Origin of the sequence: Streptomyces sp. NPDC046870, from assembly GCF_040704595.1 — a bacterium.
GTDB classification, from domain to species: domain Bacteria; phylum Actinomycetota; class Actinomycetes; order Streptomycetales; family Streptomycetaceae; genus Streptomyces; species Streptomyces argyrophylli.
This window is the reverse complement of sequence record NZ_JBEYXM010000009.1, coordinates 1-112,754: the sequence shown is the minus strand read 5'-3', so window position 1 is coordinate 112,754 and position 112,754 is coordinate 1. Positions and strand designations below refer to the sequence as shown.

Here is a 112,754-nt window from a genome sequence, read left to right as displayed (position 1 = left end):
CGGGGTCTGGATGGCCACGCCCAGGGCGGTGAGCAGCAGGGTCAGCCAGATGCTCTTGATCATGACGGGGTCGTCGAGGATGCGTTTCCAGTTGTCCGTCCCGACGAACTGCGGTGACCCCAGGCCGTTCCAGCTCATGAAGGACAGCACCGCCACCATGATCAGCGGTGCGAGGGCGAAGAGGGCGAAGAACAGGGTGGCGGGCAGCGCCCAGCCGAAGCCGGGGCGCGTGCCGCGTGCGGAGTAGGAGTCCTCCGGCCGCCGCCGGGCCTTCCCGGAAGGCACGGCGGAGGGCGGAGCGCTCGTGAGCTGTGTGGTCATGAGCGGTTCATTCGGTCGGGAGGGCCTGCATGGCCTTGACGAAGCCGTCCGCGTCGAGCTGTCCGTTGAAGAACTGCTGGACGGCCTGGTGGATCGGCGTCATGGCCGACGGCGGGAAGGCCTGGTCCCAGGACAGCTGGAAGGACTTGGCCTTGGCGACCAGGTCGTACTGGAAGCGGGAGTACTCGGGGCTGGCGGAGGTGTCCAGGAACTTCTGGGTGTTGGTGGTGGTGGGCAGGTTGCCGATGGCCATCTGGGCCTTGACGAACTCGTCGGAGTACATGAGCTTCAGGAAGTCGGCGACCGCCTCGGGGTGCTTGGTCTTCTTCAGCACCGAGTAGAAGTTGTTGGTGTTGCCGACGACGTCGGTCGGGTCACCCTTGCCGCCGGGTATCGTCGGGAACGTGCCGTAGCCGAGCCCCTTGGCGGCGAAGTCCTTCGCGTCCTGCTGCTGCTGCGCGTAGTACCAGGACCCCATCAGCTCGAAGCCGGCCTTGCCCTGGGCCACCAGCGCGGGCGAGGCGCCGTTGGTGTACTTCACCGAGTCGTAGTTCTTGCCGAAGGCGCCGGTGTCGACCAGTTCCTTGAGCATGCCGAGCGCCTTCTTGCTGTCCGCGCTCGCCCAGGCGTCCTTGTCGCCGCCGAGGGCCTTCTGGAACAGCTCCGGGCCCGCCACACGGTCGTAGACGTACTCGAACCACATCAGCGTCGGCCACTGGTCACCGCCGCCGAGGGCGATGGGGGTGACGCCCGCGGACTTGAGCTTCTTGACGGCGTCGATCAGCTGGTCCCAGGTCTGGGGCTGCTTCACATGTGCCTTGTCGAGCACGTTCTTGTTGCTGAACAGCAGCACCGGCTGCGTGCCGCGCATGGGGATGCCGTACGGCTTGCCGTCGACCACCGCGCTGTTGTAGACGCTGGGCAGGAACTTGTCGTCGAGATTCGGGTCCTTCTTGACGAAGTCGTCCAGCGGCATCAGCAGCCCGGCCTTGACGAAAGGCTGGATGCTGCCGCCGCCCCAGTTGAAGAAGACGTCCGGCGCCTGGGGCGTGTTGATGATCGTCTGCAGCTTCTGCTGGTAGTCGGCGCCGGGGATGGTGTCGAGGACGGCCTTGACCTTCGACGTCTTGTTGAACGTGTCGACGATCTGCTTCTCGACCTTGTTGCTGGCGTCCCCGTACACCAGCACATGGATCTTGCCGTCGTTCGAGGAACCCCCGCCGCTGCCGTTCCCGCAAGCGGCGAGACTCGCCGCCAGCGCGAGCGTCGCACCGCAGGCGAGCACCCGGGGCATCCGTGTACGCATGATCATCCGCCTTCCGAAAGTTTCGGCTCTAGACCCGAAAGTCATGCGCTGGACAGTAGGAGCGGAGGGTGGAAAGGGTCAACGGTCGTGCACCTACTCGGCCAAACCGTTATCCGGCCGAGTGGCCTATGCTGCGGCCATGCCTGAAGAAGCCCAGGTCGGTCGGAGAGTCACCCTGGCAGCCGTGGCGCGAGAAGCCGGCGTCTCGCTGCCGACAGTTTCGAAGGTCCTCAACGGTCGTTCGGATGTGTCCCCCGCGACCCGTGCCAAGGTCGAACGTCTGCTGGAGACCCACGGCTACCGCCGGCGCACCCCGGGACAGCCGCAGGCCCCGCTCATCGAGATCGTCTTCCACGAGCTGGAGAGCGTCTGGGCGATGGAACTCATCCGCGGGGTGGAGAACGTCGCCAAGCAGAACGACGCGACCGTGGCGCTCACCGAGAGCGGGACCCGGCAGGCTCCCGGACCCGAGTGGATCGGGGGCGTGCTGCGCCGCCGGCCCCTCGGGGTGCTGCTGGTCTTCTCCACGGTGCCGGAGGACGTGAAGCGCCAACTGCGCTCCCGGGCCATTCCGTTCGTCATCGTGGATCCGGCGGGCGATCCCGACCCCGACGTCCCGTCCGTGGGCTCGGCCAACTGGGCCGGCGGAGTCGCCGCCACCCGCCATCTCACCGACCAGGGACACGAACGCGTCGCCATCATCACCGGCCCGGAGGACCTGATGTGCTCACTGGCCCGGCTGGACGGGTACCGCTCGGCGATGGCGATGGCCGGTCACGAACCGGACCCCGGCCTGGTGCGGTTCGGCGACTTCCACGTCCAGGGCGGCTTCGAGCACGCCATGGACCTGCTGCGGCGGCCCGACCGTCCCACGGCGATCTTCGCCGGCAGCGACCTCCAGGCGCTGGGCGTCCTGGAGGCGGCCCGGGTCCTCGGCCTGAGCGTACCCGGGGACCTGTCGGTGGTCGGCTACGACGACGTACCGCCGGCCCGCTGGTCGAGCCCGCCGCTGACCACCGTGCAACAACCGCTCCAGCGCATGGCCGAGGAGGCGGCCCGGATGCTGCTGCGGCCGAAGGACACCAGGAAGGCGGCCCTGCGCATCGAACTGGCCACGCACCTGGTGATACGGCAGAGCACGGCACCACCCGCGAGGAGTTGAGGGCTCCGGCACGGCGGGGCGCCGGTTCCGCCGGCGCGGTACGCGGAGGCCGTCCGGCGGCCGGCAGGGTCCGGGAGGGCCCTCACCCCGTTCCGGCCGAACTCACCCCCGTTCCGGCGCGAGCTGCCCCGCCCGCCCCACGACCGCCCCGGCACGCGGGCACGCGGGCACGCCACACCGCGGTACCGGCGCATCGTCCGCCGTGCCGGGTCGCAGTCGTGCGGCCGGGCGTGCTACTCGGCACCCCCGGCCCGAGCCCGGCCCGCCAGTCGCGACTGGAGCGCGCGGTACGCCGGCTTCGGGCGGTACTCCTCGTCGTACAGGTTCGCGGCGCCCTCGCCGGGGAACGTGCCGGGGACCCAGGAGTACGCGTCGGTGAAGCCCCAGACGGTGAACGAGACGCAGTGGCGGGCGCGCAGGCAGGCGTCGAGCAGGAGGCGGTAGCCCTCGGCCTGCGTGGCGAGCTTGTCCGGGTCCGCCGGCAGGGGCATGCGCACGTCCGCCTCGGTCACGGCGGTGGCCAGCCCGAGCCTGTCGAAGCGGGCGAAGTTGGCCGCCATGCCGGTGGGAAGGCCGTACTGGATGCCGAGGTGCCCCTGGAAGCCGACCCCGTCGACGGGGACGCCCTCCGCGCGCAGACGGCTGAGCAGCTCGTAGACGGCGTCGCTCTTCGGGCCCGTCCACTCGGTGTTGTAGTCGTTGTAGAACAGCAGGGCGTGCGGGTCGGCCTCGTGCGCCCAGCGGAAGGCGTCGGCGATGTAGCCGGGGCCGAGCTCGCGCAGCCAGACGGTGTCACGCAGGGTGCCGTCCTCGTTGAACGCCTCGTTCACCACGTCCCATTGCCAGACCTTGCCCCTGAAGTGCCGGACGGTGTCGGTGATGTGGCGGTGCAGGATCTCGCGCAGCCGGTCGGCGCCGAAGTCGCCGGAGGTGAGCCAGGACGGCAACTGGTTGTGCCAGACCAGGACATGGCCGCGCACCTTCTGGCCGTGCTTGCGCGCGAAGTCGACCAGACGGTCGGCGGCCGCGTAGTCGTACTCCCCCTGGCGGGGCTCGATCGCCTCCCACTTCATCACGTTCTCCGGGGTGACGGTGGAGAACTCGGAGCCCGCGAGCCGGCGGTAGGCGGCGTCGTCGGTGAGCGCGGACATGTCGACGGCGGTGCCGACCCGCAGGTGGTCGTCGGCGGCGAGCCGGCGCAGCGGACGGTCCGGGACCGCGGCGCCCCCGGAGGCACTCGCGGGGCTCGCGGCGGCGAGGGGGAGCAGGACGAGGCAGCAGGCCGAGGCGGCGGCCGCGAGGGAGCGGGACAGGTTCACGGGCAACTCCTGGGACGGTTCGCAAGTTTCGCAGCACCTGACGAGCGTTGCGTCACGCTAGACAGGCGTCAATTCCGCGTCAACCACCGTGCCGAGAGTCATTCGAGCCAGGCCGTCACTCCGCCTCGAAACTTTCGGCTATACACCCCGTAGTTAGCCGTCAAGTTTCGATGAAGTTTCGGAAACAGACGCATTGACCGCTCTTTCCCACCCGCCCCATACTCTCCAGCAATCGAGCCCTCCCTCCCCTGGGGACGGCCCGGCCAAGGCGTATGGCGCGAACATGACAACCCACCTCACCCAGGAGGAACCATGGACATGGAGCACGCCCTCACCCGCCCGATGAGCCGGAGGGGCTTCATCAACCGCGCCGGCGCGCTCGCGCTGGCCACGTCCGCGTCCGGGCTGCTGCTGCCCGGCACCGCCGACGCCGCCACGGTCATCACCACCAACCAGACCGGCACCAACAACGGCTTCTACTACTCCTTCTGGACCGACGGCGGCGGTTCGGTCTCGATGACCCTCAACTCCGGCGGCAACTACAGCACCTCGTGGACGAACTGCGGCAACTTCGTCGCCGGCAAGGGCTGGAGCAACGGCGGACGCAGGAACGTGCAGTACTCGGGCAGCTTCTACCCGTCCGGCAACGGCTACCTGGCGCTGTACGGATGGACCTCGAACCCGCTCGTCGAGTACTACATCGTCGACAACTGGGGCAACTACCGGCCCACCGGAACGTACAAGGGCACGGTCACCAGCGACGGCGGCACGTACGACGTCTACCAGACGACGCGGTACAACGCCCCCTCGGTGGAGGGCACCAAGACCTTCAACCAGTACTGGAGCGTCCGGCAGTCCAAGAGGACCGGCGGCACCATCACCACCGGCAACCACTTCGACGCCTGGGCCCGCTACGGCATGCGGCTGGGCAGCTTCAGCTACTACATGATCCTCGCCACCGAGGGTTACCAGAGCAGCGGCTCGTCCAACCTCACGGTGAGCGGCTGACCCTCTCCGTCCCTCCCGTCCACCCCCCACGGCGGTCATGCCGCCCATCCGAGGAGGACCCACCCGCATGCGTGCCGCACCCCGCCCCCTGCTGACCGGACTGGCCCTCGCGGCGACCGCCGTGGCCGGCACGGTCACCGCCGTCACCGACGCGGCCCCGGCGCACGCCGCCACCTGTTCCGGGTACGTCGGGCTCACCTTCGACGACGGCCCGTCCAACGACCACACCCCGGCCCTGCTCAACGCCCTGCGGCAGAACGGCCTGCGGGCCACGATGTTCAACGAGGGCCAGTTCGCTGCCGCCCACCCGGCCCAGGTACGGGCCGAGGCGAACGCCGGGATGTGGATCGGCAACCACAGCTACACCCACCCCCACCTCACCCAGCAGAGCCAGGCGCAGATCGACTCCGAGATCTCCCGCACCCAGCAGGCCATCGCCGCTGCCGGGGGCGGGACGCCGCAGCTGTTCCGCCCGCCGTACGGCGAGACCAACGCCACCGTGCAGGCGGTGGAGGCGAAGTACGGCCTGCGGCAGATCATCTGGGACGTCGACTCGCAGGACTGGAACGGCGCGAGCACCGACGCGATCGTGCAGGCGGTGTCCCGGCTGACCAACGGCCAGATCATCCTCATGCACGAGTGGCCGGCCAACACCCTCGCGGCCATCCCGCGCATCGCGCAGACGCTGGCCGGCAAGGGCCTGTGCGCCGGCCGCATCTCCCCGCAGACCGGGCGGGCCGTGGCCCCCTGACCCCCGGGGACGAACGACTGAGGGGCGGCTCCGGGCAGCGGCGCCGCCCCCGACCCATGTGCGCAGGCGGGTCGGGACGTCCCCGCCCGAGTACCCCCGCGTCCGGCGGTAACCCGCAGGTCGCGGACGGGCGGCCGGACAACATGCGGGTTACGCCGTTCGGGCGCATGCTGGGAGCGGCCCAACCAGGTGCCACAGACCGACCTCCGGGAGGTGCTGTGATCCTGATTGCCCTGCTTGTGCCCGTCCTGGTGATCGCGTTCCTCTTCATCACCCCGGCACTCGAAGAAGTCCTGTTCCCCCTTCCCGAGACCGACGACGTCACCGGTCCCCCACCCCACGCGATCGCCCCCCTCCTCGTGCATCCGAGGCACGAGGAGGAACAGTGACCAGGTCCGCCGGCCCGGCACGGCTGCCGGGCCGGCGGCGTACCCCTGGCCGGCGCCCTGCTCCCCGGCGCCGACGGGTCCACGGCCTGGGTCAGGGCGTGAGGAGGGCCTTGATGGCGCGGCGCTCGTCCATGGCCCGGTAGCCCTCCTCCACCTGCTCCAGGGGCAGGGTGAGGTCGAAGACCCTGCCCGGGTCGATCCGCCCGGACAGGACGCGGTCGATCAGGTCGGGCAGGAAGCGGCGCACGGGGGCGGGGCCGCCGCGCAGGCCGACGTGGGTGAAGAACAGCTCCTCCGCGTCGATCACCACCTCGTGCGGGAGGCCGACGAACCCGACGTTGCCGCCGGGCCGGGCCGAGTGCAGCGCCTGCCGCATGGCCTCACCGGTGCCGACGCACTCCAGGACCGAGTCCACGCCGATCCCGTCGGTCATCTCCTTGATCCGGGCGACACCGTCCTCGCCACGCTCGGTGACGATGTCGGTGGCGCCGAACTCCCGGGCCAGTTTCTGGCGCGACTCGTGCCGGCTCATGGCGATGATCCGCTCGGCGCCCATCTCCTTCGCGGCGATCACCCCGCACAGCCCGACCGCGCCGTCACCGACCACCACGGCCGTGGAGCCGGGCCCGACCTCGGCGGCCTCGGCCGCGTACCAGCCGGTGCCCATCACGTCGGAGACGGCCAGCAGGCCGGGCCAGAACTCCTCGCCCGGCACCTCCTCGGTGGCGACCAGGGTGCCCTGGGCGTTGGGGATGCGCACGTACTCGGCCTGGCAGGTGGTCATGAACTCGCGGTTCACGCAGTTGGACTGCCATCCGTTGCGGCAGTTGGCGCACGTGTTGTCCGAGGTCGCGAACGAGCCGACGACGAACTGGCCGGGCCTGACCGAGGTGACCTCGCTGCCGACGGCCTCGACGAAGCCGACGTACTCGTGCCCCATGGGGTGTGCCTCGTCGGTCGCGTCCAGACCGCGCCAGGGCCACAGGTCGGTGCCGCACACACAGGTGACGGCCGTACGGATGATCGCGTCCGTCGGCTCCAGGATCTGCGGGTCGTCCAGGGTTTCGAAGCGCACGTCTCCAGGGGCGTGGATCACTGCTCCGCGCATGGGGGAAGTCCTTACCTCGCGTGGGGGGGGGGAGGGGCCCCGGGCGGCTCGCGGGCCGCCGTGGCCGTGTGCCGGGCACCCCGGGACGGTCGGTGCCACCCGGGGAACACCTCTTTGCTCCAGGTAACCGCTCATCCCGGCGACCGGCGAGTCAGCGGCGAGAGGCGCACTGCCGGCCAGGCGATCGCCGCCGGTCTCCACACACGCGTCAGGGCCGGTTCCGGATGCCTCCGGAACCGGCCCTGGCCGACTTCCACACGTCGGGACGACAGGATTTGAACCTGCGACCCCTTGACCCCCAGTCAAGTGCGCTACCAAGCTGCGCCACGTCCCGTCGCACTGCCGCGCGGTGCCCCGCGTGATCGTGCGGACAGCACTTTACCCCACGCCCGGGGGTGTGCCGAAGGAGACCGGCGGCACGAGGGACAATCGGCGGTATGACCAACGCGGGCGCATCGGATGCCAGGGACCGGGACACGGCCGGGCGGGCGCGGAACGCGCGGCCCCGGGACGGGCTGGGGCGCCCGTTGCCGTACGGCGCCGAGGGCGTCCCCCGGCAGCCGGAGGGGGTCCTGCGGACGCCGCAGGACACGGTCGCCGAGGCGCGGGCGCTGCTGGCCTCGGGGCGGCCGTTCCACGCGCACGAGGTGTTCGAGGACGCCTGGAAGTCGGGCCCGGAGGAGGAGCGCGCGCTGTGGCGGGGCCTTGCCCAGCTGGCGGTGGGCCTCACCCACGCGGCCCGCGGGAACACCGTCGGCGGGGCGCGGCTGCTGCGGCGGGGCGCCGGCGCGGTCGAGGAGTGGGCGGCCGAGCGGGGCGAGGACCGCCCGTACGGACTGGACCTCCCGGGCCTCACCCGCTGGGCGCGGGAGCTGGCGGGACGGGTCGAGGACGGCTCGGCACCGATCGACGCGGGGACCGAGGCACCGCGCCTGGGGCCCTGACCGCCGGCCTTCCCGCACGCCGCGAGCAGGCCGTCGTCGCAGCCCGTGCGGAGCCGGTGGACGCATCGTCAGCGGCATGCGGCAGACTCGGGACGTGCGAAAGATTCATGTCATCGGTATCGGCGCGGGCGACCCCGACCAGCTGACCCTCCAGGCGGTCAAGGCGCTGCGGAGCACGGACGTGTTCTTCCTGCTCGACAAGGGCGAGGTGAAGAGCGACCTCACCCGGCTGCGCCGGGACATGCTGGACGCCCATCTGCCCGAGGGGTCGTACCGGGTGGTGGAGGCCCGTGATCCGGACCGGGACCGGGCGGCGGGCGGACCGGCCTACTCCCCCGCCGTCGGGGACTGGCGCAGCGCCCGCGCCGGGATCTACGAGCGGCTGATCGCCGAGGAACTGGACGAGTCGGGCACGGGCGCCTTCCTGGTCTGGGGGGACCCCGCGTTGTACGACAGCACGCTGGGCATCCTGGAGGAGGTGCTGGAGCGGGGCGCGGTGCGGTTCACGTACGACGTGGTGCCCGGCGTCAGCAGCGTCTCCGCACTGGTCGCCCGGCATCGCACGGGACTGAACCGGGTCGCCCGGCCGGTGCAGATCACCACCGGGCGGCGGCTGGCGGAGGGCTTCCCGGAGGGCGTCGACGACGTGGTCGTGATGCTCGACGCGCACCAGGCCTTCCGGCGGTACGCCGAGGAGGACATGGACATCTACTGGGGCGCCTACATAGGCACGCCGGACGAGATCCTCGTCTCCGGACCGATCGCCGAGGCAGGCCCGCGCATCGAGCGGCTGCGCGCCGAGGCGCGGGAGCGCAAGGGCTGGATCATGGACACGTACCTGCTGCGCCGGCACCCGTCGCGGAACGGACGGGACTGACGCACGGGCGGCCCGTGCCGGGCGGCGCGCTGAAATCGGGTGCGGGCCGGGACAGGGCGTCGTGATACCCGGGGCATGTCCGCCACGCCCCTCCGCTTCCGCGATCCGCGCAGCACCAAGGACGACTTCCTCGACTCGGTGCTGGTCCACTGTCCCCGCTGTGACGGCGTGGCCCATGTGCGGCGGCGGCCGGAGGCCGAGGAGCGGTGGATCTTCGCTCCCCGGTGCCTGGTCTGCCGTTCCTGCGGTCTGTCGCGCACCTGGGCCGGCCGGTCCGCGGTATTCGACTCGGGTTCGGCCGGACCCGCGCGGGACCCGTACTTCCGCGCCCGGCTGTGGTTGCAGCGCGAGACCCGGCACGGCCGGGTGTGGGCGTACGACCTGCGGCATCCGGACCTGATCCGGCGCTGTGTCGCGGCCGGTCTGCGGGAACGCGCGCCTTGGTACGACACCGGCCGGAAGATGACCCTGGTCGCCCGTCTCCCCTCCTGGATGAAGAGCGCCAAGAACCGGGACGAGGTGCTGCGCGCGATCGACCGGATCCGGGCCGCCGTCGTCAGGCCGGGCCGAAGCCCAGCCGGGCCAGGGCGTCCGCCACGTCCGGTACGGCGGTGACGCCGGCCGGGAGGGCGGGGCGGCGCACGACGACCACGGGCAGGCCCAGCCCCCGCGCCGCCGTCAGCTTCGCGGCCGTCGCGTCGCCGCCGCTGTCCTTGGTGACCAGGACGTCGATCCGGTGGGCGCGCAGGAGCTCCGTCTCCCCGGTGACCGTGAAGGGGCCCCGGGCCAGGACGACGGTGGTGTCCGGGGGCAGCGGGGGCTCGGGCGGGTCGACGGAGCGGACGAGGAAGCGCAGGCCGGTGAGGTGGGCGAAGGCCGCGAGGCCGAGGCGGCCGGTGGTGAGGAACGCCCGGCGGCCGAGGCCGGGCAGGGCCTCGGCCGCCGCGCCCAGGGACGGGACGTCGTACCAGCGGTCGCCGGGGCCCGGCCGCCAGCCGGGGCGGCGCAGGACGACGGCGGGGACGCCCGTGGCCCGCGCCGCACGGGCCGCGTGGTCCGTGATCGTCTCGGCGAAGGGGTGGGTGGCGTCCACCAGGGCGTCCACCCGGTGCGCGCGCAGCCAGTCGGCGAGGCCCTCCGGTCCGCCGAAGCCGCCGGTCCGCACCTCGCCGGGCAGCGCCCCGGGCCGGGCGACCCGGCCGGCGAGCGAGGTGGTGACCCGCACCCCGGGCCGGGCGGCGAGGTCGGCGGCGAGGCGACGGGCCTCGGTGGTGCCGCCGAGGATCAGGACGTGCGCGGGCATGGGGGTGAGCGTACGAGGTGGTACCGGCCGGTGCGCCGCCCGGGTCGCTACCGTCGGGCCATGGAGTCCTTGGCGTCCGTGCGTGCCGTCCTGATCGACATCGACGGGGTCCTCACCGTGTCCTGGAAGCCGCTGCCCGGTGCGGTGCAGGCGCTGGGCGCCCTGCGCGCGGCCGGGTTCGCCGTGGCCCTGGTGACGAACACGACCTCCCGGACCCGGGCGTCGATCGCCGCGACGCTGTCGGAGGCCGGCTTCGAGGTGGACGCGGAGGACGTGCTGACCGCGCCCGCCGCCACCGCCGCCCATCTCGCCGAGCACCATCCGGGCGCCCGGTGCCTGCTGCTGGGCAGCGGCGCCGTCGCGGCGGACCTGGGCGACGTCACGCTGGTCGAGGAGGGGGCCGACGTGGTCGTGGTCGGCGGCGCCGGGCCGGGGTTCGACTACGCGGCGCTCAACCGGGCCTTCGGCGAGTTGCAGCGGGGGGCGCGGCTGGTCGCCATGCACCGCAACCTGTACTGGCGCACCGACGCCGGGCTGCAACTGGACTCGGGCGCGTTCCTGCTGGGGCTGGAGCGGGCGGCGCGCGTGGAGGCCGAGGTCACGGGCAAGCCGTCCCCGGCGTTCTTCGCGGCGGCGCTCGCCCGGCTGGGGGTGGACGCGGGGCGGGCGCTGATGGTCGGCGACGACATCGAGTCGGACGTGCTCGCCGCGCAGCGGGCCGGGCTGACCGGGGTGCTGGTGAGGACCGGCAAGTACCAGCCGGAGACGCACGCGGACGCGAGCGGCACCCCGGACCACGTGCTGGACTCCTTCGCGGACGTCCCGGCGCTGCTGCGCCCGGCGGAGTAGCGGCCGGCCGCCGGCGCTAGCGGAGCAGCAGTTGCAGCCCGCCCACGATCGTCGCCGCGATCACGAGTTGTTCGAAGAGCCGCTGGTTGATGCGGTTCACCGCCCACTTGCCGAACAGCGCCCCCGGCACGACGAACACCACGAGCGCGGCGTCGAGGAGCAGCGAGCGCCCGTCGATGAGCCCGAGGCCCGCGCTGAACGGCACCTTCGAGACGTTCACGATGAGGAAGAAGAACGCGGAGGTGCCAAGGAACCCGAGCTTCCGGAACCCCGCCGACAGCAGGTACAGCGACATCACCGGCCCGCCGGCGTTGGCGACCATCGTCGTGAACCCGCCGAGCACACCGTAGGAGCGGGCCTTGACGCGGCCCGCCCGGGTGCCGGCCTCGTCCGGCTCCTGCGGGGTGCCGGCCGTCCGCCGGCGCCACAGCGTCACCCCCGCCATCAGCAGCAGGATCGCTCCGATCGAGGTCCGTACGATCCCGTCGTCGGCCCACACCAGGAAGAGCGTGCCGGCCACCACGCCCGCCGCCACCGCCGGGAACAGCCGCCACAAGGTGGGCCAGTGCGCGTGCCGCCGGTAGGTGAGGACGGCGAGCACGTCGCCGGCGATCAGGACGGGCAGCAGTACGCCGGTGGAGGCGCGGGCGGGCAGGACCGCCGCGAAGATCGCGAGACTGACCGTGTTGGCCCCGCTGACGGCCGTCTTGGAGAAGCCGACGAGCAGGGCCGCGAGGGCGAGCGCCGCGAACCCCCAGCCGGATATGTGCCAGAGCGTCATCGTGTTCATGGAGGGACCGATGCTATGTGCATGCATGGACCCGGTGTAAGGAGCGCCCCCCCGCGACGGCGAAAGACCCTAGCGGCCCGTGTAGCGCACCCGCAGTTCCCGCTTGAGCACCTTCATGCTCGGCCCGAGCGGCAGCGCGTCCGTGAGCTCCACCCGGCGCGGGTACTTGTGCCGGCCCAGGTGCTCCTTGGACCACTCGGTGAGCGCGGCGGCGTCCGGCGCGGTGCCCGGCGCGGGGACGACGACGGCGCACACCTCCTCGCCGTGCAGGTCGTCGGGCAGGCCGATGACCGCGGCCTGGGCGATCTCCGGATGACGCATCAGCACCTCCTCGACCTCCCTCGGGTAGACGTTGTAGCCGCCGCGGATGATGACGTCCTTCTTCCGGTCGACGATCCGCAGGAAGCCCTCGTCGTCCTTGGTGCCGAGGTCACCGGTGCGGAACCAGCCGTCCACCAGGGCCTCCGCGGTGGCCTCGGGGCGGCCGAGGTAGCCGGAGAAGACGTTGTGGCCGCGGATGACGACCTCGCCCACCTCACCGGGCGGCAGCAGTTCGATCCGGCCCTCCACCTCCGCGCGGGCGATCTCCACGTCGATGCCCCACAGCGGGTGGCCGATGGTGCCGGCCTTCGTGCCGAACACGGGCTGGTTGACGGTGGCGGTCGGCGAGGTCTCCGACAGCCCGTACCCCTCGTGGATCTGCGCGCCGAACGCGGCCTCGAACCGCTCCAGCACGGCCACCGGCAGCGAGGCGCCGCCGGAGACGCACACGCGCAGCGCCGGGAGCCGCTCCGCGTCCGCGGCGGCGGCCGCGAGGGCGACGAACATGGTGGGCACGCCGTGGAAGGTGTTCACGCCCTCGCGCACCATCAGGTCGATGGCGCGGGCCGCGTCGAAGCGGGGCAGCAGCACCAGCGTGGCGCCGGCCCGCCAGGTGGAGTTGAGCGAGACGGTCTGGCCGAAGGCGTGGAACAGCGGCAGTGCGCCGAGGGCGGTGTCGCCGGCGCGGATGTCGTTGGCGTCGAAGGCGTTGACGGTCGCGTTCATCACCAGGTTGAAGTGGCTGAGCACGGCGCCCTTGGGGACACCGGTCGTACCGCTGGTGTAGAAGATCACCGCGGGATCGTCGGCGGCCCGGGTGACGTACGACGCAAGGGGCTCGGCGCCGGCCGCCAGCTTCTCGAACTCCGTGCCGAGGGTGACCGCCCGGACGCCCGTGGCGCAGGCGGCGGCCGTGCCGGTCTCCGCCTGGGCCGGGTGCACCAGCAGCAGGGTGGCCCCGCTGTCGCGCAGCACGTGTTCGACCTCGCCCGCAGAGAGCAGCAGGTGCACGGGGACGACGACCCCGCCCGCCGCGGCGATCGCGTAGTACGCCACCGGGAACTCGGCGGTGTTGGGGGCCATGAGGGCGACCCGGTCGCCGGGCCGTACGCCGAGAGCGGTGAGCGCGCCCGCCTGGCCCAGCGCGCGCTGCCACGCGTCGGCGAAGGTGAGCCGCAGATCGCCTTCGACGAGGGCGGTCTTGCCGGGGCGGCGCCGGGCGTTCTCGGCGAGGATGGCGGCGACGGACAGGGTGGCCATGGAGTGCTGCTCCGTTTCCTTGCTGCGGCTCGTGTACCGGATCCCCTTGCGGGGAGCCCCCCGTTGAGGAGGCTCTAGTGCCTCTCGACCAGCACCGTGCTCCCCTGCCCCACCCCGACGCACATCGTCGCGAGTCCCCGCCGCGCGCCCGTGCGGCGCATCCGGTGCAGCAGGGTGGTGAGGATGCGGGCGCCGGAGCAGCCGAGGGGGTGTCCGAGGGCGATGGCGCCGCCGGTGGGGTTGACCAGGTCGGGGTCGATGCCCAGCTGGTCGACGCACGCGAGTGCCTGCGCGGCGAACGCCTCGTTGAACTCGGCCTCCTGGACGTCGCCGACCTCCCAGCCGGCCCGGCCCAGCGCCTTGCGGGTGGCGGGGACCGGGCCGAGGCCCATCACGTCGGGGTGGACACCGGCGGAGGCGCCCGCGACATAGCGTCCGAGGGACTCCAGGCCCAGCTCCTCCAGGGCCTCCTCGCTGACCAGCAGCAGGCCGGCCGCGCCGTCGTTCATCGGCGAGGAGTTCCCGGCGGTGACCGTGCCGTTCACGCGGAAGACCGGCTTCAGCCGGGACAGCTTCTCCAGCGAGGTGTCCTCCCGTACGCACTCGTCCTGCTCGAACACGATGCCGTCGGGCCGCTCGACGGGCAGGAGCTCACCGTCGAAGTGGCCGTCCTTGCGCGCGGCGGCGGCGAGCCGGTGGCTGCGCAGGGCGAACTCGTCCTGGCGCTCGCGGGAGACGCCGTACCGCGCGGCGACCTCCTCGGCGGTCTCGCCCATGGAGAGCAGGCCGTGCAGCTCCTTCATGGCCGGGTTGACCAGCCGCCAGCCGAGCCGGGTGTCGTAGGTCTCGATCCGCTGCGGCAGGGCCTCGTCGGGGCGGGGCAGGACGAAGGGGGCGCGGCTCATGGACTCGGAGCCGCCGGCGATCACGACGTCGGCCTCGCCGGCCGCGATGGTCCGGGCGGCGGTGGTCACCGCCTCGAGTCCGGAGGCGCACAGCCGGTTGACGGTGGCGCCGGGCACGGAGTCGGGCAGTCCGGCGAGCAGGGCGGCCATGCGGGCGACGTTGCGGTTGTCCTCGCCGGCCTGGTTGGCGGCGCCCCAGTAGACGTCGTCGATCCGGGCGGGGTCGAGCGCGGGCACGTCGGCCACCAGGCGGCGGATGACGGTCGCGACCAGGTCGTCGGGGCGGACCCCCGAGAGGGCTCCGCGCAGCTTGCCGATGGGGGTGCGGCGGGCGGCCGCGAAGTGGACGGGACGCACGGCTGGGACTCCTGACCTACGACGCTGTGGATCAGCACGGACCTCACGACAGCTCTTCCGCTGCCCGGCAGCCCATTAATTAGCACTGCTAGTTTTGGACTATAGACCGCCGACCGCCCCACTGGGAAGATCCCCGGGACCGTCCCCGAGGCAGCTGGAGGAGAGATGCCCCACGTCCGCGAGCACGTCCTCGACGGCACGCACGGAACCCTCGCCGTACGGGAGTGGCCGCACCCGGCTCCCCGCTGTCTGGCACTGCTGGTGCACGGGTACGGCGAGCACGCCGGCCGGTACGCGGAACTCGCCGGCCGGCTCACCGGGCACGGCGCCGCCGTCTACGCGCCGGACCACGCGGGCCACGGCCGGTCGGCCGGGGAGCGGGTGCTGATCGAGGACTTCGAGGACGTGGTCACGGACGTGCACACGGTGGCGGACTCGGCCCGTGCCGCGCGCCCCGGCCTGCCGCTGGTCCTGGTGGGCCACTCCATGGGCGGGCTGATCGCGGCCCGCTACGCCCAGCGGTACGGCGGTGAGCTGAGCGCTCTGGTGCTGTCCGGTCCGGTGATCGGCACCTGGGAGCTGCCGGGGCGGCTGCTGGCCCTGGAGGAGATCCCGGACGTCCCGATCAGCCCGTCCGCGCTCTCCCGGGACCCGGCCGTCGGTGCCGCGTACGCGGCCGATCCGCTGGTGTGGCACGGCCCCATGAAGCGGCCGACGCTGGAGGCGTTCGCCCGGACGCTGGAGACCGTCGCCCGGGGTGGTGAGGTCGGCGGGCTGCCGCTGCTGTGGCTGCACGGCGACGACGACCGGCTGGTGCCGCTGCCCGGGAGCCGCGCCGGGGTGGAGCGGCTGAGCGGCGGCCGGCACACCGGGCGGATCTTCCCGGGGGCGCGGCACGAGGTGTTCCACGAGACGTGCAAGGAGGAGGTCTTCGCGGAGCTGCTGGCCTTCCTGGATGGGGTACTACCCCGCTGATCTGCCGGTTTGCGCCCTCGCCCAGCGGGCACCCGCCCTGTCGGACATGACCGTGGACAGCCGCTGAAAGGGGATGTACGGACCATGACCGTGGTCAAGAGCACGCTGCCCGAGGAGGCGCTCGGCGTCACCGGAACCGCCCTGCAGGAGACCCTGGTGGACCTGCTGGGGCTGTCGCTGATCGGCAAGCAGGCGCACTGGAACGTCGTGGGCCCGCGGTTCCGGTCGATCCACCTCCAGCTGGACGAGGTGGTCGCCGCGGCCCGCAGTCACTCGGACACGGTGGCCGAGCGTGCCGCCGCGCTGGGCGTGCCGCCGGACGGCCGGCCGGAGACCATCGCCGCGACCTTCGCACTGCCCGGCGCCAAGGACGGCTGGGTGCGCGACACCGAGGCCGTGGCGCTGATGGTGTCGGCGCTGGAGGCGGCCATCGGCCGGCTGCGCGAGCGGATCGAGGCGACCGAGAAGGCCGACCCGGTCACCCAGGACCTGCTGATCTCCGTCACCGCCGACCTGGAGAAGCAGCGCTGGATGTTCGAGGCCGAGAACCACCCGCGCGAAGACACCACCGACCAGTAGACCCGCTCCCGCACGGAAGGGGCAGACCCATGGCCGACGCCCTGGAGACCGAGGCGCTGTGGGAGGACTTCCACCGCGTGGTGAACATGACCTCGGCGGAACTCGCGGCCTGGCTGAAGGTCCGGGACGCCGACGAGGAGACGGAACCGCTGCCGGAGGAGGCGGGCACGCCCACCGGCCAGCATGTCCTCGCCATCCTGCGGAAGCGCCGTACCGACCTCACCGACGACGACATCCGGGTCATGCGCAAGGTCGTCGACACGGTCGACGACCTGGCCGACCCGGAGAACGAACCCGAGCCGGAGAACACGCCGGAGGACACCCGGCGCCGGCACCGGCTGATGACGCTGGGCCACGACCCGCTCAAGCCCTAGCCGGAGCCGCGTCATGGACCGGGACGAACGGGTCGTGCGCGAGCTGGTGTCCGGGTACGGGCGGACGTACGCCGAGGAGGCGGGCATCCGCCTGAAGGACACCCCGCAGCCGCTGTACCGGCTGCTCGTGCTGTCCCTGCTGCTCAGCGCCCGGATCCGGGCCTCCGTCGCGGTAGCCGCCGCCCGGGCCCTGCACGAGGACCGTCTGGACAGCCCCCGCAGGATGGCCGGGGCCGCCTGGCAGCAGCGGGTCGACGCGCTCGGCCGGGGCGGCTACCGCCGCTACGACGAGCGCACCGCGACCCAGCTCGGCGACGGCGCCGAACTGCTGACCGAGCGCTGGGGCGGCGACCTGCGCCGGCTGCACCGGGAGGCGGGCGGCGACACCGGCGCGTTGAGGCGGCTGCTCCAGGAGGAGCCGGGCATCGGACCGGCCGGCGCCGACATCTTCCTGCGCGAGGCGCAGCGGGTGTGGCCGGACATCGCGCCGTACCTGGACGGCAAGGCGCTGTCCGGGGCCGGCCGGCTCGGCCTGCCGAAGGACCCTCAGAGGCTCGCCGAGCTGGCCGGGGACACCCAGCCGGCCGTCCTGGCCGCCGCGTTGGTCCGGGCGGCGCTCGACGAACAGGTGGCCGAAGACTGTCTGCGCCGGGCCGCTTGACCGTGTCAGACTGCTCCCCGCGCGTCCCGGAGTGACCACCGGGACCCGGGGGCGGAGGAGCAGCACGTGACGGGGACAGGGCCGCGGATCCAGGACGGTATCGACACGACCCGGCCGCATCCGGCCCGGGTGTACGACTGGTTCCTCGGCGGCAAGGACAACTATCCGGTCGACGAGGAGCTGGGCCGGCGGATCGCGGCGATCGACGGGGGCGCCCCGAAGGCCGCCCGCGCGAACCGGGCGTTCATGCGCCGCAGCACGCGGATGCTGGCCACGGAACGGGGGATCCGCCAGTTCCTGGACATCGGCACCGGCATACCGACCGAGCCGAACCTGCACCAGATCGCCCAGTCCGTGGCCCCCGGCGCCCGCGTGGTGTACGTCGACAACGACCCCATCGTGCTGGCCCACGCGAACGCCCTGCTGCGCGGGACCCCGGAAGGCGTGACGGAGTACGTGCAGGCCGACGCCCGCGATCCGCACGCGATCCTCGGCCAGGCCGCCCGCGTCCTGGACCTGGAACGCCCGGTGGCCCTCTCGCTCATCGCCCTGCTCCACTTCATCGCCGACGAGGACGGCGCCCACGACCTGGTGGACACCCTGGTCGGCGCGCTGGCGCCGGGGAGCTGCCTGGTGCTGTCGACCATGACCGCCGACTTCGAGCCGGAGAACGTCCGGCGGGGCGTCGCGGCCTACGCGGCCGGCGGGGTCACCCTGGTGGCGCGGTCACAGGCCGAAGTGGGCACCTTCTTCGAGGGACTGCGGCTGCTGGAGCCCGGGATCGTGCCGGTGGCCGAGTGGCGGCCCGAGGAGGCGCCCGACGGGCCGGTCTCCCTGTACGGCGGGGTCGCGGTCAAGCCCTGACGCCGTCGTACGGCAGGTCCAGCACCCGGGCGACGGTCCGCAGGACCCCGTCGTCGTTGTTGGACGGGGCCAGGTGGCGGGCCCGCCGGATCACCTCGGGGTGGGCGCCCGCCATGGCGAAGGACCACTCGGCGGCGTCGAGCATCTCCAGGTCGTTCAGGTAGTCCCCGAAGACCATGGTCTGGGCGGGCGTGATGCCGAGCGCCCGCTGGAGGCCGCGCAGGGCGGTGCCCTTGTCGGCGGTGCGGTTCATCACGTCCACCCAGTGCTCGCCGGAGACGACCACCTGGTGGGTCGCGGTGAAGTCCTTCAGGGCCGGGGCGGTGGTGTCCTCGGCGGAGCCGAAGTCGAACAGCGCGACCTTGATCATCTCGTCGTCGACGGCGGTGACGTCCTCGACGATCCGGTGCTCGACGTAGTACTTGCGCACCTCCGCCAGGAACGCCTCGTCGGTCCGCTCGACGTACGCGGCCCGCTTGCCGCAGACGACCGCGCCGACGTCCGCGCCGTCCGCAACCAGCCGCCGCGCCCTGCGGGCGACCCCGGCGGCGACGGACCCGTCCAGCGGGTCGGAACTCAGCTCCACGCCGTCCCGGACCACATAGGTGCCGTTCTCCGCGATGAACACCATGCCCTCGGCGACCTCCTCGAACTGCCGGAGGAGGGTGGCGTACTGGCGTCCGCTCGCCGGGCTGAACAGCACCCCGCGGCGGCGCAGCTCGGCGAGCATCGGCCACAGCCCGTCGGGAATCCGCTTGGCGTCGTCCAGCAGCGTGCCGTCCATGTCGGTGACGATCAGCCGGATGTCGGCGGGGCCGACGGGCAGGCCGGAGGCGTCGAGGAGGGGCGTGGTCGTGGCGGGCATGTCCTGCTTCCGGTCGGGGACGGTGATACCGGTCCAGTGTTCCTCATACGCCCCGACGCCCCGGAACCGCCCGGGGCCGGGCACAGGCGCGCCTCGAACCGCCGGGGCGGGACGCAAGCCTGCCCGGAACCGCCGGCCGCGAAGCACTCGGCTGGAACCGCCGGGGACCGGGGCGGCCGCGGCGACCGGTGCGGACGCAAGCGCCCGGAACCGCCGGGGTCGAAGCGCCCGGCCGGGACCCCAGGGACCGGGACGCCCGGCAGAGACCACCGGGGCGACACGCAAGCGTGCCCGGAACCGCCAGGGGCAACCGCCCGGCCGGGACCGCCAGGGACGGGGGCGCCCGGCAGGCCGCGGCCACCGGGGCGAGACGCAAGCGCCCGGAGCCGCCGGGGGCCCTCGGCTGGGCACGCCGAGGGCGAAACTCAAGTCCCCCCGAACCGCCGGAGGCGGAGCGCGCGGCGGTCCTGGACCACTGACCGTTGCCGTTTCCCGGGACAGCGCGATCACCGGGGGGCACAATGACGGCGGAGAACCGCACGTGAGAAGGGCGGACAGGTGAGCGAGGTCGACTCCCCGGGGGCCGGATCGGCACGGCTGGACACCAGCGTGGCGCACAACGCGCGGGTGTGGAACTACTGGATCGGCGGCAAGGACCACTACGAGGTCGACCAGCGGGTGGGCGAGCGGATCGCCGGGATGTTCCCGGTGATCCGGGCGGTGGCGCGCGCCGACCGGGAGTTCCTGGGGCGGGCGGTGCGCTTCCTCGCCGCCGAGCGGGGCATCCGGCAGTTCCTCGACATCGGCACCGGCCTGCCGACGGCCGACAACACGCACGAGATAGCACAGCGGATCGCCCCCGAGTCCCGGATCGTGTACGTCGACAACGACCCGATCGTGCTCGTGCACGCCCGCTCGCTGCTCACCAGCTCCCCGGAGGGCGTCACGGACTACGTCGACGCCGACGCGCACGACCCGGAGGGCATCGTGCGACGGGCCGCCGAGACCCTGGACCTGACCCGGCCGGTGGCGGTCCTGATGCTGGGCATCCTCAACTTCGTCCTGGACACCGGCGAGGCCCGGGACATCGTGCGCCGGCTGATGGCCGCGGTGCCCGCCGGCAGCCACCTGGTCCTCACCCATCCGACGGACGACCCCGACGTGGGCGGCGAGGGCAACGTGGCCGCCATGGAGTTCTGGAACGCCCATGCCACCCCGCCGATCACCGCCCGCGGCCGCGCCGAGATCGCCGGGTTCCTGGCCGGTCTGGACCTGGTGGAGCCGGGACTGGTGCCGTGCTCGCAGTGGCGCGCCGAGTCGGCGTCCGCCGCCCCGGTGCCGCAGCTCGGCGCGGTGGCCGTGAAACCCTGACCCCGGCCGCGCGCGGGCCGGACCCGCCGAGGAGGACGCATGACGACTTTCGCCGACCCCGTGCCCGGCGGCCGTCCCGGGGACCTGCGCCGGGTGGCCGGCCTCACCGCCGACCTGGCCGCCCAGGGCGTGCGCGGCATCGTGCTGGCGTACGTGGACACCGCGGGCGTCTGCCGGGTGAAGACGATCCCCACCGGTCGGCTGGAGGCCGCCGTGTCCTGGGGCGTCGGCATGTCCCCGGTGTTCGACACCTTCCTCGCCGACGACTCGATCGTCACCACCGACGTGCTCGGCTCCCCCGACGGCGACCTCAGGCTCTACCCGGACCTGGACCGGCTGGTGGCGCTGGCCGGGCAGCCCGGCTGGGCGTGGGCGCCGGTGGACCGGATCACCCAGGAGGGTGCCCGGCATCCCGGCTGTGCCCGGACCTTCCTGCGCCGGACCGTCACCGAGGCCGCCGAACGGCACGGCCTGTCCTTCAAGGCCGCGATCGAGATCGAGTGGTCCGTCGGGCTGGACTCGGCGCCCGCCGGGGAGTTCGTACCGGCCGTCTCCGGCCCGGCGTACGGCGCGATCCGGCAGGTCGGGCTGAGCGACTACACCGCCGACCTGCTGGCCGCGTGCGCCGCGCAGGGCGTGGACGTCGACCAGCTGCACCCCGAGTACGCGCCCGGACAGTTCGAGATCTCGGTGGGCGCCCGGGACCCGGTGGCGGCGGCCGACCTCAGTGTGCTGGTCCGGCAGACGATCCGGGCGGTGGCCCGGCGGCACGGCCTGCGGGTGTCGTTCGCGCCCGCGGTCTGCGCCGAGGGCGTCGGCAACGGCGGCCATCTGCACCTGTCCTGCTGGCGCGACGGCGTGAACCTGCACGCCGGCGGCGACCGCCGGTACGGCATGACGGCCGAGGCGGAGTCCTTCGCGGCCGGGGTCCTCGCCCACCTCCCGGCCCTCACCGCGATCACCGCCCCCAGTCCGGCCAGCTATCTGCGGCTGAAGCCGTCCCAGTGGGCCGGGGTCTTCACCGTCTGGGGCCGCGAGACCCGCGAGGCCGCCCTGCGGATGGTCACGGGCACGGCGGGCCGCCACGACCAGGACGCCAACATGGAGGTCAAACCGGTCGACCTGGCCGCCAACCCGTATCTCGCCCTCGGCTGTGTGATCGCCGCCGGACTCGACGGCGTCACGGCGGCCCGCACCCTGCCCGACGAGATCACCGGCGATCCGGCCCGCCAGGACCCCGAGGAGGCGGCGGCCCTGGGCGTACGGCGGCTGCCGCGGTCGCTGCCGGAGGCGGTGGCCGAGTTCCGCGCGGACCCGGTGCCGCGGGCCGCGCTGGGCCCGGTGCTCGCCGACGCGGTGATCGCCGTACGGCTCGGCGAGGCGGCGGCCGTCGAGGGACTCGGCCCCGACCAGGTGGCGGCGGCCTACCGCTGGACGTACTGACCATGACCGCACCCGGACCCGTCCAAGAGGCCCTCGCCGCGCTGCCGCTCGTCGACCACCACTGCCACGGCGCGGTCACGGCCGATCTGAGCGGCGCGCAGTTCGCGTCCCTGATCACCGAGGGCGCGGCCTGGCCGGAGGTCTCCCCCTTCGACAGCCCGGTCGGCCTGGCCGTGCGCCGCCACTGCGCGCCCCTGCTGGACCTGCCCCGGCACGCACCGCCCGCCGACTACGTGGCCCGGCGCGCCCGGCTCGGCTGGCAGGAGGTCAACCGCCGCTTCCTGACGGCGGCCGGAGCCGGGGTGTTCTGCGTGGACACCGGTTACGCCCCGCACCCTCTCACCACGCCCGCCGAGCTGGCGGCGGCCGCCGGTGCCGCCGCGTGCGAGGTCGTACGGCTGGAGCAGATCGCGGAGTCGGTGGCGGCAGGAGGCGTGGAGGCGGGCGAGTACGCGGCCGTGTTCCGCGCGGCCGCCGAGGATGCGGTACGGCGGCCGGGCGTGGTCGCGGTGAAGTCCATCGCGGCCTACCGCACGGGTTTCGCCCTGGACCCGGAGCCCCCGGCCGGGGCCGAGGTGACGCAGGCCGCCGGGCACTGGCTGGCGCGGGGCGGACGCCTCACGGACCCGGTCCTGGTCCGGCACCTGCTGTGGACCGCCGTCGAGCTGGGGCTGCCGCTGCAACTGCACACCGGCTTCGGCGACGCGGACGTACGGCTGCACCGCGCGGACCCCGCCCTGCTGACCGACTGGCTGCACCGGACCGCCGGCACGATCCCGGTGCTGCTGCTGCACTGCTGGCCGTACCACCGGCAGGCCGCCTATCTGGCCGCGGTGTTCGAGCAGGTGTACCTGGACGTGGGGCTCGCCCTGCACTACACCGGTCCGGCCCGCTGCCGGGCGGTGCTGGAGGAGGCGCTGGAGATCACCCCGTTCCGCAAACTGCTGTACAGCTCCGACGCCTATGGTGTGGCCGAGTTCCACCACCTGGGCGCCCTGTGCTTCCGGCAGGGCCTCGCCGATCTGCTGCAGGCACGCGTCGACGCCGACGAGTGCAGCCTCGCCGACGCCCTGCGGATCGCGGCCTGGACGGGCCGCGACAACGCCCGCCGGCTGTACGGACCGCCCGTATCCGAACCGGCCCGCGATTCCAGCGGGCGCCCCACCCGGAAAGTATGATCAAGCAATGTCTGACATGACCGAAACCACGCCCGGCTGGCTGACCACGGACGAGCTGGAGATGGCCAGGGCCCGGATGCCGATCCTGTACGTCGAGGCCGTGCCCGTGCGCGTGGACGACAGCGGTGAAGTCACCAGCATCGGGCTGCTGTTGCGCATCGGCCCGGACGGCACGGTCAGCCGGACCCTGGTCTCCGGCCGGGTTCTGCACCACGAGCGGGTCCGTGACGCGCTGCTGCGCCACCTGGAGAAGGACCTCGGCCCGGTCGCCCTGCCCCGTGTCCCCGCCTCGCTCCAGCCGTTCACGGTCGCGGAGTACTTCCCGACGGCGGGCATAACGCCGTACCACGACCCGCGCCAGCACGCGGTGTCCCTGGCCTACATCGTGCCGGTGACCGGCGACTGCCGGCCCCGCCAGGACGCGCTGGACCTCGTCTGGTTCAGCCCCCAGGAGGCCGCCTCCCCGGCGGTGCAGAACGAGATGCCGGGCGGCCACGGGGTGCTGCTGAAGCAGGCCCTGGCGCACGTGGGACTGGCTTTCTGACCCACTCGTCACCGGCGCCCCGGCCCTCGGGGAGAAGAGGAAGCGACTATTCCACAATTCCCGGGAAACCGGACTTCCACGGCGGCCGCCCCGAGATGAAGGAAAGGCCGCCGAGGAAATACGGAAGGTTTCCCGGGAAGGGTTTTGCATGTCTGTGAGCCGCACGTTAGCCGCATCCGTGATCTGCGCGACCGCCGCCGTGGGCGCCGCGGGGTGCTCGGACGACGGATCGTCGGACCAGCCGTTCAAGGGGCAGAGCGCGGACCAGGTGGCCGCCAAGGCGGTGACCGCCACCAGGAACGCCGCCTCGCTGCGCATGGCCGGCAAGGTCGCCGCGGACGGGCAGCCCCTGACGGTCGACTTCCACGTCGACACCCAGAAGAACTGCACGGGCCGGATGGCCATGGAACGAGGCTCGGCCGACGTCATCCACGCAGGCCAGGCGACGTACATCAAGGGTGACAAGGAGTTCTGGGCCAACGCCGCGAAGGGCTCCGCCGGCGGTCCGAAACAGGCCCAGGCACTGAGCGGCCGTTGGGTGAAGGTGCCGGTCGGCGACGCCCGGACGACGGGACTGTGCGACAAGCAGGGATTCCTGGCCGACATGGACAGCGACAAGTCCGAGCGGAAGGGAATGACGAAGGGCGACGTCACCACGGTCGACGGCCGCGAGGCGATCGCCCTGAAGAAAAAGAAGGGCGGCGAAACCATCACCATGTACGTCGCCACGAAGGGAAAGCCGTACATTCTCAAGGTCCAGCAGTCCGGCGGTGAGAATCCCGGCACGGTCGTCTTCTCGGACTACGAGAAGCCGGTCAAGGCGGCGCCCCCGCCGGCGGGACAGGTGATCGACGGCACCAAGGGCGACAAGGCGGCTTCCTGACCCGCGGGAAGACCACTCGAACGATCGAGGGCCGGTTCCGGACACCTCCGGAACCGGCCCTCACCGGCGACTCTCACAAGTCGGGACGACAGGATTTGAACCTGCGACCCCTTGACCCCCAGTCAAGTGCGCTACCAAGCTGCGCCACGTCCCGGTGCCGTTTGACCTGGGCTTTCCCCGGCCGAACGCGCAGGGAAACAATACCGCACTCGGCTCGGTGGTCGCGCGCCCCTTTCCCGGTTTGACCTCAAGTCCGATTGAGGTTGCACGATCATCGGCATGACGACCGCAACGGACCAGAGCCGTTCGTACGGCTACGACGACCTGCCCCGGCTGATGGGGCTGATGACCGGTGACGAGAAGCACGGGCCGGCCGCCACGTCCACGCTCGACGTGCTGTGGGTGCTCTACGACCGGGTGCTCCGGGTCGCTCCGGAGCGGCGGGACGACCCGGCCCGGGACCGCTTCCTGCTGAGCAAGGGGCACGGGCCCATGGCGTACTACGCCGTCCTGGCCGCCAAGGGGTTCGTGCCCGTCGAGTGGCTGCCCGGCTTCGGGTCCTACGACTCCCCGCTCGGGCACCACCCGGACCGCGTCCTGGTGCCGGGGGCCGAGATCGGCAGCGGCTCGCTCGGGCACGGGCTGCCGATCGCCGTGGGCACCGCGCTGGGCCTGCGGGCGCAGCGCCGGCCCGGTCCGGCGGTCTGGGTGCTGATCGGGGACGCCGAGCTGGACGAGGGCAGCAACCACGAGGCGATCGCCTTCGCGGGGCCCGCCGGGCTCGACCGGCTGCACACCGTCGTGGTCGACAACTCCTCCGCGAGCCATGCGCTGCCCGGCGGGATCGCCGCCCGGTTCGAGGCGGCGGGCTGGTCCGCGGTGACCGTCGACGGACGCGATCACGAGGCCCTGTACGCCGCGTTCACCGCCCCGCATCCCGGCCGGCCGCATGTCGTCGTGGCCCGCGTCGAGCCGAAGAACGTCTGACTCCCCGGAAAGGGTCTTCCGATGGACACCATGCGTGACCGTTTCGCCCCCGTCGCCTCCCGGCTGCTGGACGAGGACCCCCGGGTCGCGGTCGTCCTCGCCGAGATCGGCCGGGACGGGTTCCGCGACGCCGAGCGCCGGCACCCCGACCGGGTGATCAACGTCGGCATCCGGGAACAGCTGCTGGTCGGCGCGGCGGCGGGGCTGGCGCTCACCGGGCTGCGGCCGATCGTGCACACCTTCGCCAGCTTCCTCGTGGAGCGGCCGTTCGAGCAGCTCAAGCTGGACCTGGGACACCAGGACACGGGCGCGGTGCTGGTGAGTGCCGCCGCCTCCTTCGACTGGCCGGCCGGCGGCTTCACCCACATGGCCCCGGGCGACGTCGCCCTCCTCGACACGCTCGCCGGCTGGACCGTACACGTACCCGGGCACCCGGACGAGGCCGAGACGCTGCTGCACCACGCGGTCGCGGCGGGCGACGACCGGGTGTACGTGCGCCTGTCGGTGCAGTCCAACCGGCGGGGGCGGGTCATCGACGGCCGGCACTTCGTCACCGTCCGCGAGGGCCGTTCGGGGGTGGTCGTCGCGGTGGGCCCGATGCTGGACGCGGTCCTCGCCGCGACGGAGGGCCTGGACGTGACCGTGCTGTATGCGACGACGGTACGACCGTTCGACGCGGCCGGGCTGCGCCGGGCGACGGAGGCGGCGGGCACGGACGTCGTGCTGGTCGAGCCGTACCTGGCCGGGACGTCGACGGCCGCGGTGAGCGAGGCACTGGCCGATGTCCCGCACCGGGTGCTCGGCCTCGGCGTCGCCCGCCGTGAGCTGCGCCGCTACGGCACGATCGAGGAACACGTGGCCGCGCACGGGCTGGACGAGGCGGCCCTGCGGGAACGGATCGGGCACTTCCTGGATGCGCGGCGTGCGGGGGCGCGGATGGGGTGAGCGGTCGGCGTTTGCTTCGATTACGCGAGCCCGCGAGATCAGCAGAGCGCCGCGATGCCCGCGGAGGAACTGCGGCACGCTCTCTTTTCGCAAGGCGGTCCGCCGTCACGGCGTGGGCCGGACCGTCGCGTCGGCCCGGGTCAGGTCGCGTACCGGGGGGACCGCCAGCAGGATGGCCGCCACCGCCAGGCTCACCACCGCCGCGGTCAGCAGGACGTGGCCGGCGCCCAGGACCTCGGCCGCCGGGCCCGCGAGGGCCTGGCCGACCGGCATCATGGCCAGGGAGCCCGCCACGTCGTAGGCGTGGATGCGGTTGAGGACGTCGGCCGGGACCTGGGTCTGCACGGTGGTCGCCCACATCACACCCCAGAACGACATCCCGGCACCGGCGACCGCGGCCCCGGCCGCCATGGCCGGTACGCCGAGGCCCGCCCCGACGGTCGCGGGGAAGCCGAAGAAGGCGAACAGGGAGAGCGCGCCCGCGCGGAGCATGCGGCGGGGGCGCAGCCGCAGCGCGAGCAGGCCGCCGACCACCGTGCCCGCGCCGAGGGCCGAGTTGACCAGGCCGTACGCGCCGGGGCCGTGGTGCCGGACGACCTCGGTGGCCACCAGCGGCACGGTCGGGCCCCACACGGCGATCATGTAGAGGCACCAGACCGCGATCACGCCCCACAGCCAGGCGCGGGAGCGGAACTCCCGCCAGCCGTCGACGAGATCGGCGCGGAAGGCGCGCAGGGCGGAGCCGGTGGCCGCGCGGGCGGTGACGGGGAGCGGGCGCAGCCGGAGGAGCAGCAGGCACAGGGCGCTGAGCGCGTAGGTGGCGGCGTGCGCGGCGAAGACCCCGCCGGGCGAGGCGAGGCCCACCAGGACGCCGGCGACGGCGGGACCGGCGAGCTGGGCGGCGGACTCGGCGATGCGGATCGCTCCGTTCGCGCCCTGGATGTCGGTGGCGAGGCGGGGCACGGTGCTGGCCACGCCCGGCTGGAAGACGGCGCCGGCCACGCCGTTGACGACGCCGATGGCGCAGATCTCCCACAGCACCACGTGCCCGGTGAAGAACAGGCCCGCGGCGACGGACTGGGCGCCGAGCCGGACGAGGTCGGCGCCGATCATCAGCCTGCGGGTGCTGAACCGGTCGGCGATGACTCCGCCGAAGACGACAAGTCCCGCGAACGCGGCGGCCGTGGAGGCCATGGCGAGGCCGACCGCGCCCGCGCCGTACCCGTGTTGCAGCAGGCCGGCGGCGAGGGCGACGGGCAGCATGGTGTCGCCGAGCCGGGCGACGGCCCGGGCCACGAAGAAGAGCGCGAAGTCCCGTGACCAGACCGCCGGGACACCGGCCGCCACCTCGCGCACACCCCGGCCGGCGGCATTCCGCCGCGCGTCCGTTCCGGTCATCCCGAGCGCTCCCCTCCCCGACCCGGCCGTCACCCTGCCCGTGCCGTCTCCGCGTTCGTACCGCTTCCCGCCCGTGCCGCGGCCTCTTCCTGCCCGCCGAGGCGGGATCATGCCACTTCGCGGAAGGCGCCCGCCGGGCTTTTCAGCCCCCGGCCGGGAGCCCCAGCTCCGGATGCGCGTCCAGCAGCCGGGACGGGGCGGCCTGGCGCCAGGAGTCGGCCAGGATGGCCCGCAGCTCGTCCTCGTCCTCCAGGGCGGCGAGCCTCGCTCTCACCCAGGCGAACTGCGCCTCGTGGCCGGCGATCCAGAACTTCTCCGGCTCGGCCAGGACCAGTTCGTCGCGCTCCTCCTTGGGGCAGCGCACGGCGAGGGACGTCTCGTCCTCGGGGAGGGTCGCGAACATCTTCCCGGCGACCCGGAACGTGGGCATGCTCCAGGCGATCTTCTCCGTCGTGTCCGGCAGGGACAGGGCGATTCGGCGTACGTCGTGTGCATCCGGCATGCCGCGCACGGTAGCCCCTGCCACTGACAGCCGGCCCTGCCGGCGGTGGCCGCACCCGCCGGCGGTCAGCCTCCGAGCCGCTTGTAGTACAGCGTCGTCGGCCGCAGCACGCCCGCCGGGCTCGCCGCGTAGTCGGGGATGGTCCCGGCCCTCGTCCAGCCGGCCGAGCGGTACAGGCCCTCCGCGGGGCTGCCCGTCTCGGTGTCGAGGTGGAGCAGGGTGCGGCCGTCGGCCGCGGCGGCCTGTTCGGCGGTGGTGAGGAGCCGGCGCCCGAGGCCCCGCCCCCGCGCGGAGCGGTGCACCATCAGCTTGACCAGTTCGGCGCGGTGCCGGCTGTTCGGCTTGTCGGGGAAGGCCAGCCCCACCGTGCCGGTCACCCGGTCCACGGGGTCCAGGGCCACCCAGACGGCCAGCCGGCCCGCCGCCGTGGCCTCCGCCCGCTCCCGCCACCAGGCGACCGCCGCCGCGTGGCCGAGCGGCGCGAGGAAGCCGACGGAGGCGCCCGAGTCCACGGTGTCGGTCAGCAGCGCCGCCAGGTCGCCGGCGCGGTCGCGCACGCGGGTGCCGTCCCAGCGCTCCACCCTCGTCGCCGTGTCCCCGCGGGGCCTCATGGCCGCACCACCGCCAGCACGTACCGCGCCCCGTCCGGACCGGCGCAGCGGAAGCGGGTCGCGCCGGTGACCCGCATCCGCAGGCAGTCCCCCGCGCCGAGCCGGTGGACCTGGTCCCCGGCCGTCACCTCCAGGTCCCCCTCCAGCAGCCACAGGTGCTGTTCCAGGCCGGGCACGGGCGGGCGGTCGTAGGCGAGGTCCGCGCCCGGGACGAGCCGGCCCTCGACCAGTTCGCCGCGCAGACCGGTGTGCGGCGGGGACACGGACCGGCGGACGAAGCCCGAGGCGGGGTCCGCCCACACCCGCTGCTCGGCGCGACGGACCAGCGGGACCGGTGCCGCCTCGACCTCGCTGAGCAGTTGGGACATGGTGCGGCCGTAGACGTGGCAGAGCCGGTTCAGCAGGGCGGCGGTGAGGCTGGTCTCCGCGCGTTCGGCGCGCGACAGGGTGGAGCGGCTGACCCCGCTGCGCTCCGCGAGTTCGCCGAGCGACCAGCCGTGCTGGGCGCGCAGTTCGGCGAGCCGGGCGCCGATGAGGAGATCGACGGTGTCCTCGTTTCTCATTTCCGGGACGCTATCCCGTACGTGAGACGGCGTTGTTACGGAAGCCTCACGCCTGCGCCGCTTCGCCCAGCGCCTCCAGCACCGGGCGGATCAGCGGGTGCCCCTCGGCGCCCCGGCGGACGGCGGCGAAGACCCGGCGGGTCGGGGCGACGCCGTCGACGGGGCGGACGACCACGCCGGCCAGGTCCATGCCGCGCAGCGCCGAGCGTGGGACCAGGGCGACGCCCGCGTCGGCCGAGGCGAGGGCGACGACGGCCCGGAAGTCGTCGGAGGAGTGCTCCAGGCGCGGCTGGAAGCCGGCGCTCTCACAGGCGAGGACGACCACGTCGTGACACGGGTTGCCGGGGTACGGCCCGATCCACGTGTCCTTGGCCAGGTCGGCGAGGGGCACCTCGGGGGCGTCCGCCAGCCGGTGCCCGAGGGGTACGACGGCGTCGAACGGCTCGGCGTACAGCGGGACGTGGGTCAGGCGGGGGTCGTCGGCGGACGGCGCGCCCCGGTACTCGACGGCGACCGCGACGTCCACCTGCCGGTCCAGGACCATGGGCAGGCTGGCGTCGCCCTCCGCGTCCTGCACCCGGATCCTTATGCCGGGCGCGGAGTGGGCGAGGCGGGCCACGGCCGGGGCCACGACCTGGGCGATGCCGGTCGCGAAGGCCGCCACGGTGACCGTGCCCGCCTCGCCCGAGCCGTAGGCGGCCAGCTCGGCCTCGGCCCGCTCCAGCTGGGCGAGGACCGCGTTGGTGTGGCTGAGCAGGATCTCGCCCGCCGGGGTGAGCCGTACGCCCTTGGCGCCGCGCTCGACCAGGCGGTGGCCGGTCTCCTGCTCCAGGGCCGTCAGCTGCTGGGAGACGGCGGAGGGGGTGAGGTAGAGCGCGGCGGCCGCCGCGGTGACCGTGCGGTGGTCGGCCACCGCACGGAGGATGTGGAGCCGCCGTGCCTCGATCATGCCCCCATTATCCCAGGGCGTCCGCCCTGGTCAGGCCGTCAGCTCGGCGCGCGCCGCGACGAACGCGTCGACCGCGCGGTCGACGTCCTCCGTGGAGTGCGCGGCGGACAGCTGGACCCGGATGCGGGCCTGTCCCTGCGGGACGACCGGGTACGAGAAGCCGATCACGTAGACCCCGCGCTCCAGCAGCAGTTCGGCCATCCGGGCCGCCTTCGCCGCGTCCCCGATCATGACGGGGGCGATGGCGTGGTCGCCGGGGAGGATGTCGAAGCCCTCCTCGGTCATCCGGCGGCGGAACAGCGCGGTGTTCTCGGCGAGCCGCACGCGCAGGTCGTCGGCGGACTCCAGCAGGTCGAGGACCTTCAGGGAGGCGGCGGCGATCACCGGGGCGAGCGTGTTGGAGAACAGGTAGGGGCGGGAGCGCTGGCGCAGCAGGGCGACGATCTCGGCACGGGCGGCGACGTAACCGCCGGAGGCCCCGCCGAGGGCCTTGCCCAGGGTGCCGGTGATGATGTCGACGCGGTCCATGACGCCGTGCAGCTCGGGGGTGCCGCGGCCGGTCGGGCCGACGAAGCCGACGGCGTGCGAGTCGTCGACCATGACCATCGCGTCGTAGCGGTCGGCGAGGTCGCAGATCTCCGCCAGGGGCGCGACGTAGCCGTCCATGGAGAACACGCCGTCGGTGACGATCAGGCGGCGCCGGGCGTCGGACGCCTCCTTGAGCTTGGCCTCCAGGTCCGCGAGGTCGCGGTTGGCGTAGCGGAAGCGGCGGGCCTTGGAGAGGCGGATGCCGTCGATGATGGAGGCGTGGTTGAGGGCGTCGGAGATCACCGCGTCCTCCTCGCCGAGCAGGGTCTCGAAGACGCCGCCGTTGGCGTCGAAGCAGGAGGAGTACAGGATGGTGTCCTCCTGGCCGAGGAACGCCGACAGCCGGGCCTCCAGCTCCTTGTGCACCTCCTGGGTGCCGCAGATGAAGCGGACGGAGGCCATGCCGTAGCCCCAGCGGTCCAGGGCGGCGTGGGCGGCGGCGATCACGTCGGGGTGGTCGGCGAGGCCGAGGTAGTTGTTGGCGCAGAAGTTGAGGACCTCGCCGGGGCGGCCGCCAGCGGTGACGTTCACGGTCGCGGACTGCGGGGTGCCGATGACCCGCTCGGGCTTGTGCAGGCCGGCGGCGCGGATCTCGTCGAGGGTGGCGCGCAGGTCGTCGCGGACGGTGTCGAACATGGGAAAGCTCCTGAATACCTGAAGGTGCTTGCGGGTGAAGGGGGTTACGCGGTCCAGTCCAGGATGACCTTGCCGCCCCTGCCGCTCGCGGCGTCGGCGAAGGCCGCCTCGAAGTCGCGGTAGTCGTACCGGCCGGTGATCACGGGGGCGAGGTCCAGGCCGCCCTCCAGCAGCACCGACATCGCGTACCAGGTCTCGAACATCTCGCGGCCGTAGATGCCCTTGATGGTGATCATCGAGGTGACGATCCGGGCCCAGTCGACCGGGAACTCCTCGGCGGGCAGGCCGAGCATGGCGATGCGGCCGCCGTGCGTCATGTTCGCGATCATGTCGCGCATGGCCTCGGGCCGGCCGGACATCTCCAGGCCGATGTCGAAGCCTTCGCGCAGCCCCAGTTCGCGCTGTCCGTCGGCGATGGTGGACTCGGCGACGTTCAGGGCCAGGCTCACCCCTATCTTGCGGGCGATCTCCAGGCGCTCCTCGCTGACGTCGGTGACGACGACGTTGCGGGCGCCCGCGTGCCGGGCGACGGCGGCGGCCATCAGGCCGATCGGGCCCGCGCCGGTGATCAGCACGTCCTCGCCAACCAGCGGGAAGGAGAGCGCGGTGTGCACCGCGTTGCCGAACGGGTCGAAGATCGCGGCGACGTCGAGGTCGACGGGGACGCGGTGCACCCAGACGTTGGACGCGGGCAGGGCGACGTACTCGGCGAACGCGCCGTCACGGCCGACGCCGAGGCCGACGGTGGCGCGGCACAGGTGCCGGCGGCCGGCCAGGCAGTTGCGGCACTTGCCGCACACCAGGTGGCCCTCGCCGCTGACCCGGTCGCCGATGCGGATGTCGGTCACGTCCCGCCCGGTCTCGACGACCTGCCCGACGAACTCGTGGCCCAGCACGAGCGGGGTCCGGATCGTCTGCCGGGCCCAGCCGTCCCAGGACCGGATGTGCAGGTCCGTGCCGCAGATACCGGTCCGCATGACCTTGATCAGGACGTCCCCGGGGCCGATGGCGGGCTCCGGGACGTCCGTCAGCCAGAGTCCCGGCTCCGCCTTCTCCTTGACCAGCGCCTTCAACGCTACGGCTCCTGTGGGTGAGGCCCGGCCCGCGGGCGCGCCGAAGCAGCCCGCACCGGGTCAGAGGGGTGGAATCACCCTGCAATCTGCCGTACGCGCGGGCCCGGGTCCATCGAGCTTTTCTTAACCGGCGCCTCAGCTTTCCTACACGCCCCCCGAAAACACCCGTCGCGCCGCCCCGCGCGGCTGTCCTGCGCGTCACAGAGGAAGTCCGTCCTCCCTACTCCGTTCGAGGCGTACGACGAGATCGGCGGCGAGCGCCTTGATGGTCTCCAGGCCCGGCCTGCCCCAGGCGCGGGGCGCTGTGTCGGCCGCGCACAGGGTGCCGAGCGCCATGCCGGAGCTGTCGATGAGGGGGGCGCCGAGGTAGGAGCGGATGCCGTAGCCGTCGACGACCGGGTTGCACGCGAACCGGGGGTAGTCGCCGACGTCCTCCAGGACGAGTGCCTTGCGGCGGACCACCACATGGGGGCAGAAACCGTGGTCGCGCGGCAGGACCCGGCCGATCCGGGCCCTGGTGCCGTCGTCCCGCACGACCGGGGAGGTGGCCGGGGCGCTCAGGCCCGCGAAGAACTGGTGCTCCTCGCCTATGAAGTTGACCATGGCGTAGAGCGCGCCGGTGAGCTGCGCAAGGTGGTCCGCGAAGGCGTCGAGCGCGGGGTCGGGCCGGTCCGCCAGACCGAGCCGGCGCAGCCGCTGGACGCGGGCGGGGGCCTCCTTGTCCTCGGGGGTGAGCAGCAGACCCCGGACCGGCCGGGGCGGCTCGTAGCTCATGGCCGGGCTCCGTCGCTGTGGGCGTACCTCATATGGGGGCTCCGTGGGCGGTAGGGCGGATTCACATGTGGGCGCCGTGGCTGGGCGCGGGCGCCGGGGCGTGGGCGAGGAGATGGCGGACGAGGACGAGCAGGGTCTGGACGCCGGAGCTGGAGATACGGGCGTCGCAGCGGACCACCGGGATCCGCGGGTCCAGGTCGATGGCGGCCCGCACCTCATCGGGGTCGTAACGGTGGGCGCCGTCGAACTCGTTGAGGGCGACGATGAAGGCGAGCCCGCGTTCCTCGAAGAAGTCCACGGCGGCGAAGCAGTCCTGGAGGCGCCGGGTGTCGGCGAGGATCACCGCGCCGAGCGCGCCCTCGGACAGCTCGTCCCACATGAACCAGAACCGCTCCTGCCCCGGCGTGCCGAACAGGTACAGCACATGGCGCGGATCGAGGGTGATCCGGCCGAAGTCCATGGCGACCGTGGTCTCCATCTTGTTCTCGACGCCGTCGAGACTGTCCGTGCCGACACTGACCGTGGTGAGCAGCTCCTCCGTGCTGAGCGGCGCGATCTCGCTGACCGCGCCCACGAAGGTGGTCTTGCCGACGCCGAACCCGCCCGCCACCAGGATCTTGAGCGCGGTCGGGAACGGGTCAGAGCTGTCGTCGTAGTCCATCGAGCACTGCCTCCAGCAGAGACCGGTCAGTGGGTGTGTGGTGGTACACGGGCGGCTTGGTGGTCAGCGCGCCGCAGTCGACCAGGTCGGAGAGGAGCACCTTGGTGACCACGGCGGGCAGTTTCAGCTGGGCGGCGACCTCGGCCACCGAGACGGGCGCGCGGCACAGGTCGAGCGCCTGCGCGTGCTCGGGGCCGAGGTAGCCGAGCGGGGTGACGCCGGTGGCCATCACCTGCGACATCAGGTCGAGGGCGATGCTGGGTTCGGTGCGGCCGTTGCTCACCGTGAACGGCCGCACGAGCCGTCCGGCCGCGTCGTCCAGCCAGGGCCCGTCGCCGGCTGCGGCCACGCTCAGGGCCTCGTCGCCGTGGATTCGACGCTGTGCTGCCGGGGCGCGGTGACCAGGTAGGGGCGGACGCTCTTGACCAGCATCGCCATCTCGTAGCCGAGTACCGCGGCGTCGGCCTCGCGGCCCGCCAGCACGGCGAGGCAGGTGCCGGAGCCTGCGGTGGTGACGAACAGCAGGGTCGCGTCGAGTTCGACGACGACCTGGCGGACGTCCCCGCCGTCGCCGAACCGGACGCCCGCGCTGCGGCCGAGTGAGTACAGACCCGAGGCCAGGGCCGCCATGTGGTCGGCGCTGTCGGCGTCCAGGCCGTGCACGGACTTCACCAGTCCGTCGCAGGACAGGAGCACCGCGCTGGTGGTGTGCGGTACGCGCTGCACGAGGCCGCTCAGCAGCCAGTCGAGGTCGGAGGCGTGGACGGTCGGCGCATCGCTCGCCATGGTGGATCGACTCCTTGGGGTACGAAGACCAGCGGGAGCGCTGGGGGTGGGGGTGGGGGTGGGGGTACGGCGTAGGGGTGCGGGGGCGGAGGCGGTCATCCGGCCGGTGCGCTCCCCTCGGCCCGGCCGCTGCCGCGAACGCCGTCGGCTGCGGGCGCGTGGGCGTGTGCCTGGGGTATGGGGGCCACGTGCTGCGGGGTGGGGTCCGGAGTGGTAGGGACGACCTGGGTTGTGTGCTCGGTGGACATGTGGCCCGGCCCCATGTGGTGCGCTCCGGCGTAGCCCTGCGCTGAGGGGTCCGGGTCCATGTGGTCCGGGCCCCTGTGCCGCGACCCCCTGTGGTCCGGATCGCCGTGCTCGGGGCGTGCGCGCGTCGGCTCGGCCGGTCCCGGCGTGGAGGCCGGCAGGTGCGCGCCTGTCCTGTGCTCACCATCCATGTGGGCCGAGCCCATGTGCCCGTACGCCGTCTCGTACGCCGTCTGCTCGTACGCCGTCTGCTCGGACCCCGGCTCGCGGAGCGCCGGCTCCGGTTGCTCGGACTCCAGGCTCTGCTGGGCCTCGGCGAGTCCGATGCCGCGCTGGAAGGCGGCCATCAGGCCGGGGTCGTGGCCGGCGACGGTGTCGCTCTCCTGGCGGGGCTGCGGGCCGCCGCGCAGCTGGGGCACGATGTGCTCCTGGGCGCGCCGGCGGGGCAGTTGGGGCTTGTCCATGGTGCCGCGGACCGGGCCGACGCGCGGGGTGGGCAGGACGCCCGTGTGCGCCTCCACCGCCGCCCGGTCCTCGGCGCTGATGCCGGGCACGGCCTCGGCGGGTGTGGACCGCGCCTCCTGGGCGCCGCGCACGGGCAGCGGGGCCGGGGCGCTTGCGTGCCACCCGCGCGCGCCGCTCTCCGCCCCTCGCCGCGCCGGGCCCCGCTGGGCGTGCCTGCGCCGCCCGGTCGCCGCGGTCTGCCCGCCGCCCGTCCCGGACCCCGCCGCCTCGCCGGCCGGGTCCCCGCCGCCCACGGTGGACCCACCGGCGCCTTCGGCGGCGCGCCCCGCTCCAGCACCGCTCCCCGCACCTGGCGCGGGCACGGGTGGCCCGGGTGCCACCGCACGGACCTCCTGCGGCGCCCCGGGCTCCCCGGACCGCTGCGGTTGCTGCTGCGGAACGGCGGTCGCGGCGCCCGCGCCCGGCACGCCCGGCGCGTTGCCCAGCAGGGCCTGCGGCACGACGAGGACGGCCTGCACCCCGCCGTAGATGTTGGTCTGCAGCCGCACGTGGATGCTGTGCCGGCGGGCGAGCTGGGAGACGACGTAGAGCCCGATGCGGCCGTCGGCCAGCAGGCTGGCGACGTTGACCTGGTCGGGGTCGGCGAGCACGGCGTTCATCCGCTCCTGCTCCGCGACGGGCATGCCCAGGCCGCGGTCCTCGACCTCCACGGCGAGCCCGGAGGTGACGAGGTTGGCGCGGAGCAGCACCTGGGTGTGCGGGGCGGAGAACACCGTGGCGTTCTCGATGAGTTCGGCGAGCAGGTGGATGACGTCGGCGACGGCGTGGCCGCGCAGTTCGCCGTCGATGGGCGGCACCAGCCTGACGCGGGAGTACTGCTCGACCTCGGCGATGGCGGAGCGCAGCACCTCGGTCATGCTGACGGGGTTGCTCCACTGCCGCCGGGAGACCGCGCCGCCGAGCACGGCGAGGTTCTCGGCGTGCCGGCGGATGCGGGTGGCCAGGTGGTCGACGTGGAAGAGCCCCTTGAGCAGATCGGGGTCCTCGATCTCGTTCTCCAGGTCGTCCAGGATGGAGATCTCCCGGTGCACCAGGGACTGGAGCCGCCGCGCCAGGTTGACGAACACCTCCAGCTTCTGCTGGCTGCCGGTCTGGCTGGAGAGCTGGGCGGCCCGTACGACGGCGGTGACGGCGCCGTCGTACGCGCGCGCCAGATCGGCGGCGAGCAGCTCGAAGTCGTCGGCGTCGGCGGGCGGCCGGCGGCGCGGCCCGTGCTGTGGCGGGGTCTCGCCCTGCCGCAGCGCGTCGACCAGGGCGTGCAGGTCGGCCTCGCCGCGCGCGGCGGTGCGGCGCAGCGCGTCGACGCGGTCGGCGACCGAGCGGGCCGCGCGGTCGGCGGCCACGGCGGCGATCAGGACGGCGGCGACCGCCACGGTGACCGATCCGGCGAGCACGGCCCACAGCAGGGGCCCGGTGCGCGCGCCGGTGGAGCGGAGGCTGAAGAGCACCGCGGCGGTGGCGCTCAGCGCGACCGCGAGGGGCGGCAGGACGGCGAGCCGCATCAACTGGGACCGTATGTGCGTCTCGGGCAGTGCGGGAGCGGGTCGGGCGACCGGTCGCCCGTGCCGGCCGCCCTCGCGGCGATCGGCGCGGGCGGCCGGTGCTCGGAGGTGAGACATCTGCGTCCTCGTACTGGTCCGTCGGGCCTGTGTCCTCGTGCGGTGCGCCGTGCGGGCATGCGTCGTTGCGGGCACGCGTCATCGCCGCCGGCCGGCGGGGCCGGTGCACCCGGCCGCGCGTCGCCCGGCGGACACTCACAGTAGTTGCCTGAGCATCATGTGCGGTGGGCAGTTGACAAAGTCACCCGAGCAGCGTCCCGCTCTGGTATGAGGCGTCGCACGAAGGTCCGATGGCCGCTGCCCGACACCAGGCGGAATCGCGTCAGCAGTGATCTGTCCTGGTCACAAGCGGTCAGGAACGGAACGGTCGGTCGATCCCCCACCCCTCGCGCTCTCCCCCGCGCGGCGCACGCGCGTGCGGGGCTCGCTCCCGGCGCCGCCCGCGCGGCTGCCTCCGGTGCCCCTCCGACCCGGCCCTGCCCAGGCCGTTCATTACTCAACGTGTTCGCTTTGGCCTTGACTGGGCCAGGGGTCGAGCGCGAAGCGGTGTACGCGGTCGACGTCCAGGGTGATCCGCTCGGATCGTCGCATCAGGGGCAGTCCGGTCCGCCAGTGCGGTCGCCGGCCGCGTCGGCGCGGGACTGCTCGAACGAGGTCCGCGGTCGTTCGTCGACCTCGGCGAAGAAGGTCTCCCCCCAGGCCGTCGGGCAGCCCTTCCCTGCCGGCTGCGTACCGGTGGAGCGCCATCGGCTGCACGCGCAGGCCGGCCGCCCGGCGGCGCATGGTCAGGGCCGCCGGCCCTTCCCGGCCGGCGGCATTTCCTTCACGTTCGTACGTTCTGTCCGCGGAAGCGGGGCGCCCCTCGCCCCGGCCGGTCAGGCGCCCGTGTCGCGGGTGGGCGGCTCCGCGACGAACGCGCCGACCGAGCGCCAGGTGCGGCGTACGTCCCCCGACGCGCTCCGCCACCACGCCTCGGCCGGCAGCTTGCCGGCGGCCTCGAACGGCTCGCCCGGCCGGGGCAGGGCCACCGCCTGGCCGGCCTCCTCCGCGGCCTCCTTGGTCCACTCCCCCGGCTCGGCCCAGGGGTGCGGGGCGAGGTTGAAGGTGCCCCAGTGGATCGGCAGCAGGACGCCGTGCGGCGCGCCGCCCTGGAGGTCGAGGTGGGCGCGCAGACCCTCCTGCGGGGTCATGTGGATGTCGGGCCAGAACTCGCTGTACGCCCCGATCTGGATCATCGTGGCGTCGAACGGGCCGTGCGCGGCACCGATGTCCTTGAAGCCGTCGAAGTAGCCGGTGTCGCCGCTGTGGTAGATCCGGTGCTCCTCGCCGGCGACGGCCCAGGACGCCCAGAGGGTGTGCTGGGTGTTGCGCAGGCCACGGCCGCAGAAGTGGCGGGCCGGGGTGGCGGTGAGGGTCAGGCCGCCGACCCGGGTGGACTCGTGCCAGTCCAGTTCGCGCAGCCGGTCCGGGGAGACGCCCCAGCGTTCGAGGTGGGCACCCACGCCGAGCGGCACGGCGAACAGGGTGTCCGTGCCGGCCAGCGCCTTGATGGTGGGCAGGTCCAGGTGGTCGTAGTGGTCGTGCGAGATGACGACGACGTCGACCGGACCGAGCACGGCCAGGGGCAGCGGCACCGGGTGGAGCCGCTGCGGGCCGGCGAAGGGGAACGGGGAGCAGCGCTCGCCCCAGACGGGGTCGAACAGGACGCGGTGACCGTCGATCTCGGCGAGCACGCTGGAATGGCCCATCCAGGTCAGCCGCAGTCCGGTGGCGGGCGGCTTGGCCAGGTCGGCGAAGGTCGTGGGATGCACCGGGACGGTGCCCTTGGGGGCGCGCAGCGGCCGGGTGTCCTTGTCCAGGAACACCTTCGCGAGGTCCAGCGAGGACCCGGTGGGCCGGGTGCGGGCGGGGCCGCCGGGGTTCTGGAAGACGCCGTCCTTGAAATGCGGCGAGCGGCGGATGCGTGCCATGCGCTCACCCCCCGGGTCCGCTCCGAACGCAGCGGGCCGCAGCGCGCGGAGCCCGGAGCTCGCGGAACGCAGACCGGTCACGGTACCTCCCGGTGGAGTGGGTGAGGTCCCCCATTATGGTCGGCCCCGCGGGCTGCGAGGGTCCGGAGGGTGCCTCCGTCCGCCGCCGAACGCCTCTTCCGCGCGTTGACAGGGTCCGGACCGGCTCCGGATACTGACTCGCCGTTCAGGTGATCACCTCATCGCTCCCCCGAGGAAGCCCCCATGGCCACCCCCGTCGCCGCCCCTTCGCTGTCGCTCGTCTGGACCGATCACGTCACCGGCCGCCAGGGCTTCCTGGTCGTGGACCGGCTGGTGCGGGGCGTGGCGAGCGGCGGGCTGCGGATGCGGCCCGGCTGCACGCTGGAGGAGGTGACCGGACTCGCCCGCGGCATGACGATGAAGGAGGCCCTGCACTACAGCCCCGGGAGCCGCTACATCCCGCTCGGCGGTGCCAAGGGCGGCATCGACTGCGACCCCCGGGACCCGGAGGCGTACGGACTCCTCGTGCGCTATCTGCGCGCCGTACGGCCGTATGTCGAGAGCTGCTGGACCACCGGCGAGGACCTGGGTCTCACCCAGGACCTGGTGGACCGCGCGGCGGCCGAGGCGGGCCTGGTCTCCTCGATCCAGGCGGTCTACCCGCTGCTGGACGACGAGGCCGCGGCCCGCGAGCGGCTCGCCGACGCCTTCGCGGTGCGGGTGGACGGCCTCGGCCTGGACGAGCTGGTGGGCGGCTGCGGGGTCGCCGAGTCGGTGCTGACGGCCCTGGACCGGGCGGCGGTGCCGTACCCGGGCACCCGGGTCGCCGTGCAGGGCCTCGGCACGATGGGCGGCGCCACCGCGCGCTTCCTCGCGCGCGCGGGCCTGAGCGTCGTGGCCGTCGCCGACATCAAGGGCACGATCGCCAACCCGGCGGGGCTCGACGTCGAGGCCCTGCTGGCGGCACGGGACGGCTACGGCACCGTGGACCGCGGCGTGCTGCGCCCCGGTGACCGTGAACTGCCCGGCGACGCCTGGCTGTCCACGGAGGCGGAGGTGCTGGTGCCGGCCGCCGTGTCGTACGCCGTCGACCCCGTGAACCAGGAGCGGATCCGGGCGCGTTGGATCGTCGAGGCCGCCAACATGCCCGTCGTGCCCGAGGCGGAGGAGCTGCTGACCGGGCGCGGGGTCACGGTGCTGCCGGACGTGGTGGTCAACTCCGCGACGAACGCCTGGTGGTGGTGGACCCTGTTCGGCGACATCGGCGCCGACGCCGACGAGGCGTTCGCCCACGTCCGGCGCTCGATGCGCGCCCTGACCAGTCAGGTGCTGGACCGCGCGCAGGCCGACGGTACGACCCCGCGCGTGGCCGCGCACGCCCTGGTGGCGGACCGGTTGCCGGTGATCGCGCAGCGGTTCGGCCGGCATCGGTGACGGGCCCGCCGCGCGACCGCTTCGGCGGCACCGGGGGCAACGACTAGGGTGACGGCGTGGCGAGAGTGCGGTTGAGCGTGGCCGAGCGGCGGGAGGAGCTGCTGCGGGCAGCCATCGGGCAGATTGAGGCGCGGGGCGTGGCGGCGGTCAGGATCGCCGACGTTGCCGCGGCCCTCGGGGTGAGCAACGCGCTGGTGCTGTACCACTTCTCCACGAAGGAGAAGCTGGTCGCCGCCGCGTTCACCTACGCGGCCGAGGACGACCTCGCGCGTCTGCGCGGGCTGCTGGACCGGCGGACCACCGCGCTGCGCCGGCTGCGGTCGGCGGTGCGCTGGTACGCGCCGACCGGGCAGGCCAAGGGCTGGCGGCTGTGGATCGAGGGCTGGGCGGTGTCCCTGCGCGAGCCCGCACTGCGGCAGGTCACCCGGGAGCTGGACGAGCAGTGGAAGGCGGCGATCGCCGGCGTCATCGCCGAGGGCGTGGCGGCCGGTGAGTTCGCCTGCCCGGACCCGGCCGGCACGGCACTGCGGCTGACCGCGCTGCTGGACGGGCTGGCGGTACAGCTCACGTCGTACCCGGGCGCGGTGCCCCGGTCCCGGGCACAGGAGTGGGTGGACGACGCCCTCGCTCGCGAACTGGGTCTGGAGCGCGGGGCGTTGACGGACAGACGGCGCTGACGCGCGGGCTTCCGCGGAACCGCCGGCGCGACCGGACCGCGCGCCGCGGACACGTCGGCACCGGGGCGCGGGGTCATCCGAGGTGCGTCCGTCCATCGCGGCACCGTTCCCGCGGGGCCCGGGGCGGGCGTGCCGGCCCAGCCCGGCGCCAAGGTCCGGCACGTGACCGAGGCCGAGACCGGCCGTTCGGACCGGCCTTGGGGGAACCGCGCCGTCGGCGACGCTCGCCCGCGCTGCCGGACGCGGTCGCCCGGCTCCGGCTGCCCCGCCTGCTCGACGAGCCCGCGACCGGGCCGTACTGACCGCCGTCCAGCCCGCGCCGGCGGTGCGGGCGCGGGCCGTGGCGGGTCGGCGGGTCGTGACAAGCCGGCCGGGTCAGGCCACCGCGGCGATCCGCATCCTGATGTCGTCCGGTGACAGTGTGCCCTTGGCGGTCACGTGGTCGCCCGAGGACTCACCGCGCAGCCGGCGGCCGATCCAGGGGACGAGGTACTCCCGCGCCCACTGGACGTCGTCGCGGCGGACCTCCAGCGTGCCCCGGGGCGGCAGTGGCGGCCACGGCTGCTCCGGGTCGGCCGGGACGTCCAGGCCGAGGACCTGTCCCGCGCGCAGCGCCACGCGCGTGTGCCCCTCGGGCGAGAGGTGCAGCCGGTCGCTGTCCCAGGCCCTGCGGTCCTGCACGGACTTGAGCGACCACAGGTCGAGGACGGGGCAGCCGTACCGGTCGGCGATGGCGCGGACGTGCCCGTTGTAGGTGGCGATCTTGCCGCGGAGGTGTTTGAGGACGGGGACGCCACGGGTGTCGAAGCCGGTCGTCACCATCACCGTGCCGGCGGCCCGCGTCAGCCGGGCCAGGGCGCGTTCGAAGCGCTCGGCCACCTCGTCGGGGTCGGTGCCGGGGCGGATGATGTCGTTGCCGCCCGCGCAGAAGGAGACCAGGTCCGGGGCCAGGCCGATGGCCTGCGGCACCTGGTCGGCCACGATCTGGTCCAGCAGCTTTCCGCGCACGGCGAGGTTGGTGTACTGGAAGTCGCCCTCGGGACGCCGGTCGGCGAGGAGGACCGCGAACCGGTCGGCCCAGCCCACGAACGCCCCGTCGGGGCCGGGGTCGCCGACGCCCTCGGTGAAGCTGTCCCCCACCGCCACGTACGACCCGATCACTGATCTGCTGTCATTCTTCGAATCGTCTGCCACGTCGGACCATGATTCACCTTCGGATGTGACCTACGCGACCGTAGGCCGTACTTGACGAACGGTGAGATGAGCCACTCTTAAAGAGTTCGCAAATCCAGGAATAGAAGCTGCACGGTACACCGAAGGCCGGACCCGGGGATCGTGGGTCCGGCCTTCGGTGGTCTGTGGGGCAGGCGGTGCGAGGGACGGGTCAGCCGACGGCGACGCCGTGCGAGCGGAGGTAGCCGACCGGGTCGACGTCCGAGCCGTAGTCCGGCGTGGTGCGGATCTCGAAGTGCAGGTGCGGGCCGGTCACGTTGCCGGTGGCGCCGGACAGGCCGACCTGCTGACCCGCGGTCACGGTCTGCCCGGCCGAGACGGAGAGCCGGGAGAGGTGGCCGTACTGGGCGTAGTGGCCGTCGTTCAGCTTGACGACGACCTGGTTGCCGTACGCGCCGCCCCAGCCCGCGGAGACGACGGTGCCCGCGGCGACGGCCTTGACCGGCGTGCCGGTCGGGACGACGAAGTCGACGCCGGTGTGGTAGCCGCTGGACCACATGCCGCCGGCGACGTGGTAGCCGGTGCCGACGGTGGCGCCGGCCACCGGGAGGGTGTAACCGGCGAAGGCGGGCTGGGGGGCCGGCGCCGGCGCGGCCTGCCGGGTGGTCTTCGGCGCGGCGGGCCGCGTGGATCCGGGAGCAGCCGGCTTCGGGGTCGCCGGTGCCGTGGCGGCCGGCGCGGCCTTCCCGCCGATGCTGAGCCTCAGGCCCGGGTGGATGAGTCCGGGGTCGGCGCCGACGGCCTGCCGGTTGTCGTCGTAGAGCCGCTGCCAGCCGCCGCCGACCTGCTGGTCCCGGGCGATCGTCGCGAGGCAGTCGCCACTGCGCACCGTGTAGGTGCGCGTGCCCGCGTCGTGCCGCGCGGCGGTCTGCTGCGCGGTGCCGGGAAGGGTCCGCACGGCCGTTCCGGGCACGGACTGCGCGGGGGCCGCGGCATGCGCTCCGGTGGCCCCGAGGAGGGGCAGGGCCAGGGCGGCGCCACCGGTTCCGGCGGCGGCGAGGGAGCGGGAGAACCGCGGGGTCCTGGGACGTCGGTGCTTACCCTTGGCAGGCATGGCGCGATTCCTCTCCGGCGCCTGCGAGGTGAGCTGTCGGGTTCGGGCTGGAACCGCCCGGCCGTGCGCGGCACGGCTGCACCCCCGGCCTGTCGCGGAGACCGGACAGGCAGTCGTACCTGGTGGGTCCCCCGCTCCTGCCGACGCGGGTCATGTGTGGGGAGTCCGGGCGGCGGCAGGATTCGGCGTTCCGCCCGGATGGGTGGCGAACGTAAGCGAGCAGGACGCGCGGAAACAAGCGGCCGGTTCCCGTGGTTCCGGTTCCGGGTGATCGGGTACGGGAATCCACGGTCACCGAACGTGAATTCCCGGCCCGCTCCCCTTCTCAATTCTCCTTTTCCGCAACGGAATTGCATGGACATGAGATCCGGGGCACATCAGCAGCCGTACGACACACGGTCACGGATATGACCCTCCTCACGCCCAGCGTCCTCAAAAGGGTCAGATACGGCGCAGGCGGATGACCGTCGCATCCAGGTCACCCTTGAGCCCGGTGCGCAGCCCGTGGTGCAGCAGGACGGCGCCTCGGTGCACTTCGCCCGTTTCGCGGCATTCGTACGACGCCGTCGGGTCGAGCCCGCGCAGCCGCACCGCCGGCACCGGTTCGCCGTAGCTCTGCGCCTGCAGCCAGGCCAGGACGACGGTCTCGGCCCCGCGGACGTACTGCACGGCGCTCAGACCTCCCGCCGGGGGCCGCAGCCGGTACAGCTCCCCGTGCTGCACGACCGGGCGGATCTCCTTGTACAGCTCCACCCACCGCCGGGCCTCGGCCAGTTCCTCCGCGCTCCACTCCGTCAGGTCGCCGCCGACCCCGAGCACGCCCGCCATGGCGCTGACGAACCGGAAGCGCAGCGAGCTGGCACGCCCGTTGAGCTGGGTGTTGGGGCTGTCGGTGACCCAGGCCGCCATCACGCGCGCGGGGTGGATCTGCGTGAAGCCGTGCTGGATGGCGAGCCGGTCCAGCGGGTCGGTGTTGTCGGAGGTCCACACCTGGTCGGTGCGGCCGAGCACACCGAGGTCGATCCGGCCGCCGCCGCCCGAGCAGGACTCGAAGGCGACCTGGGGGTGCGCGGCGCGCAGCCGGTCCAGCAGGGCGTACAGGGCGCGGACGTGGTCCACCCACAGGCGCTGCGGGTACGGCTCCCCGGGCCAGCCGGCGTCGGTGAAGCAGCGGTTGAAGTCCCACTTCACGTAGTCGATGGGGGCGCTGGACAGCAGGGTGTCCAACTGCTCCCACAGGTACTCCTGCACGTCCTCGCGCGCGAGGTTGAGCACGAGCTGGTTGCGCAGTTCCGTCCGCCTGCGTCCCGGTTGGTACTGCACCCAGTCCGGGTGGGCCCGGTACAGGTCGCTGTCCGGGTTGACCATCTCGGGCTCGACCCAGATGCCGAACCGCATGCCGAGCCCGTGCACCTGGTCGGCGAGCGGCTTGAGGCCGTGCGGGAAGCGGTCGGGGTTGGGGGTCCAGTCGCCGAGACCGGCGCGGTCGCTGGTGCGGGCACCGAACCAGCCGTCGTCGACGACGAAGAGCTCGATCCCGATCTCGGCGGCCCGGCGGGCGAGCGCGAGCTGCTGCTCCTCGGAGATGTCGAAGAAGGTGGCCTCCCAGGAGTTGAACAGCACGGGCCGGTCGTGCTTGGCGTCCGGGATGACGTGCGCCCGCTGGTAGGCGTGCCAGGCCCGGCTCGCGCCGCCGAAGCCGCCGTCGCTCCACAGCCCCGCGAAGACCGGGGTGGTGTACGACTCCCCGGGCGCGAGGAGCAGCAGACCCGAGTCGTCGTAACCGGCGCCGCCGGTGATCTGCACGCGCGCGTCCGGGAGCTGGGCGACCGCTATGCGCCAGGAGCCGGACCAGCCGAGCGCGCAGCCGTAGACCTCGCCGCGCTCCTCGGTGGCGTCGGTGTCCAGGGCCACCCAGGGCAGGTGCTGGTGGCCGGTGTGGCCGCGGCGGCTGCCGATGACCTTCTCACCGTAGGTGAGGGGGGCGGTGGTGAGCCGGGACTCCGCGGCCCAGCGGCCGTGCAGCTGGGACAGCCGCCAGCCCTCGCGGTCGGGCAGGGTCCAGGTGGCCGCGTCGGCCCGCAGCAGCTCCACGCGCGCCCGGCCGCCGTTCTCGACGGTCACCCAGCGCTCCACGACGTCACCGCGCATCCGGTAGTGCAGGGTGACCGCCACGCCGTCGTCGTCGAAGCGCAGCCGCAGCTCGTCGTCCTCCGTGGTGCCGGACGACACGAAGCGCCACTCGGTGCCGCGCCGCTCCTGCGTGCGGACGGAGAGGGCGGGGCGCACGAAGCGGGGACCGCCCTCGACGGGGTACTCCTCGCGGCCGTCGAGCGGGGACTCGAAGGGCCAGTAACCGGGCAGCGGGCTCACCGCGAGCGCCTCGGCGTCGGCGAGGGCGATCCGTGGCCCCCAGTGCAGATGCAGCAGCTCGTCCGCGTCGGTGAGATGCAGGGCATAGCTGCTGCTGGGGCCCGACAGGAGCCACGTACGACCGTTTTCGGCGATGTCCACCATCGAGACCTCACAGGTGCCAACAGATCCGCTCAAGTGCCAACATCATCAAGGGCCGCGGACCCCTCTGACAATGCCTGTGGACAACTCATTGCCCGAGGAAATCGATGCCGTATGGTCGACGCAGCGCCCGCCGACGAGCCGCGACGGCGGGGACCGACCGGGAGGAGCCCCCGTGACGCAGCAGGTCCCTTCGACCGAGCCGGAGCTGGCCGGAGTGCGCAATTTCCGTGACGTGGGCGGGCTGCCGACCACGGACGGCCGGCGAGTGCGGTACGGCGTGCTGTTCCGCAGCGGGCACCTGGCGCACGCGACGCAGGAGGACGCGGCCTTCCTCGCCTCCCTGGGCCTGCACACGATCTTCGACTTCCGCAACGCGGCCGACCAGAAGCTGGAGGGCCCGGACGTCGAGCTGCCCGGCGTGCGGAACGTGAACCTGCCGCTGAGCGACCCGGCGGACGGCGCCGAGTTCTGGAAGATGGTCCGCGACGGCGACCTCGACCAGCTGCGCGCGATCCTGGACGACGGCAAGGGCGCGGCCCGGATGATCGCCTCCTACCGGAAGATCGTCACGGAGCGCACCGCCGAGCACGCGCGCGTGCTGCACGCGCTGGCCGACGACAGCGTGCCCGCCCTGATGCACTGCGCGGCCGGCAAGGACCGCGCGGGCATCTCCGTGGCGGTCACGCTCCTCGCGCTCGGGGTGGAGCGGGACGCGATCGTCGCCGACTACCTGGAGTCGGGCGCCGCGCACCGCCGCTACCGGGTCCGCCGCAGCGGCAGCGCGCACACGGCGTACACCCCCGAGGTGATGGAGCTCCTCGACCCGCTCTTCGACGCCCGCGCCGAGTACCTGGAGGCGGCCTTCGCGAGCATCGAGGACACCTGGGGCGACGTCCACACCTACCTGGCCGAGGGCCTCGGCCTCACCCCCGCCGCCCGCGAGCGCCTGCGCGCCCGCCTCCTGGACTGACGGCAGGACGCCGGCCGGCCGGCTCGGCCCCTATCCCTTGCCCCCCAGCGCGAACAGCAGATAGAGGAACGCGGCCAGGACGTGCCCGAGGGCGATGTAGATGATCAGCCGGATCCACAGGGATCGGGGGAACTTCTCCTCGAAGTTGCTCATGGCAGCTCTCCGGTCAGCGGGCCCAGGCACAGCGTGGCCGTGGGGCTCTGCAGCAGGGTGTGGACGAACAGCAGTTCCACGCCGTCGTGGTCCTCGGCGGCGAGGCGGTGCGGGGTGAGCGAGTCGAAGTGCGCGCTGTCACCGGGCCCCAGCAGGTGCGCGGTGTCGCCGAGCCGCAGGCGCAGGCGCCCCTTGAGGACGTACAGCCACTCCTCGCCGGGGTGCACGCGCACGATGTCGCCCTGCGAGCCGTACGGCACCCGCACGTGCAGGGCCTGCATGCCGCGGCCGGGGGCTCCGGCCTGGACGTACGTCCACCCGCCCGCGCGGGTCGGCTCCATGTCGGCGGCCCGCACGATCGCGTCCCGGTCGGCGACCGTCTCACCGAGGAGCTCGGAGACCGTCGTACCGTAGACACGGGCGAGCGCGAGCAGCATCGGCAGCGACGGCTGGCGCTGCCCGGTCTCCAGCCGGGACAGGTGGGCCGGGGAGAGCCCGGCGGCGCGGGCCGCGGCCTCCAGCGTGAGGCCCGCGCGCCGGCGCAGGGCGCGCAGCTGCGGCGCGACGGCGGGCAGGCCGTCGTCCGGAGCCGGGCCCGTCCCCGACGCGGCGTCTGAGGCGTTCATGCCTCCATTCAGCACCAGTATTGCCTCAGAGGCAATTTTCTTGCCTCTGAGGCAAAAGAGGGCGGCCGCGCCGGCCGGCACTTCCTCAGCGGTTGGCCACCGCCTGCTTGATCAGGGTCTTGCCGAAGTCCCACATCAGGCCGCCACCGCTGTGCGCGTCGTCCATGACCGCGGTGAACGCCTCCACGAACCGGTCCACGTCGGCCTCGTCCACCACCAGCGGCGGGATGAGCTTGATCACCTCCAGATGGTCACCGGAGACCTGCGTGAGGATGCGGTGCTTCTGCAGCAGCGGTACGACGACCATCTGGGCGAACAGCCCCTTGCGGGCCGCCTGGAGCATGGCCCAGCGGCTGCGCAGCTTCAGCGAGGACGGCTTGCCGAACTCGATGCCGATCATCAGGCCCCGGCCCCGGACGTCGGCGAGCAGCTCGTACGTGTCGACCAGCGCGGTGAGCCGGGACTTCAGCAGCTCGCCCGTGCGGCGCACACCGGCGACGATCTGCTCGTTCTCCATGACCGAGAGCACGGCGAGCCCGCACGCCATCGCCTGGGCGTTGGAGCCGAAGCTCGCCGAGTGCACCAGCACCCGGTCCATGGACGAGTAGACCTTCTTGAAGATCCACTCCTTGCCGAGGGTGGCGCCGACGGGCACGTAGCCGCCGGAGAGGGCCTTCGCGACGCACACCAGGTCGGGTTCGACGCCGTCCTCGTGCTGGTACGCGTAGAAGTCACCGGTGCGGCCGAGGCCCGTCTGCACCTCGTCGGCGATGAGCAGCGCCTTGTGCCGGTGCAGCAGTTCCTGCGCGGCCCGCAGATAGCCCGGTGGCGCCTCGTGGACGCCCTTGCCCTGGATCGGCTCCACGATCAGCGCGGCGACGTCGCCCTTCGCCAGCTCCCGCGCCAGGGCGTCGAGATCGCCGAGCGGTACGGCGGTGTCGGGCAGCAGCGGGGCGAAGCCGTCGCGGAAGCCGCTCTCGCCGTTGACCGAGAGGGACCCGGTGGTCAGGCCGTGGAAGGCGTGGTCGCAGTAGAGGACGCGCGGCTTGCCGGTGGCGTACCGGGCGAACTTCAGGGCTGTCTCCACCGCCTCGGTGCCGCTGTTGCCGAAGAACACGCGGTCCAGGTGCGGGCTGTGGGCCAGCAGCCGTTCGGCGAGCAGGCCGGGCAGCGGCTGGCAGTCGAAGCGGGTGAGGTCGGCGAGGTCCAGGTCCAGGACGTCGTGCAGCGCCTTGCGGACGACCGGGTGGTGGCGGCCGAGGCCCATCACGCCGAACCCGGCGAGCATGTCCAGGTAGTCGTTGCCCTCCGCGTCGAAGAAGTGCGCTCCCTCGGCACGCTCGTAGACCTTGTCGAAGCCGATGGTGTGCAGCATGCGCGGGAGCTGCGGATTGAGGTGCTTCGCGTGCAGCTCGTAGCGCTCGGCTCCGCGCTCGGCGAGCAGGGCGCCGAGGTCGAACTGGGTGGTCATTCACTCTCCTTGACTGCGCCGCCGACGTCCTTGACGGCCAGGCTCGCGCTGATCCGCCCGGCGATCTCGACGGGCGTGAGACCGATGTCGGCCAGCACCTCGCCGCGCTTGGCGTGCGCGAGGAACTGCTCCGGGATGCCGAACCGCCGTACCGGCACGTCCACGTCGGCGTCGCCCAGGGCCAGCGCCACCGCCGAACCGACGCCCGCCGCACGGCTGTTGTCCTCGACGACGGCCACCAGGCGGTGCCCGGCGGCGAGCCCCGGCAGCGCGGGGTCGACCGGCTTGACCCAGCGCGGGTCCACCACCGTGCAGCCGATGCCGCGGGCTTCGAGCAGCTCGGCGGCCTGGAGGCACACGGGGGCCATCACGCCGACGGCCACGAGCAGCACCTCGGGCTCTTCGGCGCGGTGCAGGACGTCCACGCCGCCGACGCGGTCGAGCGCCGGGAGGGACGGGCCGACGGACTCCTTCGGGAAGCGGACCAGGGTGGGCGCGTCGTCCACGGCGACCGCCTCGCGCAGCTGGGCGCGCAACTGGTCGGCGTCGCGCGGGGCGGCGATCCTCAGACCCGGGACGACCTGGAGGACGGACATGTCCCACATGCCGTTGTGGGAGGGCCCGTCGACGCCGGTGACACCGGCCCGGTCCAGGACGAAGGTGACCCCGCAGCGGTGCAGGGCGACGTCCATCAGCAGCTGGTCGAAGGCCCGGTTGAGGAAGGTGGCGTAGACGGCGACGACCGGGTGCAGTCCGCCGGTCGCGAGGCCGGCCGCGGAGACGGCGGCGTGCTGTTCGGCGATGCCCACGTCCCACACCCGGTCCGGGAAGCGTTCGGCGAACTTCCCGAGGCCGACCGGGTGCAGCATGGCCGCCGTGATCGCCACGACGTCCTCGCGCTCCTCGCCGATCCGCACGATCTCCTCGCCGAACACCGAGGTCCAGGAGGGGCCGCCCGCCGGGGTGAGCGGTGCGCAGGTGAGCGGGTCCATGACGCCGACGGTGTGGAAGTGGTCCTCCTCGTGCGCGAGGGCGGGCTCGTAGCCGCGGCCCTTCACGGTGAGGCAGTGCACCAGGACCGGCCCGTGGAAGCGTTTCGCGCGGCGCAGCGCGGACTCGACGGCGCCGATGTCGTGGCCGTCGATCGGGCCGAGGTACTTCAGGCCCAGGTCCTCGAACATGCCCTGCGGGGCGAAGGCGTCCTTGAAGCCCTTCTTCGCGCCGTGCAGGGACTCGTACAGCGTGGAGCCGACGACCGGGGTGCGCTGGAGCATGTCCTTGCCCCAGGCGAGGACCCTCTCGTAGCCGTCGGTGGTGCGCAGCGTGGCCAGGTGGTTGGCGAGGCCGCCGATGGTGGGGGCGTACGACCGCTCGTTGTCGTTGACGACGATGATCAGCGGCCGGTCCTTGGCCGCGGCGATGTTGTTGAGCGCTTCCCAGGCCATGCCGCCGGTCAGCGCGCCGTCGCCGATGACCGCGACCACATGACCCTTCTCCCCCAGCACCTGGTGGGCCTTGGCGAGCCCGTCGGCCCAGCCGAGCGCGGTGGAGGCGTGGCTGTTCTCGATGACGTCGTGTTCGGACTCCTCGCGCGAGGGGTAGCCGGACAGTCCGCCCTTGCCGCGCAGCTTGGAGAAGTCCTGACGGCCGGTCAGGAGCTTGTGCACGTAGCTCTGGTGGCCGGTGTCCCACAGGATGCGGTCGACCGGTGACTCGAAGACCCGGTGGAGCGCGATGGACAGTTCCACGACGCCCAGGTTGGGGCCGAGGTGACCACCGGTCCTCGACACCGCGTGCACCAGGAACTCACGTATCTCCTCGGACAGTTCACCGAGTTCCGCCTCGGACAGCGCCTTCAGGTCGCGTGGTCCCCGGATCTTCTCCAGAATGGTCACGCTCGGGCCCCCTCTCGGTCCGTGCCTTGCCTCAACTCACTTGGTCTGCGGGGCTCGTCCGCTCGGCGAGCTTCATGGCCTCCTCGATGAGGGTCTCCACGATCTTTGACTCGGGGACGGTCTTGACGACCTCGCCCTTGACGAAGATCTGGCCCTTTCCGTTGCCCGAGGCAACTCCGAGGTCGGCCTCGCGGGCCTCGCCCGGACCGTTGACCACACACCCCATCACCGCGACCCTGAGCGGCACGTCCATGCCGTCCAGCCCGGCGGTGACCTCCTCGGCGAGCTTGTACACGTCCACCTGGGCCCGGCCGCAGGACGGACAGGAGACGATCTCCAGCCGCCGCTGCCGCAGCCCCAGCGACTGAAGGATCTGGATGCCGACCTTGACCTCCTCGACGGGCGGCGCGCTCAGCGACACCCGGATGGTGTCCCCGATGCCCCGGGACAGCAACGCCCCGAAGGCCACCGCCGACTTGATCGTGCCCTGGAAGGCGGGGCCGGCCTCGGTGACGCCGAGGTGCAGCGGGTAGTCGCACTGTTCGGCGAGCTGCCGGTAGGCCTCGATCATCACGACCGGGTCGTTGTGCTTGACGGAGATCTTGATGTCGCGGAAGCCGTGCTCCTCGAAGAGGGACGCCTCCCACAGCGCCGACTCGACCAGCGCCTCCGGGGTCGCCTTGCCGTACTTCTGGAGCAGGCGCCGGTCCAGGGAGCCGGCGTTGACACCGATGCGGATCGGGGTGCCGTGGTCCTTGGCGGCCCGCGCGATCTCCTTGACCTGGTCGTCGAACTTCTTGATGTTGCCGGGGTTCACGCGCACCGCCGCACAGCCGGCCTCGATGGCGGCGAACACGTACTTCGGCTGGAAGTGGATGTCCGCGATCACCGGGATCTGCGACTTGCGGGCGATGGTCGCGAGGGCGTCCGCGTCGTCCTGCGTGGGGCAGGCGACGCGGACGATCTGGCAGCCGGACGCGGTGAGTTCCGCTATCTGCTGCAGGGTGGCGCCGATGTCCGACGTGCGGGTCGTCGTCATGGACTGCACCGACACCGGGGCCCCGCCCCCGACCGCCACCGGCCCGACGTGGATCTGCCGCGACTGCCGTCGCGGCGCGACCGGACGGGCCGGTACCCCGGGAACGCCCAAGGGAACGGCGGTCATCGCCTCACTCCCGGTTCCCGGAGACGGTCTCGCGCATCGCCCGCAGGGACTCCTTCAGGGAGCCCATGGTGGCGAGGACGGCGGTCGGCTCGTAGCCGCAGTGCGCCATGCAGTTGTCGCAGCGCGGGTCCTTGCCGCGGCCGTACTTGTCCCAGTCGGTCTTCTCGATGAGTTCGCGGTACGTCGGCACGTACCCGTCGCTCATCAGATAGCAGGGGCGCTGCCAGCCGAAGAGCGAGTAGTTGGGGATCGCCCACGCGGTGCACGGGAAGTCGACCTTGCCCTCCAGGAAGTCCAGGAAGAGCGGGGAGTGGTTGAGCCGCCACTTCTTGCGGTTGCCGCCGGCGAAGGCCTTCCGGAACAGCTCGCGGGTCTGCTCGACGCCGAGGAAGTGGTCCTGGTCGGGAGCCTTCTCGTAGGCATAGGCGGGCGAGATCATCATCTCGTCGACCTTGAGGTCGTCGTTGAGGAAGTTGAGCACCTCGATGATGGTCTGCGGGGTGTCGGTGTTGAAGAAGGTGGAGTTGGTGGTCACCCGGAAGCCGCGCCGCTTGGCCTCCTTGATGGCCTCCACCGCCTCGTCGAAGACGCCTTCCTTGGCGACGGACTCGTCGTGCCGCTCCCGCAGCCCGTCGATGTGCACGGCGAAGGCGAAGTAGGGCGAGGGCGTGAACTTGTCCATCTTCTTGCGCAGCAGCATCGCGTTGGTGCACAGGAAGACGTACTTCCGCTTCGCCACCAACTGCCGCACGATCTCGTCGATCTGAGGGTGCATCAACGGTTCGCCGCCGGCGATGGACACCATCGGCGCACCGGACTCCAGCACCGCGCCCACGGCCTGGGCCACCGGCATGCGCTGCTTGAGCACACCGGCCGGGTGCTGGATCTTGCCGCAGCCCTCGCACTTCAGATTGCAGGCGAACAGCGGTTCCAGCTCCACGATGAGCGGGAACTTGTCCCGCTTGCGGAGCTTCTGTTCAGCCAGGTATGTCGCGACCTTGATGGACTGGCGCAACGGCATGGCCATCTGGCTCACCTCCGAGGGAGCAGCAAAGAACGGTGCCATTCAAAAAATGAGGGAAGGATGGAACGAAGAACGCGGAAGGCCGATATCCCACCGCGCACCGTGCCGATCCGGACGAGTTCGTGTTCCGGGGCGTCCACGACCACCCGGACGGCCGCGACCGGGCGCTCGCCCGTGCGGACGGCGGTGCGGAGTGTGGCCGCCGACTCCATGTCGACCGCGATCGCGCCGGTGGCCAGCAGATCGTACCGCTCGGGCCCCCGTACGACGTGGTCGGAGCCGGTGAGCGGGCCGGTGTGGACCGTGCGTCCGGGCAGCAGACGCACGAGTTCCTTGACCAGCAGGTCGGTGCCCACGCACGGGACGGTCCCGTGCGCGTCCCGGGTCTCCTCGGCGACGACCAGGTCGCCGGGGTGCATGCCGGGCGCGAGCCCGGCACAGAACCCGGTGGCCAGCACGGCGGTGCCGGCCGCCGCCGGGCCGGCGAGGTGCCGGCCGACGGAGCGTTCCGCCGCCTTCGGGCCCATGCCCGTACGGACGACGGTGTACGGCCCGTCCGCCCCGCTGCTGTCACCGGTGCGCAGGGCGAGCTGCTCGATGCCGAGCGCGCAGGCGATCAGCAGCGGGGCCGGGGCGGGCTGGCCGTTCAAGTCAGCTCCCCGTCGCCCGTGACGCGGTCGTCCCGGCCTTGGCGAGCAGCTTGCGCTCGAAGGGGTCGCCGTGCAGGTAACGGCCGAGCGCGGTGAGCGGGAACACCTGGCGGTACAGGTGGTAGTTGATGGAGAAGTCCCAGGGGAAGCCGGTGCCGGTGAAGTACGGCTCGTCCCAGCTGCCGTCCTCGCGCTGGGTCTCGGCCAGCCACTGGATGCCGCGCTCGACCGCCTTGGAATCCTTCTCCCCCGCCGCGAGCAGCGCCATCAGCGCCCACGCGGTCTGCGAGGCGGTGGACGCGCCCCGGCCGCTCCACTCCTTGACGTACCTGTAGGAGCGCAGGTCCTCGCCCCAGCCGCCGTCGTCGTTCTGGACGCTCTCCAGCCAGCCCACGGCCCGCCGGATCGCCGGGTGCGAGCCGGGCAGTCCGGCCGCGGTCAGCGCGGGCACCACCGAGCCCGTGCCGTAGATGTAGTTGACGCCCCAGCGGCCGAACCACGAGCCGTTGGGCTCCTGTTCGGCGAGCAGCCAGTCGATGCCGCGCCGGGTGCGCGGGTCGTGGGCGAGGCCCTCGGCGGCGAGCATCTCCACGACGTGCGCGGTGACGTCCGCGGACGGCGGGTCGATGACCTCGCCGAAGTCGCAGAACGGCAGCCGGTTGGGGAACGGGCTGGTGTTGTCGACGTCGAAGGCGCCCCAGGCGCCGTTCTTCGACTGCATGCCGAGGTTCCAGCGCACGGCCCGCCCGATCGCCTTGTCGACGCGCTCCGGGTCGTGGTGCCGGACCCGGCGCAGCGCGAGGGCGACCTCGGCGGTGTCGTCGATGTCCGGGTAGTTGTCGTTGTGGAACTCGAACGCCCAGCCGCCCGGCGGCAGTCCGGGACGCTTCACGGCCCAGTCGCCGGGGCGGACGATCTCCTCGCCGAGCATCCAGTCGGCCGCCTTGACCAGTTGCGGGTGGTCGACGGGCAGACCGGCGTCCACGAGGGCGATCGTGGCCAGGCAGGTGTCCCAGACCGGGGACTGGCAGGCCTCGATCATGCGGGCGCCGTCCTCGCGCCAGACCGCGAAACGGTCCAGCGAGGCGAGACCCTCACGCATCACGGGGTGCTGGAGGTCGTAGCCGAGCAGGTGCAGGGCGATGACCGAGTACACGGCCGGGGGCTGGATGCCGCCCCAGCAGCCGTCGTTCTCCTGCCGCTCGATGATCCAGCGGGCCGCCGCGTTCATCGCGGCCTTGCGCAGCCTGCGCGGGGCGACCTTGCGGAACTGGTGCAGCGCCTTGTCGATGCGCTGGAAGGCGCCGTCCCAGCTGGCCACCGGGGCCAGGGGGCGGGGCGGGTTGGGCCGGGCCGGGTCGGTGTGCAGTTCGTCCAGCGGGAAGGGCGCGGGGCGCACCGGGCGCTTGGCCGAGACGATGGTGAGCGGGACGATGGTCTGCCGGGCCCAGCATCCGAAGTCGTAGATGTTGAGCGGCATCCAGGTGGGGAACCAGATCAGCTCCGGGGGGAGCTCGGGCAGGTCCTCCCACTTCCACCAGCCGAACAGGGCGAGCCAGATCCGGGTGAACACGCGGGAGGCGGCGATGCCGCCGCGCTCGCGGACCCAGGCGGACGCCTTCGCCATGTGGGGGGCGTCGGGCGCGTCGCCGGCCAGGCGCAGGGCGACGTACGCCTCGACGGTGGTGGACAGTTCTCCGGGGCCGCCGTAGAAGGTGGCCCAGGTGCCGTCCTCACGCTGCTCGCCGCGGATGAACTTCGCGGCGGCCCGCGTGGTCTCCTCGTCCTGGATGCCCAGGAACTGGCGGAGCAGCAGGTCCTCGGCGTCCATGGTGACGTTGGTCTCCAGGTCGCCCTTCCACCAGCCCTCCGAGTCCTGCCGGGAGAGCAGGAAGTCGGTGGCGCGTCGTGCGGCGCGCGCGGCGGCTTCTTGTACCCCGGCCGCCTCGGGGGTGGTGAGGGTGGTGTCGCTGGCCGCGGCAGCCCGGGACGGCAAGGTCGCCCCGGTGCTTCCGTCGGTCGTCGCTGTCATGGCTTCCCCTTCGTGCAGTCGTGCGAGTCGTGCTGCTGTGGGTCCGCCGTCGGCCGGTCTCCTGCGAGGTGGGCGGAGACCGGCCGGCGACTACGCGAGGCTCGTCAGGCCAATGGTGATCATCTCTTCCGTACGACGACGAAGTCCGCGAGCGCCGTGAAGGAGTCCCGTACCCGGCCGGGCATGTCGACGGCGTCGAGGGCTTCGATGGCGATGGTGTGCTGACGGCGTGCCTCCGCCGCCGTCCACTCGCGGCCGCCGGCCTCCTCGATGAGGGCGGCGCGGGCCGCGAACTCCTCCTCGGAGAAGTTCTCGAAGTCGCTGCTCTTGGCGTCGGCGGCCAGGATGTCGCCGAGCTGCTCGGAGGCGGGGCCGCCGGCCGCGAGCGCGGCCACCACGGGCAGGGACTTCTTACGCTGACGCAGGTCGCTCCAGGTCTGCTTGCCGGTGGCCTCCGGGTCGCCCCAGATGCCGAGCAGGTCGTCCACGGCCTGGAAGGCGAGGCCGAGGTGGTAGCCGTACCGTTCCAGCGCGTCGGCGGTGGCGTCGTCCGCGCCGCCGAGGACCGCGCCGATGGAGCAGGCGCAGGCGAGCAGGGCGCCGGTCTTGTTGCCCTCCATCTCCAGGCACTCCTCGACGCTGACCCGGTCGCGGTGCTCGTAGGAGATGTCCTGGGCCTGGCCGTCGATCAGGGCGCGGGTGGCCGTGGTCAGCCGGCGGGCGGCGCGGCCGGCCTCGACCGTGCCGAGTTCCAGCAGGACCTCGTTGGCGAGGGCGAACAGCGCGTCGCCGACCAGGATGGCCTGGGCGGGGCCGTGCACCTTCCAGACGGTGTCCCGGTGCCGGCGCTGCTCGTCACCGTCCATGAGGTCGTCGTGCAGCAGGGAGAAGTTGTGCACGAGTTCGACGGCGACCGCGCCCGGGACGCCCGCCTCGGGCGCGGCGCCGGTGACCTCGGCGGAGAGCACGGCGAGCGCGGGGCGGACGGCCTTGCCGCCGTCGCCGTCGGCGGGGTTGCCGGCGGCGTCGATCCAGCCGAAGTGGTAGGCGGCGACGGTGTCCATGGGAGACGCCAGGCGGTCGACGGCCGCGCGCAGCACCGGTGTGGCCAGGGTCCGGCCGCGCTCCAGCAGCGCGGTGACGTCCACCGCGGCCCGTGGAGCGGGCGTCGAGGCCGGGGACACAGTGGGCACAGTCTCTCCTCTTGTTGCGGTACCGGGGGTGCGGGGGCCGGCCGCCTGCCGACGGGTCATCAGGCCGCCTCCTCGAACGCGAAGAGGTGGCGCGGGCGGGGCCGGCCCAGGGCGCCGAGCGCGGCGTCGGCCGCGCTCACTCCGCTGCGGACCGCACTCTCCATGGTCGCGGGCCACCCGGTGGCGGTCCACGCTCCGGCCAGGTACAGGCCGGGGGCCTTGGTGCGGGCGCCGGGCCGCAGCCGCCCGACGCCGGGGGTGGGGGCGAACGTCGCCGTACGCTCCCGGGTCACGAAGAAGTCCAGCACCTCGGCGGCGCGCGTCCCCGGGATCAGCCGTTCCAGCTCGGGCAGGTAGCGCTCGCGGAGTTCGGCGACCGGGGTGTCGATGTCGTCCTGCGCGGCCGACTGGGACAGCGCCAGGTACTGTCCCGTGCGCAGCCCGGAGGCGTGGGTGCGGTCGAACACCCACTGCACGGGGGTGCCGAGGGCGGCGAAGAAGGGCCGCGCGAGCACCTTGCGGTCGTACACCACGTGGATGTTGAGGATCGGCGCGGTGCCGATCTCGAGCAGCCGCTCGGGGGCGTCGAGGGCGCCGGGCGGCAGCAGGTCGTGGGCCTCGCGCTGGGGTACGGCGAGGACGACCGCGTCGGTTTCGATGTTCTCGCCGGGAACCTGAACGCTCCACGTCCCGTTCTCGTTGATGGAGACGGAGGTGACGCGTGTACGGACCTCGGTACGCACGCCCGCGGAGTCGAGCGCCTTGCGGGCCAGCCGGTCGTGCAGTTCGCCCAGCGGGACGTGGGCCCAGCCGATGTCGGCCGCGCCCGGGTCGGACAGCAGACCGGTCTTGAACACCATCGCGGCGAGCCCCAGCGAGGCGTCGCCCGCGACCGCGTTGAGGGTGGCGACCCCGACCAGGTCCCACAGGGCCTCGACGGCGCGCGCCGACTGGCCGTGCGCGGCCAGCCAGCTGCCGAAGTCCTGGGTGTCCAGGGCCGGATCGGCGAGGTCGAGTCCCTTCAGCGCGAGCGCGGCACGCCCGACGGCCGCGCGCTCGGCGAGCGAGAGGTGCGGATAGGCGGCCAGGCTGCGCCCCAGGTGGAGGGGGACGGGCAGCGGGTCGCGCCGCAGCCTGCCGAGCCGCCGCCCCTCGGGCTTGGCGACGTCGACGACGGGCACGTCCAGACGGTCCTGCAGCGGTGCCAGCGCCGCACCCTCGATCCGTTCGAGGAACCAGCGGTAGGCGGTGCAGCAGCGCAGGTACACGTGCTGGCCGTTGTCGACGGTCAGTTCGCCGCGCTGGAAGGAGAAGGCGAGGCCGCCCAGCCGGGGCCTGCCTTCGAGCAGGGTGACCCGGACGCCCGCGTCGGCGAGGGCGAGCGCCGCGGTGATCCCGGCGAGGCCGCCACCGACCACGACCGCGCTGCGGCCCGCCGTGCCCGAAGTGCCGGGCCGCGCCGGTGCCGGGGGTGCGCCGTCACTCATCGTGCGTCCTTCCGTGCGTGCGCGAGCGCTCCGCGGGCCGGTCGTGGCCGGTCGTGCCCGCGCGGCGACAGCCGATGCCGGACACGGCCTCCCACCCCTCCGGGGCGCGCGCCTGATGGTTGAACGGTGCACGCCCGGCCGTCGCAGTCAGGGACGCCACGCCGAGGAGGAGGGTTGCCTGTCGCATGCCGTCCGGTTCGGCCGGCTCTGCCGCGGTGCGCTGCATCAGGCGCGCCTCCGGACGGAGCGCCGGGAGACATGGCGGGTCACGTGCCGGGTGTCGAGCCCGGACAAACCGCGCACGGCGACGTAGGCCTTCTCGTGTCCGGGCAGCGAGACCCGGCCGCGCAGCACGGCCTCCGGGTCGCGCTCGATGCGGTCCAGCAGCCGGCGGTAGATGCCGGCCATCGCGGCCACGCAGGCCCCGCTGCGGCGGTCGAGCATGGGCAGCAGCCGGTAGCCCTCGGCGAACAGGGCGCGGGCGCGCCGCACTTCGAAGTGCACGAGGCCCGCGAAGTCGGAGCCCTCCGGCGGGGTCGGCCCGTTGAACCCGGCCGAGCAGCCGAATTTGGCGAGGTCGTCGGCGGGCAGGTAGGTACGGCCGCCGGCCGCGTCCTCGCGGACGTCGCGCAGGATGTTGGTGAGCTGGAGGGCGAGGCCCAGCGTGTCGGCGTACTCGGCCGCGCGCTCGGCGCCGCGCGCGCCCTGTTCGGTGCCGAACACGCCGAGCGAGAGGCGGCCGATGGCACCGGCGACGCACCGGCAGTAGACCTTGAGGTCGTCCCAGGTCTCGTAGGTCTCCCCGCGCACGTCCATCTGGACGCCGTCGATCAGCTCGTCCAGGCCGCCGAGCGGGATCGGGAAGGCGCGCGCGGCGTGGCTGAGGGCGACGGCCACCGGGTCGGTGTCGTCCTCCTCGACCTCGCCCTCGCGGATCCGGGTGAGCAGCGCCCGGGTGTCCTCCAGCCGCGCCAGCTTGACCTCGCCGGCCAGCTCACCGTCGCCGATGTCGTCCACGCGCCGGGAGAACGCGTACAGCGCCGACATGGCGCGGCGCTTGGCCGTCGGCAGCAGCCGGATGCCGTAGGCGAAGTTACGGGCCTGCTGCCCGGTGACGGTCTCGCAGTAGCTGTAGGCGGCGAGTACCGGTGCGGACACGTGCGGCGGAGAATCCACGGTCCGGATCACCCCTCTCCTCGCAGGATCACGCCCGCCTCGCGCAGCAACTGGACCTTGCCGGGTCGGGGCGGGCCGGGAAGTACGTCGTATTCGGCGGCGGCGATCGCCTTGATCGCCGCCCTTCCTCCCGCCACGAACCCTGCGAGCAGCAGCTTGAGCCTGCCGTGGACGCTACCCACCAGGGGGGCGCCTTCATTCAGCAGATCGCGGGCGCGTTGTGCTTCGTATGCAACCAGGGCGCGCACCGATGCGCCCGTGATTTTCGCGGCGAGGTCCGCTTCCTGGACATGAAAACGCTTCATGTCCTCGGCGGGCAGATAGATCCGGTCGCGGCCGAGGTCCTCGGCGACGTCCTGGAGGTGTTCGACGATCTGGAGCGCCGTGCAGATCGCGTCGGACAGCCGGATCCGCTCGGGGGTGGAGGTGCCGGTGACGGCGAGGACGAGGCGGCCGACCGGGTTGGCGGAGAGTTCGCAGTAGGCGAGGAGGTCGTCGTAGGTCTCGTAGCGGCTGACGAGCTGGTCCTGGCGGTTGGCGGCGATCAGCCCGAGGAACGGCTCGGGGGTGAGGGCGTGGCGGCGGACCGTGGGCTGCAGGCGGCGCAGCAGCGGGTGGCGCGGGGTGCCGTCGAAGACGCGGCGCAGGTCGGCCTCGAAGGCGTCGAGGAGGACCAGGCGGTCGGCGGCCCCGGCGGGCGACACGCCGAGCAGCCGGGCGTCGGCACCGCCGGGGGCGAGGTCGCCGTCGCCGATGTCGTCCACCAGTCGGGCGAATCCGTAGACGGCCATGAGGTCGGCGCGCCAGGCCCGGGGCAGGAAGAAGGGGGCCACCGGGAAGTTCTCGCTCGCGGCCTTGTCCAGGGTGGCGCGTTCCAGGTCGGGCGCCTCGGCGGTGGCCGTCATCGGACGCTGCCCGGGGCGTGGACGGCACATGCTCCGCTGAGCAGGGGAGTTTCCGTAGCCATTGCCGTCACATCTCCCGTTCTACACTGCCGATCCGATACACACTATTTCGGACACGCCGCCCCGCTCCGCGCAGGCGTGCCCACCGCAGGAGGGCGCGCATTATCGCCCCACTTGCCGGTTTCCGACGCCGGTACAGCTTACGTTGTACAACGCGGCGTGGCGCGGCAGGGTGTCCTGCACATCACAACAACACACCGATTGCCTTCAAGATTCCTAACTGCAGACGGAGTTGACGTTTCCTTTGCAGACGGAAGGGCCCCGCCCGGAGGAATTCCGGCGGGGCCCTGGCCGAAACGGGTCACTTGCCCGTGAACTTCTCGTACTCCTTGAGGACCTCTTCGGTCGGCCCGTCCATGCGCAGCTCACCGCGCTCCAGCCACAGCACCCGGTTGCAGGTGTCACGGATGGACTTGTTGTTGTGGCTGACCAGGAAGACCGTGCCGGCCTCCTTGCGCAGCTCCCGGATGCGCTCCTCGGAGCGCTTCTGGAACTTGCGGTCGCCGGTGGCCAGCGCCTCGTCGATCATGAGGACGTCGTGGTCCTTGGCGGCGGCGATGGAGAAGCGCAGGCGTGCCGCCATGCCGGAGGAGTAGGTGCGCATCGGCAGGGTGATGAAGTCGCCCTTCTCGTTGATGCCCGAGAAGTCGACGATGTCCTGGTAGCGCTCCTTGATCTGCTCCCGGGACATGCCCATGGCGAGTCCGCCCAGGATGACGTTCCGCTCGCCGGTGAGGTCGTTCATCAGGGCCGCGTTCACGCCCAGCAGGGAAGGCTGGCCGTCGGTGTAGACCCTGCCCTTCTCCGCGGGCAGCAGGCCGGCGATGGCCCGCAGCAGCGTCGACTTGCCGGAGCCGTTGGAGCCGATCAGGCCGATGGCCTCGCCGCGGTAGGCGACGAAGGACACACCGCGCACCGCGTGCACCTTGCGCACCCCGCGCGCCGCGTCGTCGGAGCGGCGCCTGAGGATCCGGCTCAGGGCCGCCGTCGCGCTGCCCTTGCCGGTCTTGGCGCCGTTGACCCGGTAGACGATGTGCAGGTCGTCCGCGATGACCGTCGGGCGACGGTCTCCGGTGTTCTGCTCAGCCACGGCCGTACCGCTCCTCCGCCTTCCAGAAGTACACGAAGCCGCCCACGGCGAAGAGCACGGCCCAGCCGCCGGCCACCGCCCACACGTGGTCGGGCAGGTTCTCGGAACCGTAGCCGTCGATCAGGGCGAAGCGCATCAGGTCCATGTAGATGGCGGCCGGATTCCACTGCAGCACCGTCGCGATCCAGTGCGGCTTGTCGTCCAGCATGATCGGGATGGAGAACATCACGCCGGAGGCGTACATCCACGTCCGCATCACGAACGGCATGAGCTGGGCCAGGTCCGGGGTCTTGGCGCCCGCACGGGCCATGATCAGCGCGAGCCCGGTGTTGAAGAGGAACTGCAGGGCGAGGACCGGCACGATCAGCAGCCAGGACATGTCCGGATAGCTGCCGAAGCCGATCGCCACCAGGAACAGCACGATCATCGAGAACAGCAGCTGCTGGAGCTGCTGGAGCGAGAAGGAGACGGGCAGCGAGGCGCGCGGGAAGTGCAGGGCGCGCACCAGGCCGAGGTTGCCGGAGATCGCGCGGACGCCCGACATCACCGAACTCTGCGTGAAGGTGAACACGAACACGCCGGTGACCAGGAACGGGATGTACACGTCCTGCGACATGCCGCGGCTGGCGTGCAGGATCAGCCCGAAGATGAAGAAGTACACGGCCGCGTTCAGCAGCGGCGTGGCCACCTGCCAGAGCTGGCCGAGCTTGGCCTGGCTGTACTGCGCGGTCAGCTTCGCCTGGGAGAAGGCGAGGATGAAGTGGCGGCGCCCCCAGAGCTGACGGACGTACTCCACGAGCGAGGGCCGGGCGCCGCTCACGGCAAGCCCGTACTTGGCGGCGAGCTGGGCCGCCGTCAGCCCCTCGTCGGGCGGCGCGGCCTCGGTCACGGCGACCGTGCCGTCGTGCGTGGTCTCACTCACAGGTGGATACTTTCGTCTTCGGATTCGCGTGCGGGTTCGTCGTCCCGTGCGCCCGTCCGCGGGCGCCCGGGCCCTTGAGGGACGAGCTTGTCAGATGACCGGCGGACGGCCCAGTCGGGTGAGTCGCCACACCGTACGCCAGCGCATCGGCCGGCGGGGACCGCAGGGCGTGGTCCAGCCTTCCCGGAAGCCGCCGAACCATGCCTTCAGGGCCGGCCGCGAGGGACGGCGGAGCAGCGTGAGCAGCAGCCAGACGCCGAGGTAGACCGGGACCAGCAGGGCCGGGAGGTTGCGGCGGGCGAGCCAGACGCGGTTGCGGGCGACCATGCGGTGGTAGACCGCGTGCCGCGACGGCGCGGTCGTGGGGTGGTACAGCACCATGTCGGACCGGTAGTCGATCATCCAGCCCGCGTCGAGGGCCCGCCAGGCCAGGTCGGTTTCCTCGTGCGCGTAGAAGAACGCGTCCGGCAGCCCGCCGACCTCCGCGAAGACGCGGGTGCGGACGGCGTTGGCGCCGCCGAGGAACGTGGTGACCCGGGAGGAGCGCATCGGGTCGGAGGCGCGCAGCCGGGGCACGTGCCGGCGCTGCGTCTCGCCTGTGTCGGGGTCGGCGATGCGGAAGCTGATGATGCCCAGTTCCGGATCGGCCGCGAAGGCCTCGCGGCACAGCTCGGCGGTGTCGTGGCGGGCGAGCAGGCCGTCGTCGTCGAGGAAGAGCAATATGTCGACATCGCGGCCGCCGGGCCCGAAGGCCTCTATGCCGACGTTGCGCCCGCCGGGGATGCCCAGGTTCTCGGGCAGCTCGACGGTCCGCACGCCCTCGGGCACGTCCGGGACGGGCGAGCCGTTGCCGACGACGACCACCTGGACCGGGTCGCCGTCCTGCTTGGCGACGGAGTCCAGCAGGGCCCGCAGCTCCTCGGGCCGGTTGCCCATGGTGATGATGACGGCACCGACCTTCATGGGCGCGCTCACTTCAGCCTGCTGGAGGCGAGGATGGACACCAGGTGCAGCAGCGTCTGGAGCAGGGCGATACCGGCGAGGACGGCCGTCCCGAGGCGGGTGAAGAACAGGTCGCCCCGGGCCTGGTCGACGAGCGCGAGGACGACGATGAGCAGCGAGGCCTCGATGCCGAGGATCAGCCGGTGGAACTTCAGCGCGGAGGCGGCCCGGCGGGCCAGCGCCATGCCGGAGGAGCGCGGCTCCGAGGCGGCCTCCTGCACGGGGGGCCTGCCGGTCTGGTGCCGGGCCACGCCGACCAGGTCGGTCTCGGCCTTGATCAGGATGGCGCCGAGCGCGGCGAGGGTGCCGAGGAAGGCCCACAGCCAGTCGATCCGGCCGGTGCCCCACAGGTCGGCGGCGCGCAGGCCGAGGCCGACCAGGACGGCCGCGTCGGTGAGGTAGGCGCCGACGCGGTCGAGGTAGACCCCGCCGAGCGAGTACTGCTTCCGCCAGCGGGCGATCTCGCCGTCGACGCAGTCCAGCAGCAGGTAGAGCTGGGTGGCGACCACGCCGAGCACGGCGCCCGCGATCCCCGGCACCAGCAGGGCCGGGGCCGCGAGCACGCCGCAGACGGTCATCAGGTACGTGAGCTGGTTGGGCGTGACCCTGGTGTTCACCAGGTAGCGGTCGACGCGCAGGGACACCTCGCGCATGTAGAGGCGTCCCGCCCAGTGCTCACCGCTGCGCCGGTCCTTCACCCCCGCGGGGTGGACGACCGGACGGAGTTCAGCTACCGATGGCCTTGACATAGTCGGCGTAGATGTCCTTGATCTGGTTCGTCTTGAGTTGGAGGTGTTCGAGGATCGTGTAGCGGCCCGGCCGGGTCTCGGGGGCGAACTCCACCGCGCGGACGAACTCGTCCACCGTGAAACCGAGCTCCTCCGGCAGCACCGGGAGCCCGTGGCGGCGCAGCACCTCGGCCATGTACGCCGCCTCCTCGTGGGCGCCGCGCAGGTACATGGCGAAGGCGGCGCCGAGGCCGCACTGCTCGCCGTGGGCCGCGGCGCGCTTGGGGTAGAGCAGGTCGAAGGCGTGGTTGATCTCGTGGCAGGAGCCCGAGGCGGGCCGGGAGTCACCGGAGATGGACATGGCGACACCGGTGAGGACCAGCGCCTCGGCGAGCACCTGGAGGAACGTGTTGTCCCCGATGCCGCCGGGGTGCCGGAGCACCGCTTCCCCGGCCTGGCGGGCCATGGCGGCGGCCAGGCCGTCGATCTGTTCGCCGTTGATCCGGTTGGCCAGCTCCCAGTCCGCGACCGCGTTGATGTTGGAGATGGCGTCACCGATGCCGGCGCGCACGAAGCGGGCCGGGGCCTCGCGGATGACGTCCAGGTCGATCACGGCCGCGATCGGGTTGGGGACGCCGTAGGAGCCGCGGCCGGCGTCGTTGTCGAGAGTGGCGACCGGTGAGCACAGGCCGTCGTGCGCGAGGTTCGTCGGTACGGCGACCAGGGGCAGGCCGACGCGCGCCGCGGCGAACTTGGCGCAGTCGATGATCTTGCCGCCGCCGAGACCGACGACCGCGTCGTAGTGGTCGGCCTTCATCTCGCCGGCCAGCCGGACCGCGTCGTCCAGGGTGCCGCCGCCCACCTCGTACCAGACCGCGCCGGGCAGCGAGGGGGCGACGCGCTCGCGCAGCCGGGCCCCGGAGCCGCCGCTGACGGTGACGGCGAGCCGCCCGGAGTGCGAGATCCGCTGGTCGGCGAGGACACTCGCCAGGTCGTCCAGGGCACCCGCGCGGATGTCGACGACGACCGGCGAGGGAATCAGCCGGGTCAGTACTGGCACGCGATCTCCCGCCCGCGCGCGAGGTCGTCGTGGTTGTCGATCTCGACCCAGCTCACGTCGCCGATCGGCGCCACGTCGATGCGGAAGCCGCGGTCGACCAGCTCCTGGTAACCGTCCTCGTAGTACAGCTGGGGGTCACGCTCGAAGGTCGTCTTCAGCGCGTCGGCCAGCTCCTGCGCCGCCTCGCCCTCGATCAGGGTGACGCCGATGTACTCGCCGGTCGCCTCCGCCGGGTCCATCAGCTTGGTGATCCTGCGGACACCCTTCTCGGGGTCCACGACGACCTTCATCTCCTCGTCGGCCAGGCTCTTCACCGTGTCCAGGGCGAGGATGATCCGCTTGCCGTCGCCGCGCGCGGCGAGGAGGGTCTTCTCGACGGACACCGGGTGCACGGTGTCGCCGTTGGCGAGGATCACGCCGTCCTTCAGCGCGTCACGGCCGCACCACAGGGAGTAGGCGTTGTTCCACTCCTCGGCCTTGTCGTTGTCGATGAGGGTGAGCTTCAGGCCGTACTTCTGCTCCAGGGCCGCCTTGCGCTCGTACACGGCCTCCTTGCGGTAGCCGACGATGACCGCGACCTCGGTCAGCCCGACCTCGGCGAAGTTCCCCAGGGTCAGGTCCAGGACCGTCAGCGACTCCTCCGCGCCCTTTGGACCCACCGGCACCAGAGCCTTGGGCAGGGTGTCGGTGTAGGGGCGCAGACGGCGTCCGGCGCCGGCCGCCAGCACGAGGCCGATCATGCGGTTTCTCCTTCGTCGTGTACGGCGGGCGCCCCGGCGGACACCCAGAAGCGGATGCTCTCGACGAGCACCACCAGGGCGACGGCCACGGCGAGGACGGTGAGCGCGACCTTGAACTGCGCACCGGTGAGTACCGCGGCCAGAACGGTGACGAGCAGCGTCCGCCCGTCGTGCCCCCCGATGGAGCGCACCAGCCAGGCCGGGGGCGCTCCGGCGTTGCCGCGGATGCGGTACACCGTGTCGTAGTGATGGTAGGCGACGGCCGCCACCAGGCCGAAAGCCGCGGGCAGGGCCCCGTTCACGCCCGCTTCACCGGCCAGCGCGAGGACGGTTCCGTACTCGGCGGCCCGGAAGAAGGGCGGGACGAGCCAGTCGAGGGCGCCCTTGAGGGGGCGGGCGACGGCGAGGCCCGAGGTGAGGACGTACACGACGGCGCCGGCGACGGGCAGCGGCCCGCCGAAGTCCGTGAGGGCCGAGCAGGCCACGACCACGGCGCCGCCGAGCAGGGCGACGGCGGGCACGGCGAACCCGGGCAGGCCCTTGCCGGCCACGCGCCGCACCACCCCGGCGAGCGGGCCCGGGTCGGCGAGGTCGGCGAGGGCCTGTGCCGCCCGGTCGGTCCGCCGCGCCTTGCGGGTCACCGAGCGCAGCACCCGGCCCGCCGTGGTGTACGCCGCCGCGAAGGCACAGCCGGCGAGCAGGACGTAGAAGGTGATCCGGGGGGTGGTGACCGCGGTGAGGACCGCGATCATCGCCCAGCGCTCGCCGATCGGCAGCACGATCATCCGCCGCAGCCACACGGTCCAGCCGACGCTGTCGAGCTTGTCGGAGAGGGCGGCGGTGGGGCTGGTGTTGGCGGTGGCGTCGTGGTTGGCCTCGTTGAAGGAGAAGTCGACCACGTGCCGGCAGGTCTGGAGGATCATCGCGCCGAGGGCGAGGGCCCACACGTCGTCGCCGCCGCGGGCCGCCCCGAGGGCGAGGCCGGCGTAGTAGGCGTACTCCTTGGCCCGGTCGAAGGTGGCGTCCAGCCAGGCGCCGAGAGTGGAGTACTTCAGGGCGTAGCGGGCGAGCTGGCCGTCGGTGCAGTCCAGGACGAAGGAGGCGATCAGCAGCACCCCGGCCGCCACGAAGCCGCCCCGGGTGCCGGTCGCCGCGCAGCCGGCCGCTATCAGGGCGGTGAGCAGCGAGGCCGTGGTGACCTGGTTCGGGGTCAGGCCGCGACGGGCGCACCAGCGGGCGAGGTAGCGCGAGTAGGGGCTGATGAAGAACGTGGTGAAGAAGCCGTCCCGGGACTTCACGGCCGACTTCAGACGGACGGCCTCGTCGTCGACGGCGGAGACGGCCTGCCGGGCCTCGTTGCGGGCCTGCGGGTCGGCGGGCACGGCCGCGACCAGGCTGCCCAGCTCGGGCCGGTGCACCGCGCCGCCCTCGGCGTCGAGGGTGCCGGCGACGCGGTCGGCGAGGCTGTCGAGGGCGAGCGCCGGGGCGCCGCCGCCGGCCGCGTGCGCGGTGGCCGTGCCGCCGGGCGCGGAGGTCTCGCGGGCCACGGCCAGGGCGAGCGCCTGCCGGGCGGCCGGCTGGGCGGTGACGGCACCGGGTACGGCGGCGAGCGGGAAGCGCGGATCGGTCAGGCCGAGGCGCAGCGCGTGGAGGTGGCCGACGAAACGGGCGTCGACCAGGGCCACCCGCCGGTCGGCCGGCACGGCCGCGAGCACGGACTCCGTCTCGGCGGCGTCGGCTGCCACGCGCACATCGAAGCCGAGGGACCGCAGATCGTTCTCCAGTGACGATCCGGGGACCGGCTGACCGGTGACGATGGCGGTCGGCAACCGAACTCACTCCCTGGGTGCCGGCGCGCGGGCGCCGGTCTCTCGCATGGTGGGGCGCCCTGCCTGCGGCACCCGGGCGGCATGTCGGCAGAGGGTATCGGATGGTCCGGAGCCGGTGTTCACCGGCCGTTCACGGTCCGGCCCACGGGGGCTGCCCCGGCCTTCGCCGCGATCATCATCGGGGATGCGGGGGCCGGCCCACAAACCCGTGGGGCAGACCCGGGCAACCGGGACACCGGGGCGTTCGGCATAGGGTGGGCGACCATGACGTGGCTGATCACCGGCGGAGCCGGATACATCGGAGCGCATGTGGCCCGGGCCCTGGCGGGCGCCGGGGAGGGCGTCGTGGCGCTGGACGACCTGTCGGCCGCCGTGCCCGCGCGGCTCCCGGCCGAGGTGCCGCTGGTCCAGGGATCGACGCTGGACGGGGCGCTGCTGAAGCGGGTCTTCGCGGAGTACGGCGTGACGGGTGTCGTCCATCTCGCGGCGCGCAAGCAGGTCGCGGAGTCGGTGGCCCAGCCGACCCGCTACTACCGGGAGAACGTGGGCGGTCTGGCCACGCTCCTGGACGCGGTGGCCGAGGCGGGCATCGGCCGTCTGCTGTTCTCGTCGTCGGCGGCGGTGTACGGCAATCCGGACGTGGACCTGATCACCGAGGACACCCCGTGCGTCCCGGTGAACCCGTACGGCGAGACCAAGCTGGCCGGCGAGTGGCTGGTGCGGGCGGCGGGGCGGGCGCACGGGATCTCCACCGTGTGCCTGCGCTATTTCAACGTGGCCGGCGCCGCGGCGCCGGAGCTGGCGGACACGGGCGTCTTCAACATCGTGCCGATGGTCTTCGACCGGCTCACCCGGGGCGAGGCCCCGCGGATCTTCGGCGACGACTACCCGACGCCGGACGGCACCTGCGTCAGGGACTACATCCACGTCGCCGATCTGGCGGACGCCCACCTCGCGGCGGCCCGCAGGCTGGCCGCCGGGGACCTCACCGGTGATCTGACGCTGAACATCGGCCGGGGCGAAGGGGTCTCGGTGCGCGAGCTGATCACGGTCGTCGGGGAGGTCAGCGGGGACCGCCGGGCGCCCCTGGTGGAGGAGCGCCGCCCCGGTGACGCCCCGCGCGCGGTGGCCTCGGCCGAACGGGCCGCCGAGGCGCTGGGCTGGCGGGCCCGGCGCGGGGTGCGGGAGATGATCGAGTCGGCGTGGGCGGGCTGGCAGCTGCACCACGGCGGCTGACCCAGCACCGGTGCCGTGACCTGCGGAACGTTTCCGCAGGTCACGGCACATGACAACGGTGTTCAGTGCCGCATTGCCCCCCACCTCCTCCCCGTAGTTCACTGGGCCCTCCGGGCAGCCCTACGGAAGGTGGACGTCATGGGGGCAGGGCACGACCACGGGCACGCGCACTCCCACGCGCCGGCCACGGGTACGGCCACGGCCGCGTACCGGGGCCGGCTGAGGACCGCGCTGGGCATCACGCTCCTGGTGATGGTCGTCGAGATCGTCGGCGGCCTGGTCGCGGACTCGCTCGCGCTGATCGCGGACGCGGCGCACATGGCGACCGACGCGGTGGGCCTCGGCATGGCCCTGCTCGCCGTGCACTTCGCGAACCGTCCGGCGAGCACCAACCGCACCTACGGCTACGCCCGCGCCGAGATCCTCGCGGCCCTGGCCAACTGTCTGCTGCTGCTCGGGGTGGGCGGATACGTCCTCTACGAGGCGGTCCAGCGGTTCGTGGAGCCCGCGCAGACCCGGGGCGGCCTGATGGTCGTGTTCGGTCTGATCGGCCTGGTGGCGAACTCCGTCTCGCTGGTGCTGCTGATGCGCGGGCAGAAGGAGAGCCTGAACGTGCGCGGCGCCTTCCTGGAGGTGGCCGCGGACGCGCTGGGCTCGGTCGCGGTGCTGATCTCGGCCGCGGTGATCCTGACCACCGGCTGGCAGGCGGCGGACCCGGTCGCCTCGCTGGTCATCGGGCTGATGATCGTGCCGCGGACGCTGAAGCTGCTGCGCGAGACGCTGGACGTGCTGCTGGAGGCGGCTCCCAAGGGCGTCGACATGGCAGACGTCCGGACGCACATCCTGGCCCTCGACGGCGTGGAGGACGTCCACGACCTGCACGCCTGGACGATCACCTCGGGCATGCCGGTGCTGTCGGCGCACGTGGTGGTCAGCACCGAGGTGCTGAACGCCATCGGGCACGAGAAGATCCTGCACGAGCTCCAGGGGTGCCTGGGCGATCACTTCGACGTGGAGCACTGCACCTTCCAGCTGGAGCCGGGCGGGCACGCGGAGCACGAGGCGCGGCTGTGCCACTGACCGTACGCACTGCCGTTCGGCGCACCCCCGGACGGTTCCCCGCGGCCGGCTCCGGGCACCATGATCTACGGGGTCCGGCTCCCCGTCCCGCGCCGCGCGCGGACGTGCGGACGTGCCGGGAGTGCCGGATTCGTACGGCAGACTTGGGGTGCGAAGACCGAGGCGAAGGATGGGTATGCCGATCACACCTGCCACCGCGACGCACAGCTCGTCGGAGGGCACCGCAGAGGCGATTTTGCTGGAACTGGTCGACGAGAAGGGTGTGACGATCGGTACGGCGGAGAAGCTCGCCGCCCACCAGCCGCCGGGACGGCTGCACCGGGCGTTCTCGGTGTTCCTCTTCGACGAGCAGGGCCGGCTGCTGCTCCAGCAGCGGGCGCTCGGCAAGTACCACTCCCCCGGTGTGTGGTCCAACACCTGCTGCGGTCACCCGTACCCGGGCGAGGCGCCGTTCGCGGCGGCGGCCCGGCGCACGTACGAGGAGCTGGGCGTGTCGCCGTCGCTGCTCGGGGAGGCCGGCACGGTCCGTTACAACCACCCGGACCCCGCCTCCGGCCTGGTGGAGCAGGAGTTCAACCACCTCTTCGTCGGCCTGGTGCAGGCGCCGCTCGGACCGGACCCGGAGGAGGTCGCCGAGGTCGCCTTCGTGACGGCGGCCGAGCTGGCCGAGCGGCACGCCCGGGACCCGTTCTCGGCCTGGTTCATGACCGTCCTGGACGCCGCCCGCCCGGCGATCAGGGAGCTGACGGGCCCGTCCGCCGGCTGGTGACCGCCACGGCGGTGCGGCGGTCCCGCGGCCGGCAGGGGACGGCCGGCGGGCGTTACGGCAGTGAGGGGGGCTTCAGCGGGAGCGCGGCCCAGATCACCTTGCCGCCGCTCGCGGTGTGCTCCACGTCGACCACCCCGCCGGCCTCCCGGGCCACCTCGCGGACCAGGAGGAGCCCCCGGCCGCCGGTCCGGCCGTGGTCGGCCTCCAGGGCCGTCGGCCGGTAAGGGTGGTTGTCCTCCACGGACACCCGCACCCACTCGGCTCCGACGGCGACCTCCACGGCCAGCACGGGCGACAGCAGCGCCGCGTGCCGGACCGCGTTGGTGACCAGCTCGGAGACGATCAGCAGCAGCCCGTGCACCAGGTCGTCGGAGACCGGCACCCCCTGGCGCAGCAACAGGTCCCGCACCGCGTGCCGGGCCTGCGGGACCGAGGCGTCCACCGCGGCCGCGGTGAACCGCCAGACGCCTTCGTACGGCAGTGGATCCGGCGGCCTGTCGCCGCCGCCCCCCGCTGGGCGCGGACCGTCCTCGCGCCCGTGGTTGTCCATCGTCCGGTCGCCACCCTCGCGCTCGATTGTCACCACACGTCGAGTGTTGGTAACGATCCGCTCCGGTCCGGATGCCTGAACAGAAGTCGGCAGGTATCGAACGGTTTTTGACCGACTCCGCATGATTTGGTCGTGGTCGGGACTGTTCCTGCTCCCCGGGCGCCGGTTCCCGAACTAGTCGGGTTGTAAGAGGCCGACGCTACGATCCCCGCATGGATCCCCAGCTGTCCCACCAGGTCACCGACTCCGTCGCCACCGTGGTGATCCGCCATCCCGCCAAGCGCAACGCCATGACGACCGCGATGTGGCGGGCCCTCCCGCCGCTGCTGGACACGCTGGCCCGTGACCCCGGGGTGCGGGCGCTGGTGCTGACCGGTGCGGGCGGGACCTTCTGCGCGGGTGCCGACATCTCCACGCTCCGGGACGCGCCGGAGGAGGCACCGGCCCTCGCGGTGGCCGCCGAGGAAGCCCTGGCCGCGTTCCCCAAGCCGACCGTCGCCGCGGTGCGCGGCCACTGCGTGGGCGGCGGGGCACAGCTCGCGGCGGCCTGTGACCTGCGGCTGGCGGAGGAGGGAGCGCTGTTCGGGGTGACGCCGGCGCGGCTCGGTGTCGTCTATCCGTCCTCCTCGACCCGCCGGCTGGTGTCCCTGGTCGGCCCGGCCACGGCCAAGTACCTGCTGTTCACGGCCGAGTTGATCGACAGCGAACGCGCGCTGCGCACCGGCCTGGTGGACGAGGTGCTGCCGGAGGGGGAACTGGACAAGCGGGTCGCGGAGCTGACCCGGATCCTGGTGTCGCGTTCGCAGCTCACCCAGGCCGCCGCCAAGGAGTTCACCGTCGGCCGCACCGACCGTGACGCCCACTGGGCCGCCGAGGCGCGCGGCAGCGGCGACGTCGCGGAGGGGGCCGCCGCGTTCCTGGAGCGCCGGCCGCCGCGCTTCACCTGGAGCGTGTCTACGTCAGGATGAAGCGGCTCGCGGCACGCCACTTCTCGACGAGGTGCGCGGGCGCCTTCTGTGGCGAACCGGCGTCGTACGGCGGCTGGGGGTCGTACTCGGCCAGCAGTTGGACGGACTGGGCGTGTTCGTCACCGGCGATGGTGCCGAGGAGGGTCAGGCCCATGTCGATGCCGGACGACACGCCGGCCGCGGTGACGTACTTGCCGTCCACGACCACCCGCTCCCCCGTCGGCTCGGCCCCGAAGCCGCGCAGCAGGTCCAGCGCCAGCCAGTGCGAGGTGGCGCGGCGGCCGCGCAGCAGCCCGGCGGCGGCCAGCAGCAGCGAGCCCGTGCACACCGAGGTGGTCCAGGTGCTGGTGGCGTCCGCCGCGCGCAGCCAGTCCAGCAGGGTGGTGTTCTCCATCTGCTCGCTCTGGCCGGGACCCCCCGGCACGATCACGAGGTCCGGTGACGGCACCTCGGCGAGGGTCCGGTCCGCGATGAGCGCCAGGTTCCCGGTGTCGGTGCGCACGGGACCGGTGCGCTCGGCGATGAACACGGTCTCGGCGCCGGGGAGCCGGCCGAGGGTCTCGTAGGGGCCGACGGCGTCGAGGGCGGTGAAGCGGTCGTAGAGCACGATGGCGATCTGCATGGGGTTCCCTTGTCTCGTAGGGCGGGTGAGGGGCCGTCAGACGACGGGGGCGGGGCGGAAGCGGCGGCGGTACTCGGCCGGGGACGCCCCGAGGGTGCGCAGGAAGGCGCGGCGCATCGCCTCCGGTGTGCCGTAGCCGCTGGCGCGGGAGATCCGTTCGATGCCGTCGGTGGTGTCCTCCAGCAGGCGCCGCGCGTGTTCGAGGCGGACCCGGTCGACGTACCGCCCCGGTGTCATGCCGGTCTCCGCCTGGAAGGCGCGGGCGAAGTGGCGCGGGGACAGGGCCGCGCGGGCGGCCAGCGCCTCGACGCCGAGGTCGCCGTCCGGGTGTTCGGTGATCCACTGCTGGACGTCCCGGAGGGGCTCGCGGCGGGCCGTCTGGACGGCCAGCTGGGCGCTGAACTGGGCCTGGTTGCCCGGCCTGCGCAGGAACACCACGAGATGGCGGGCGACGGTCAGGGCCACCCGCCGGCCCAGGTCCTCCTCCACCAGCGCGAGGGCGAGGTCGATGCCCGCGGTGACCCCGGCGGAGGTGGCCACGTGCCCGTCCCGGACGAAGACCGGGTCGGGGTCGACCCGGACGGCGGGGTGATCCCGGGCGAGCTTGTCGCAGTACGCCCAGTGCGTCGTGACGCGCCGGCCGTCCAGGAGTCCGGCCCGCGCCAGCGGGATCGCGCCGGTGCACACGGAGACCAGGCGCGGGGCCCGCGGGCCGTGTGCGCGCAGCCATTCCACCAGCCGCGGATCGGGGTCGCGGGTGCCCTCCCCGCCGGGGACAAGCAGGGTGTGCGGACCGGCCGCGTCCGCCAGGGACCCGTCCGGTACGACGGTCAGCCCGCTGGAGGTGCGCACCGGCCCGCCGTCCACGGAGGCCGTGCGGATCCGGTACGAGCCCGGGGTGTGCTTCTCCGCGCCGGTGAAGACCTCCACGGGGCCGGTGACGTCCAGGCTCTGTACGCCGTCGAAGAGGGTGACGAGGACGGTTCGCTGCGTCATGGCCTCGATTCTGGGTGGCCCCGCGCGCGGCAGCAACGACGGATTTCCCACCTTTTCTGCCACGGCGTCGCGGACTTCCGGGCACCGGCCGGGTTTCCCGCGCCGTCCGGAGGTACCCGGGAGGAGGAAAGCCCACGACGAAAGGAGAACGTCCCGTGTTCCGCGCCATCGCAGACGTACTGCGGCAGATCGGCGGCGCCGTCGCCACGGTGGTCACACTGCCGTTCCGGGCGCTCGCCCGGCTGTTCGGCGGAGCCTCGTCCTCCGCGCGGGGGAGCCGGGCCTGACGCCGGGCCCGGCGCCCCGCCGGGAGCCGCCCTGATCCCCGGTCGCCGGTGTCACCTGCCACAATTGCCGCGCAACCTCAGTGGAGAAGGCGGTACGGGATCGTGACGACACCCGGGTCCCTCGGAGCAGGGTCCATCGAAGGCAGGATCGCCGAGGAGCTCGGCGTACGGGAGCGGCAGGTGAGGGCCGCGGTGGAACTGCTCGACGGCGGTTCGACCGTGCCCTTCATCGCTCGCTACCGCAAGGAAGCGACCGAGATGCTCGACGACGCGCAGCTGCGCACCATCGAGGAGCGGCTGCGCTACCTGCGGGAGCTGGAGGAGCGGCGCACCGCGATCCTCGACTCGGTGCGGGAGCAGGGCAAGCTCACCGAGGAGCTCGAGGCGCGGATCCGGGGCGCGGAGACGAAGGCGCGGCTGGAGGACGTCTACCTCCCCTACAAACCCAAGCGGCGCACCAAGGCGCAGATCGCGCGCGAGGCGGGCCTGGAGCCGCTCGCGGAGGGGCTGCTGGGCGATCCGACCGTCGAACCGCTGGCGGCCGCCGCCGCGTTCGTGGACGCCGGCAAGGGCGTCGCCGACCCGCAGGCCGCACTGGAGGGCGCGCGGGCGATCCTCACGGAGCGGTTCTCCGAGGACGCCGACCTGATCGGCGAACTGCGCGAGCGCATGTGGGTGCGCGGGCGCCTGGCCGCGAAGGTGCGGGAGGGCAAGGAGGAGGCGGGCGCCAAGTTCGCCGACTACTTCGACTTCGCCGAGCCGTTCACCGAGCTGCCCTCGCACCGGATCCTGGCGATGCTGCGCGGGGAGAAGGAGGAGGTCCTGGACCTCGTCCTGGAGCCGGAGGAGGCCACGGAGGGCCCGTCCTCGTACGAGGGCATCATCGCTTCGAGGTTCGGGATCGCCGACCGGGGCCGCCCCGCCGACAAGTGGCTGACGGACACGGTCCGCTGGGCCTGGCGCACCCGCGTCCTGGTCCACCTGGGGATCGACCTGCGCCTGAGGCTGCGGACGGCGGCCGAGGACGAGGCGGTGAACGTGTTCGCGGCGAACCTGCGGGACCTGCTGCTGGCCGCCCCGGCGGGCACCCGTGCGACGCTCGGCCTGGACCCCGGTTTCCGCACGGGTGTGAAGGTCGCCGTGGTCGACGCGACCGGCAAGGTCGTCGCCACGGACGTGATCTACCCGCACGTCCCGGCCAACAAGTGGGACGAGGCGCTCGCCAAGCTGGCGCGGCTGGCGAAGGAGCACGCGGTCGAGCTGGTCGCGATCGGCAACGGCACGGCGTCCCGCGAGACCGACAAGCTCGCCGCCGAACTCATCGCCAGGCACCCGGAGCTGAAGCTCACCAAGGTGATGGTGTCCGAGGCCGGCGCGTCGGTGTACTCCGCGTCGAGCTACGCCTCGCAGGAACTGCCGGACATGGACGTGTCGCTGCGCGGCGCGGTCTCCATCGCCCGCCGGCTGCAGGACCCGCTGGCCGAGCTGGTGAAGATCGACCCCAAGTCGATCGGTGTCGGCCAGTACCAGCACGACCTGTCCGAGGTGAAGCTGTCCCGGTCGCTGGACGCGGTCGTGGAGGACTGTGTGAACGGCGTCGGCGTGGACGTCAACACGGCGTCCGTGCCACTCCTCGCACGGGTGTCGGGCATCTCCGCCGGACTCGCCGAGAACATCGTCGCGCACCGCGACCAGAACGGCCCCTTCACGTCCCGTTCCGAGCTGAAGAAGGTGGCACGGCTCGGCCCCAAGGCGTACGAGCAGTGCGCGGGCTTCCTGCGCATCCGCGGCGGCGCCGACCCGCTGGACGCCTCCAGCGTGCACCCCGAGGCGTACCCGGTGGTGCGCCGCATGGTGAAGACCACGGGCCAGGAGGTGGCCTCCCTCATCGGCAACACGGGCGTGCTGCGCTCGCTGCGGCCGGCCGACTTCGTGGACGACACCTTCGGCCTGCCCACGGTCACGGACATCCTCAAGGAGCTGGAGAAGCCGGGCCGCGACCCGCGTCCCGCGTTCCGGACGGCCACCTTCAAGGAGGGCGTGGAGAAGATCTCCGACCTGTCCGCCGGGATGGTCCTGGAGGGCGTGGTCACCAACGTGGCCGCCTTCGGCGCGTTCGTGGACGTCGGTGTCCACCAGGACGGTCTGGTGCACGTGTCGGCGATGTCGAAGTCGTTCGTCAAGGACCCGCGCGATGTCGTGAAGCCCGGCGACATCGTCAAGGTGAAGGTCCTGGACGTCGACATCCCGCGCAAGCGGATCGCGCTGACGCTGCGCCTGGACGACGAGGCCGCCCCGCAGGGCCAGGGCGGCGGCCGGCAGCAGCGCGGCGGCGCCCGTCCGCCGCAGCAGCGTCAGGGCGGCGGCCAGCGGCAGGGCCGGGGCGGCGGTGACCGCGGCGGCCGGCAGGCGCCGGCACCGGCCAACAGCGCGATGGCGGACGCGCTGCGCCGCGCGGGCCTGCTGGACCCGAAGAAGCGGTGACCGGCGGGGCCGGGCCGGGTGGAACCAGTCGCCCGGCCCGGCCCGGACGTCAGGAGGCGACGAACGGCCGGGCCGGTCCGGGGTCCTTCGTCCGGATCAGGCCTGACCTGAACGAGAGGCGCTAGCGTTCCGTCACCTTTCCGCCGGCGACCTCCAGGCGGCGGGTCACCCGGACCGCGTCCAGCATGCGGCGGTCGTGCGTCACCAGCAGGAGGGTCCCCGGGTAGCCGTCGAGGGCCGACTCCAGCTGCTCGATCGCCGGCAGGTCGAGGTGGTTCGTCGGCTCGTCGAGGACGAGGAGGTTGACGCCCCGGCCCTGGAGCAGGGCGAGCGCGGCGCGGGTGCGTTCGCCCGGGGAGAGGGTCGCGGCCGGGCGCAGGACGTGCGCGGCCTTCAGACCGAACTTGGCCAGGAGGGTGCGGACCTCCATCGGCTCGGTGTCGGGTACGGCGGCGCAGAACGCCTCGAGCAGGGTCTCGGGGCCGTGGAACAGCCCCCGGGCCTGGTCGACCTCGCCGACCAGGACCCCGGAGCCGAGGGCGGCGTGCCCGGAGTCGAGCGGGACCCGGCCCAGCAGCGCGCCGAGCAGCGTGGACTTCCCGGATCCGTTGGCCCCCGTCACGGCGATCCGGTCCGCCCAGTCGATCTGCAACGAGACCGGGCCGAAGGTGAAGTCGCCGCGCCGGACCTCGGCGTCCCGCAGCGTCGCCACGACCGCGCCCGAGCGGGGCGCGGACGCGATCTCCATCCGCAGCTCCCACTCCTTGCGCGGCTCCTCCACCACGTCCAGGCGCTCGATCATGCGCTGGGTCTGCCGGGCCTTGGCCGCCTGCTTCTCGCTGGCCTCGCTGCGGAACTTGCGGCCGATCTTGTCGTTGTCGCCGCCGGCCTTGCGGCGGGCGTTCTTCACGCCCTTGTCCATCCAGGCGCGCTGCATCTGGGCACGGTCCTGAAGCGCCGCCTTCTTGTCGGCGTACTCCTCGTACTCCTCGCGGGCGTGCCGGCGAACCACCTCGCGCTCCTCCAGGTAGCCGGCGTACCCGCCGCCGTAGAGGTTGATCCGCCCCTGGGCGAGGTCGAGTTCGAGCACCTTGGTGACCGTGCGGGTGAGGAACTCGCGGTCGTGGCTGACGACGACCGTGCCCGCGCGCAGTCCGGTGACGAACCGCTCCAGCCGTTCCAGGCCGTCGAGGTCCAGGTCGTTGGTGGGCTCGTCGAGGAGGAAGACGTCGTAGCGGGACAGCAGCAGGGAGGCGAGGCCGGCGCGGGCCGCCTGGCCGCCGGAGAGGGCGGTCATCGGCTGGTCCAGGTCCACCGCCAGACCGAGGGAGTCGGCGACCTCCTCCGCGCGCTCCTCCAGGTCGGCGCCGCCGAGGCCGAGCCAGCGCTCCAGGGCGGCGGCGTAGGCGTCGTCGGCGCCGGGAGCGCCGTCGACCAGCGCCTGGGTGGCCTCGTCCATCTCCCGCTGGGCCTCGGCGACCCCGGTGCGGCGGGCCAGGAACTCCCGGACGGTCTCGCCCGGCCGGCGTTCCGGCTCCTGCGGCAGGTGGCCGACGGTCGCGGCCGGCGGGGACAGCCGCAATTCGCCCTGCTCGGGCTGGGTGAGTCCGGCGAGCATCCGCAGCAGGGTCGACTTCCCCGCGCCGTTGGCACCGACCAGCCCGATCACGTCGCCGGGCGCGACGACCAGGTCGAGCCCGGCGAACAGGGAGCGGTCGCCATGTCCGGCGGCGAGGTTCTTGGCAACGAGGGTGGCAGTCATCAGGACGCCGATCCTAGGCCCTGTCGTCAGACTCCCGTCCGCCCCGCCACGGCAGGGCCCGGTAGCGGCACGCGCGCGGCTCCGCCACGTTCCGCGCCGGTCACCGGCGGCGTGCGTCCCAGGCTGACGGAGCCGGCCGCACAGGACCTATCGTCCTGGCGTGGACAGTGAGCCGAATGACGATGTGATCGTGGTCGGGAGCGGGATCGCCGGGCTGACGACGGCCGTGCTGCTGGCCGAGTCCGGGCGGCGGGTGCGGGTGTGGACGCGGGAACCGGCCGAGCGGACGACGTCGGCGGTCGCCGGCGGTCTGTGGTGGCCGTACCGCATCGAACCGGAGCCGCTGGTGGGCGCGTGGGCGCTGGAGTCCCTGGCGGTGTACGAGGAGCTGGCGGACCGGCCGCAGGAGACGGGGGTGCGTCTGGTCGACGGGGTGCACCACGGGGCCCGGCTGGACGAGCTGGGCACGTGGGCGGGCCGGGTGCCGGGGCTGCGGGCGGTGGCCGGAGGGCTGGCGGCGCGGCTGCCGGTGATCGACATGCCGGTGCATCTCGCCTGGCTGCGGCAGCGCCTGGAGAAGGCGGGGGGCGCGGTGGAGGTCCGCGAGGTGACCGGCCTGGCCGCCGTGCCCGCCCCGGTGGTGGTCAACTGCACGGGGCTCGGGGCCCGCCGGCTGGCGCCGGACCCGGCGGTGCGGCCGGTGCGCGGTCAGCTGGTCGTGGTGGAGAACCCGGGCGTCACCGGCTGGTTCACCTCCGTCGACCACGTCTCGGCCGCGTCCACCTACTTCATCCCGCAGCCGGGCCGGCTGCTCCTGGGCGGCACGGCCGAGGAGGACGACTGGTCCCTGGAGCCGGACCCGGCCACGGCCGAGGCGATCATCGCCCGCTGCGCGGCCGTCCGGCCGGAGATCGCCGGTGCGCGCGTCCTCGCGCACCGGGTGGGACTGCGGCCGGCCCGGCAGGCGGTACGGCTGGAGCGCCGGCTCCTCCCGGACGGCCGCGTCCTGGTGCACGACTACGGCCACGGCGGCGCCGGCGTCACGGTGGCCTGGGGCTGCGCGAGGGAAGCGGCGGCCCTGGCATACCCGGCATCCTGAGCCGCCGGCCGGCCGGGACCGGGGTGACACCCCCGGCCCCGAGCGTGCGAGCACCGCAACCCCCCAGGCACGCGACCGGCCCCCGGCGACCCGCGGCCGGACTCAGCGGCCAGGGACGCCCCGGACCGGCGCCGCGGTGGGCCGCGGCGGCGGAAGCGTCAGCCCGTCGGAACGTGCCGCACCGTACGCGGCGCCCCGACACCGTCCAGAACCCTCGGCGCGGGCGCCCCGGCGCTGCCGGACGTGGCCCGGGCGAACGCTGCCGCGCCGCCCACCACCGGCACCCTCGCCGTCGTACGGGACAGGTCCACGGTGAGCGTCGGCCGGCTGGACGGAGGGTCGATCAGGTCCTTGTCCGTGCCGGCGATGATCAGCGCCAGCCGGTGCCCGGCGGGGACGACGTGGTCGGTGGCCGCGAGGTCCAGGGTGATGGTGTACGCCCTGCCCGGCGTGAGCGGGACGCCCGGGGCCGGCCAGGCGTAGTGGCCGAGGTCGGCCCAGCCCCGGCTGATCACGGTGTGTTCGACGGCGGCCGTCTTCGCCGCCGTCTGTCTGAAGCAGGCGCTGTCCCCGGCCGTGCTCGCGCCCCAGCAGCTGCGCTCGGTGCGGGTGGTGATGCCCTCGGCGGGGTCGGCGTAGTCGCGGATGGTGTCCGGGCCGACGTCGACCAGGACGGCGGACAGGTGGGCGGAGCCGGTCGTCGGGGTCGCGGTGACCGTGACCGTGGAGGAGCCGGACAGGCGCAGGTCCCGGGTGAGCGGCGCCGTGAGGAAGCCGGCCTTCTCCGGTGTGGCCGTGGTGAGGTGCGCGGCCCAGTCGGCCTCGCTCAGCGCGGGGTCGTCCGTGAAGCGCTCGGTGCCGGTGCCCCGGTGCCGGCCGAGGGTGCCGACACCGGCCTGGCTGCCGGCGGCCGGGTGCAGGACGGCGGCGCGGGTGCCGCGCGGGGGCCAGGCGGCGGAGGTGACCCACTGGTCGGGGTGGCGTTCGATGTCGGCCGTCGGCTCGCGGTCGATGCCGTTGTCGTAGCCGAGGAGTTCGTGGTCGAACCAGCGGTGCAGGGTGTCGACCCAGGCGCCGCGCCGGTAGTCGAAGGGGTCGACGTGCCCGGTCTGGGAGAGCCAGATCTTGCGCTCGACGCCGTGCCGGGCGAGGGCGTCCCACCACTGGCCGAAGTGCTTGGTGCGGACGTTGAGGTCCTGCATGCCGTGCACCAGGAACACGCTGGCGCGCACCTTCGCCGCGTCCTTGACGTAGTCCCGCTCGGTCCACAGCGGGGTCCAGTCGCCGCTGCGCGGGCTGCCGTCGGCGAGTTTCCCGAGCACGGCAGCGCAGTGGGCCTGCGCGTCGTCGCTCTGGACGTAGCCGGCCAGCTCGTCGGGGCCGCCTTCGTAGAGCGGGGCGCCCTGCGCGAAGTAGTAGTCGTACCAGGAGGAGATCGCGCTGATCGGGACGACCGTCCTCAGGCCCTTGACGCCGGTGGCGGCGACGCCGTTGGCGATGGTGCCGTCCCAGCTCTTGCCGATCATGCCGGTTCTGCCGTTGGTCCAGCCGGCCGTCACCGGGGTGCCGCCGGTGCGGCCGGTGTAGGCCCGGGCGCGCCCGTTCAGCCAGTCGACCACGGCCTTCGCGGAGAGGATGTCGGACCGGCCGCCGACGTCGACGCAGCCGTCGGAGCGGTTGGTGCCGGCGAGGTCGACGCCGACGAAGGCGTAGCCGCGGGGCACGAAGTAGTTGTCGTAGAACAGCGGCATCTGGACGACGTGGCCCTGGGCGTCGTACGTCTTGCGCTGGCTCTCGTTGCCGCGTCCGCAGCAGGAGTAGTACGGGCTGGCGTCCATGATGACGGGCACCTTGCGGCCCTGGCGGGCGGGTTCGGCGGGCCGGACGATGTCGGCGGCGACCCGGTCGGTGCGTCCGTCGCCGTCCTCGTCGAGGCCGGTGTCCACCCACACCGACTCGCGCACGGCGTCGGCGTAGGAGTAGACGGGTCTGCTCTCCCGGGGCGCGGCGGCCCCGGCGGCGGCGACCGGGGTGAGGAAGGCGGCCGTCAGGGCGGCGACGGCAGCGGTGACGAGCGTTCTCCGGATCGTGGAGCGCGTGCGTTTCGGCATGCGCGGACGGTACTGCGGTCAACGCCCGTACAGAAGAAGGCTTTCCGGTGCGCGTGACGACCGAATGGCGATCGTGTGACAGTAGGGGCCATGGACAGGCCGGTGGCCACAGGGACTGAATAGGCTCCGGACAGATCTCCGAACGGACGCACCGTCCCTACGACTTGGAGCTGACGTGCACCGCAGAATCATCGCACCGGGCGCGCTCGCGGCGGCCTCCCTCCTGCTGGCGATCCCGGCATCGGCCGCGAGTTACTCCCCCGGCGCACCGGGCATCGGCGACCCCTACTACCCGTACTACGGCAACGGCGGCTACGACGTCTCGCACTACGACCTGAGGCTGCAGTACCAGCCGAAGACGGACGAGTTGCAGGGCACGGCGACGATCCTGGCGAAGACCACCCAGGACCTGTCCAGTTTCGACCTGGACTTCCTGCTGGACGTGAGCGAGGTGCGGGTCAACGGCGCCAAGGCGTCCTTCACGACGTCCGGCCAGCACGAACTGGTCGTCACCCCGAAGACGCCGCTGGCCAAGGGCACCGCGATCACGGTGGTGGTCCGCTACAGCGGGGTGCCGTCGACGAAGAGCGCCTACGGCTTCTCCACCTGGCACCGCACACCGGACGGCGCGGTGGCCGCCGACGAGCCCGAGGCCGCCTGGTGGTGGTTCCCGAGCAACGACCACCCGAGCGACAAGGCCACCTACGACGTGTCGGTGGCGGTGCCGGACGGCACCCAGGCCATCTCCAACGGCACGCTCCAGTCGACCAGTTCGAAGCTGGGCTGGACCCGCTACAACTGGCGGCAGAACAAGCCGCAGGCGACCTATCTGGCCACGCTCGCGCTCGGCAGGTTCGACATCACCACCAGCACCTCCGACGGCGGGGTCCCCGTCATCAACGCCTACAGCAAGGACCTGGGCGACAACGACGGGGCCGCCCGGGCCAGCGTCGAGCGCACCGGTGAGATCGTGGACTGGCTGAGCGGCTACTTCGGGCCGTATCCGTTCGCCTCGGCGGGCGGCTACGTGCCGAACACCACCACCGGCTACGCGCTGGAGACGCAGACCCGCGTCTACTACAGTCCGCGTCAGTTCGCGAACGGCTCCAACACCTCGGTGGTCGTGCACGAGCTGGCCCACCAGTGGTACGGCGACGACGTGTCGGTCAAGGGCTGGAAGGACATCTGGATCAACGAGGGCTTCGCCCGGTACGCGCAGTGGCTGTGGTCCGAGCACGAGGGCGAGGGCACCACGCAGGAGCTCGCCGACTACGTGTACGCCTCGCACCCGGCCGACGACGCCTTCTGGACGGTGAAGCCCGGCGACCCGGGCCCGGACGAGCAGTTCGATGCCGCCGTGTACGACCGGGGCGCCGTCGCCATCCAGGCGCTGCGCAACAAGATCGGTGACGACGCGTTCTTCGCGATCCTGAAGGGCTGGCCGAAGGAGCACGCCTACGGCAACGCCTCGGTCGCCGACTTCCAGAAGTACGCCGAGCGGGTGTCCGGCAAGCCGCTGGCCGCGCTGTTCGACACCTGGCTGTTCCAGCCGGGGAAGCCGGCGTCCCCGGCGGTCCGGAGCCTGGCGAAGTCGGGTACGGCGGTGGAGCGGCCGAAGTCCTGGAAGAAGATCGAGGCGACGAACGCCGTCCACGGGCACTGACCCGGGCCCCGGGGGCCCGGCACCCCGGGGCCCCGGCGCCTCAGCGGCCCGGTTCCGCCGCCCGGCGCAGCAGCTCGTCCCGGCCTATCGCCTCCGCGCGGGTGGCCGGGACGGTGCACGCGTAGGCGCCCGCGACCGCGCCGTACCGGGCGCACCGCTCGGGCGGCTCGCCGCTCAGCCGGCCGTAGAGGAACGCGGCGGCGAAGGCGTCGCCCGCGCCGTTGGAGTCCACGACGGGCGCGGGCGGGGTCGCCACCGGTACCCGGGTCAGCTCGCCGTCGGCCAGCAGGAGGGCGCCCTCGGCCCCGGCGGTGGCGACGACGGTCCCCGCCCGCCCGCGCTCGGCGATGCGCCGCATGGTCCGCTCGGGGTCGGTCAGGGCGGCGGCCGACAGGAAGACGACGTCGGCCGTGAACGCGAACGGCTCGTGGTACGGGTTCTCGCCGTCCCAGTCGTGCAGGTCGGTGGAGAGCGGCACACCCGTCTCGCGCAGGACCGGCAGGGCGTGGGCGCAGGGCTGGGTGATGGTCACGTGCACATGCCGGCTCGCGGCGGCCAGCGCGCGCAGGCGGGCCTCGGGGAAGCGGTCGTCCGGGTGGGCACGGCTGGTGTCGTACAGGGACAGCCGGCGGCCGTCCGGGCCGACGAGGTTGACCGCGCGCTTGGTGCCGGCCGGCTGGGGCAGTGCGGTGAGGGCGATGCCGTGCTCGCGGTGCAGGGCGCGCACGAGGTCGCCCTCGGGGTCGTCGCCGAGCAGGTCGAGGTGGTGGGTGCGCAGCCCCAGTGCGGCCAGCCCGAGGGCGACGAAGTCACCGGTCTGGCCGGCGCGGGTGCGGATCCCCGAGTCGATCATGTAGCTGTCGGCGTACGGCAGGGGGAGCTCGGGGACCGGGATGACCGTGTCCACACCGGCCCCGCCCAGCACCAGCACGTCGGTCGTGTCCGTTCGCCCGGTCATCCCGCTGCCCTCCCCCTCCGCGCCTCCCGACGGCACGGGTGACGTCCTGCCGGAGCCACGTGATCTCCGGTGCGACGCCACCGTACGCGATGCCGCCGACAGCGGCGCCGGACCGCTACCGCGGCAGTTCGGCCGGCTCCTCGCCCGTGTGGTGCGCCACCCGGCGGCGGACGCCGAACCAGCCGGCGACCAGCATCACGGCGATCACCGGGATGAGCAGCAGGGTCTTGCGGCCGACCTCGGCGTCGTTGGCCATCATGCCGAGGCAGACCAGCAGGAACACCACGGTGGCGATCTCCGTGACCGGGCTGAACTTCAGCTGGAAGTGCGGCCGGGTCACCAGGCCCGCACGGGCACGGCGGACGAAGACCAGGTGGCAGATCATGATGATCACCCAGGTGCTGATGATGCCGAGCGAGGCGACGTTCAGCACGATCTCGAAGGCCTGGCTGGGGACCAGGTAGTTCAGGCCGACACCGAGGACACAGACCGCGCAGGTCAGCAGGATGCCGCCGTAGGGCACCTGGCTGCGGTTCATACGGGCGGTGAACTTCGGCGCGGAGCCGGCCGTGGCCATCGAGCGCAGGATGCGGCCGGTGGAGTACAGGCCGGAGTTCAGCGAGGACATGGCGGCGGTCAGCACGACCAGGTTCATCACGTCACCGGCCGCCGGCACGCCGATCCTGGACAGCACGGTCACGAACGGGCTCTGGTCGGCGGAGTACACCGAGCCGGGCAGCAGCAGGGCGAGGAGCACGACCGAGCCGACGTAGAACAGGCCCACGCGCCACATGATCGAGTTCACCGCGCGCGGGACGACCTTCTCCGGCGCGGCGGTCTCGCCGGCGGCCACGCCGACGAGCTCCAGGGCGGCGTACGCGAAGATCACGCCCTGCATGACCAGGACGACCGGCATCAGGCCGTGCGGGAGGACACCGCCGTTGTCGGTGATGACAGCGAGGCCCGGCTTGCTGCCGCCCACGTCGTGCTGGGTCGCCAGCAGGAAGATGCCGATCAGCATGAAGCCCACGAGGGTGGCGACCTTGATGATCGCGAACCAGAACTCCATCTCGCCGAAGATCTTCACCGAGATCAGGTTCACGGCGAGGACGACCGCGAGGGCGATCAGCGCCAGCACCCACTGCGGGATCGACGTGAACATGCTCCAGTAGTGCGTGTAGAGCGCGATCGCGGTGATGTCGGCGATGCCGGTGGTCGACCAGTTCAGGAAGTACATCCAGCCGGCGACATAGGCACCCTTCTCGCCGAGGAACTCGCGCGCGTACGACACGAAGGAGCCGGAGGACGGCCGGTACAGGACCAGCTCGCCCAGCGCCCGGACGACGAAGAACGCGAAGACGCCGCAGACCAGGTAGGCCAGGGCGAGCGCCGGGCCCGCGTTGTGCAGGCGCCCGCCGGCGCCCAGGAAGAGGCCGGTGCCGATGGCGCCGCCGATGGCGATCATGTTGACGTGGCGGGCCTTGAGGTCCTTGCTGTAACCGGCGTCGCCCGCGTCCGCGGGGGTCCGGGCCACCTGGGGGTGGGTGGTGGCCTGTGCCGGTTCCACGGCTTCCTTGCTCACGGGTGGTTCCACTTCCTGGTGCGCCCGGACCTCATGGGCCCGGGGTTCGTGCAGGTCTTGGCCCGCACCACCCTCGTGTCGCGGTACAGACCAAGGCAGCAGTTTCCCAGGGAGGGCGTCCGGCATGCGATGGCCCAGGTCACAGAGCGGTTCTTCTCACACGGTCCACACGCCACCGCCCCGGGTTTCACACCATTGGTGAGACAGCGATACTGCTGCACATGACGACCGACTCGGGCGAGCCCACCCTGACGATCGACGAGCTGGCCGCGCGGGCGGGCGTCACGGTGCGCACGGTCCGCTTCTACGGCACCAGGGGGCTGCTGCCGCCGCCGGTCATCGGCCCGCGGCGGGTGGGCCACTACGGCCGGGAGCACCTGGCCCGGCTGGAGCTGATCGAGGAGATGCAGCACCAGGGCATGACCCTCGCGGCGATCGAACGGCATCTGCGGCAGCTGCCGGCCGACCTCGGCCCGCACGATCTGGCGATCCACCGTGCGGTGGTCGCCTCCTGGGCGCCGGACACCGTCGAGACCGTCTCCCGCGCGGAGCTGGAGCGGCGGGCGGGGCGCCGGCTGGCCGAGGAGGACGTCGACCGGCTGACCGCGATGAACGTGGTGACGCGGGAGGGGGACTCCTTCCGCGTGGACCGCGGTCTGCTGCGGCTCGCGGCCCGGCTCCTCGACGTACCGCTGTCGCAGGAGACCGTCCTGGCCGCCCGGACCGTGCTGACCGGCCACGCGCGCGCGGCGGCCCACGAGCTGTCGGCGCTGCTGCGGGAGGCCGTGGCCGAGCGCGACGCGCGGGACGTGAAGTCGCTGTCGGCCCATATGCACCCGCTCGTGGTGCAGGCGCTGCTCACCACCTTCCAGCGGTCGCTGAGGGAGGAGCTGCGCCAGTGGCTGGACGCAGCGGCGGACCCGGAGACCCCGTCCGGGGGCACGGCGGCCCCGGGAGCGGGGTCCCGGGGCACGCCGTCCGGCTGAGGCGGGTCAGCGGGCGTCGGTGAACGTCTCCCCGTTCGCCGCCTTGGTCACGAGCAGCGCGGGCGGGGCGAACCGCTCGCCGTACCGTTCGGCCAGCTCGCGCGCGCGGGCCACGAATCCGGGCAGGCCCCCTTCGTAACCGTTGATGTACTGGAGCACACCGCCGGTCCAGCCGGGGAAGCCGATGCCGAGGACCGAGCCGATGTTGGCGTCGGCGACGGAGGTCAGGACGCCCTCTTCGAGGAGGCGTACGGTGTCGAGCGCCTCGGCGAAGAGCATGCGTTCCTGCATGTCCCGGAACGGGATCTCGAATCCAGGCCTGGTGAAGTGCTCGCGCAGGCCCGGCCAGAGCCCCGCCCGCTTGCCGTCCTCGGTGTAGTCGTAGAAGCCGGCGCCACCGCTGCGGCCGGTGCGGCCGAACTCGTCGACCATGCGGTCGACGACCGCCTCCGCCGGGTGCGCCGTCCAGGTGCCGCCGGCCTCCTCCACGGCCCGCTTCGTCTCGCCCCGGATCTTGCGCGGGAGGGTGAGGGTCAGCTCGTCCATGAGGGACAGCACCTTGGCCGGGTAGCCGGCCTGGGCGGCGGCCTGCTCCACGGAGGCGGGCTCGACGCCCTCGCCGACCATGGCGACACCCTCGTTGATGAAGTGGCCGATCACCCGGGAGGTGAAGAAGCCCCGGGAGTCGTTCACGACGATCGGCGTCTTGTTGATCTGCCGGACCAGGTCGAAGGCGCGCGCGAGGGCCTCCTCGCCGGTGCGCTCGCCCTTGATGATCTCGACCAGCGGCATCTTGTCGACCGGCGAGAAGAAGTGCAGTCCGATGAAGTCGGCCTGACGCTGCACGCCCTCGGCGAGGGTGGTGATGGGCAGCGTGGAGGTGTTGGAGCACAGCAGCGCGTCGGGGGCGACAACGGCCTCGATCTCCTGGAACACCTTGTGCTTGAGGGCGGTGTCCTCGAACACGGCCTCGATGACCGCGTCACAGCCGGCGAGGTCGGCCGCCTCGGCGGTGGGGGTGATCCGGGCGAGCAGCGCGTCCGCCTTGTCCTGGCTGGTACGGCCCCTGGCGACGGCCTTGGCGCACAGCTTCTCCGAGTAGCCCTTGCCCTTGACGGCCGCTTCCAGGGAGACGTCCTTGAGGACGACGTCGATGCCCGCGCGGGCGCACGCGTAGGCGATGCCGGCGCCCATCATGCCGGCGCCGAGGACGGCCACCTTGCGGACCTGGCGGGGCTCGACGCCCTGGGGGCGGCTGGCGCCGGAGTTGACCGCCTGGAGGTCGAAGAAGAAGGCCTGGATCATGTTCTTCGAGGTCTGCCCGGCGGCCAGTTCCACGAAGTAGCGGGCCTCGATGACCTGGGCGGTCTCGAAGTCGACCTGGGAGCCCTCGACGGCGGCGGCGAGGATGTTGCGCGGCGCCGGGTAGGGGGCGCCGCCCGTCTGCTTGCGCAGGTTGGCCGGGAAGGCGGGCAGGTTGGCGGCGAACTTCGGGTTGGCCGGGGTGCCGCCGGGGATCCGGTACCCCGGCTTGTCCCAGGGCTGCTGGGACTCGGGGTTCGCGTCGATGAAGGCCCGGGCCTTGGCGAGCAGTTCCTCGGGGGTGGCGGCGACCTCGTGGACGAGGCCGTTCTCCTGGGCGCGCCGCGCGTTGTACTGCTGTCCCTGGAGGAGCACCTTCAGCAGGGCGTCCGTGATGCCGAGCAGCCGCACGGTGCGCACGACCCCGCCGCCGCCGGGGAGCAGTCCGAGGGTGACCTCCGGACAGCCGATCCTGGTGCCGGGGGTGTCGAGGGCGACCCGGTGGTGGCAGGCGAGGGCCAGTTCGTACCCGCCGCCGAGCGCCGCGCCGTTGATGGCGGCGACGACCGGCTTGCCGAGGGTCTCGATGCGGCGCAGGTTCCGCTTGATGGCGAGGCCGCCGTCGAACAGTTCCTGCGCGGTCTCGGGCGTGACCCGGATCAGGTCGCGCAGGTCGCCGCCCGCGAAGAAGGTCTTCTTCGCGGAGGTGAGGATGACGCCGCGGATGTTCTCCCGCTCCGCCTCCAGGCGGTCGGCGATCACGGCGAGGGAGTCGCGGAACGCCTGGTTCATGGTGTTCGCGGACTGGTTGGGGTCGTCCAGGACGAGGGTGACGACACCGGTGTCGTCCTGCTCCCAGCGGATGGTGGTGCTCTCGGTCATGACAGTCGTCTCCGTAGAAGTCTTCGGGGCGCTTGGTTCCGCGGGGAGTTCAGAGGCGCTCGACGATGGTGGCGATGCCCATGCCGCCGCCGACGCAGAGGGTGGCGAGGCCGTAGCGCTTGTCCTGGCGCTCCAGCTCGTCGATGAGCGAGCCCAGGATCATGGCGCCGGTGGCGCCGAGCGGGTGGCCGAGGGCGATGGCTCCGCCGTTGACGTTGACCTTGTCCAGGGACAGGCCCATGTCCTTCACGAAGCGCAGCACGACGGCGGCGAACGCCTCGTTGATCTCGACCAGGTCGATGTCGTCGATGGTGAGGCCGGCCTTCGCCAGGGCCTTGCGGGTGGCGGGGGCGGGGCCGGTGAGCATGATGGTCGGCTCGGAGCCGGAGACGGCCGCGGCGACGATCCGCGCGCGGGGGGTGAGGCCGTGGCGCTCGCCGACCTCACGGGAGCCGATCGCGACGAGCGAGGCGCCGTCCACGATGCCGGAGGAGTTGCCGGCGTGGTGGACGTGGTCGATCTTCTCCACCCAGTGGTACTTCTGCAGGGCCACGGCGTCGAAGCCGCCCAGGTCGCCGATGTCCGCGAAGGACGGCTTCAGCTTGGCCAGGGAGTCGGCGGTGGTGCCGGGGCGCATGTGCTCGTCGTGGTCGAGGACGACCAGGCCGTTGCGGTCCCTGACGGGGACCACCGACCTGTCGAAGCGGCCCTCCTTCCAGGCGGTGGCGGCGCGCTCCTGGGACAGGGCCGCGTACTCGTCGACGTCCCGGCGGGAGAAGCCCTCGATGGTGGCGATGAGGTCGGCGCCGATGCCCTGCGGCACGAAGTTGACGGCGAGGTTGGTCATCGGGTCGTTGAACCAGGCGCCGCCGTCCGAGGCCATCGGCACCCGGGACATGGACTCGACGCCACCGGCGAGGACCAGGTCCTCCCAGCCCGCGCGGACCTTCGCGGCGGCCAGGTTGACGGCCTCGAGACCGGAGGCACAGAAGCGGTTCTCCTGCACGCCCGCGACGGTGTCGGGCAGTCCGGCGGCGAGCGCGGCGATCCGGGCGATGTCCGAGCCCTGGTCGCCGACGGGGCCGACGACGCCGAGCACGATGTCGTCGATCGCGGCCGGGTCCAGGCCGGGGAAGCGGGCGCGGATCTCGTGGATGAGGCCGACGACCAGGTCGATGGGCTTCGTGCCGTGCAGGGCGCCGTTCGCCTTGCCGCGGCCGCGCGGGGTGCGGATCGCGTCGTACACGTACGCTTCGGTGCTCACTGGTGTGCCTTTCGGGAGGGTGGGCCGAGCGGGGTGGTCGGGGCCGGCCGGCGTCGGTGACCAGGTCGTCGCGGCCGGCCGTGGGGGCCGGTCGTCAGCCCCGGCCGTCAGGGGCGCCGGGGTCGTCGGCCGGAGGTGCCGGTATGCCCCAGTCCCGGGCGACCGCGGCGGTGTCCGCGCCCGGCCGGGCGGGGCCGGTGCGGACGGCGGTGGGGGTCGCGGAGAAGCGGGGGGCGGGGGCGGGCTGGGTGATGCCGCCGTGGTCCGTGAAGGTGCCGCGCGCGGCCAGATGCGGGTGGGCCGGGGCCTCGCGCAGGCTCAGCACGGGCGCCACACAGGCGTCGGAGTCCGCGAAGACGGCCGTCCACTCCGCCCGGGTGCGGGACTTGAAGGCGGCGGCGATCCGTTCGCGCAGCTCGCCCCAGCGGGTCCAGTCCTCGCGGGCGGACGCCGGGTCCTCCACGCCGAGCAGGCGCAGGAACTCGGCGTAGAACCTGTCCTCCAGGGCGCCCACCGCCATGTACCCGCCGTCGGCGGTCTCGTAGGTGCCGTAGTAGGGACAGCCGCCGTCCAGGAGGTTGGCGGCGCGGCGGTCCTGCCAGCCACCGGCGGCGAGCATGCCGTGGATCATCGCGGACAGGTGGGCCGTGCCGTCCACGATGGCCGCGTCGACCACCTGCCCGGTACCGGTCGCGCGCGCGTGGTGCAGGGCGGCGAGGACGCCGACGACCAGGTAGAGGGAGCCGCCCGCGTAGTCCCCGAGGAGGTTGGCGGGCACCGCCGGGGGTTCGTCCGGGCGGCCGATCATGCCGAGGGTGCCGGTGAGCGCGATGTAGGCGATGTCGTGGCCGGCGCGCTGGGCGAGCGGGCCGTCCTGGCCCCAGCCGGTCATCCGGCCGTACACCAGGCGGGGGTTGCGGGCGTGGCAGTCCCCGGGGCCGATGCCGAGGCGTTCGGCGACGCCGGGGCGGTAGCCCTCGATGAGGATGTCGGCCCGCTCGGCGAGGTCCAGGACGCGTGCGGGGCCGCCCGGTGCCTTCAGGTCGACCACGATCGAGCGCTTGTTGCGGTTGGTGACGTCGAACGCCGGGTCGATGGCGAGGCCCGGACCGCCCGGACGGTCCACCCGGACCACGTCGGCCCCCAGGTCGGCCAGCAGCATGGCGGCGAACGGGCCCGGCCCGATGCCGGCCAGCTCGACGACGCGCACGCCGGAGAGCGGACCGTGGCCCGGCGTCGGCGTCCCTGCCGTTGTCATCCGTGCAGCCCCCAGGCGTGTGTGACACAAATGATGTAACACCGGTGATGCTAGGAACGCGTTCCACCGGGCACAAGACCTGAACGAGCAAGCGCTTAGCCAAGTGCCCGTCCGGCCGACGATCACCCGGGAGAGTGACCGAAGCCGCGCCGGGGCCCTTCGGCGACGGGCGCCCGGGACCGTCGTCTCGTCCGCGCCCCCGGTCCCCGCACCCGGGGGCGAGGCGGTTTCTCCCGCTTCTTCACGGCATTCCTGGCTACGGCCACCGCTGCCTCCGGGCTGGTCGTCGGGCTCCGCACTCCTCACGCTAGCCTCGGCCACCGACAGCGGCGCGGGCTGCGCGACGGGCCGCACGGACCAAGGGGTGTCATGAGCAGGATAAGCAGGGCGGACCGGCCGTACGACCTCGTGCTCTTCGGGGCCACGGGCTTCGTCGGCGCGCTCACGGCCCACTACCTCGCGGCGCACGCGCCGGACGGCCTGCGCTGGGCGGTCGCCGGGCGCGACCAGGGGCGGCTGGAGCGGCTGCGCGAGGAGCTGCCCGGTGGCACGGACGTCGGTGTGCTGCGGGCCGACGTGGCCGAACCGGCCACCCTGCGCGCCCTCGCCGAGCACGCGCGCGTGGTCGCCACGACCGTCGGGCCGTACGTCCTGCACGGCGAGGAGCTCGTCGCCGCCTGCGCCGACACCGGCGCCGACTACCTGGACCTCACCGGCGAGCCCGAGTTCGTGGACCTGATGTACGTCCGGCACGACGCACGCGCGCGCGAGACGGGCGCGCGCCTGGTGCACGCCTGCGGTTTCGACTCCGTGCCGCACGACCTGGGCGCGTACTTCACGGTCCGGCAGCTCCCCGAGGGCGTGCCGCTGACCGTGGACGGCTATGTGACCGTCGACGCGGCCTTCTCCGGCGGCACCCTCGCGTCGGCGCTGAACCAGATGGCCCGCGGCCGGCGGATGCTGGCCGCCGCGCGGGAACGGGCCCGGCACGAGCCGCGGCTGCCGGGCCGCCGGGTGACGGCGCCGGCGGGCGCGCCGGGCTACGCGGCGGAGGTCGGCGCGTGGGCGCTGCCGCTGCCCACCATCGACCCGCAGATCGTGCGCCGTTCGGCACGGGCGCTGGAGCGGTACGGCCCGGACTTCCGCTACCGGCACTACGCGGCGGTGCGGCGCCTGCCGGTCGCCCTCGGCGGGATCGCGGCCGTCGGCGCGGTGGCCGCCGCCGCCCAGCTTCCGCCCGCCCGGCGCTGGCTGTCGGACCGCCTCAAGCCGGGTGACGGACCGAGCGCCGAGAAGCGGGCGAAGAGCTGGTTCTCGGTGCGGTTCGTCGGCGAGGGGGGTGGCCGGCGCGTGTTCACCGAGGTCGCGGGCGGCGACCCGGGGTACGACGAGACGGCGAAGATGTTCGCCGAGGCGGCCCTGTGCCTGGCGTTCGACGACCTGCCGCCGACGGCGGGCCAGGTCACCACGGCCCAGGCGATGGGCGACGCCCTGACCGAGCGGCTGCGCGCGGCGGGGATCACCTTCCGGGTGGCGGCGGAACGCTAGCGGCGGCCGCCGCCACCAGCCGGGACGACGGGTTGGCCCGCCGGGTGAGGCCAAGGAAGCGGAACGGTCGTGGAGTTGGCGCGCGGCGCGCGGTGGGGTGACCGGCGCCCGGTGCGTCGACCGGGCCCTGGTCCCCGGCGCCGGTCAGCCCTGTGCCGCCTCGCGCAGCGCGCGCCGGCACAGGGCGTCCGCCCGGCGGGTCGTCTCCGGCAGCCGGTACCGCGGGGTCAGCGCCAGGGTGTGCGCCAGGGCGTTGTCGAGGCTGACCCGGTGGCCGGCCGAGACGAACACCGGCTTGACGCCGTCGCGGGTGCGCAGGGCGCGTCCGACCTCCTCGGTCCCGGCGAGCAGCGGTGTCCAGCCGCCCCGGGCCGGCTCCGGGTCCTCGTACGCGAAGGTGAACGGGTTCTTGGCGACCCCGACGGTCGGCAGGTCCGTGAGCACGCCCAGGTGGCAAGCCAGGCCGAAGCGGCGCGGGTGGGCCAGGCCGTAGCCGTCGCACACGACCAGCCCCGGCGGGCACGGCAGCCGGTCCAGGGCGGCACGGACGGTGGGGATCTCACGGAAGGCGAGGAGGCCGGGCACATAGGGGAAGGAGACCCGGCCGACGGCCGTCGCCTCCGCCACGACGTCCAGGGTGGCGGCGTCCAGCACCACGGCCGCCGCCGCGACCAGGTCCAGGCCGTCGTCGTAGGCGACGTCGACCCCCGTGACACGGCCCGTCCCGGGCGGCGGTCCCGGCTCGTCCAGCACCACACGCCCGCGCAGCTCGTCCTGTACGGCGCGGGCCTCGTCCTCGGTCACGGGCCAGCCCGCGGGTACGCCAACGATCGTCATGCCGGGTGACTGTACGGTCCCGCCGCGGGCCGCCGGGCCGGCGGGGTAGACTCGCGATCATGTTCGTCCTGGAGCTGACCTACACCGCGCCGCTCGAAGCCGTGGACGCCGTTCTGCCGGACCATGTGGCCTGGCTCCAGGAGCAGTACGACAAGGGCCTCTTCCTGGCGTCGGGACGCAAGAACCCCCGCGACGGCGGGGTGATCCTGGCCGTCGCGGGGGACCGTGCCCGCATCGACGAGATCGTCGCGGGCGACCCGTTCACCGTCGCCGGTGTGTGCGCCTACCGCGTCACGGAGTTCATCGCCACGAAGACGGCCCCGGAGCTGGCGCGCCACCGGCAGACGCTCGGCTGACGCCGGTCCGCCGCGCTCCTCGGGCGCCGGGCCGGGCGGGCCGTCAGCCCTTCTTCGCGTCCAGCGCGCGCTGCAGTTCTTCCTTGTTCATGTGCGAACGGCCCTCGATGCCGCGCTGCTTCGCCTCGTTGTACAGCTGGTCGCGGGTCGGGCCGTGCGAGCCGACCCGGTTGCCCGACCGCTGACCGCCACGCTTGCCGGACGACATGTCCTGCGTCGAGCTGCGGCTGGCGGTCCTGGACTCGCCGGAGCGGGCGCGTTCCTTGTTCACCGTCCGCGCGGCGATCTCCTTGGCGCGCCCGGTGCTCTCGCCCCGGTCCTGCGCGCTCTTCTTGATGTGCTCGTACTGACGCTCACGCTTGGGGCTGGAACCGGCTGGCATGATCGCTCCCTTCCTTTGCGACGGGGAACGAGTACCCGCGTTCGGCCGCGCCTACCTCACCGGTCCGGCCGCGCCTCACCGTTCGAGCCGTGCCACCCGTCCCTGTTCGCCCGCCGCCCAGCAGCTCAGGTCGCCGGTGCAGGCGACGGTGTCGTACGAACCGGTGTCGATCGTGCGCCAGCTGTGGCCGCCGTCGGTGGTCAGGTCGGTGCCGGTCGGGCCGACGGCCAGCGCGGCGGTGCGGCTGTGCGGGAGCCAGGCGGCGCCGGAGCGGTAGGCGGGTGGTGGGGTGGTGGCGGGCCGCCAGGTGCGGCCGCCGTCTGCGGTGACCGCGGCGGCCTCCGGGGAGGGCTGACCGGGTCGGTAGTCACCGCCGACCGCGATGCCGTGGGTGCGGTCGCGGAAGGCCAGCGCGAAGACGCCCTTGGCCGGATCGCCCGCGGGGACGGGCGTGTCGGCGGCCGTCCAGGTGAGTCCGCGGTCGGCGGAGTGCAGCACGCGCGCGCGGGCACCGCCGCCGGTGGCCAGCCAGACGTCCTTCGGGCCGGCGGTGACGAGGCACTGGCCGCTCGCGGCGAAGCCCGCCTCGCCGTCCAGCGCGGGCGGCATGCCGTCCGCGGGCAGCACGCGCCAGGACCGCCCGCCGTCGGCGGTGGACAGGACGCGGAACGTGCCGTCCACGGGGTCGCCCAGGGCGAGGCCGTGGCGGCGGTCGAAGAAGGCGAGACAGTCGTAGAAGGCCCTGGGGTCGGTGTTGCGGAAGGACTCCGTCCAGGTCGCGCCGCCGTCGTCGGTGCGGTAGACGCGCGAGGCCTCGCCCTCGCCGATGGCGAGCACCACCGCGCGCCGGGCGTCGAACGCCGTCACGTCCCGGAACTGCAGCCCGGACGCCCCCGGCGGGGAGACGTTCCGCCAGCTCCCGCCGCCGTCGGTGGTGCGCAGCACCGTGCCTTCGGTGCCGGCCAGCCAGGCGGTGCGCCGGTCGACGGCCGCGAGGCCCCGGAAACGGACGCCCGGCGTGCCGGTGTCCTTCGCCGCCCAGTGCACGCCCGCGGTGCGGGAGCTCCCCGCCGCCGGGGCCCCGTTCGCCGTACGGGAGTTCCCTGCGGCCCGGCTCCCGGCTCCCGTACCGGTGCCGGGCTGCCCCGCGCTCACCGCGCCGGTGGTGCCGTGGGCCGGCGGACTGGCCTCGGCCGCCGGGACCGTCAGGGCGGCGAGCGCCGCCCCGCACGCCACTCCCGCCGCCACCAGCCGGCTCGTCCGTCCCCTGCGTCGCGTGCTCCCCAAGCGCCTCATGGCGGGCGAAGCTAGCCCCACTCCCCCGGCCCCGTCCAGGGGGCCGGCCGCTCCGTGCCGCCGACGGGCGGGAACGCCCGTACGTTCCCCGTGCATGAACGCGGTGACCGAGGTCACTCGTTCCCCGTGTGCACGCATCGGCCGTTTCCGTCGTCTCTTCCAGTGCCGGGTGCCGCACATCCGGGCGCAGTCCATCCGTCACGAGGGAGCAAGGCGTTGTCCACCGTCATCGAGCAGCCCGTAGAGGCCCGTCTCGTCGCCGCCGCACCGCGCATGCCGAGCATTCCCGCCACGCTGTGCTACGACCGGCGCGACCCGTTCGCCGTCCGCATGACGTTCCCGGCCCCTGCCACGCTGGAGGGTGTCGACGTGTGCTGGACCTTCTCCCGCGAGCTGCTCACGGCCGGTCTCCAGGAGGCCGAGGGCCACGGTGACGTCCGCGTGCGGCCGTACGGGTACGACCGCACGGTGCTGGAGTTCCACGCCCCGGAGGGCACCGCGGTCGTGCACGTGCGCTCGGGTGAGATCCGACGGTTCCTGGAGGCGACCAACGACCTGGTCCCCGTCGGCCTGGAGCACCTCCAGCTGGACCTGGACCACGACCTGGCCGAGCTGATGCGGGACGCCTGCTGAGCGCCGGTGAGCGCCACGCGCGCGTGAGGCCGCGCGGCGCGTAATCACGTTGACAGCTCTTCCCGGCCTTCCTACGGTGTACAGCGGTTCTGTTGCCGTTGATTGGAGAAGGACGTTGCTCGTCTGAGGTCCCGGGACACCGCGTCGCACCGGTCAGGTGTGCGTGGCGTACGACCTCGGCGTCCGAGCCGTCCTCCGGCACAGGCCCTTCTCCGCGGCCCCTTCCGTGCCCCAGACCTTTCGGTTTCCGCCTCGCGGTGTCTCGACACGCGTCCACCCGAACGCACCCGTCCCTCGCGAGGCGCCCATGTCTGCTTCCCTCACCTGCACGTCCCTGTCCTTCACCTGGCCCGACGGCACCGCCGTCTTCGACGGCCTGGACATCGCCTTCGGCCCCGGCAGGACCGGGCTCGTCGGCGTCAACGGATCGGGCAAGTCCACCCTGCTCAGGCTGATGGCCGGGGAACTCGCCCCGGCCGAAGGCACCCTCAAGGCGGCCGGCGAGATCGGCTACCTCCCGCAGAACGTCACCCTCGACACCGCGCTCCGCGTCGACCAGGCCCTCGGCATCGCCGCCCGGCGGGCCGCCCTGCACGCCATCGAGGCGGGCGACGTCGCCGAGGAGCACTTCGAGACCGTCGGCGACGACTGGGACGTCGAGGAGCGCGCCCTGGCCACCCTCGGCGAACTCGGTCTCGGCCACATCGGCCTGGACCGGACCGTCGGCGAGGTGTCCGGGGGCGAGTCGGTGCTGCTGCGGCTCGCCGCGGTGCTGCTGCGCCGCCCCGACATCCTGCTGCTGGACGAGCCCACCAACAACCTGGACCTGTACGCGCGCCGGCGGCTGTACCAGACGGTGGCCTCCTGGCCGGGCGTACTGGTCGTGGTCAGCCACGACCGGGAACTGCTCGACCTGGTCGACCAGATCGCCGAGCTGCGCTCCGGGGAGGTGGCCTGGTTCGGCGGCAACTTCTCGGCCTACGAGGAGGTGCTGGCCGTCGAGCAGGAGGCGGCCGAACGGATGCTGCGCGTCGCCGAGGCCGATGTGCGCAAGCAGAAGCGCGAACTGGCCGACGCCCAGGTCAAACTGGCCCGCCGCAAGCGGTACGGACAGAAGATGTACGAACAGAAGCGCGAGCCGAAGATCGTCATGGGGGCGCGCAAGCGGGCCGCGCAGGAGTCGGCGGGCAAGCACCGCATCATGCACGAGGAGCGGCTCGCGGAGGCCAGGGGACGACTGGACGAGGCGGTGGAGGCCGTACGCGACGACGACGAGATCCGCATCGACCTGCCGTACACGGCCGTGCCGCCCGGCCGGCAGGTGCTCACCCTGGAGAAGCTGGAGACGGCCTGCCACGCGCGCGTGCCGGGCATCCTCGATCTGCGGGGCCCGGAGCGGATCGCGCTCGTCGGCCGCAACGGTGCCGGCAAGACGACGCTGCTGCGGACCGTCGCCGGGGAACTGGCGCCGGTGTCGGGCACGGCGACGGCCCATGTGCCGCTGCGGTTCCTGCCCCAGCGGCTGGACGTGCTGGACGACGACCGGTCGGTGGCCGAGAACGTCGCCCGGTTCGCTCCGGGCGCCACCAACAACCGGGTCCGGGCCCGGCTCGCCCGCTTCCTGTTCCGGGGCGCGCGGGCCGACCAGAAGGCGGCCACCCTGTCGGGCGGTGAGCGCTTCCGGGCGGCCCTGGCCGCGCTGATGCTCGCCGAGCCCGCGCCGCAACTGCTGCTGCTGGACGAGCCCACCAACAACCTCGACATGGCCAGCGTCCGGCAGCTGACGACGGCCCTGGAGTCGTACGAGGGCGCGCTGATCGTCGCCAGCCACGACCTGCCGTTCCTGGAGTCGATCGGGATCACCCGATGGCTGCTGATGGAGGGAGGGGAGCTGACGGAGACGGCACCCGAGGCGCTCAAGGACCCGGCCTGACCGGCGGCGGGGGCCCGCCCCGGCCGGACGGCCGGGTCCCGGCAGGGACGCGCCGGGCACCCGGGGGGTTTGGCCCTGACGGGAGCGCGCTGCATGATGACGGACCGGCGCCGTGTGAGCGGCGCCGGACCGCACCACCGCACCGACCGATTCGAAAGGCCCCTCGTGCCCAGCAAGAAGGCCCTCGTCCGCCGCCCCAGTCCCCTCCTCGCCGACGGCCTGGTGACGCACATCCAGCGGGAGAAGGTCGACGCGGGGCTCGCCGGCGAGCAGTGGGAGGCGTACGTCGAGGCCCTGCGCGCGCACGGCTGGGAGATCATCGAGGTCGAACCGGCCGACGACTGCCCGGACTCGGTGTTCGTCGAGGACACCGTCGTCATGTACCGGAACGTGGCGTTGATCACCCGGCCCGGCGCCGAGTCGCGGCGGGCGGAGACCGCCGGCGTCGAGGAGGCGGTGGCCCGGCTCGGCTGCTCGGTGAACTGGATATGGGAACCGGGCACGCTGGACGGCGGTGACGTCCTCAAGGTCGGCGACACCGTGTACGTCGGCCGCGGCGGACGGACCAACGCGGCCGGCGTGCAGCAGCTCCGGGCGGCCTTCGAACCGCTGGGCGCCCGCGTGGTCGCCGTACCCGTGAGCAAGGTGCTGCACCTGAAGTCGGCGGTGACCGCGCTGCCCGACGGAACGGTGATCGGGCACATCCCGAAGATCGACCGGCCGTCGCTCTTCCCGGGATTCCTGTCGGTGCCGGAGGAGTCCGGCGCGCACGTGGTGCTGCTCGGCGGCGGCAAGCTGCTGATGGCGGCGAGCGCCCCGAAGACCGCGGAGCTGCTGGCCGATCTCGGCCACGACGTGGTGACGGTCGACATCAGCGAGTTCGAGAAGCTGGAGGGCTGTGTGACCTGCCTCTCGGTGCGCCTGCGGGAGCTGTACGCCTGACCGGGTGATCCCCTCGCCCCCGGCGGCTCCGGGACCTGCGGGTCCCGGAGCCGCCGGGCGGGTCCGGGCGCGGCCGTCGCGGCGGGCTGATCAGCGGGTTGTTTACAGCACTCTTAACCTACGGCTTCGTAACCTACGGATTCGTAGCTTACGATCACGTGGGTCTCCGGCACCGCTCGCCGGACCGTCCCCCTTCCTCCCCCCTTGTTCGCCGTCCCCCTGGAGTTCCTGTGACGATCACCTCCCCCCACCTCGGCAGCCCGTCCGTCTGGACCGACGCGCGACTGCTGTTCGCACTGGAGGAAGTGGTCGAGAAGGAGCTGAACCGGCACCTGAGCGTCGCCAAGGACTGGATGCCGCACGAGTACGTGCCGTGGAGCGACGGCCGCAACTTCCCGGGCCTGTTCGAGGACGGTGAGGCCTGGGACAAGGAGCAGTCCCGGGTGACGGAGATCGGCCGGATCGCCCTCGTGGTGAACCTGCTGACCGAGGACAACCTGCCGAGCTACCACCACGAGATCGCCTCGCTCTTCGGCCGCGACGGCGCCTGGGGCACCTGGGTGCACCGCTGGACGGCCGAGGAGGGCCGGCACGGCATCGTGATGCGGGACTACCTGCTGACCTCGCGCGCGGTGGACCCGGACAAGCTGGAACGTTTCCGTATGGCGCACATGAGCGAGGGCTTCGAGTCCGACAACGGGCACTCGATGCTGCACTCGGTGGCCTACGTCGCCTTCCAGGAACTGGCCACGCGGATCTCGCACCGCAACACCGGCCACCAGTCGGGGGACCCGGTCTGCGACCGTATGCTGGCCCGCATCGCGACCGACGAGAACCTGCACATGGTGTTCTACCGCAACCTGCTGAAGGCCGCGTTCGAGCTGGCGCCCGACCTGACCATGCAGGCGGTGCGGGACGTCGTCGTGAACTTCCGGATGCCCGGTCACGGCCTGCCCGGCTTCGAGCGGGCCGCCGCGCAGATGGCGATCGGCGAGGTGTACAACCTGCGCATCCACCACGACGACGTGCTGCAGCCGGTGCTGCGCTTCCTGAAGGTCCTGGAGATCGACGGCCTCGGTCCCGAGGGACGCCAGGCGCAGGAGGAACTCGGCCTGTTCATGGGCGGGCTGAACGCCGAGGCCACGAAGTTCGACGAGAAGCTGGCCGCGCGCAAGGCCCGGATGGCGGCGCGCGCCGGGGGCTGACGCCCCGCACGGGCCCTTCCCGGCGCCCGGGCCGACGGGCGGCCCACGGCTTCACGGGGTGTCAGCGGGCGGCACGGCGCAGGGCGAGGCGCTCCTTCTCCGACAGGCCGCCCCAGACGCCGAACCGCTCGTCGTTGGCCAGCGCGTAGTCCAGACAGGCCGGGCGCAGCTCGCACAGGGCGCAGATGCGCTTCGCCTCGCGCACCGAGCTGCCCGGCTCGGGGAAGAAGAAGTCCGGCCCGGTCTGCGCGCACAGCGCCTGCGCCTGCCAGGTGTCGTCGGCCGGCGTGATGGTTTCGTAGTGCATGGCCAGGAGCCTGCCCCACGGCGAAAAACGTTCGATCAACGCCGGCGAAACGGCGCGTTCGATCCCTCCGGCCGCCCCGATGATGCTCCCCGCGGCCCGGCGCGCGCACGGCGGCGCGCCCGGCGGCGGGAAAACCCGGAGAACGTGTGCCGTCACGGTCGGTGAGGGTGGACCGCGCCGGCGTCTCCCGGCGCGTCCCGGTGCTCCGGCAGCGATTGCCGGTGGGCGGTGCCAGACTCGGCAGTGCACAGGACGGAGCCCCTTGCGAGGAGGGCGAGATGCTCACCACCCGTTTCGTCGACGGCGCGCCCAACTGGATCGACGTCGGCAGTCCCGACATCGACGGCGCCGCCGCTTTCTACGGCGGTCTGTTCGGCTGGCGGTTCCGGTCGGCGGGGCCGGACGCCGGCGGTTACGGCTTCTTCCAGCTGGACGGCAAGACCGTCGCCGGCGGCATGCGGACCGGGCCCGATCAGGGGCCTGCGGCCTGGACGGTGTACTTCCGGAGCGAGGACGCGCAGGCCACCGCCAAGGCGGCCGAACAGGCCCACGGCAGAGTGCTGTTCCAGCCCGTGGACGTGATGGGCCAGGGCCACATGGCGGTCCTCGCCGACCGGGCGGGCGTGCCGTTCGGGATCTGGCAGCCGGGCCGGACCAAGGGCGTGGAACTGGCGGGCGAGCGGGGCTCCCTGCGCTGGGTGGAGCTGTACACGCCGGACATCGCGGCGGCCGCCGCCTTCTACCGCCGGGTGCTGGGCCTGGAGACCTCCGCGCCGTTCCCCGGCGGGACGTACACCTGCTTCAACCCGGAAGGCGCCGGGGAGGACGCGATGTTCGGCGGGATGGTGCCGCTGGCCGACGATCCCACCGAGACCGAGGCGGGCCCGTACTGGCTGCCGTACTTCGAGGTGGAGGACACGGACGCCGTGGTGGAACAGGCGCAGCGCCTGGGCGGGACGGTGCGGGTGCCCGCGACGAACCTGGAGGGCGTGGGCCGCACGGCCCGGCTCGCCGACCCGTACGGCGCCCGCTTCGCGGTGATCAGAAGCGAGCGGCCCCAGGGCTGACCCCCGGCGTGCTCCCGGCCGCCGGCGGCTTCCCGGGGGCCTGGGGTCTTTCGTTCGGATCAGGCCAGACCCCGCGAGCCCGGCATGATCCAGACGAGAGGCCCTAGGCCGAGGCGCGGCGTATCAGGGTGGTCGGCAGGATCACTTCCGACGGCCCCGCCCGGCGGGCGCCGGCCTTCCTGTCCGTCCCCTCGCGGGCACCGGACAGGCCGCGCAGCAGCAGGCGGGCCATCAGCCGGCCCATCTTCTCGATGTCCTGACGGACCGTCGTCAGCGGGGGGTCGGCCTGTTCGGTGACCGGCACCATGTCGTCGAATCCGACCACGGCCACGTCCTCGGGCACGCGCCGGCCGCTCGCGCGCAGCACCCTGAGGGCACCGAGCGCGGTGAGGTCGTTGGCGGCGAACACGGCGTCGACGTCCGGGCAGCGGTCGAGGAGTTCCCGCATGGCGCGTTCGCCGCCGGACGGGGTGAAGTCGCTCTCCTCGACCAGGCGGGGATCGTGTCCGCCCAGGACGTCGGTCATGACGTCCCGGTAGCCGTCGAGCCGGTCCACCGCCGAGGTCTGGTCCAGCGCCCCGGTGATGTGGGCGACGCGCCGGCGGCCGAGGTCCAGCAGGTGCCGGACGGCCGCGTGGGCCCCGCCCCGGTTGTCGCAGTCGACGTAGACCACGTCCGGGGCGGACGCGCGCGCGTCCGCGCCCCAGCCGGGGCGCCCGCCGAACACGGTGGGCACGCCCGCGTCGTGGATGAGACCGGGCAGCGGGTCGTCCAGGTGCAGCGAGAAGACGAGCGCGCCGTCGACGTGGCCGCCGGCGAGATAGCGGGCCACGCGCGCGTGGTCGGCACGGCCCTCGGTGAGCAGCAGCACGAGCTGGTTGTCGTGGGCGGTCAGTTCCTTGCTGATGCCGCGCAGCTGGAGGGCGAAGAAGGGGTCGGCGAAGACGCGGGTCTCGGGCTCGGCGATGACGACCGCGACGGCGTCGTGCCGCCGGGTGACGAGGCTGCGCGCCGCCTGGTTGGGGACGTAGCCCAGTTCCTCCACGGCCCGCCGGACCCGCTCGGCCAGCGGCTCACGGACCCCGTCGCCGCCGTTGACCACGCGGGACACGGTGGCCCGGGACACCCCGGCCCGCGCGGCCACGGCCTCCAGCGTGGGGCGCGACACTGCCTCGGTCACTTCGGGACTCCTCATCGGCGGCTGCCGATCAGGATAGCCGCGGGACACGGCACCGGCCGGGTCTCAGGGCGAGGGCTCCCGGCGGGCGCGGCTCGGCTGCACCCGTTTCGGTTCGCCGGGCATCTTGGGGTACTCCGGCGGGTACGGCAGGTCACCCAGGCCGTGGTCGTGTTCGTCCTGGCGGGCCAGTTCCAGCAGCGCGTCCAGGGAGTAGGCGTGGTCGTCCATGTCGGCGTGCACGTCACCGAGTTCGGCGAACCGGGCCGGCATGGTGGCGAGGTCGAAGTCGCGGGGCTCGGCGACCCCGACCTCCTCCCAGCGCAGCGGTGCGGAGACGGGGGCGTGCGGGCGGGGACGTACCGAATAGGCGGAGGCGATGGTGCGGTCCCTGGCCGTCTGGTTGTAGTCGAGGAAGATGCGGCTCCCGCGCTCCTCCTTCCACCACCTGATGGTCACCCGGTCCGGCATCCGGCGCTCCATCTCCCGGCCGACCGCGATCGCCGCGCGGCGCACCTGGGTGAAGGTCCAGCGCGGTTCGATGGGGACGAAGACGTGCAGGCCCCGGCCGCCGGAGGTCTTCGGCCAGCCGCGCAGCCCGCCGAACTCGTCCAGCACGGCCCGTAGTTCCCGGGCGGCGCGGGCCGCGTCGGAGTAGTCGGTGCCGGGCTGCGGGTCGAGGTCGATGCGGAGTTCGTCGGGATGGTCGACGTCGGTGGCGCGTACCGGCCAGGGGTGGAAGGTGAGGGTGCCGTACTGGGCGGCCCACACCACGGCGGCCTCCTCGGTGGGGCACATCTCGTCGGCGCTGCGCCCGCTGGGGAAGGTGATGTGGGCGGTCGGGATCCAGCCCGGCATGCCCTTCGGCGCCCGCTTCTGGTAGAACCACTCGCCGCCTACGCCGTCCGGGTAGCGCTCCAGGGTGGTGGGGCGGTCGCGCAGGGCGCGCAGGATGCCGGGGCCGACGGCGGCGTAGTACCGGGCGAGGTCCAGCTTGGTGAAGCCCCGCTCCGGGAAGAACACCTTGTCCGGGCTGGACAGCCGTACGGTCCGGCCGGCCACCTCCAGTTCCACCGCATCACCCATGCGGCCACGGTAGGCGTACCCCGCGCCACTCGCATACCGGGCGAAGACGAACGTATCCGAGCGGAACCGGATGTATGCGAGCAGAATCGGAGTCATGGATCTGCCCGTCATGCCGCCCGTGAAGCCGATGCTCGCCAAGTCGGTGGCGAAGATCCCGCCGGGGATGCACTACGAGGCCAAGTGGGACGGCTTCCGGTCGATCGTGTTCCGTGACGGGGCCGAGGTCGAGCTGGGCAGCCGGACCGGAAAGCCCCTGACCAGGTACTTCCCCGAGCTTGTCGCGGCGCTGCGGGAGCGGCTGCCCGAGCGGTGCGTGCTGGACGGGGAGATCGTCATCGCGCGGGGCGGCCGGCTGGACTTCGACGCGCTGACCGAGCGCATCCACCCGGCGGCCTCCCGGGTGCGGATGCTGGCGGAGAAGACCCCGGCCTCCTTCGTCGCCTTCGACCTGCTCGCCCTGGACGACCACGCCCTGCTCGACGTGCCGCTCACCGACCGACGCGCCCTGCTGGACCGGGCCCTGGCCGGCGCGGGCCCGCCGGTGCACGTGGCGCCGTCGACGACCGACATCGAGGTGGCCCGGCAGTGGTTCGAGCAGTTCGAGGGCGCCGGCCTCGACGGGGTCGTCGCCAAGCCGCTCACCCTGCACTACCTCCAGGACGAGCGGGCCATGTTCAAGATCAAGCACGAGCGCACGGCGGACGTCGTCGTCGCCGGGTACCGCTTCCACAAGAGCGGCCCGGTGGTGGGCTCGCTGCTGCTGGGGCTCTACGACGAGCAGGGCCGGCTCCAGCACGTGGGCGTGTCGGCCGCGTTCTCCATGAAGAAGCGCGCCGAGCTGGTCGAGGAGCTCCAGCCGCTGCGCATGGAGGACGTCTCCGGGCACCCGTGGGCCGCCTGGACGGACGAGACCGCGCACGAGACGGCCCGGCTGCCGGGCGCGCCGAGCCGCTGGTCGGGCAAGAAGGACCTGTCCTGGGTGCCGCTGCGGCCCGAACGGGTGGCCGAGGTGGCGTACGACCACATGGAGAACGGCCAGCGGTTCCGGCACACGGCCCGTTTCCGCCGCTGGCGCCCGGACCGTGCACCGGAGAGCTGCACGTACGGCCAGCTGGAGGAACCGGTCCGGTACGACCTCGCGGAGATCCTCGGCGAGAGGGGCGGCGGCTGAGCGGACCGGCCCGGGCGACGGCGACGGCCGCCGCCACGGGTGCGGCTACGACCGCGTGAGGATCTTCACCTGCCGGCACCGTGAGGCGGCCGGTGCCGTGCGGACCGGCAGGGCAGTCGTCAGCTCCGCACGGCCGGCGGCCCGGCCGGGTGGCGCAGTTCCTCGGCCGCGTCCGCGACCCGGCGGATCAGGTCGAGGAACACGGTCTGTTCCGCGGCGGACAGCGGGGCGAGGAAGACCTGGTTCATCCGGGCCGTCCGCACGGTCAGTCTGCGGTGGGTGCGCAGGCCGTCGTCGGTGAGGCGGAGCAGGAAGCGCCGGCCGTCCTGGGCGTCGCGCACCTTGTGCAGCAGTCCCCGGCGGTCGAGCCGGCTGATGACCTCGGCGATGGTGGAGCGGTCGAGGCCCACCCGCTCCCCCACGGTCCGCTGGTCCAGCCCGGGTTCGGCGACGAGGGCGTTCATGACCGCGAACTGCGGCGAGGTGATCTCCTCCGAGACCATCGTGTTCCACAGCAGGTGGTGCGCCTGCTGGAGCCGCCGGGCCAGATGCCCGGGATGGGCGGCGAGGTCCACCGCGGCCATGTGCGCTCCCCAAGTCGGTTCGTTGGTGCACTGAACGATACCCGGCGCCAGCCCCTCGTGTCTCGACTCGTCGCCCGCATTGAAACCGGCTCTTGACGCCCACCTTCTCCGATGGCAGCGTGAGCAGCACCTCGCCGAAACAGTCAGTGCGCTGACTATCTGCCCGGACTACCCACTCCTGAGGAACCGGAGAGACTTCCTCCTCGAACGCCAAGGAAGCGTCAGGTGTCCCATGCCTCTCACCCAAGCCGACATCGACCAGGAGATCGCCGCGGCCCACGCCGCCTACGACAAGCGCGTCGCCGACGGCGCCCCCGTCGAACACCACCCGCGCCGCGACTACGCGCCGTACCGTTCCTCCGTGCTGCGCCACCCGAAGCGGCCCCTGGTGGCGATCGACACCAGCCAGGACCCCGAACTGGTGGAACTGCGCTCCCCCGCCTTCGGCGAGCGCGACCTCGCCGAGGTCGACAACGACCTCACCCGGCAGCACACCGGGGAGCCCATCGGCGAGCGGATCACCGTCTCCGGACGGCTGCTGGACCGGCACGGGCGCCCGGTCCGCGGCCAGCTGATCGAGATCTGGCAGGCCAACTCGGCCGGCCGGTACGCCCACCGGCGTGAGCAGCACGACGCCCCCCTGGACCCGAACTTCACCGGTGTCGGCCGCACCCTCACCGACGCCGAGGGCCGTTACCACTTCACCACCATCCAGCCGGGCCCCTACCCGTGGCGCAACCACGTGGGCGCCTGGCGCCCCGCGCACATCCACTTCTCGGTGTTCGGCTCGGCGTTCACGCAGCGGCTGGTGACGCAGATGTACTTCCCGAACGACCCGCTCTTCCCGTACGACCCGATCCTGCAGTCCGTGACGGACGACGCGGCCCGGCAGCGGCTGGTCGCCACGTACGACCACAGCCTGTCGGTGCCGGAGTTCTCCCTCGGCTACCACTGGGACATCGTGCTGGACGGCCCGGCCGCCACCTGGACGGAAGAAGGACGCTGACCGCCATGACGATCACCGGCCCGAGCGGCCCGGACCACGTGCTGCCCACCCCGTCCCACACCGTCGGCCCCTTCTACGGCTACGCGCTACCGTTCCGCGGCGGCGAGGAGATCGCGCCGCTCGGCCACCCGGACACGATCACCGTGCACGGGTACGTCCTCGACGGCGAGGGTGCCCCGCTGCCCGACGCGCTGATCGAGCTGTGGGGTCCGCGTCCCGACGGCACCGTTCCGCACGTGGACGGCTCCCAGCGGCGCGACCCGGCCACCGGCGGTCACCTGGGCCGCAACGGCGTGGAGTTCACCGGGTGGGGCCGCGTCCAGACCGACGCGGACGGCCACTGGTACGCCCGTACCCTCCGGCCCGGCGCACGCGGGCGGAACGCGCCGTACCTCAGCGTCTGCGTCTTCGCGCGCGGCCTGCTCGTGCACCTGTTCACCCGGATCTACCTGCCGGGCGACGAGGCCGCGCTGGCCGCCGACCCGCTGCTCACCCGGGTGGGCGACCGACGCGACACGCTGATCGCGACCGAGGAGGCGGGCGGCGCCTACCGTTTCGACATCCGCCTTCAGGGCGAAGGCGAGACGGTCTTCCTGGAGTTCGAGTGACATCCGCTTCCCCTCCCTGCGCCGACACCGGCCTGCTCGCCCCGGAGTGGGCGCTGACGGGCGCCGCGTCCGAGACGAGCGACCACGCGTACCTGCGGGCCCTGCTCGACGCGGAGGCCGCGCTGACCCGGGCGCAGGCCGCGCTGGGCCTCGCCCCGGCCGGGGCCGCGACGGCGGTGACCGAGGCGGCCGTCCCGGAACGGTTCGGCATCCGCTCCCTGGCGGCGCGGACCGCGGACGGCGGCAACCCGGTGATCCCGCTGGTCGCCGACCTGACCGCGGCGGTCGGCGCGGAGTACGGCCCCTACGTCCACCGCGGCGCCACCAGCCAGGACATCATGGACACCGCGACGATGCTGGTCGCCGCGCGGACCCTCGCCCCGGTCCTGGCCGACCTCGGCCGCACCGAACGGGCGCTGGCCCGGCTCGCCGCCGAACACCGGGACACGGTGCTGCCCGGGCGGACGCTCACCCAGCACGCCGTACCGACGACGTTCGGGCTGAAGGCGGCCGGCTGGCGCTCGCTGGTCCTGGACGCGCGCGACCGCGTCACCCGGGTCCGGGACGCGCTCCCCGCCCAGCTCGGCGGCGCCGCCGGGACCCTGGCGGCCTTCCGGGCGTACGGCACCGAGGACGTGACCGCTCTGACACGGGCGTACGCCCGCGAAGCCGGCCTCGCCGCCCCGGCGTTGCCCTGGCACACCCTGCGCACCCCGGTGGCCGACCTCGCGGGGTGCCTGGCGTTCACGGCGGGAGCGCTGGGCAAGCTCGCCGTGGACGTCCTGACGCTGTCGCGCACCGAGACCGGTGAGGTGAGCGAAGGCAGCGGCGGCGGCTCGTCGGCCATGCCGCACAAGGCCAACCCGGTGCGCGCCACGCTCCTGGCAGCCGCCGCCCGGCGCGCCCCGCAGCTCGCGGCCACGCTGTACGGCTGCCTCGCCGCCGAGGACGAGCGGCCGGCCGGCGCCTGGCACGCCGAGTGGGAGCCGCTGCGCGACCTGCTCCGGCTGGTGGGCGGCGCGGCCTCCCACGCGGCGGAGCTGGCCGAGGGACTGCGGGTGCACCCGGCCGCGATGCGCCGCAACCTCGGCATCACCCGGGGCCTGATCGTCTCCGAGCGGTTGTCGGCCGCCCTCGCGCCCGTTCTCGGCCGGGCGCGGGCCAAGGAGCTGCTGACCGAACTGGCCCGCCGCGCCCACACCGAGGACCGTCCGCTGTCCGAACTGCTGGCGGAGACCGGCGGGCTGGAGGGTGTCGATCTCGACGAGCTGCTCGACCCCGCCCACTACACCGGCTTCGCCGGTCCCCTCACCGACCGCGCCCTGGAGCGACCTTGACCGTGCGACTCCTCAACCACCGTGCGGAAGGCCCGGCTTCCGCTCCCCCGCTGCTGCTCGGTCCCTCGCTCGGCACCTCCCTCGCCCTGTGGGACCGGGTCGCGCCCGAACTGTCCGCCGCCCACCGGGTCGTCCGCTGGGACCTGCCCGGGCACGGGGGTTCGGCGGCGGACCTGATCGGGCCGGGCGCGACCGTCGGCGACCTCGCCGCGCTGGTACTGGACCTGGCCGACGCCCTCGGCATCGGCCGGTTCGCGTACGCGGGCGTGTCCCTGGGCGGCGCCGTCGGCCTGCACCTGGCCGTCCACCACCCCGAACGGCTGTCCTCGCTGGCGGTGCTGTGCTCCTCCGCCCACTTCGGCGGGGAGGCCCCCTGGCGGGAGCGGGCGGAGCGGGTGCGCCGCGAGGGCCTGGACGGGCTGGCGGACAGCGCCGGAGCACGCTGGTTCACGCCCGGGTTCAGCGTGCCGGGGCTGGTCCGCGACCACCGGGAGGCCGATCCTCAGGCGTACGCCGCCTGCTGCGACGCGCTCGCCGCGTTCGACCTGCGCGACCGGCTCGGCGACATCACCGTGCCGACGCTGCTGGTGGCGGGCCGGGAGGATCCCGCGACCCCGCCCGCCCATCTGCGGGAGATCGCCGACGCGGTGCCGGCGGCGACGCTGGTGGAACTGCCCGGGGCCTCCCATCTGGCGCCGGCGCAGTGCCCGCGGGCCGTGCTGGGCGCGCTGCGCACCCACCTCGGCGGGCCGCCGGCCGGCGGCATGGCGGTGCGCCGGGAGGTGCTGGGCGACGCCCACGTGGATCGCGCGCAGGCCCGGCAGACCCCGTTCACGGCCCGCTTCCAGGACTTCATCTCCCGCTACGCCTGGGGGGAGGTCTGGACCGACCCGACGCTGTCCCGCCGCGAGCGCAGCATGATCACGCTGACCGCGCTGGTCGCGCACGGCCACCTCGACGAACTGGCGATGCACGTCCGGGCGGCGCGGCGCAACGGGCTGACGCCGGAGGAGATCGGCGCGGTGCTGCTCCAGACCGCCGTGTACTGCGGGGTGCCGGCCGCCAACGCGGCGTTCGCGACGGCCCAGCGGGTGCTCGCCGAGGAGGAGACGGGCTGAACGGCGAGGGTGACCCCGCCGGTCGTACTCCCGGCAACGGCTCGTCACCGGCGCCCGGACCTGCGTAGGCTGACGGCATGTCCACTGTCCTGATCACCGGTGCCACCTCCGGGCTCGGCCGGTACGTCGCCTTCGAGCTGGTCCGCTCCGGTCATCTGGTCCTGGCGCACGGCCGTGACCGGGCCCGCACCGAGCGGCTGGTCGCGGAGCTGCGCACGGAGGGCGCGGCCGAGGGGTTCGTCGCCGATCTGGCCCGGCTGGCGGAGGTGCGCGAGCTGGGCGCGCGGGTGGCCGAGGCGCATCCCGGTCTCGACGTGCTGATCAACAACGCGGGCGTGGGCGCCGGGACACCCGGCTCCGGGCGCGAGCTGAGCGCCGACGGGCACGAGCTGCGACTCGCCGTGAACTACCTCGCGCCCGTGGTGCTGACCCGCGCCCTGCTGCCGGTGCTGCGGACGAACACGCCGGCCCGGATCGTCAACGTCGGCTCGGGCGGCCAGGAGCCCGTCGACTGCGCCGACCCCGAGTTCACCCGCGGCTACGACGGCCCCTCGGCCTACTGCCGCAGCAAGTTCGCGCTCGCCGCCTACACGTTCACGCTGGCCGAGGAGCTGGCGGGCAGTGGCGTGTCCGTGAACGTGCTGCACCCCGCGACCTACATGGACACGGCGATGGTCCGCGAGGGCGGCATCACCCCCTGGAACTCCGTCGCCGACGGGGCCCCGGGCGTCCTGGCGCTGGCCACCCGGGAGACGGGCAGCGGCGGGTACTACGACGGGACACGGCCGGCGCGGGCCCACGAGGCGACGTACGACGGGGACGTCCGCGAGCGGCTGGCGGCGGTGACGGAGCGGCTGCTCGGCAGGTGACACCGGGAACGCCGGGCCGGCGCGAGCGCCCCGCCTCCGGCACGGCTCAGTGCAGCCCCCGCCCCGTCTCCAGCACCTCCCGTGCCCGGGCCACCAGGTGCTCCGCGCCGCACGCCCGGGCCAGGTCCAGGCCCCGGTCCAGTTCCGCCACCGAGCGGGCGGCGATGCCGTACTCGACGCGGGCCGCCGCGTGCTCGTACTGGCAGGGTGAGGCCTCCAGGTAGGTGACGGCCCGGGCGGCGAGCTGGACCGCCCGCTGTCCCGTCGCCAGGGCGGCGGCGCAGCGCAGGGCCTCTCCTATGGCGGTGTCCGTGCCGAACCGCTCGGCCTGCCGGCGGGCGTCGGCCGCGAGCTGGGCGGCGCGGTCGGGGTCCTGCCCGGCGAGCGCCTTGGCGAGGTCGATGGACCAGGGCGCGAGGACCGGGTTGTGGCCGCCGCGGGAGGCGGCGGTCTTCTCGGCGGCCTCCAGTTCGTTGATGCCCTCCTCGGTGCGGCCGACGGCGAGCAGCAGCCGGCCGCGCACGGAGCGGATGTCGGGCAGCACGATGGTGGACGGGTACGGCGGCGCGAAGCCGTACCGTTCGGCGACCGACCAGGCCTCCTCGATGCGGCCCCGGGCCAGCAGGGTGTCGACCAGACCGCAGGTGGCCGACCAGTACAGCGGCAGTCGGCGGCCGACGCGCTCGGCGAGGACCAGGGCCTCGCGCAGGGTGGACTCGGCGTCGCGCAGCCGGCCCTGTCTGGGGTAGGCGAGCCCGAGGAAGGCGTTGGCCAGGGAGAGGTGGCCGCCGTGCCAGCCGGCCGTGGTGTAGACGCGCCGGGCCTCGGCGAACAGGCTC

Annotated in this window: 106 protein-coding genes, 2 tRNA genes, 2 pseudogenes and 1 riboswitch (1 of these 111 running past the window's edge); of the genes and pseudogenes, 45 read left to right on the top strand and 65 right to left on the bottom strand. The window is 73.1% G+C overall.

The genetic code is table 11. The features are described from left to right. Both AB0946_RS21215 and AB0946_RS21210 read right to left on the bottom strand, forming a co-directional pair. Positions 1-321, bottom strand: the 5' portion of a protein-coding gene (locus tag AB0946_RS21215; RefSeq protein WP_366762175.1) for a sugar ABC transporter permease. 636 nt of this gene lie to the left of the window's left edge; 321 of the gene's 957 nt are visible here — the first part of the coding sequence; the start codon lies at positions 319-321; its stop codon lies off the left edge, out of view. Positions 322-328: 7 nt separating this feature from the next. Beyond that, positions 329-1,633: an extracellular solute-binding protein gene (locus AB0946_RS21210; RefSeq protein ID WP_366762174.1), complete on the bottom strand. Its 1,305-nt coding sequence runs from the start codon at positions 1,631-1,633 to the stop codon at positions 329-331. A gap of 133 nt (positions 1,634-1,766) precedes the next feature. Here AB0946_RS21210 and AB0946_RS21205 point away from each other — a divergent pair, with 133 nt between their 5' ends. After that, positions 1,767-2,789, top strand: a complete 1,023-nt coding sequence (locus AB0946_RS21205; protein ID WP_366762173.1) for a LacI family DNA-binding transcriptional regulator — start codon at positions 1,767-1,769, stop codon at positions 2,787-2,789. Between the two features lie 233 nt (positions 2,790-3,022). Here AB0946_RS21205 and AB0946_RS21200 read toward each other — a convergent pair whose 3' ends face one another. Further along, a complete protein-coding gene (locus tag AB0946_RS21200) occupies positions 3,023-4,108 on the bottom strand; it encodes an endo-1,4-beta-xylanase (RefSeq protein WP_366762172.1) in 1,086 nt (361 codons plus the stop codon). Between the two features lie 312 nt (positions 4,109-4,420). Between AB0946_RS21200 and AB0946_RS21195 the strand changes: the two genes are divergently transcribed. The 3 genes and pseudogenes from AB0946_RS21195 (at position 4,421) to AB0946_RS21185 (ending at position 6,256) form a co-directional block, all read left to right on the top strand. Then, entirely contained in the window at positions 4,421-5,116 is a 696-nt protein-coding gene (locus tag AB0946_RS21195) for a glycoside hydrolase family 11 protein (RefSeq protein ID WP_366762171.1), read from the top strand. A 67-nt stretch (positions 5,117-5,183) separates the two neighbouring features. Then, positions 5,184-5,864 (top strand): annotated as a pseudogene (locus AB0946_RS21190) (polysaccharide deacetylase family protein); the annotation flags it as partial. A gap of 221 nt (positions 5,865-6,085) precedes the next feature. Then, positions 6,086-6,256 (top strand): hypothetical protein, encoded by a 171-nt coding sequence (locus AB0946_RS21185; RefSeq protein WP_366762170.1) that lies wholly within the window; start codon positions 6,086-6,088, stop codon positions 6,254-6,256. Positions 6,257-6,347: 91 nt separating this feature from the next. Here AB0946_RS21185 and AB0946_RS21180 read toward each other — a convergent pair whose 3' ends face one another. Continuing rightward, on the bottom strand, positions 6,348-7,364 hold the full coding sequence (locus AB0946_RS21180; RefSeq protein WP_366762169.1) for a zinc-dependent alcohol dehydrogenase family protein: 1,017 nt from the start codon (positions 7,362-7,364) through the stop codon (positions 6,348-6,350). A gap of 260 nt (positions 7,365-7,624) precedes the next feature. Further along, positions 7,625-7,698, bottom strand: a tRNA-Pro gene (locus AB0946_RS21175). Between the two features lie 103 nt (positions 7,699-7,801). Here AB0946_RS21175 and AB0946_RS21170 point away from each other — a divergent pair. The 3 genes from AB0946_RS21170 to AB0946_RS21160 all read left to right on the top strand — a co-directional run bounded on the left by AB0946_RS21170 (position 7,802) and on the right by AB0946_RS21160 (position 9,800). Then, positions 7,802-8,308 (top strand): DUF309 domain-containing protein, encoded by a 507-nt coding sequence (locus tag AB0946_RS21170; RefSeq protein WP_366762168.1) that lies wholly within the window; start codon positions 7,802-7,804, stop codon positions 8,306-8,308. A 94-nt stretch (positions 8,309-8,402) separates the two neighbouring features. Then, a complete protein-coding gene (gene cobF, locus AB0946_RS21165; protein WP_366762167.1) occupies positions 8,403-9,185 on the top strand; it encodes a precorrin-6A synthase (deacetylating) in 783 nt (260 codons plus the stop codon). 75 nt (positions 9,186-9,260) lie between these two features. Beyond that, positions 9,261-9,800 (top strand): hypothetical protein, encoded by a 540-nt coding sequence (locus AB0946_RS21160; protein WP_366762166.1) that lies wholly within the window; start codon positions 9,261-9,263, stop codon positions 9,798-9,800. Here AB0946_RS21160 and AB0946_RS21155 read toward each other — a convergent pair. After that, on the bottom strand, positions 9,742-10,488 hold the full coding sequence (locus AB0946_RS21155) for a cobalt-precorrin-6A reductase (protein WP_366762165.1): 747 nt from the start codon (positions 10,486-10,488) through the stop codon (positions 9,742-9,744). The two genes, AB0946_RS21160 and AB0946_RS21155, sit on opposite strands and share 59 nt — an antisense overlap. 69 nt (positions 10,489-10,557) lie before the next feature. Between AB0946_RS21155 and AB0946_RS21150 the strand changes: the two genes are divergently transcribed. Continuing rightward, entirely contained in the window at positions 10,558-11,337 is a 780-nt protein-coding gene (locus AB0946_RS21150; protein WP_366762327.1) for an HAD-IIA family hydrolase, read from the top strand. 16 nt (positions 11,338-11,353) lie between these two features. Here the strand turns inward: AB0946_RS21150 and AB0946_RS21145 are convergent, their stop codons facing one another. The 3 genes from AB0946_RS21145 to AB0946_RS21135 all read right to left on the bottom strand — a co-directional run bounded on the left by AB0946_RS21145 (position 11,354) and on the right by AB0946_RS21135 (position 14,970). Then, positions 11,354-12,127, bottom strand: coding sequence for a sulfite exporter TauE/SafE family protein (locus tag AB0946_RS21145; protein ID WP_366762164.1), 774 nt, complete (start codon positions 12,125-12,127; stop codon positions 11,354-11,356). Positions 12,128-12,196: 69 nt separating this feature from the next. Continuing rightward, positions 12,197-13,708 (bottom strand): long-chain fatty acid--CoA ligase, encoded by a 1,512-nt coding sequence (locus AB0946_RS21140; protein WP_366762163.1) that lies wholly within the window; start codon positions 13,706-13,708, stop codon positions 12,197-12,199. A gap of 74 nt (positions 13,709-13,782) precedes the next feature. Continuing rightward, complete coding sequence (locus tag AB0946_RS21135; protein ID WP_366762162.1) at positions 13,783-14,970, bottom strand: thiolase family protein; 1,188 nt, start codon at positions 14,968-14,970, stop codon at positions 13,783-13,785. 165 nt (positions 14,971-15,135) lie between these two features. On the opposite strand from AB0946_RS21135, the gene AB0946_RS21130 reads away from it, so the two are divergent. From AB0946_RS21130 to AB0946_RS21110, 5 genes are all read left to right on the top strand, one after another. After that, positions 15,136-15,945, top strand: a complete 810-nt coding sequence (locus AB0946_RS21130; protein ID WP_366762161.1) for a lysophospholipase — start codon at positions 15,136-15,138, stop codon at positions 15,943-15,945. Positions 15,946-16,029: 84 nt separating this feature from the next. Next, positions 16,030-16,524, top strand: a complete 495-nt coding sequence (locus AB0946_RS21125) for a DNA starvation/stationary phase protection protein (protein ID WP_366762160.1) — start codon at positions 16,030-16,032, stop codon at positions 16,522-16,524. A gap of 29 nt (positions 16,525-16,553) precedes the next feature. Then, entirely contained in the window at positions 16,554-16,898 is a 345-nt protein-coding gene (locus AB0946_RS21120) for a DUF3140 domain-containing protein (protein ID WP_366762159.1), read from the top strand. Positions 16,899-16,911: 13 nt separating this feature from the next. Continuing rightward, positions 16,912-17,559 carry an endonuclease gene (locus AB0946_RS21115; protein ID WP_366762158.1) on the top strand — a complete coding sequence of 216 codons (648 nt, stop codon included), beginning with the start codon at positions 16,912-16,914 and terminating at the stop codon, positions 17,557-17,559. A 66-nt stretch (positions 17,560-17,625) separates the two neighbouring features. Beyond that, positions 17,626-18,423 carry an SAM-dependent methyltransferase gene (locus tag AB0946_RS21110; RefSeq protein WP_366762157.1) on the top strand — a complete coding sequence of 266 codons (798 nt, stop codon included), beginning with the start codon at positions 17,626-17,628 and terminating at the stop codon, positions 18,421-18,423. On the opposite strand, the gene AB0946_RS21105 is transcribed toward AB0946_RS21110, so the two are convergent. Beyond that, positions 18,413-19,288, bottom strand: a complete 876-nt coding sequence (locus AB0946_RS21105; RefSeq protein ID WP_366762156.1) for a Cof-type HAD-IIB family hydrolase — start codon at positions 19,286-19,288, stop codon at positions 18,413-18,415. The two genes, AB0946_RS21110 and AB0946_RS21105, sit on opposite strands and share 11 nt — an antisense overlap. 558 nt (positions 19,289-19,846) lie before the next feature. Between AB0946_RS21105 and AB0946_RS21100 the strand changes: the two genes are divergently transcribed. From AB0946_RS21100 to AB0946_RS21080, 5 genes are all read left to right on the top strand, one after another. After that, positions 19,847-20,659 (top strand): SAM-dependent methyltransferase, encoded by an 813-nt coding sequence (locus tag AB0946_RS21100; protein WP_366762155.1) that lies wholly within the window; start codon positions 19,847-19,849, stop codon positions 20,657-20,659. A 39-nt stretch (positions 20,660-20,698) separates the two neighbouring features. Then, a complete protein-coding gene (locus tag AB0946_RS21095; RefSeq protein ID WP_366762154.1) occupies positions 20,699-22,102 on the top strand; it encodes a glutamine synthetase family protein in 1,404 nt (467 codons plus the stop codon). A 2-nt stretch (positions 22,103-22,104) separates the two neighbouring features. Next, positions 22,105-23,280, top strand: coding sequence for an amidohydrolase family protein (locus AB0946_RS21090; protein ID WP_366762153.1), 1,176 nt, complete (start codon positions 22,105-22,107; stop codon positions 23,278-23,280). Between the two features lie 7 nt (positions 23,281-23,287). Continuing rightward, the gene (locus AB0946_RS21085) at positions 23,288-23,824 is read left to right on the top strand and encodes an NUDIX hydrolase family protein (RefSeq protein ID WP_086011601.1); all 537 of its coding nucleotides are present in this window, start codon (positions 23,288-23,290) and stop codon (positions 23,822-23,824) included. Positions 23,825-23,978: 154 nt separating this feature from the next. Continuing rightward, positions 23,979-24,707, top strand: a complete 729-nt coding sequence (locus tag AB0946_RS21080; protein ID WP_366762152.1) for a hypothetical protein — start codon at positions 23,979-23,981, stop codon at positions 24,705-24,707. Between the two features lie 80 nt (positions 24,708-24,787). Here the strand turns inward: AB0946_RS21080 and AB0946_RS21075 are convergent. Further along, positions 24,788-24,861, bottom strand: a tRNA-Pro gene (locus AB0946_RS21075). Between the two features lie 125 nt (positions 24,862-24,986). On the opposite strand from AB0946_RS21075, the gene AB0946_RS21070 reads away from it, so the two are divergent. Together AB0946_RS21070 and AB0946_RS21065 are read left to right on the top strand one after the other, a co-directional pair. Beyond that, positions 24,987-25,694, top strand: coding sequence for a transketolase (locus tag AB0946_RS21070; RefSeq protein WP_366762151.1), 708 nt, complete (start codon positions 24,987-24,989; stop codon positions 25,692-25,694). A 21-nt stretch (positions 25,695-25,715) separates the two neighbouring features. Further along, the gene (locus tag AB0946_RS21065) at positions 25,716-26,639 is read left to right on the top strand and encodes a transketolase C-terminal domain-containing protein (protein ID WP_366762150.1); all 924 of its coding nucleotides are present in this window, start codon (positions 25,716-25,718) and stop codon (positions 26,637-26,639) included. 105 nt (positions 26,640-26,744) lie between these two features. Here AB0946_RS21065 and AB0946_RS21060 read toward each other — a convergent pair whose 3' ends face one another. The 13 genes from AB0946_RS21060 to AB0946_RS21000 all read right to left on the bottom strand — a co-directional run bounded on the left by AB0946_RS21060 (position 26,745) and on the right by AB0946_RS21000 (position 39,561). Next, complete coding sequence (locus AB0946_RS21060) at positions 26,745-28,037, bottom strand: MFS transporter (RefSeq protein ID WP_366762149.1); 1,293 nt, start codon at positions 28,035-28,037, stop codon at positions 26,745-26,747. A 142-nt stretch (positions 28,038-28,179) separates the two neighbouring features. Next, complete coding sequence (locus AB0946_RS21055) at positions 28,180-28,539, bottom strand: MmcQ/YjbR family DNA-binding protein (RefSeq protein WP_366762148.1); 360 nt, start codon at positions 28,537-28,539, stop codon at positions 28,180-28,182. A gap of 65 nt (positions 28,540-28,604) precedes the next feature. Next, entirely contained in the window at positions 28,605-29,150 is a 546-nt protein-coding gene (locus AB0946_RS21050; RefSeq protein WP_366762147.1) for a GNAT family N-acetyltransferase, read from the bottom strand. Next, positions 29,147-29,713 carry a helix-turn-helix domain-containing protein gene (locus AB0946_RS21045; RefSeq protein WP_366762146.1) on the bottom strand — a complete coding sequence of 189 codons (567 nt, stop codon included), beginning with the start codon at positions 29,711-29,713 and terminating at the stop codon, positions 29,147-29,149. Before AB0946_RS21045 ends, AB0946_RS21050 begins: the two co-directional genes overlap by 4 nt. 46 nt (positions 29,714-29,759) lie before the next feature. Next, complete coding sequence (locus tag AB0946_RS21040) at positions 29,760-30,662, bottom strand: LysR family transcriptional regulator (protein ID WP_366762145.1); 903 nt, start codon at positions 30,660-30,662, stop codon at positions 29,760-29,762. 30 nt (positions 30,663-30,692) lie between these two features. Next, entirely contained in the window at positions 30,693-31,886 is a 1,194-nt protein-coding gene (locus AB0946_RS21035; RefSeq protein WP_366762144.1) for a glycine C-acetyltransferase, read from the bottom strand. A 44-nt stretch (positions 31,887-31,930) separates the two neighbouring features. After that, positions 31,931-32,959, bottom strand: coding sequence for an L-threonine 3-dehydrogenase (tdh, locus tag AB0946_RS21030; protein ID WP_356341189.1), 1,029 nt, complete (start codon positions 32,957-32,959; stop codon positions 31,931-31,933). A gap of 198 nt (positions 32,960-33,157) precedes the next feature. Continuing rightward, complete coding sequence (locus AB0946_RS21025; protein ID WP_366762143.1) at positions 33,158-33,733, bottom strand: GAF domain-containing protein; 576 nt, start codon at positions 33,731-33,733, stop codon at positions 33,158-33,160. A gap of 61 nt (positions 33,734-33,794) precedes the next feature. After that, positions 33,795-34,394, bottom strand: a complete 600-nt coding sequence (locus AB0946_RS21020) for an ATP/GTP-binding protein (RefSeq protein ID WP_366762142.1) — start codon at positions 34,392-34,394, stop codon at positions 33,795-33,797. Then, positions 34,372-34,743: a DUF742 domain-containing protein gene (locus AB0946_RS21015; RefSeq protein WP_030646844.1), complete on the bottom strand. Its 372-nt coding sequence runs from the start codon at positions 34,741-34,743 to the stop codon at positions 34,372-34,374. The genes AB0946_RS21020 and AB0946_RS21015 overlap by 23 nt, the downstream gene beginning before the upstream one ends. A gap of 2 nt (positions 34,744-34,745) precedes the next feature. Next, positions 34,746-35,180, bottom strand: a complete 435-nt coding sequence (locus tag AB0946_RS21010; protein WP_366762141.1) for a roadblock/LC7 domain-containing protein — start codon at positions 35,178-35,180, stop codon at positions 34,746-34,748. 95 nt (positions 35,181-35,275) lie between these two features. After that, entirely contained in the window at positions 35,276-37,570 is a 2,295-nt protein-coding gene (locus AB0946_RS21005) for an ATP-binding protein (RefSeq protein ID WP_366762140.1), read from the bottom strand. An 815-nt stretch (positions 37,571-38,385) separates the two neighbouring features. Continuing rightward, on the bottom strand, positions 38,386-39,561 hold the full coding sequence (locus AB0946_RS21000) for an MBL fold metallo-hydrolase (RefSeq protein ID WP_366762139.1): 1,176 nt from the start codon (positions 39,559-39,561) through the stop codon (positions 38,386-38,388). A gap of 183 nt (positions 39,562-39,744) precedes the next feature. On the opposite strand from AB0946_RS21000, the gene AB0946_RS20995 reads away from it, so the two are divergent. Beyond that, positions 39,745-40,935 carry a Glu/Leu/Phe/Val dehydrogenase dimerization domain-containing protein gene (locus AB0946_RS20995; RefSeq protein WP_366762138.1) on the top strand — a complete coding sequence of 397 codons (1,191 nt, stop codon included), beginning with the start codon at positions 39,745-39,747 and terminating at the stop codon, positions 40,933-40,935. A gap of 56 nt (positions 40,936-40,991) precedes the next feature. After that, the gene (locus tag AB0946_RS20990; protein WP_366762137.1) at positions 40,992-41,612 is read left to right on the top strand and encodes a TetR family transcriptional regulator C-terminal domain-containing protein; all 621 of its coding nucleotides are present in this window, start codon (positions 40,992-40,994) and stop codon (positions 41,610-41,612) included. 375 nt (positions 41,613-41,987) lie between these two features. On the opposite strand, the gene AB0946_RS20985 is transcribed toward AB0946_RS20990, so the two are convergent. From AB0946_RS20985 to AB0946_RS20975, 3 genes are all read right to left on the bottom strand, one after another. After that, entirely contained in the window at positions 41,988-42,773 is a 786-nt protein-coding gene (locus AB0946_RS20985; protein ID WP_366762326.1) for an SGNH/GDSL hydrolase family protein, read from the bottom strand. A gap of 223 nt (positions 42,774-42,996) precedes the next feature. Continuing rightward, the gene (locus AB0946_RS20980; protein ID WP_366762136.1) at positions 42,997-43,899 is read right to left on the bottom strand and encodes a LysM peptidoglycan-binding domain-containing M23 family metallopeptidase; all 903 of its coding nucleotides are present in this window, start codon (positions 43,897-43,899) and stop codon (positions 42,997-42,999) included. A gap of 5 nt (positions 43,900-43,904) precedes the next feature. Further along, positions 43,905-44,055: riboswitch (cyclic di-AMP (ydaO/yuaA leader) on the bottom strand. Positions 44,056-44,340: 285 nt separating this feature from the next. Next, the gene (locus AB0946_RS20975) at positions 44,341-46,416 is read right to left on the bottom strand and encodes an alpha-galactosidase (protein WP_366762325.1); all 2,076 of its coding nucleotides are present in this window, start codon (positions 46,414-46,416) and stop codon (positions 44,341-44,343) included. A gap of 172 nt (positions 46,417-46,588) precedes the next feature. Between AB0946_RS20975 and AB0946_RS20970 the strand changes: the two genes are divergently transcribed. Further along, entirely contained in the window at positions 46,589-47,386 is a 798-nt protein-coding gene (locus AB0946_RS20970) for a tyrosine-protein phosphatase (protein ID WP_366762135.1), read from the top strand. 30 nt (positions 47,387-47,416) lie between these two features. Here the strand turns inward: AB0946_RS20970 and AB0946_RS20965 are convergent, their stop codons facing one another. From AB0946_RS20965 to AB0946_RS20870, 20 genes are all read right to left on the bottom strand, one after another. Next, on the bottom strand, positions 47,417-47,539 hold the full coding sequence (locus tag AB0946_RS20965) for a DUF6126 family protein (RefSeq protein WP_037824369.1): 123 nt from the start codon (positions 47,537-47,539) through the stop codon (positions 47,417-47,419). After that, positions 47,536-48,165 carry an XRE family transcriptional regulator gene (locus AB0946_RS20960; protein WP_366762134.1) on the bottom strand — a complete coding sequence of 210 codons (630 nt, stop codon included), beginning with the start codon at positions 48,163-48,165 and terminating at the stop codon, positions 47,536-47,538. The genes AB0946_RS20965 and AB0946_RS20960 overlap by 4 nt, the downstream gene beginning before the upstream one ends. 85 nt (positions 48,166-48,250) lie before the next feature. Further along, a complete protein-coding gene (locus AB0946_RS20955) occupies positions 48,251-49,636 on the bottom strand; it encodes an aspartate aminotransferase family protein (RefSeq protein ID WP_366762133.1) in 1,386 nt (461 codons plus the stop codon). Next, on the bottom strand, positions 49,633-51,531 hold the full coding sequence (gene dxs / locus AB0946_RS20950; RefSeq protein WP_366762132.1) for a 1-deoxy-D-xylulose-5-phosphate synthase: 1,899 nt from the start codon (positions 51,529-51,531) through the stop codon (positions 49,633-49,635). Before dxs ends, AB0946_RS20955 begins: the two co-directional genes overlap by 4 nt. Before the next feature lie 31 nt (positions 51,532-51,562). Next, positions 51,563-52,696: a flavodoxin-dependent (E)-4-hydroxy-3-methylbut-2-enyl-diphosphate synthase gene (gene ispG / locus AB0946_RS20945; protein ID WP_366762131.1), complete on the bottom strand. Its 1,134-nt coding sequence runs from the start codon at positions 52,694-52,696 to the stop codon at positions 51,563-51,565. Positions 52,697-52,700: 4 nt separating this feature from the next. After that, positions 52,701-53,723, bottom strand: a complete 1,023-nt coding sequence (gene hpnH, locus AB0946_RS20940; RefSeq protein ID WP_014676208.1) for an adenosyl-hopene transferase HpnH — start codon at positions 53,721-53,723, stop codon at positions 52,701-52,703. Between the two features lie 5 nt (positions 53,724-53,728). Then, the gene (locus tag AB0946_RS20935; RefSeq protein ID WP_366762130.1) at positions 53,729-54,370 is read right to left on the bottom strand and encodes a 1-hydroxy-2-methyl-2-butenyl 4-diphosphate reductase; all 642 of its coding nucleotides are present in this window, start codon (positions 54,368-54,370) and stop codon (positions 53,729-53,731) included. Position 54,371: 1 nt separating this feature from the next. Next, positions 54,372-56,402 (bottom strand): squalene--hopene cyclase, encoded by a 2,031-nt coding sequence (gene shc / locus AB0946_RS20930; RefSeq protein ID WP_366762129.1) that lies wholly within the window; start codon positions 56,400-56,402, stop codon positions 54,372-54,374. 119 nt (positions 56,403-56,521) lie between these two features. Continuing rightward, entirely contained in the window at positions 56,522-57,655 is a 1,134-nt protein-coding gene (locus AB0946_RS20925; RefSeq protein ID WP_366762128.1) for a polyprenyl synthetase family protein, read from the bottom strand. Beyond that, positions 57,655-59,082: a hydroxysqualene dehydroxylase HpnE gene (gene hpnE, locus AB0946_RS20920; RefSeq protein ID WP_366762127.1), complete on the bottom strand. Its 1,428-nt coding sequence runs from the start codon at positions 59,080-59,082 to the stop codon at positions 57,655-57,657. The genes AB0946_RS20925 and hpnE overlap by 1 nt, the downstream gene beginning before the upstream one ends. Further along, positions 59,075-59,308 (bottom strand): DUF6380 family protein, encoded by a 234-nt coding sequence (locus tag AB0946_RS20915; protein WP_366762126.1) that lies wholly within the window; start codon positions 59,306-59,308, stop codon positions 59,075-59,077. The genes hpnE and AB0946_RS20915 overlap by 8 nt, the downstream gene beginning before the upstream one ends. Continuing rightward, positions 59,308-60,270, bottom strand: a complete 963-nt coding sequence (gene hpnD / locus AB0946_RS20910; RefSeq protein WP_366762125.1) for a presqualene diphosphate synthase HpnD — start codon at positions 60,268-60,270, stop codon at positions 59,308-59,310. The genes AB0946_RS20915 and hpnD overlap by 1 nt, the downstream gene beginning before the upstream one ends. Then, complete coding sequence (gene hpnC, locus AB0946_RS20905) at positions 60,267-61,163, bottom strand: squalene synthase HpnC (protein WP_366762124.1); 897 nt, start codon at positions 61,161-61,163, stop codon at positions 60,267-60,269. The genes hpnD and hpnC overlap by 4 nt, the downstream gene beginning before the upstream one ends. Positions 61,164-61,524: 361 nt before the next feature. After that, on the bottom strand, positions 61,525-62,313 hold the full coding sequence (locus tag AB0946_RS20900; protein WP_366762123.1) for an ABC transporter ATP-binding protein: 789 nt from the start codon (positions 62,311-62,313) through the stop codon (positions 61,525-61,527). Then, positions 62,306-63,235 carry an ABC transporter permease gene (locus tag AB0946_RS20895; protein ID WP_366762122.1) on the bottom strand — a complete coding sequence of 310 codons (930 nt, stop codon included), beginning with the start codon at positions 63,233-63,235 and terminating at the stop codon, positions 62,306-62,308. The genes AB0946_RS20900 and AB0946_RS20895 overlap by 8 nt, the downstream gene beginning before the upstream one ends. A 90-nt stretch (positions 63,236-63,325) precedes the next feature. After that, the gene (locus AB0946_RS20890) at positions 63,326-64,198 is read right to left on the bottom strand and encodes a glycosyltransferase (RefSeq protein WP_014676199.1); all 873 of its coding nucleotides are present in this window, start codon (positions 64,196-64,198) and stop codon (positions 63,326-63,328) included. An 8-nt stretch (positions 64,199-64,206) separates the two neighbouring features. Then, positions 64,207-64,986 carry a CDP-alcohol phosphatidyltransferase family protein gene (locus AB0946_RS20885; RefSeq protein ID WP_366762121.1) on the bottom strand — a complete coding sequence of 260 codons (780 nt, stop codon included), beginning with the start codon at positions 64,984-64,986 and terminating at the stop codon, positions 64,207-64,209. Further along, the gene (locus AB0946_RS20880; RefSeq protein WP_366762120.1) at positions 64,964-66,025 is read right to left on the bottom strand and encodes an iron-containing alcohol dehydrogenase family protein; all 1,062 of its coding nucleotides are present in this window, start codon (positions 66,023-66,025) and stop codon (positions 64,964-64,966) included. Before AB0946_RS20880 ends, AB0946_RS20885 begins: the two co-directional genes overlap by 23 nt. Continuing rightward, complete coding sequence (locus tag AB0946_RS20875; protein WP_366762119.1) at positions 66,013-66,765, bottom strand: phosphocholine cytidylyltransferase family protein; 753 nt, start codon at positions 66,763-66,765, stop codon at positions 66,013-66,015. Before AB0946_RS20875 ends, AB0946_RS20880 begins: the two co-directional genes overlap by 13 nt. Continuing rightward, on the bottom strand, positions 66,762-68,594 hold the full coding sequence (locus AB0946_RS20870; protein WP_366762118.1) for a DUF5941 domain-containing protein: 1,833 nt from the start codon (positions 68,592-68,594) through the stop codon (positions 66,762-66,764). The genes AB0946_RS20875 and AB0946_RS20870 overlap by 4 nt, the downstream gene beginning before the upstream one ends. A 264-nt stretch (positions 68,595-68,858) precedes the next feature. Between AB0946_RS20870 and galE the strand changes: the two genes are divergently transcribed. From galE to idi, 3 genes are all read left to right on the top strand, one after another. Beyond that, entirely contained in the window at positions 68,859-69,830 is a 972-nt protein-coding gene (galE, locus tag AB0946_RS20865) for a UDP-glucose 4-epimerase GalE (RefSeq protein ID WP_366762117.1), read from the top strand. A 138-nt stretch (positions 69,831-69,968) separates the two neighbouring features. Continuing rightward, the gene (locus tag AB0946_RS20860; RefSeq protein ID WP_366762116.1) at positions 69,969-70,910 is read left to right on the top strand and encodes a cation diffusion facilitator family transporter; all 942 of its coding nucleotides are present in this window, start codon (positions 69,969-69,971) and stop codon (positions 70,908-70,910) included. Positions 70,911-71,085: 175 nt separating this feature from the next. Continuing rightward, complete coding sequence (idi, locus tag AB0946_RS20855) at positions 71,086-71,679, top strand: isopentenyl-diphosphate Delta-isomerase (protein WP_366762115.1); 594 nt, start codon at positions 71,086-71,088, stop codon at positions 71,677-71,679. A 52-nt stretch (positions 71,680-71,731) separates the two neighbouring features. Here idi and AB0946_RS20850 read toward each other — a convergent pair whose 3' ends face one another. After that, positions 71,732-72,229, bottom strand: coding sequence for an ATP-binding protein (locus tag AB0946_RS20850; protein ID WP_366762324.1), 498 nt, complete (start codon positions 72,227-72,229; stop codon positions 71,732-71,734). A gap of 212 nt (positions 72,230-72,441) precedes the next feature. Between AB0946_RS20850 and AB0946_RS20845 the strand changes: the two genes are divergently transcribed. Beyond that, complete coding sequence (locus AB0946_RS20845) at positions 72,442-73,197, top strand: enoyl-CoA hydratase/isomerase family protein (protein WP_366762114.1); 756 nt, start codon at positions 72,442-72,444, stop codon at positions 73,195-73,197. On the opposite strand, the gene AB0946_RS20840 is transcribed toward AB0946_RS20845, so the two are convergent. After that, a complete protein-coding gene (locus AB0946_RS20840) occupies positions 73,184-73,819 on the bottom strand; it encodes a DJ-1/PfpI family protein (RefSeq protein ID WP_366762113.1) in 636 nt (211 codons plus the stop codon). The two genes, AB0946_RS20845 and AB0946_RS20840, sit on opposite strands and share 14 nt — an antisense overlap. Before the next feature lie 36 nt (positions 73,820-73,855). Then, a complete protein-coding gene (locus tag AB0946_RS20835) occupies positions 73,856-74,815 on the bottom strand; it encodes a GlxA family transcriptional regulator (protein ID WP_366762112.1) in 960 nt (319 codons plus the stop codon). 155 nt (positions 74,816-74,970) lie between these two features. Between AB0946_RS20835 and AB0946_RS20830 the strand changes: the two genes are divergently transcribed. Further along, on the top strand, positions 74,971-75,102 hold the full coding sequence (locus AB0946_RS20830; RefSeq protein WP_267881519.1) for an LPFR motif small protein: 132 nt from the start codon (positions 74,971-74,973) through the stop codon (positions 75,100-75,102). A gap of 102 nt (positions 75,103-75,204) precedes the next feature. After that, positions 75,205-77,586, top strand: a complete 2,382-nt coding sequence (locus AB0946_RS20825; RefSeq protein ID WP_366762111.1) for a Tex family protein — start codon at positions 75,205-75,207, stop codon at positions 77,584-77,586. A 121-nt stretch (positions 77,587-77,707) separates the two neighbouring features. Here AB0946_RS20825 and AB0946_RS20820 read toward each other — a convergent pair whose 3' ends face one another. Continuing rightward, positions 77,708-79,348, bottom strand: coding sequence for an ABC-F family ATP-binding cassette domain-containing protein (locus AB0946_RS20820; RefSeq protein ID WP_366762110.1), 1,641 nt, complete (start codon positions 79,346-79,348; stop codon positions 77,708-77,710). A gap of 160 nt (positions 79,349-79,508) precedes the next feature. On the opposite strand from AB0946_RS20820, the gene AB0946_RS20815 reads away from it, so the two are divergent. Then, positions 79,509-80,447: an FAD-dependent oxidoreductase gene (locus AB0946_RS20815; RefSeq protein ID WP_366762109.1), complete on the top strand. Its 939-nt coding sequence runs from the start codon at positions 79,509-79,511 to the stop codon at positions 80,445-80,447. Positions 80,448-80,605: 158 nt separating this feature from the next. Here AB0946_RS20815 and AB0946_RS20810 read toward each other — a convergent pair whose 3' ends face one another. Continuing rightward, the gene (locus AB0946_RS20810) at positions 80,606-82,558 is read right to left on the bottom strand and encodes a Xaa-Pro dipeptidyl-peptidase (protein ID WP_366762108.1); all 1,953 of its coding nucleotides are present in this window, start codon (positions 82,556-82,558) and stop codon (positions 80,606-80,608) included. A gap of 175 nt (positions 82,559-82,733) precedes the next feature. Here AB0946_RS20810 and AB0946_RS20805 point away from each other — a divergent pair, with 175 nt between their 5' ends. Then, positions 82,734-84,221 (top strand): M1 family metallopeptidase, encoded by a 1,488-nt coding sequence (locus tag AB0946_RS20805; RefSeq protein ID WP_366762107.1) that lies wholly within the window; start codon positions 82,734-82,736, stop codon positions 84,219-84,221. Positions 84,222-84,261: 40 nt separating this feature from the next. On the opposite strand, the gene AB0946_RS20800 is transcribed toward AB0946_RS20805, so the two are convergent. Together AB0946_RS20800 and AB0946_RS20795 are read right to left on the bottom strand one after the other, a co-directional pair. Beyond that, positions 84,262-85,179, bottom strand: coding sequence for an adenosine kinase (locus AB0946_RS20800; RefSeq protein WP_366762106.1), 918 nt, complete (start codon positions 85,177-85,179; stop codon positions 84,262-84,264). 115 nt (positions 85,180-85,294) lie between these two features. Then, complete coding sequence (locus AB0946_RS20795; protein WP_366762105.1) at positions 85,295-86,761, bottom strand: amino acid permease; 1,467 nt, start codon at positions 86,759-86,761, stop codon at positions 85,295-85,297. Between the two features lie 221 nt (positions 86,762-86,982). Here AB0946_RS20795 and AB0946_RS20790 point away from each other — a divergent pair, with 221 nt between their 5' ends. Beyond that, positions 86,983-87,747, top strand: coding sequence for a MerR family transcriptional regulator (locus tag AB0946_RS20790; RefSeq protein ID WP_366762104.1), 765 nt, complete (start codon positions 86,983-86,985; stop codon positions 87,745-87,747). 6 nt (positions 87,748-87,753) lie between these two features. On the opposite strand, the gene AB0946_RS20785 is transcribed toward AB0946_RS20790, so the two are convergent. From AB0946_RS20785 to AB0946_RS20775, 3 genes are all read right to left on the bottom strand, one after another. After that, positions 87,754-89,931 (bottom strand): 3-hydroxyacyl-CoA dehydrogenase NAD-binding domain-containing protein, encoded by a 2,178-nt coding sequence (locus tag AB0946_RS20785; RefSeq protein WP_366762103.1) that lies wholly within the window; start codon positions 89,929-89,931, stop codon positions 87,754-87,756. 49 nt (positions 89,932-89,980) lie between these two features. Then, entirely contained in the window at positions 89,981-91,195 is a 1,215-nt protein-coding gene (locus AB0946_RS20780) for an acetyl-CoA C-acetyltransferase (protein WP_366762102.1), read from the bottom strand. A gap of 94 nt (positions 91,196-91,289) precedes the next feature. Continuing rightward, positions 91,290-92,453: a CaiB/BaiF CoA-transferase family protein gene (locus AB0946_RS20775; protein WP_366762101.1), complete on the bottom strand. Its 1,164-nt coding sequence runs from the start codon at positions 92,451-92,453 to the stop codon at positions 91,290-91,292. Between the two features lie 369 nt (positions 92,454-92,822). Between AB0946_RS20775 and AB0946_RS20770 the strand changes: the two genes are divergently transcribed. Next, positions 92,823-94,001: a saccharopine dehydrogenase NADP-binding domain-containing protein gene (locus AB0946_RS20770; RefSeq protein ID WP_366762100.1), complete on the top strand. Its 1,179-nt coding sequence runs from the start codon at positions 92,823-92,825 to the stop codon at positions 93,999-94,001. Positions 94,002-94,145: 144 nt separating this feature from the next. On the opposite strand, the gene AB0946_RS20765 is transcribed toward AB0946_RS20770, so the two are convergent. After that, entirely contained in the window at positions 94,146-94,838 is a 693-nt protein-coding gene (locus AB0946_RS20765; RefSeq protein WP_366762099.1) for an endonuclease V, read from the bottom strand. Between the two features lie 59 nt (positions 94,839-94,897). Here AB0946_RS20765 and AB0946_RS20760 point away from each other — a divergent pair, with 59 nt between their 5' ends. After that, the gene (locus tag AB0946_RS20760; protein WP_366762098.1) at positions 94,898-95,194 is read left to right on the top strand and encodes a YciI family protein; all 297 of its coding nucleotides are present in this window, start codon (positions 94,898-94,900) and stop codon (positions 95,192-95,194) included. Positions 95,195-95,237: 43 nt separating this feature from the next. Here the strand turns inward: AB0946_RS20760 and AB0946_RS20755 are convergent, their stop codons facing one another. Both AB0946_RS20755 and AB0946_RS20750 read right to left on the bottom strand, forming a co-directional pair. After that, a complete protein-coding gene (locus AB0946_RS20755) occupies positions 95,238-95,576 on the bottom strand; it encodes a plasmid stabilization protein (protein WP_366762097.1) in 339 nt (112 codons plus the stop codon). Positions 95,577-95,651: 75 nt separating this feature from the next. Continuing rightward, positions 95,652-96,872, bottom strand: coding sequence for an oxidoreductase (locus AB0946_RS20750; protein WP_366762096.1), 1,221 nt, complete (start codon positions 96,870-96,872; stop codon positions 95,652-95,654). Positions 96,873-97,088: 216 nt separating this feature from the next. Between AB0946_RS20750 and AB0946_RS20745 the strand changes: the two genes are divergently transcribed. The 4 genes from AB0946_RS20745 (at position 97,089) to AB0946_RS20730 (ending at position 101,585) form a co-directional block, all read left to right on the top strand. Next, a complete protein-coding gene (locus AB0946_RS20745; protein WP_366762095.1) occupies positions 97,089-97,505 on the top strand; it encodes an SsgA family sporulation/cell division regulator in 417 nt (138 codons plus the stop codon). 307 nt (positions 97,506-97,812) lie between these two features. After that, positions 97,813-99,438: an ABC-F family ATP-binding cassette domain-containing protein gene (locus AB0946_RS20740; protein WP_366762094.1), complete on the top strand. Its 1,626-nt coding sequence runs from the start codon at positions 97,813-97,815 to the stop codon at positions 99,436-99,438. A gap of 165 nt (positions 99,439-99,603) precedes the next feature. Continuing rightward, positions 99,604-100,380, top strand: coding sequence for a dimethylargininase (gene ddaH, locus AB0946_RS20735; protein WP_366762093.1), 777 nt, complete (start codon positions 99,604-99,606; stop codon positions 100,378-100,380). Positions 100,381-100,610: 230 nt separating this feature from the next. Next, positions 100,611-101,585 carry an acyl-ACP desaturase gene (locus AB0946_RS20730; protein WP_366762092.1) on the top strand — a complete coding sequence of 325 codons (975 nt, stop codon included), beginning with the start codon at positions 100,611-100,613 and terminating at the stop codon, positions 101,583-101,585. A gap of 61 nt (positions 101,586-101,646) precedes the next feature. Here AB0946_RS20730 and AB0946_RS20725 read toward each other — a convergent pair whose 3' ends face one another. Next, positions 101,647-101,892, bottom strand: a complete 246-nt coding sequence (locus AB0946_RS20725; protein ID WP_189887040.1) for a WhiB family transcriptional regulator — start codon at positions 101,890-101,892, stop codon at positions 101,647-101,649. Positions 101,893-102,170: 278 nt separating this feature from the next. Between AB0946_RS20725 and AB0946_RS20720 the strand changes: the two genes are divergently transcribed. After that, positions 102,171-102,959, top strand: a complete 789-nt coding sequence (locus tag AB0946_RS20720; RefSeq protein ID WP_366762091.1) for a VOC family protein — start codon at positions 102,171-102,173, stop codon at positions 102,957-102,959. A 103-nt stretch (positions 102,960-103,062) separates the two neighbouring features. Here AB0946_RS20720 and AB0946_RS20715 read toward each other — a convergent pair whose 3' ends face one another. Together AB0946_RS20715 and ligD are read right to left on the bottom strand one after the other, a co-directional pair. Next, positions 103,063-104,139: a LacI family DNA-binding transcriptional regulator gene (locus tag AB0946_RS20715; protein ID WP_366762090.1), complete on the bottom strand. Its 1,077-nt coding sequence runs from the start codon at positions 104,137-104,139 to the stop codon at positions 103,063-103,065. Between the two features lie 63 nt (positions 104,140-104,202). After that, a complete protein-coding gene (ligD, locus tag AB0946_RS20710; RefSeq protein WP_366762089.1) occupies positions 104,203-105,222 on the bottom strand; it encodes a non-homologous end-joining DNA ligase in 1,020 nt (339 codons plus the stop codon). A 94-nt stretch (positions 105,223-105,316) separates the two neighbouring features. On the opposite strand from ligD, the gene AB0946_RS20705 reads away from it, so the two are divergent. Then, a complete protein-coding gene (locus tag AB0946_RS20705; protein WP_366762088.1) occupies positions 105,317-106,393 on the top strand; it encodes an ATP-dependent DNA ligase in 1,077 nt (358 codons plus the stop codon). 119 nt (positions 106,394-106,512) lie between these two features. Here AB0946_RS20705 and AB0946_RS20700 read toward each other — a convergent pair whose 3' ends face one another. Beyond that, a complete protein-coding gene (locus AB0946_RS20700) occupies positions 106,513-106,977 on the bottom strand; it encodes a MarR family transcriptional regulator (RefSeq protein WP_366762087.1) in 465 nt (154 codons plus the stop codon). A 232-nt stretch (positions 106,978-107,209) separates the two neighbouring features. Between AB0946_RS20700 and pcaH the strand changes: the two genes are divergently transcribed. The 5 genes from pcaH (at position 107,210) to AB0946_RS20675 (ending at position 111,915) form a co-directional block, all read left to right on the top strand. Then, complete coding sequence (gene pcaH, locus AB0946_RS20695) at positions 107,210-107,983, top strand: protocatechuate 3,4-dioxygenase subunit beta (protein ID WP_366762086.1); 774 nt, start codon at positions 107,210-107,212, stop codon at positions 107,981-107,983. A 5-nt stretch (positions 107,984-107,988) separates the two neighbouring features. Continuing rightward, entirely contained in the window at positions 107,989-108,591 is a 603-nt protein-coding gene (gene pcaG / locus AB0946_RS20690) for a protocatechuate 3,4-dioxygenase subunit alpha (protein WP_366762085.1), read from the top strand. Then, a complete protein-coding gene (gene pcaB, locus AB0946_RS20685; RefSeq protein ID WP_366762084.1) occupies positions 108,588-109,928 on the top strand; it encodes a 3-carboxy-cis,cis-muconate cycloisomerase in 1,341 nt (446 codons plus the stop codon). Before pcaG ends, pcaB begins: the two co-directional genes overlap by 4 nt. Then, complete coding sequence (gene pcaD, locus AB0946_RS20680; protein ID WP_366762083.1) at positions 109,925-111,046, top strand: 3-oxoadipate enol-lactonase; 1,122 nt, start codon at positions 109,925-109,927, stop codon at positions 111,044-111,046. The genes pcaB and pcaD overlap by 4 nt, the downstream gene beginning before the upstream one ends. Positions 111,047-111,123: 77 nt before the next feature. After that, positions 111,124-111,915, top strand: coding sequence for an SDR family NAD(P)-dependent oxidoreductase (locus tag AB0946_RS20675; RefSeq protein WP_366762082.1), 792 nt, complete (start codon positions 111,124-111,126; stop codon positions 111,913-111,915). A 46-nt stretch (positions 111,916-111,961) separates the two neighbouring features. Here the strand turns inward: AB0946_RS20675 and AB0946_RS20670 are convergent. Then, positions 111,962-112,754, bottom strand: a pseudogene (locus tag AB0946_RS20670) (ATP-binding protein); the annotation flags it as partial.

Coding starts and splice junctions, on each gene's coding strand:
- AB0946_RS21210 (WP_366762174.1), bottom strand. CDS start 1,633: ATGATCATGCGTACACGGATGCCCCGGGTGCTCGCCTGCGGTGCGACG.
- AB0946_RS21205 (WP_366762173.1), top strand. CDS start 1,767: ATGCCTGAAGAAGCCCAGGTCGGTCGGAGAGTCACCCTGGCAGCCGTG.
- AB0946_RS21195 (WP_366762171.1), top strand. CDS start 4,421: ATGGACATGGAGCACGCCCTCACCCGCCCGATGAGCCGGAGGGGCTTC.
- AB0946_RS21180 (WP_366762169.1), bottom strand. CDS start 7,364: ATGCGCGGAGCAGTGATCCACGCCCCTGGAGACGTGCGCTTCGAAACC.
- AB0946_RS21170 (WP_366762168.1), top strand. CDS start 7,802: ATGACCAACGCGGGCGCATCGGATGCCAGGGACCGGGACACGGCCGGG.
- AB0946_RS21160 (WP_366762166.1), top strand. CDS start 9,261: ATGTCCGCCACGCCCCTCCGCTTCCGCGATCCGCGCAGCACCAAGGAC.
- AB0946_RS21155 (WP_366762165.1), bottom strand. CDS start 10,488: ATGCCCGCGCACGTCCTGATCCTCGGCGGCACCACCGAGGCCCGTCGC.
- AB0946_RS21145 (WP_366762164.1), bottom strand. CDS start 12,127: ATGAACACGATGACGCTCTGGCACATATCCGGCTGGGGGTTCGCGGCG.
- AB0946_RS21140 (WP_366762163.1), bottom strand. CDS start 13,708: ATGGCCACCCTGTCCGTCGCCGCCATCCTCGCCGAGAACGCCCGGCGC.
- AB0946_RS21130 (WP_366762161.1), top strand. CDS start 15,136: ATGCCCCACGTCCGCGAGCACGTCCTCGACGGCACGCACGGAACCCTC.
- AB0946_RS21125 (WP_366762160.1), top strand. CDS start 16,030: ATGACCGTGGTCAAGAGCACGCTGCCCGAGGAGGCGCTCGGCGTCACC.
- AB0946_RS21120 (WP_366762159.1), top strand. CDS start 16,554: ATGGCCGACGCCCTGGAGACCGAGGCGCTGTGGGAGGACTTCCACCGC.
- AB0946_RS21115 (WP_366762158.1), top strand. CDS start 16,912: ATGGACCGGGACGAACGGGTCGTGCGCGAGCTGGTGTCCGGGTACGGG.
- AB0946_RS21105 (WP_366762156.1), bottom strand. CDS start 19,288: ATGCCCGCCACGACCACGCCCCTCCTCGACGCCTCCGGCCTGCCCGTC.
- AB0946_RS21095 (WP_366762154.1), top strand. CDS start 20,699: ATGACGACTTTCGCCGACCCCGTGCCCGGCGGCCGTCCCGGGGACCTG.
- AB0946_RS21090 (WP_366762153.1), top strand. CDS start 22,105: ATGACCGCACCCGGACCCGTCCAAGAGGCCCTCGCCGCGCTGCCGCTC.
- AB0946_RS21085 (WP_086011601.1), top strand. CDS start 23,288: ATGTCTGACATGACCGAAACCACGCCCGGCTGGCTGACCACGGACGAG.
- AB0946_RS21070 (WP_366762151.1), top strand. CDS start 24,987: ATGACGACCGCAACGGACCAGAGCCGTTCGTACGGCTACGACGACCTG.
- AB0946_RS21065 (WP_366762150.1), top strand. CDS start 25,716: ATGGACACCATGCGTGACCGTTTCGCCCCCGTCGCCTCCCGGCTGCTG.
- AB0946_RS21060 (WP_366762149.1), bottom strand. CDS start 28,037: ATGACCGGAACGGACGCGCGGCGGAATGCCGCCGGCCGGGGTGTGCGC.
- AB0946_RS21055 (WP_366762148.1), bottom strand. CDS start 28,539: ATGCCGGATGCACACGACGTACGCCGAATCGCCCTGTCCCTGCCGGAC.
- AB0946_RS21050 (WP_366762147.1), bottom strand. CDS start 29,150: ATGAGGCCCCGCGGGGACACGGCGACGAGGGTGGAGCGCTGGGACGGC.
- AB0946_RS21045 (WP_366762146.1), bottom strand. CDS start 29,713: ATGAGAAACGAGGACACCGTCGATCTCCTCATCGGCGCCCGGCTCGCC.
- AB0946_RS21040 (WP_366762145.1), bottom strand. CDS start 30,662: ATGATCGAGGCACGGCGGCTCCACATCCTCCGTGCGGTGGCCGACCAC.
- AB0946_RS21035 (WP_366762144.1), bottom strand. CDS start 31,886: ATGTTCGACACCGTCCGCGACGACCTGCGCGCCACCCTCGACGAGATC.
- AB0946_RS21025 (WP_366762143.1), bottom strand. CDS start 33,733: ATGAGCTACGAGCCGCCCCGGCCGGTCCGGGGTCTGCTGCTCACCCCC.
- AB0946_RS21020 (WP_366762142.1), bottom strand. CDS start 34,394: ATGGACTACGACGACAGCTCTGACCCGTTCCCGACCGCGCTCAAGATC.
- AB0946_RS21010 (WP_366762141.1), bottom strand. CDS start 35,180: ATGGCGAGCGATGCGCCGACCGTCCACGCCTCCGACCTCGACTGGCTG.
- AB0946_RS21005 (WP_366762140.1), bottom strand. CDS start 37,570: ATGTCTCACCTCCGAGCACCGGCCGCCCGCGCCGATCGCCGCGAGGGC.
- AB0946_RS20995 (WP_366762138.1), top strand. CDS start 39,745: ATGGCCACCCCCGTCGCCGCCCCTTCGCTGTCGCTCGTCTGGACCGAT.
- AB0946_RS20980 (WP_366762136.1), bottom strand. CDS start 43,899: ATGCCTGCCAAGGGTAAGCACCGACGTCCCAGGACCCCGCGGTTCTCC.
- AB0946_RS20975 (WP_366762325.1), bottom strand. CDS start 46,416: ATGGTGGACATCGCCGAAAACGGTCGTACGTGGCTCCTGTCGGGCCCC.
- AB0946_RS20965 (WP_037824369.1), bottom strand. CDS start 47,539: ATGAGCAACTTCGAGGAGAAGTTCCCCCGATCCCTGTGGATCCGGCTG.
- AB0946_RS20960 (WP_366762134.1), bottom strand. CDS start 48,165: ATGAACGCCTCAGACGCCGCGTCGGGGACGGGCCCGGCTCCGGACGAC.
- AB0946_RS20955 (WP_366762133.1), bottom strand. CDS start 49,636: ATGACCACCCAGTTCGACCTCGGCGCCCTGCTCGCCGAGCGCGGAGCC.
- ispG (WP_366762131.1), bottom strand. CDS start 52,696: ATGACCGCCGTTCCCTTGGGCGTTCCCGGGGTACCGGCCCGTCCGGTC.
- hpnH (WP_014676208.1), bottom strand. CDS start 53,723: ATGGCCATGCCGTTGCGCCAGTCCATCAAGGTCGCGACATACCTGGCT.
- shc (WP_366762129.1), bottom strand. CDS start 56,402: ATGACAGCGACGACCGACGGAAGCACCGGGGCGACCTTGCCGTCCCGG.
- AB0946_RS20925 (WP_366762128.1), bottom strand. CDS start 57,655: ATGACCCGTCGGCAGGCGGCCGGCCCCCGCACCCCCGGTACCGCAACA.
- hpnE (WP_366762127.1), bottom strand. CDS start 59,082: ATGAGTGACGGCGCACCCCCGGCACCGGCGCGGCCCGGCACTTCGGGC.
- AB0946_RS20915 (WP_366762126.1), bottom strand. CDS start 59,308: ATGCAGCGCACCGCGGCAGAGCCGGCCGAACCGGACGGCATGCGACAG.
- hpnC (WP_366762124.1), bottom strand. CDS start 61,163: ATGACGGCCACCGCCGAGGCGCCCGACCTGGAACGCGCCACCCTGGAC.
- AB0946_RS20890 (WP_014676199.1), bottom strand. CDS start 64,198: ATGAAGGTCGGTGCCGTCATCATCACCATGGGCAACCGGCCCGAGGAG.
- AB0946_RS20885 (WP_366762121.1), bottom strand. CDS start 64,986: ATGTCAAGGCCATCGGTAGCTGAACTCCGTCCGGTCGTCCACCCCGCG.
- AB0946_RS20875 (WP_366762119.1), bottom strand. CDS start 66,765: ATGATCGGCCTCGTGCTGGCGGCCGGCGCCGGACGCCGTCTGCGCCCC.
- galE (WP_366762117.1), top strand. CDS start 68,859: ATGACGTGGCTGATCACCGGCGGAGCCGGATACATCGGAGCGCATGTG.
- AB0946_RS20860 (WP_366762116.1), top strand. CDS start 69,969: ATGGGGGCAGGGCACGACCACGGGCACGCGCACTCCCACGCGCCGGCC.
- idi (WP_366762115.1), top strand. CDS start 71,086: ATGCCGATCACACCTGCCACCGCGACGCACAGCTCGTCGGAGGGCACC.
- AB0946_RS20850 (WP_366762324.1), bottom strand. CDS start 72,229: ATGGACAACCACGGGCGCGAGGACGGTCCGCGCCCAGCGGGGGGCGGC.
- AB0946_RS20845 (WP_366762114.1), top strand. CDS start 72,442: ATGGATCCCCAGCTGTCCCACCAGGTCACCGACTCCGTCGCCACCGTG.
- AB0946_RS20840 (WP_366762113.1), bottom strand. CDS start 73,819: ATGCAGATCGCCATCGTGCTCTACGACCGCTTCACCGCCCTCGACGCC.
- AB0946_RS20835 (WP_366762112.1), bottom strand. CDS start 74,815: ATGACGCAGCGAACCGTCCTCGTCACCCTCTTCGACGGCGTACAGAGC.
- AB0946_RS20820 (WP_366762110.1), bottom strand. CDS start 79,348: ATGACTGCCACCCTCGTTGCCAAGAACCTCGCCGCCGGACATGGCGAC.
- AB0946_RS20810 (WP_366762108.1), bottom strand. CDS start 82,558: ATGCCGAAACGCACGCGCTCCACGATCCGGAGAACGCTCGTCACCGCT.
- AB0946_RS20800 (WP_366762106.1), bottom strand. CDS start 85,179: ATGACCGGGCGAACGGACACGACCGACGTGCTGGTGCTGGGCGGGGCC.
- AB0946_RS20790 (WP_366762104.1), top strand. CDS start 86,983: ATGACGACCGACTCGGGCGAGCCCACCCTGACGATCGACGAGCTGGCC.
- AB0946_RS20785 (WP_366762103.1), bottom strand. CDS start 89,931: ATGACCGAGAGCACCACCATCCGCTGGGAGCAGGACGACACCGGTGTC.
- AB0946_RS20775 (WP_366762101.1), bottom strand. CDS start 92,453: ATGACAACGGCAGGGACGCCGACGCCGGGCCACGGTCCGCTCTCCGGC.
- AB0946_RS20770 (WP_366762100.1), top strand. CDS start 92,823: ATGAGCAGGATAAGCAGGGCGGACCGGCCGTACGACCTCGTGCTCTTC.
- AB0946_RS20765 (WP_366762099.1), bottom strand. CDS start 94,838: ATGACGATCGTTGGCGTACCCGCGGGCTGGCCCGTGACCGAGGACGAG.
- AB0946_RS20760 (WP_366762098.1), top strand. CDS start 94,898: ATGTTCGTCCTGGAGCTGACCTACACCGCGCCGCTCGAAGCCGTGGAC.
- AB0946_RS20755 (WP_366762097.1), bottom strand. CDS start 95,576: ATGCCAGCCGGTTCCAGCCCCAAGCGTGAGCGTCAGTACGAGCACATC.
- AB0946_RS20750 (WP_366762096.1), bottom strand. CDS start 96,872: ATGAGGCGCTTGGGGAGCACGCGACGCAGGGGACGGACGAGCCGGCTG.
- AB0946_RS20740 (WP_366762094.1), top strand. CDS start 97,813: ATGTCTGCTTCCCTCACCTGCACGTCCCTGTCCTTCACCTGGCCCGAC.
- AB0946_RS20725 (WP_189887040.1), bottom strand. CDS start 101,892: ATGCACTACGAAACCATCACGCCGGCCGACGACACCTGGCAGGCGCAG.
- AB0946_RS20720 (WP_366762091.1), top strand. CDS start 102,171: ATGCTCACCACCCGTTTCGTCGACGGCGCGCCCAACTGGATCGACGTC.
- ligD (WP_366762089.1), bottom strand. CDS start 105,222: ATGGGTGATGCGGTGGAACTGGAGGTGGCCGGCCGGACCGTACGGCTG.
- AB0946_RS20705 (WP_366762088.1), top strand. CDS start 105,317: ATGGATCTGCCCGTCATGCCGCCCGTGAAGCCGATGCTCGCCAAGTCG.
- AB0946_RS20700 (WP_366762087.1), bottom strand. CDS start 106,977: ATGGCCGCGGTGGACCTCGCCGCCCATCCCGGGCATCTGGCCCGGCGG.
- pcaH (WP_366762086.1), top strand. CDS start 107,210: ATGCCTCTCACCCAAGCCGACATCGACCAGGAGATCGCCGCGGCCCAC.
- pcaG (WP_366762085.1), top strand. CDS start 107,989: ATGACGATCACCGGCCCGAGCGGCCCGGACCACGTGCTGCCCACCCCG.
- AB0946_RS20675 (WP_366762082.1), top strand. CDS start 111,124: ATGTCCACTGTCCTGATCACCGGTGCCACCTCCGGGCTCGGCCGGTAC.